The 92,835-nt window shown below is 64.5% G+C and carries 80 protein-coding genes and 1 tRNA gene (1 of these 81 running past the window's edge); 53 read left to right on the plus strand and 28 right to left on the minus strand.

Going from position 1 to position 92,835, the window contains the following annotated elements; all coding sequences use genetic code 11:
- Positions 1-409: the 5' portion of an undecaprenyl-diphosphate phosphatase gene (locus FJ978_RS12575; protein WP_013892025.1), read on the minus strand. It extends 398 nt beyond the left edge of the window; only the first 409 of its 807 coding nucleotides appear in the window; it begins with the start codon at positions 407-409; its stop codon lies off the left edge, out of view.
- Positions 410-729: 320 nt separating this feature from the next.
- Between FJ978_RS12575 and FJ978_RS12580 the strand changes: the two genes are divergently transcribed.
- The 12 genes from FJ978_RS12580 (at position 730) to FJ978_RS12635 (ending at position 12,345) form a co-directional block, all read left to right on the plus strand.
- On the plus strand, positions 730-1,422 hold the full coding sequence (locus FJ978_RS12580) for a glutathione S-transferase family protein (protein WP_013892024.1): 693 nt from the start codon (positions 730-732) through the stop codon (positions 1,420-1,422).
- Positions 1,403-2,557 carry a tRNA epoxyqueuosine(34) reductase QueG gene (gene queG, locus FJ978_RS12585; protein WP_140572359.1) on the plus strand — a complete coding sequence of 385 codons (1,155 nt, stop codon included), beginning with the start codon at positions 1,403-1,405 and terminating at the stop codon, positions 2,555-2,557. The genes FJ978_RS12580 and queG overlap by 20 nt, the downstream gene beginning before the upstream one ends.
- The gene (locus FJ978_RS12590; RefSeq protein ID WP_140572360.1) at positions 2,554-3,453 is read left to right on the plus strand and encodes an SDR family oxidoreductase; all 900 of its coding nucleotides are present in this window, start codon (positions 2,554-2,556) and stop codon (positions 3,451-3,453) included. The genes queG and FJ978_RS12590 overlap by 4 nt, the downstream gene beginning before the upstream one ends.
- A 50-nt stretch (positions 3,454-3,503) precedes the next feature.
- On the plus strand, positions 3,504-4,583 hold the full coding sequence (gene mepA / locus FJ978_RS12595) for a penicillin-insensitive murein endopeptidase (protein WP_140572361.1): 1,080 nt from the start codon (positions 3,504-3,506) through the stop codon (positions 4,581-4,583).
- A gap of 179 nt (positions 4,584-4,762) precedes the next feature.
- Complete coding sequence (locus tag FJ978_RS12600) at positions 4,763-5,782, plus strand: glucokinase (RefSeq protein ID WP_140572362.1); 1,020 nt, start codon at positions 4,763-4,765, stop codon at positions 5,780-5,782.
- 143 nt (positions 5,783-5,925) lie between these two features.
- A complete protein-coding gene (locus FJ978_RS12605) occupies positions 5,926-7,785 on the plus strand; it encodes an ABC transporter ATP-binding protein (protein ID WP_140572363.1) in 1,860 nt (619 codons plus the stop codon).
- Positions 7,782-8,645 carry a 4-hydroxy-tetrahydrodipicolinate reductase gene (dapB, locus tag FJ978_RS12610; protein ID WP_140572364.1) on the plus strand — a complete coding sequence of 288 codons (864 nt, stop codon included), beginning with the start codon at positions 7,782-7,784 and terminating at the stop codon, positions 8,643-8,645. The genes FJ978_RS12605 and dapB overlap by 4 nt, the downstream gene beginning before the upstream one ends.
- Before the next feature lie 40 nt (positions 8,646-8,685).
- Positions 8,686-9,306 (plus strand): 2,3-bisphosphoglycerate-dependent phosphoglycerate mutase, encoded by a 621-nt coding sequence (locus FJ978_RS12615; protein ID WP_140572365.1) that lies wholly within the window; start codon positions 8,686-8,688, stop codon positions 9,304-9,306.
- 75 nt (positions 9,307-9,381) lie between these two features.
- A tRNA-Leu gene (locus tag FJ978_RS12620) sits at positions 9,382-9,466 on the plus strand.
- A gap of 340 nt (positions 9,467-9,806) precedes the next feature.
- A complete protein-coding gene (locus FJ978_RS12625) occupies positions 9,807-10,022 on the plus strand; it encodes a hypothetical protein (RefSeq protein WP_013892016.1) in 216 nt (71 codons plus the stop codon).
- A gap of 80 nt (positions 10,023-10,102) precedes the next feature.
- Entirely contained in the window at positions 10,103-11,149 is a 1,047-nt protein-coding gene (locus FJ978_RS12630) for a nucleotidyltransferase family protein (RefSeq protein ID WP_140572366.1), read from the plus strand.
- A gap of 35 nt (positions 11,150-11,184) precedes the next feature.
- Positions 11,185-12,345: a hypothetical protein gene (locus FJ978_RS12635; RefSeq protein ID WP_140572367.1), complete on the plus strand. Its 1,161-nt coding sequence runs from the start codon at positions 11,185-11,187 to the stop codon at positions 12,343-12,345.
- Positions 12,346-12,490: 145 nt separating this feature from the next.
- Here FJ978_RS12635 and FJ978_RS12640 read toward each other — a convergent pair whose 3' ends face one another.
- Positions 12,491-13,048: a DUF6428 family protein gene (locus FJ978_RS12640; RefSeq protein WP_013892013.1), complete on the minus strand. Its 558-nt coding sequence runs from the start codon at positions 13,046-13,048 to the stop codon at positions 12,491-12,493.
- Between the two features lie 43 nt (positions 13,049-13,091).
- Between FJ978_RS12640 and FJ978_RS12645 the strand changes: the two genes are divergently transcribed.
- The 8 genes from FJ978_RS12645 (at position 13,092) to FJ978_RS12680 (ending at position 20,583) form a co-directional block, all read left to right on the plus strand.
- Positions 13,092-13,448, plus strand: coding sequence for a metalloregulator ArsR/SmtB family transcription factor (locus tag FJ978_RS12645; RefSeq protein WP_013892012.1), 357 nt, complete (start codon positions 13,092-13,094; stop codon positions 13,446-13,448).
- A complete protein-coding gene (locus FJ978_RS12650; RefSeq protein ID WP_140572368.1) occupies positions 13,441-14,136 on the plus strand; it encodes an MIP/aquaporin family protein in 696 nt (231 codons plus the stop codon). Before FJ978_RS12645 ends, FJ978_RS12650 begins: the two co-directional genes overlap by 8 nt.
- Entirely contained in the window at positions 14,133-14,540 is a 408-nt protein-coding gene (arsC, locus tag FJ978_RS12655; RefSeq protein ID WP_140572369.1) for an arsenate reductase (glutaredoxin), read from the plus strand. Before FJ978_RS12650 ends, arsC begins: the two co-directional genes overlap by 4 nt.
- Positions 14,540-15,754, plus strand: coding sequence for an MFS transporter (locus tag FJ978_RS12660; protein ID WP_140572370.1), 1,215 nt, complete (start codon positions 14,540-14,542; stop codon positions 15,752-15,754). Before arsC ends, FJ978_RS12660 begins: the two co-directional genes overlap by 1 nt.
- A 133-nt stretch (positions 15,755-15,887) precedes the next feature.
- Positions 15,888-17,249 (plus strand): DUF1800 domain-containing protein, encoded by a 1,362-nt coding sequence (locus tag FJ978_RS12665; RefSeq protein ID WP_140572371.1) that lies wholly within the window; start codon positions 15,888-15,890, stop codon positions 17,247-17,249.
- Positions 17,250-17,341: 92 nt separating this feature from the next.
- Positions 17,342-18,448, plus strand: coding sequence for a DUF1501 domain-containing protein (locus FJ978_RS12670; protein WP_246678115.1), 1,107 nt, complete (start codon positions 17,342-17,344; stop codon positions 18,446-18,448).
- Between the two features lie 137 nt (positions 18,449-18,585).
- Positions 18,586-20,250 carry a cyclic nucleotide-binding domain-containing thioredoxin-disulfide reductase gene (locus FJ978_RS12675; protein ID WP_140572373.1) on the plus strand — a complete coding sequence of 555 codons (1,665 nt, stop codon included), beginning with the start codon at positions 18,586-18,588 and terminating at the stop codon, positions 20,248-20,250.
- A gap of 24 nt (positions 20,251-20,274) precedes the next feature.
- Positions 20,275-20,583, plus strand: coding sequence for a UBP-type zinc finger domain-containing protein (locus tag FJ978_RS12680; RefSeq protein ID WP_013892005.1), 309 nt, complete (start codon positions 20,275-20,277; stop codon positions 20,581-20,583).
- Positions 20,584-20,611: 28 nt separating this feature from the next.
- On the opposite strand, the gene FJ978_RS12685 is transcribed toward FJ978_RS12680, so the two are convergent.
- Together FJ978_RS12685 and FJ978_RS12690 are read right to left on the minus strand one after the other, a co-directional pair.
- The gene (locus FJ978_RS12685) at positions 20,612-20,788 is read right to left on the minus strand and encodes a hypothetical protein (RefSeq protein WP_181176825.1); all 177 of its coding nucleotides are present in this window, start codon (positions 20,786-20,788) and stop codon (positions 20,612-20,614) included.
- 99 nt (positions 20,789-20,887) lie between these two features.
- A complete protein-coding gene (locus tag FJ978_RS12690; protein ID WP_140572375.1) occupies positions 20,888-22,873 on the minus strand; it encodes a BTAD domain-containing putative transcriptional regulator in 1,986 nt (661 codons plus the stop codon).
- A gap of 262 nt (positions 22,874-23,135) precedes the next feature.
- On the opposite strand from FJ978_RS12690, the gene FJ978_RS12695 reads away from it, so the two are divergent.
- Genes FJ978_RS12695 through FJ978_RS12705 form a run of 3 tightly spaced genes read left to right on the plus strand, consistent with a single transcriptional unit; the run spans position 23,136 to position 26,126 of the window.
- The gene (locus FJ978_RS12695) at positions 23,136-24,224 is read left to right on the plus strand and encodes a pyridoxal-phosphate dependent enzyme (RefSeq protein WP_140572376.1); all 1,089 of its coding nucleotides are present in this window, start codon (positions 23,136-23,138) and stop codon (positions 24,222-24,224) included.
- 14 nt (positions 24,225-24,238) lie between these two features.
- Positions 24,239-25,720 carry an aspartate aminotransferase family protein gene (locus FJ978_RS12700; RefSeq protein WP_140572377.1) on the plus strand — a complete coding sequence of 494 codons (1,482 nt, stop codon included), beginning with the start codon at positions 24,239-24,241 and terminating at the stop codon, positions 25,718-25,720.
- A 49-nt stretch (positions 25,721-25,769) separates the two neighbouring features.
- Positions 25,770-26,126 carry a hypothetical protein gene (locus FJ978_RS12705; RefSeq protein WP_140572378.1) on the plus strand — a complete coding sequence of 119 codons (357 nt, stop codon included), beginning with the start codon at positions 25,770-25,772 and terminating at the stop codon, positions 26,124-26,126.
- 40 nt (positions 26,127-26,166) lie between these two features.
- On the opposite strand, the gene FJ978_RS12710 is transcribed toward FJ978_RS12705, so the two are convergent.
- Entirely contained in the window at positions 26,167-27,675 is a 1,509-nt protein-coding gene (locus FJ978_RS12710; protein WP_140572430.1) for a winged helix-turn-helix domain-containing tetratricopeptide repeat protein, read from the minus strand.
- A 248-nt stretch (positions 27,676-27,923) separates the two neighbouring features.
- Between FJ978_RS12710 and FJ978_RS12715 the strand changes: the two genes are divergently transcribed.
- The 5 genes from FJ978_RS12715 (at position 27,924) to FJ978_RS12740 (ending at position 34,232) form a co-directional block, all read left to right on the plus strand.
- Complete coding sequence (locus tag FJ978_RS12715; protein ID WP_140572379.1) at positions 27,924-28,163, plus strand: DUF1127 domain-containing protein; 240 nt, start codon at positions 27,924-27,926, stop codon at positions 28,161-28,163.
- A gap of 160 nt (positions 28,164-28,323) precedes the next feature.
- Positions 28,324-28,695, plus strand: a complete 372-nt coding sequence (locus FJ978_RS12720; protein ID WP_013891997.1) for a hypothetical protein — start codon at positions 28,324-28,326, stop codon at positions 28,693-28,695.
- 122 nt (positions 28,696-28,817) lie between these two features.
- The gene (locus tag FJ978_RS12725; protein ID WP_140572380.1) at positions 28,818-29,444 is read left to right on the plus strand and encodes a CDGSH iron-sulfur domain-containing protein; all 627 of its coding nucleotides are present in this window, start codon (positions 28,818-28,820) and stop codon (positions 29,442-29,444) included.
- A 309-nt stretch (positions 29,445-29,753) separates the two neighbouring features.
- A complete protein-coding gene (locus FJ978_RS12735) occupies positions 29,754-31,796 on the plus strand; it encodes a hydantoinase/oxoprolinase family protein (protein WP_140572381.1) in 2,043 nt (680 codons plus the stop codon).
- A gap of 264 nt (positions 31,797-32,060) precedes the next feature.
- Positions 32,061-34,232 carry a malate synthase G gene (locus tag FJ978_RS12740; RefSeq protein WP_140572382.1) on the plus strand — a complete coding sequence of 724 codons (2,172 nt, stop codon included), beginning with the start codon at positions 32,061-32,063 and terminating at the stop codon, positions 34,230-34,232.
- 121 nt (positions 34,233-34,353) lie between these two features.
- Here the strand turns inward: FJ978_RS12740 and FJ978_RS12745 are convergent, their stop codons facing one another.
- A complete protein-coding gene (locus FJ978_RS12745; protein WP_013891993.1) occupies positions 34,354-35,886 on the minus strand; it encodes a YifB family Mg chelatase-like AAA ATPase in 1,533 nt (510 codons plus the stop codon).
- 30 nt (positions 35,887-35,916) lie between these two features.
- On the opposite strand from FJ978_RS12745, the gene FJ978_RS32965 reads away from it, so the two are divergent.
- Together FJ978_RS32965 and FJ978_RS12755 are read left to right on the plus strand one after the other, a co-directional pair.
- Positions 35,917-36,330, plus strand: a complete 414-nt coding sequence (locus FJ978_RS32965) for a glutathione binding-like protein (protein WP_210241440.1) — start codon at positions 35,917-35,919, stop codon at positions 36,328-36,330.
- Entirely contained in the window at positions 36,327-36,674 is a 348-nt protein-coding gene (locus FJ978_RS12755; RefSeq protein ID WP_140572383.1) for a hypothetical protein, read from the plus strand. Before FJ978_RS32965 ends, FJ978_RS12755 begins: the two co-directional genes overlap by 4 nt.
- A gap of 6 nt (positions 36,675-36,680) precedes the next feature.
- Here the strand turns inward: FJ978_RS12755 and gshB are convergent, their stop codons facing one another.
- Complete coding sequence (gshB, locus tag FJ978_RS12760) at positions 36,681-37,622, minus strand: glutathione synthase (protein ID WP_140572384.1); 942 nt, start codon at positions 37,620-37,622, stop codon at positions 36,681-36,683.
- A 248-nt stretch (positions 37,623-37,870) separates the two neighbouring features.
- Here gshB and FJ978_RS12765 point away from each other — a divergent pair, with 248 nt between their 5' ends.
- Together FJ978_RS12765 and FJ978_RS12770 are read left to right on the plus strand one after the other, a co-directional pair.
- Positions 37,871-39,115 (plus strand): glycosyltransferase family 2 protein, encoded by a 1,245-nt coding sequence (locus FJ978_RS12765; protein WP_140572385.1) that lies wholly within the window; start codon positions 37,871-37,873, stop codon positions 39,113-39,115.
- Complete coding sequence (locus FJ978_RS12770) at positions 39,112-39,519, plus strand: GtrA family protein (protein ID WP_140572386.1); 408 nt, start codon at positions 39,112-39,114, stop codon at positions 39,517-39,519. Before FJ978_RS12765 ends, FJ978_RS12770 begins: the two co-directional genes overlap by 4 nt.
- A 150-nt stretch (positions 39,520-39,669) precedes the next feature.
- On the opposite strand, the gene FJ978_RS12775 is transcribed toward FJ978_RS12770, so the two are convergent.
- Complete coding sequence (locus tag FJ978_RS12775; protein ID WP_013891988.1) at positions 39,670-40,314, minus strand: methyltransferase domain-containing protein; 645 nt, start codon at positions 40,312-40,314, stop codon at positions 39,670-39,672.
- 144 nt (positions 40,315-40,458) lie between these two features.
- Between FJ978_RS12775 and FJ978_RS12780 the strand changes: the two genes are divergently transcribed.
- The 7 genes from FJ978_RS12780 (at position 40,459) to FJ978_RS12810 (ending at position 48,397) form a co-directional block, all read left to right on the plus strand.
- On the plus strand, positions 40,459-42,276 hold the full coding sequence (locus FJ978_RS12780; RefSeq protein WP_140572387.1) for a GtrA family protein: 1,818 nt from the start codon (positions 40,459-40,461) through the stop codon (positions 42,274-42,276).
- Between the two features lie 189 nt (positions 42,277-42,465).
- The gene (locus FJ978_RS12785; RefSeq protein WP_140572388.1) at positions 42,466-43,815 is read left to right on the plus strand and encodes an EAL domain-containing protein; all 1,350 of its coding nucleotides are present in this window, start codon (positions 42,466-42,468) and stop codon (positions 43,813-43,815) included.
- A gap of 154 nt (positions 43,816-43,969) precedes the next feature.
- Complete coding sequence (locus FJ978_RS12790; RefSeq protein WP_140572389.1) at positions 43,970-44,737, plus strand: SDR family oxidoreductase; 768 nt, start codon at positions 43,970-43,972, stop codon at positions 44,735-44,737.
- A complete protein-coding gene (locus FJ978_RS12795; RefSeq protein WP_140572390.1) occupies positions 44,734-45,693 on the plus strand; it encodes a 2-dehydro-3-deoxygalactonokinase in 960 nt (319 codons plus the stop codon). Before FJ978_RS12790 ends, FJ978_RS12795 begins: the two co-directional genes overlap by 4 nt.
- On the plus strand, positions 45,690-46,328 hold the full coding sequence (locus tag FJ978_RS12800; RefSeq protein ID WP_140572391.1) for a 2-dehydro-3-deoxy-6-phosphogalactonate aldolase: 639 nt from the start codon (positions 45,690-45,692) through the stop codon (positions 46,326-46,328). The genes FJ978_RS12795 and FJ978_RS12800 overlap by 4 nt, the downstream gene beginning before the upstream one ends.
- On the plus strand, positions 46,328-47,209 hold the full coding sequence (locus FJ978_RS12805) for an SMP-30/gluconolactonase/LRE family protein (protein ID WP_140572392.1): 882 nt from the start codon (positions 46,328-46,330) through the stop codon (positions 47,207-47,209). The genes FJ978_RS12800 and FJ978_RS12805 overlap by 1 nt, the downstream gene beginning before the upstream one ends.
- Positions 47,210-47,338: 129 nt before the next feature.
- Positions 47,339-48,397, plus strand: a complete 1,059-nt coding sequence (locus tag FJ978_RS12810) for a D-alanine:D-lactate ligase-like protein (protein ID WP_140572393.1) — start codon at positions 47,339-47,341, stop codon at positions 48,395-48,397.
- 368 nt (positions 48,398-48,765) lie between these two features.
- Here FJ978_RS12810 and FJ978_RS12815 read toward each other — a convergent pair whose 3' ends face one another.
- A complete protein-coding gene (locus FJ978_RS12815) occupies positions 48,766-49,323 on the minus strand; it encodes an autotransporter (protein WP_140572394.1) in 558 nt (185 codons plus the stop codon).
- Positions 49,324-49,405: 82 nt separating this feature from the next.
- Here FJ978_RS12815 and FJ978_RS12820 point away from each other — a divergent pair, with 82 nt between their 5' ends.
- On the plus strand, positions 49,406-50,152 hold the full coding sequence (locus tag FJ978_RS12820; protein ID WP_140572395.1) for a GntR family transcriptional regulator: 747 nt from the start codon (positions 49,406-49,408) through the stop codon (positions 50,150-50,152).
- Positions 50,153-50,182: 30 nt separating this feature from the next.
- Here the strand turns inward: FJ978_RS12820 and FJ978_RS12825 are convergent, their stop codons facing one another.
- From FJ978_RS12825 to FJ978_RS12860, 8 genes are all read right to left on the minus strand, one after another.
- Positions 50,183-50,470, minus strand: a complete 288-nt coding sequence (locus FJ978_RS12825) for a DUF1330 domain-containing protein (RefSeq protein ID WP_013891978.1) — start codon at positions 50,468-50,470, stop codon at positions 50,183-50,185.
- A gap of 150 nt (positions 50,471-50,620) precedes the next feature.
- Positions 50,621-51,334: an orotidine-5'-phosphate decarboxylase gene (gene pyrF, locus FJ978_RS12830; RefSeq protein ID WP_181176896.1), complete on the minus strand. Its 714-nt coding sequence runs from the start codon at positions 51,332-51,334 to the stop codon at positions 50,621-50,623.
- An 11-nt stretch (positions 51,335-51,345) separates the two neighbouring features.
- Complete coding sequence (locus FJ978_RS12835) at positions 51,346-51,942, minus strand: NADPH-dependent FMN reductase (protein WP_140572396.1); 597 nt, start codon at positions 51,940-51,942, stop codon at positions 51,346-51,348.
- Between the two features lie 80 nt (positions 51,943-52,022).
- Positions 52,023-52,625 (minus strand): phospholipid N-methyltransferase PmtA, encoded by a 603-nt coding sequence (gene pmtA / locus FJ978_RS12840; protein ID WP_013891975.1) that lies wholly within the window; start codon positions 52,623-52,625, stop codon positions 52,023-52,025.
- 105 nt (positions 52,626-52,730) lie between these two features.
- Positions 52,731-53,861 (minus strand): molecular chaperone DnaJ, encoded by a 1,131-nt coding sequence (dnaJ, locus tag FJ978_RS12845; protein ID WP_023765366.1) that lies wholly within the window; start codon positions 53,859-53,861, stop codon positions 52,731-52,733.
- Between the two features lie 224 nt (positions 53,862-54,085).
- Positions 54,086-56,002 carry a molecular chaperone DnaK gene (gene dnaK, locus FJ978_RS12850; protein WP_013891973.1) on the minus strand — a complete coding sequence of 639 codons (1,917 nt, stop codon included), beginning with the start codon at positions 56,000-56,002 and terminating at the stop codon, positions 54,086-54,088.
- A 319-nt stretch (positions 56,003-56,321) separates the two neighbouring features.
- Positions 56,322-57,227 (minus strand): hypothetical protein, encoded by a 906-nt coding sequence (locus FJ978_RS12855; RefSeq protein ID WP_140572397.1) that lies wholly within the window; start codon positions 57,225-57,227, stop codon positions 56,322-56,324.
- Entirely contained in the window at positions 57,208-58,800 is a 1,593-nt protein-coding gene (locus tag FJ978_RS12860) for an ABC transporter substrate-binding protein (RefSeq protein ID WP_140572398.1), read from the minus strand. The genes FJ978_RS12855 and FJ978_RS12860 overlap by 20 nt, the downstream gene beginning before the upstream one ends.
- Before the next feature lie 150 nt (positions 58,801-58,950).
- Between FJ978_RS12860 and FJ978_RS12865 the strand changes: the two genes are divergently transcribed.
- The 5 genes from FJ978_RS12865 (at position 58,951) to FJ978_RS12885 (ending at position 68,782) form a co-directional block, all read left to right on the plus strand.
- On the plus strand, positions 58,951-61,203 hold the full coding sequence (locus FJ978_RS12865; RefSeq protein WP_181176895.1) for a hypothetical protein: 2,253 nt from the start codon (positions 58,951-58,953) through the stop codon (positions 61,201-61,203).
- 10 nt (positions 61,204-61,213) lie between these two features.
- The gene (locus FJ978_RS12870) at positions 61,214-65,077 is read left to right on the plus strand and encodes a DUF11 domain-containing protein (protein WP_140572400.1); all 3,864 of its coding nucleotides are present in this window, start codon (positions 61,214-61,216) and stop codon (positions 65,075-65,077) included.
- Between the two features lie 199 nt (positions 65,078-65,276).
- Complete coding sequence (rpe, locus tag FJ978_RS12875) at positions 65,277-65,954, plus strand: ribulose-phosphate 3-epimerase (protein WP_023765372.1); 678 nt, start codon at positions 65,277-65,279, stop codon at positions 65,952-65,954.
- A 398-nt stretch (positions 65,955-66,352) separates the two neighbouring features.
- Positions 66,353-67,090, plus strand: coding sequence for a GntR family transcriptional regulator (locus tag FJ978_RS12880; protein WP_140572401.1), 738 nt, complete (start codon positions 66,353-66,355; stop codon positions 67,088-67,090).
- A gap of 177 nt (positions 67,091-67,267) precedes the next feature.
- On the plus strand, positions 67,268-68,782 hold the full coding sequence (locus FJ978_RS12885; protein ID WP_140572402.1) for a malonyl-CoA synthase: 1,515 nt from the start codon (positions 67,268-67,270) through the stop codon (positions 68,780-68,782).
- A 38-nt stretch (positions 68,783-68,820) separates the two neighbouring features.
- Here the strand turns inward: FJ978_RS12885 and FJ978_RS12890 are convergent, their stop codons facing one another.
- The 6 genes from FJ978_RS12890 to FJ978_RS12915 all read right to left on the minus strand — a co-directional run bounded on the left by FJ978_RS12890 (position 68,821) and on the right by FJ978_RS12915 (position 75,925).
- Entirely contained in the window at positions 68,821-70,869 is a 2,049-nt protein-coding gene (locus FJ978_RS12890; protein WP_140572403.1) for an ABC transporter ATP-binding protein/permease, read from the minus strand.
- 75 nt (positions 70,870-70,944) lie between these two features.
- Complete coding sequence (locus FJ978_RS12895; protein WP_140572404.1) at positions 70,945-72,057, minus strand: NAD(P)/FAD-dependent oxidoreductase; 1,113 nt, start codon at positions 72,055-72,057, stop codon at positions 70,945-70,947.
- 16 nt (positions 72,058-72,073) lie between these two features.
- On the minus strand, positions 72,074-73,240 hold the full coding sequence (gene nagA / locus FJ978_RS12900) for an N-acetylglucosamine-6-phosphate deacetylase (RefSeq protein WP_140572405.1): 1,167 nt from the start codon (positions 73,238-73,240) through the stop codon (positions 72,074-72,076).
- Positions 73,237-74,268, minus strand: a complete 1,032-nt coding sequence (locus FJ978_RS12905; RefSeq protein WP_140572406.1) for an SIS domain-containing protein — start codon at positions 74,266-74,268, stop codon at positions 73,237-73,239. Before FJ978_RS12905 ends, nagA begins: the two co-directional genes overlap by 4 nt.
- Entirely contained in the window at positions 74,265-75,047 is a 783-nt protein-coding gene (locus tag FJ978_RS12910) for a GntR family transcriptional regulator (RefSeq protein ID WP_140572407.1), read from the minus strand. The genes FJ978_RS12905 and FJ978_RS12910 overlap by 4 nt, the downstream gene beginning before the upstream one ends.
- Positions 75,044-75,925 carry an N-acetylglucosamine kinase gene (locus tag FJ978_RS12915; protein ID WP_140572408.1) on the minus strand — a complete coding sequence of 294 codons (882 nt, stop codon included), beginning with the start codon at positions 75,923-75,925 and terminating at the stop codon, positions 75,044-75,046. The genes FJ978_RS12910 and FJ978_RS12915 overlap by 4 nt, the downstream gene beginning before the upstream one ends.
- A 198-nt stretch (positions 75,926-76,123) precedes the next feature.
- Between FJ978_RS12915 and FJ978_RS12920 the strand changes: the two genes are divergently transcribed.
- The 6 genes from FJ978_RS12920 (at position 76,124) to FJ978_RS12950 (ending at position 83,054) form a co-directional block, all read left to right on the plus strand.
- Positions 76,124-77,074, plus strand: a complete 951-nt coding sequence (locus tag FJ978_RS12920; protein WP_140572409.1) for an N-acetylmuramic acid 6-phosphate etherase — start codon at positions 76,124-76,126, stop codon at positions 77,072-77,074.
- Positions 77,075-77,191: 117 nt separating this feature from the next.
- Positions 77,192-78,451: an ABC transporter substrate-binding protein gene (locus FJ978_RS12925; RefSeq protein ID WP_013891958.1), complete on the plus strand. Its 1,260-nt coding sequence runs from the start codon at positions 77,192-77,194 to the stop codon at positions 78,449-78,451.
- Positions 78,452-78,693: 242 nt separating this feature from the next.
- On the plus strand, positions 78,694-79,623 hold the full coding sequence (locus tag FJ978_RS12930) for a sugar ABC transporter permease (protein WP_013891957.1): 930 nt from the start codon (positions 78,694-78,696) through the stop codon (positions 79,621-79,623).
- Between the two features lie 224 nt (positions 79,624-79,847).
- Positions 79,848-80,687 carry a carbohydrate ABC transporter permease gene (locus FJ978_RS12940; RefSeq protein ID WP_140572411.1) on the plus strand — a complete coding sequence of 280 codons (840 nt, stop codon included), beginning with the start codon at positions 79,848-79,850 and terminating at the stop codon, positions 80,685-80,687.
- Positions 80,688-80,935: 248 nt separating this feature from the next.
- Positions 80,936-81,997, plus strand: coding sequence for a Gfo/Idh/MocA family oxidoreductase (locus tag FJ978_RS12945; RefSeq protein WP_140572412.1), 1,062 nt, complete (start codon positions 80,936-80,938; stop codon positions 81,995-81,997).
- A gap of 58 nt (positions 81,998-82,055) precedes the next feature.
- On the plus strand, positions 82,056-83,054 hold the full coding sequence (locus tag FJ978_RS12950; RefSeq protein WP_140572413.1) for an ABC transporter ATP-binding protein: 999 nt from the start codon (positions 82,056-82,058) through the stop codon (positions 83,052-83,054).
- Positions 83,055-83,323: 269 nt separating this feature from the next.
- On the opposite strand, the gene FJ978_RS12960 is transcribed toward FJ978_RS12950, so the two are convergent.
- The 5 genes from FJ978_RS12960 to FJ978_RS12985 form a co-directional block, all read right to left on the minus strand.
- Complete coding sequence (locus tag FJ978_RS12960) at positions 83,324-84,169, minus strand: fumarylacetoacetate hydrolase family protein (RefSeq protein ID WP_140572414.1); 846 nt, start codon at positions 84,167-84,169, stop codon at positions 83,324-83,326.
- 203 nt (positions 84,170-84,372) lie between these two features.
- Positions 84,373-85,104: an SDR family oxidoreductase gene (locus FJ978_RS12965; protein ID WP_140572415.1), complete on the minus strand. Its 732-nt coding sequence runs from the start codon at positions 85,102-85,104 to the stop codon at positions 84,373-84,375.
- A gap of 187 nt (positions 85,105-85,291) precedes the next feature.
- Entirely contained in the window at positions 85,292-87,664 is a 2,373-nt protein-coding gene (locus tag FJ978_RS12970; RefSeq protein ID WP_140572416.1) for an aldehyde dehydrogenase family protein, read from the minus strand.
- Positions 87,665-87,898: 234 nt separating this feature from the next.
- Positions 87,899-88,945, minus strand: coding sequence for a deoxyribose-phosphate aldolase (deoC, locus tag FJ978_RS12980; protein WP_013891951.1), 1,047 nt, complete (start codon positions 88,943-88,945; stop codon positions 87,899-87,901).
- Between the two features lie 228 nt (positions 88,946-89,173).
- Positions 89,174-90,001 (minus strand): ferredoxin--NADP reductase, encoded by an 828-nt coding sequence (locus FJ978_RS12985; RefSeq protein WP_140572417.1) that lies wholly within the window; start codon positions 89,999-90,001, stop codon positions 89,174-89,176.
- 221 nt (positions 90,002-90,222) lie between these two features.
- Between FJ978_RS12985 and FJ978_RS12990 the strand changes: the two genes are divergently transcribed.
- Entirely contained in the window at positions 90,223-92,307 is a 2,085-nt protein-coding gene (locus FJ978_RS12990; protein ID WP_140572418.1) for a hydantoinase/oxoprolinase family protein, read from the plus strand.
- 16 nt (positions 92,308-92,323) lie between these two features.
- Positions 92,324-92,835: hydantoinase B/oxoprolinase family protein (locus FJ978_RS12995; protein WP_181180399.1), on the plus strand; the 512-nt coding region annotated here is incomplete at its 3' end.

Consider the following 92,835-nt stretch of genomic DNA (forward strand, 5'->3'; position numbering starts at 1 on the left):
CCGGCTTGAGGTTCATGCGGTCCACCGCCAGCAGCACGATGCCGCCGATGATCAGCATGATGCAGATCAGCCTTGGCGATTCGAACAGCACCGTCTTGATGAAATCATGCGCCAGCGCGCCGATGATCGCCGCCGGCAGGAAGGCGATGAGGATGCCGATAACGAAATGCCTGGTCAGCCGGTCGTGCGGCAGTTCGAGCAGCATTTTCCAGAGGCGGCGGAAATAAACGCTGAGGATCGCCAGGATGGCGCCGAGCTGGATCAGGATCTCGAAGGCCTTGCCGGTCGAGTGGAAGCCGAGGAAATGGCCGGCGAGCAGGATATGGCCGGTCGAGGACACCGGTATGAACTCGGTCAGCCCCTCCAGCAGGCCGAGCAGCAGGGCTTCGACGAAGGTCTGGCTTTCCATGGCTACCTCGGCATTTGCGTGATGGCTGACAGAACGGCTTGCTTGTCATGGCTTGCAAGTCCCCCTATAGGTCGCAACACCCTGACGGCCCGCTAACCGGGCGGCCAAGACTTACCGGTGCGCCCTGCGATTCGCCAGTGTGGCAATCCGGAATTCGCCACAGCTGGGACGAGCGCGATGCGCGAATTCCGGATTCTGAGCCACACTGCCAACTTAAGTTCTGGTGTGGTTTGGATTTGAAGTTCCTGAACGCGGATGCCGTTGAGGGGACAGGAACTTCAAATCCGAACCACACCAGTGCGCTTTATCATCGCGGAACCATGCTGACGCTTTTCCACCATCCCATGTTCGCCACCTGCCGCTTTGTCCGCCTCGCCTTTGGCGAGTATGGCGAGGAGCTGGCGCTGATCGAGGAGAAGCCGTGGACCCGGCGCAAGGAGTTCCTGGCGCTGAATCCGGCCGGCACGCTGCCGATCCTTTTGGCCGAAGGCGACGTGCCGATCGTCGGCGCAACGGTCATCTCGGAATATCTCGATGAGACGCGTGGGGTCTTGAAGCGCGACAAGCGGCTGTTCGCCGAGGATCCGATGCAGCGCGCCGAAATCCGCCGGCTGATCGACTGGTATCTCAACAAGGCCGAAAGCGAGGTCACAAGGCATCTGGTGCGCGAGCGCGTGCTCAAGCCGATCATGCCGGAAACGGCGGGCGGCGGCTCACCCGATTCAGGCGCGATCCGCGCCGCGCGCGCCAATATCCGCCAGCACATGAAATACACCAACTGGCTGGCCGGCACCCGCCATTGGCTGGCCGGCTCCAGGGTCACCTATGCCGATCTCGCCGCCGCCGCGACGCTGTCGGTGCTCGACTATCTCGGCGAGATCGACTGGCGCGAACATACTGCTGCGCGCGAGTGGTACACGCGGGTGAAGTCGCGGCCCTCCTTCCGGCCGCTTTTGACCGACCGGGTGCGCGGCCTGTCGCCGGTGTCGCATTATGCGGACCTCGACTTCTGACGCCGCGAAACTGCGCGCGCTGATCGACGCGGAGGCGCGTCGCGCCGGCTTCGACGCCGTCGCCGTCACCTCTCCCGATGCGATCCCGTTGGCACCGGCGCGGCTGGCCGAATTCGTCGCCGATGGTTTTCACGGCTCGATGGACTGGATCGCCGAGACGCTTGCGCGGCGCAGTGAGCCTTCCACGCTCTGGCCTGAAGTGCGCTCTATCATCGTGCTGGCGATGAACTACGGACCGGACCACGATCCGCGCGACCTGCTGGCCAGGCGCGACCGGGGCGCGATCTCGGTCTATGCACAAAACCGCGACTATCACGAGGTGATGAAGGGGCGGCTGAAGGAGATCGCCGGCAAGATCGTCGCGCGCGCCGGCGGCGACGTCAAAGTCTTCGTCGACACAGCACCGGTCATGGAAAAGCCGCTGGCGGAAGCCGCGGGCCTGGGCTGGCAGGGAAAGCACACCAATCTGGTCAGCCGCGAACACGGTTCCTGGCTGTTCCTCGGCACCATCTTCACCACTGCGGAGCTTGTCCCCGACAGCGCCGAGATCGACCATTGCGGCTCTTGCCGCGCATGCCTCGATGCCTGCCCGACCGATGCCTTCCCGGCGCCCTATCGGCTCGATGCACGGCGCTGCATCTCCTATCTCACCATTGAGAACAAGGGGCCGATCCCGCATGAATTCCGCGAGGCGATAGGCAACCGCATCTATGGTTGCGACGATTGTCTGGCCGCTTGCCCCTGGAACAAGTTCGCCCGGGTGGCTTCCGAGGCAAAACTCGCGGCGCGCGACGATCTGCGCGAACCGGCGATCGCCGACCTGCTCGAACTGGGCGATGCGGCCTTCCGTGCCTTCTTCTCGGGCTCGCCGATAAAGCGCATCGGCCGCAATCGCTTCGTCCGCAACGTGCTGATCGCGGCCGGCAATGCCGGCGATGCCGCGCTCGCCGGCACCGTGCGTGGACTGCTGGACGATGCCTCGCCGCTGGTGCGGGGCGCGGCAATATGGGCGCTGGCGCGGCTTGTGCCCGAGACCGAATATGCCCAACGGGCCGCCATCGGCCTGGCAACCGAGAACGATGCGGCGGTGCGCGAGGAATGGCGCCTGGCGCGGCCAACCAGGGCACAGGCATGAGCGAAAAACAGGTCTTCATCTTCGGCGCCGGCTACTCGGGCAAGGCCTTTGCCCGGGCCAATCCGGGTGCCGCCACGATCGTCGGCACCACCCGCTCTGAAGAAAAATTCGAGGCGCTGCGCCAGGCAGGCATCGCACCGCTGTTGTTCGACGGCGCGCTGACCGCTAAAGTCGGCGAGGCGCTGAAGAAAACGACGCATCTGGTGGTTTCGGTCGCCCCGGACGACGCCGGCGATCCCGTGCTGAATGCCGCCCGCGCGACGATCGCTCGCATGCCGGCGCTGGAATGGATCGGCTATCTCTCCACCGTCGGCGTCTATGGCGACTATGGCGGCGCCTGGGTCGATGAAACAGCCGAATGCCGGCCGGTGTCGAAGCGCTCGGTGATGCGGGTCGCGGCGGAACAGGATTGGCTGAAGCTCGGCAGGGACATCGACCGGCCGGTGGCGATCCTGCGGCTATCCGGCATTTACGGCCTGGGCCGCAACGCTTTGGTCAATCTGGAAAACGGCACGGCAAGGCGGCTGGTCAAGCCGGATCAGGTGTTCAACCGCATCCATTGCGACGACATTGCCGGCGCGCTCTGGCAACTCATCGGAAGCAACAAAGGCGGCATCTTCAACGTCACCGACGATGAGCCGGCGCCGCCGCAGGATGTCGTCGCCTATGCCGCGTCGCTGATGGGCGTCGAGCCGCCGCCCGAAATTCCTTTCGACACCGCCCAACTTTCGCCCATGGCGCGGTCTTTCTATGGCGAGAACAAACGGGTCGCCAACGCGGCGATCAAGGCAACGGGTTATCGCTTTCGCTTCCCGGATTACCGCACCGCCTTCGACCATATGTGGGCTGACGGCAACTGGCGCGACGGCGAGGCGCGCAGCCCGATGAAGCGCTGACTGTTGCGTGCTATGATTCGGTCTTGGGATTGCGTTGGGGATCCGGTTTCATGAACATGGCGATGCGGCTGGGCAAGAAATCACTGCTGGCGGCAGCATTTGGCCTGTTCGCTCTCGCCGCGCAGCCTGCAATGGCCGAGGAGCGGGCCAAGGACTTATTCGGCGCCAAGAAACTGCCGGCGGCGACCGCGGCGCAGTCGATCGGCTTCTACTCCAAGGGCTGCTTTGCCGGCGGCGTCGCCATTCCCATGGACGGCCCGACCTGGGAGGTGATGCGCCCCTCGCGCAACCGCCGCTGGGGCCATCCGGCGATGATCGCGGTGATCGAAAAATTGTCGCGCGACGCTGCCGCCGATGGCTGGCCCGGCCTTTTGATCGGCGACATTTCGCAGCCGCGCGGCGGCCCGATGATGACCGGCCATGCCTCGCACCAGATCGGCCTCGACGCCGATATCTGGCTGACGCCGATGCCCAGCCGGCCGCTGTCGACGGCGCAGCGCGAATCGATGAGCGCCACCTTGATGGTCGACGAGAAGACCCATCTGGTGAAGGACGCATTGTGGACGCCGCAGCATACGGCGCTTCTGAAACGGGCGGCGAGCTATCCGCAAGTCGAGCGCATCCTGGTCAACCCGGGCATCAAGAAAAAGCTCTGCGACACCGTCAAGGGCGATCGAACCTGGCTGCGCAAGGTCAGGCCGTTCTGGGGCCACGACTATCATTTCCATATGCGCATCGGCTGCCAGCCGGGTTCGCCCAACTGCAAGGCGCAGGAAGCGACACCGGATGATGACGGTTGCGGCAAGCCATTGGCCTGGTGGTTCACGCAGGAGCCCTGGCGGCCCAACAAGAACCCCGATGCGCCGAAAGCCCGCGACGTGATGACGATGGCGAACCTGCCCGGCGAATGCCGCGCCGTGCTCGACGCGCCGGGGCCGGCCTCGGCCGAGGCCGCGACCTATCATGGCGGCGCCGTGCCTGTCGCGGTCGTCGCGCCCGAACCGGAAGCGCCGGCACAGCCCGTCACCACCGTCAGCGGCGCTGGCGATTTGCCAAGCGCTGCCAATGCGTTCGCGGCCACCCCCAGGATGGGCGCTCCAGTGCCGCGGCCACGACCACCGGCGAACTGACTGCCGCGCACAATGACAGCGTCCCTCGCCCCGTTTACGGGGAGAGGATGCCGGCAGGCAGGTGAGGGGCGGCGTCAGCGCTTGAAAACTGGCACTGAAGCGGCTTTCCCTTTGCGGGACCATGCGCTAGTCAACGACGAGGCGGTGAGAAGCTGCCGAGAACGAGGCGGACGAAGAGCATGGCAGGCGATGACGACACTTTGCTGCGGTTTCCGATCCTGATCGGCGACATTGGCGGCACCAATGCGCGCTTTTCGATCGTGCTCGACGCCAATTCCGAACCTACCGAGCCGCAAATCGTCCAGACCGCCAACTACAACACCATCGACGAGGCGATCCAGGCGGCCGTGCTCGACCGCTCGTCGGTGCGGCCCAATTCGGCGGTGCTGGCGGTGGCCGGGCCAGTCGATGGCGACGAGATCGAACTCACCAACTGCCCCTGGGTGGTCAAGCCCAAGCAGATGTTCGCCAATCTCGGCCTGAGCGATATCGTCGTGCTCAACGATTTCGAGGCGCAGGCGCTGGCCGTCGTCGCGCTCGGCGAAGAGCACATGGAAAAGATCGGCGGCGGCACGCCGGAGCCCAATGCCGGGCGTGTGGTGCTCGGACCCGGGACCGGCCTCGGCGTTGCCGGGCTGGTCCATGCGCTGCGCCACTGGATCCCGGTGCCCGGCGAGGGCGGCCATATGGACATAGGCCCACGCACGCCACGCGATTTCGAGGTTTTCCCGCATATCGACAAGCTCGAGGGCCGCATTTCGGGCGAACAGATCCTGTGCGGACGCGGCCTCGTCAACGTCTACCGGGCGGTGGCCAAGGCCGACGGCAAGCCGGCGCCCTTCACCACGCCGGCCGAGGTCACTGGCGCGGCATTGGCCAAGACCGATCCGGTCGCGCAGGAAGCGCTGGAGACTTTCGTCACCTGCCTCGGGCGCACCGCCGGCGACCTTGCCCTGGTGTTCATGAGCCGTGGCGGTGTGTTCCTCACCGGCGGCATCGCGCAGAAGATCGTGCCGGCGCTGAAGCAAGGCAATTTCCGCGCTGCCTTCGAGGACAAGGCGCCGCACAGTGCGCTGATGCGCACCATGCCGGTCTATGTCATCACCCATCCGCTGGCCGCACTTCTGGGCCTTGCCGCCTATGCCAGGAACCCCTCGCTGTTCGGCGTCCAGACGGCAGGCCGGCGCTGGCAGGCCTGAAGCTCAGGGGCCGCGATCCGCTTGGGCGCCCGCGACGAAGTTAATCAGCCGCGGCCATAGGCAAGCCGGCCGCATGGCGCTAAGAGGGGTGCCGAATTTGCAGCCCGGTCCTACGAGGCGGAAAACCACGAAGCGCTCCCGATTTGACCCTTCAAGCCCCACACAAACAGAAAGTCCGGCCCAGCGAGGTCACGGCGGTGCTCCGCCGCATCCTCGCTGAAAACGGCAATGAGTATCGCTGGACCTATGTCGTTGCCGTCACCTGCCTGCTGATTGTTTCCGGCACCACTGCCTTCACGGCGTGGATCATGGCCCCGATGATCAACCAGATTTTCTACGAACGGCGCGGCGATATGATCGTCTGGATCTGCGCCGGTTTCATGGGCGCCTCCGTGCTGCGCGGCTTCGCCGGCTATGGCCAGGCCGTCGCGCTGGCCAAGATCGGCAACAATCTGGTCGCGCGCTACCAGAAGCGCAGCTTCGACCATCTGATGAAGCTCGGCGTCGACTTCTTCAACGATACGCGTTCCGGTCGGTTGGCGGCACAGGTCAACGAGAATGTCGGCGGCGTTCGCGATCTGCTGTCGCTGACACTGACCTCCATCAGCCGCGACGCGGTCACGCTGGTCGCTCTCGTCGGCGTCATGATCTACCAGGATCCGGTGTTGTCGCTCAGCTCGCTGCTGATCGGCCCGCCGCTGATCTGGGCCGTCGTCTACATCACCCGCCGGTTGCGGCGTATCAACCGGGAATCCGTGCTGATCAATTCGCGGCTGAACGGTTCCGTGCAGGAGGCCACGCAGGGCATCGCCATCGTCAAGGCCTTCACCCTGGAGGAGGAACTGGCGCGCCGCATCGGCATCATGGCCGATACGGCCGAGCAGCGTAACAACAAGATCGCCCGCGTCTCGGAACGGCTGTCGCCGATTTCCGAGATTCTGGGCGGCCTCGCCATCACCTCCGTGCTTGCCTATTCCGGCTACCGGGCGCTGGTGCTGGGGCAACCGCCGGGCGCGGTGTTTTCCTTCATCACCGCGCTGATCATGGCCTACGACCCGGCAAGACGCCTGGCGCGCACACAGGTGGGCATGGAACGTGCGCTGGTCAACGCGCGCATGATCTACGAGTTGCTGGACCTGGAGCCGAAACAGGGCGACGCGCCCGATGCCGTCGAGGCCAGGGTCACTACTGGCGAGGTGCGCTTCGACAATGTGACGTTCGGCTACAGCGCCGACCTGCCGGTGTTGAGGGATCTGAGCTTTACCGCCGCCGCCGGCAAGGTGACGGCGATCGTCGGTGCGTCGGGCGCCGGCAAATCGACGCTGGTGGCGCTCTTGCAGCGCTTCTACGACGTCGACCAGGGCAACATCGAGGTCGATGGCCAGGACATCTCGAAAGTGACCAAGCATTCGCTGCGGCAGTCGATCGCCTATGTGGCGCAGGCGCCCTATCTGTTCGAGGGCACGATCCGCGACAACATCCGCTATGGTCGTCTGTCGGCCACCGACGCCGAGATCGAGCAGGCGGCGAAACAGGCGGCGGCCGACGAGTTCATCCGCCAGCAGCCGCAAGGTTACGACACGCCGGTCGGCGAAGGCGGCTCGACCCTTTCCGGCGGCCAGCGCCAGCGCGTCTCGATCGCCCGCGCCATCGTGCGCCAGGCACCGATCCTGCTGCTCGACGAGGCGACCTCGGCGCTCGACAACGAGGCCGAAGCGCGCGTCCAGGAGGCGCTTACGCATGTCATGCAAGGGCGCACGACGATCGTCATCGCGCACCGGCTGTCGACGGTGATCAATGCCGACCACATCATCGTGCTGGAAGAGGGACGGTTGGTCGAGGAAGGCACGCACGCGACGCTGATGGCCGACCCGGACAGCATCTATGCCCGCTTCCACCGCATACAGGGCGTCAAGGGCCTGGGGCTTGTCGACGACAGCGCACCGATCCAAACTTCGGGTCGAGACCTAGAGACGCAAAACATCGCCGGGAGCACGGCATGAGCGAGACATCGGCAACGACCGGCAAGCCTGCAAGCGATGGCGAGCCTACGAGCGATATGGGCCTCGTGGTGGTGGGCGCGGCCGGCCGCATGGGCCAGACGCTGATCCGCGCCATCCATACCATTCCGGGCGCGCGCGTCATCGGCGCCGTCGAGCGGGCGGATTCGCCGCATCTGGGCAAGGATGCCGGCGAGCTGGCGGGCATCGGCATCATCAATGTGCCGATATCAGACGATCCGCTGCCGGCCTTCGCCAAGGCCGACGGCGTGCTCGATTTCACCACGCCGGCCTCGACGGTCGAATTCGCCGGCTACGCGGCGCAGGCGCGCATCGTCCATGTCATCGGCACCACCGGCTGCTCGGCGCAAGACAATGCGAAAATCGCTGCTGCCGCGCGCCACGCGACGATCGTCAAGTCGGGCAATATGAGCCTCGGCGTCAACCTCCTGGCGGTGCTGGTCGAACAGGCGGCGCGCGCGCTCGATGCCGACGATTTCGACATCGAGATCCTCGAAATGCACCACAGGCACAAGGTCGACGCGCCCTCGGGCACGGCACTGCTGCTCGGCGAGGCCGCCGCCGCCGGACGCGATATCGCGTTGGCCGGCAATGACGTGCGTTCACGCGACGGCCACACAGGCGTGCGAAAAACCGGCTCGATCGGCTTTGCCACGCTGCGCGGCGGCTCTGTCGTCGGCGACCACAGCGTGATCCTGGCCGGCACTGGCGAGCGCATCACGCTGTCCCACCATGCCGAGGACCGTGCCATCTTCGCCCGCGGCGCCGTCAAGGCGGCGCTTTGGGCACGCGGCAAGAAGCCGGGGCTGTATTCGATGCGGGACGTGCTCGGCTTAAGCTGAGCCGGACCGTCACATCTAGTAGGGATTGTAGGGAGCAAACATGTCGAGAACCCTCGTGCTCGTGCGCCACGGCCAGAGCGAATGGAATTTGAAGAACCTGTTCACCGGCTGGCGCGATGTCGATCTGACCGAGCAGGGCCACGCCGAGGCCAAGGCGGCCGGCGACAAACTGAAGGCGCGCGGCCTGAAGTTCGACATCGCCTTCACCTCCGCCCTGGTCCGAGCGCAGAAGACCTGCCAGCACATTCTCGACGCCGTCGGCCAGAGCGATCTGAAAACCATCCGCGACCAGGCGCTGAACGAGCGCGACTATGGCGACCTTTCCGGCCTCAACAAGGACGATGCCCGCAAGAAGTGGGGCGAGGACCAGGTGCATGTCTGGCGCCGCTCCTACGACGTGCCGCCGCCCGGCGGCGAAAGCCTGAAGGACACCGGCGCGCGCGTGTGGCCCTATTACCTGCATGACATGCAGTCGCACGTGCTGCGCGGCGGCACCGTGCTGGTTGCCGCCCACGGCAACTCGCTGCGCGCGCTGATCATGGCGCTGGACGGCAAGTCGGGCGAGGAGATCGTCAAGCTGGAGCTCGGCACCGGCGTGCCTGTCATCTACCAGCTCAACGCCGATTCCACCGTCGCGTCGAAGGAAGTCCTGGAGGGCTGAGCCGGCAAGCAGCGAACCGCTTTGAAAAAAGCGCGTTGACAGCAATCACTTGCCCGCTTACATGAGCCCGCACCAGCCCAGATGGCGGAATTGGTAGACGCGCACGGTTCAGGTCCGTGTTCCGCAAGGAGTGGAGGTTCGAGTCCTCTTCTGGGCACCAAATTCCCGTTTCGAACCGTTTTGTATGGTTCAGACGTTTAGACAAAAAGCCCGGTTCGTCCGGGCTTTTTGTTATTCCGCGGCAGCAAGCTGTCGGCCCTGAGATGGGCGGTGAAGTTGTCGCGACCTGGTCGGTCCCCACGCGGATCGCTACTCCTTTCGATATCCAAAACCCGACGATCGCCGACAAACGGACGATGCCCCTAAGCCAATATAGGAGATAGGAGATGCCACTGGATATGTGGTCAGGCAGTGCCCCGCAATATACGCTCGCCTTCTTCTACTAGGATCTATCAGACTGATGTGGTGACAGACACAAGCGCGGCAAAGGAGGTTTTCAGATGGACGGGAACGACGGCAAAGAAGACCCGAATGCGCATTCGCAGTTGGCACGACGTGATTTCATCAAAGGAGTCGGAAAATTTTCGGTTCTGACACCTCCAGCAGTGACCTTGCTGCTGGATGTGAGCATGAATTCCCAAGCCGTGGCGGCGTCGGGAGGTCTCTCGGGTGGCAAGCCCGCTGAAACTGGGGGCAAGGCCGGGAGGGGCGGCTAGCCCGGGTCCAAAAAACTTCGCTTCGGCATCGACACCCCACAACCACCCGGGGGCCGGCACCGATAGAAAGAGCATCCGTGTTGACCGAAATCCAAAACATTGATGCACCCACCGCGGATGTCGGCCCAGTTTTCGAGACCTTACGATCGGGATCCAGTTTTCAACTTGTTTGCGCCGCTCTCACGGTCGGCATGGTGCATCCGCTCCAGTGGGATGCGGTTATCGTGGAAGCGAACCGGCACCTCATACTTCCAGCTTTGTATGTTTTCTTGCGGGATCGCGATCTCCTCCGTTTTGCTCCGACCGACGTGGAGAAGTATCTCGGTTTTATCCACCACCTGAACGAGTTGCGAAACCTTCGCTTGCGGCAACAAGTCTTGGAATTGGTCAAAGCGCTGAATAGCGTCGGCATCGAGCCACTTCTGATCAAGGGAGCAGCGCTTCTTCTGGCGCTCCCGGAGAGTCGCTTAGGTGCAAGGATGGTCAGTGACCTGGACGTCGTGGTTGACAATGAGGTTATCGAGACTTGCGTAGCGCAGCTTGTCAACCTCGGTTACAGGCCGCTTGCGGGTGACCCTGGTGTCCATGCCTACGGGAAATTCTATCGACCATCCGATGCAGGATCCTTGGACCTGCATCTACGACCGCCGGGGCCTGTGGCGCTCTTTTCTACAGATGGAGCCGTCCGCAGCCGGGTCGTTGAAGTGGCCGGGGCGCGGTTGAGGCTGCCTAGCCCGGAGGAATGGGTGACGCACCTTATTGTGCACGACATGATTCAAGACCGAAGGTTACGCACGGGTGAAGTCGATTTGAGGCGGTTGCTCGACTGCCGTGAACTCCTGGCTCTCGGTTACGATATCGATTGGAGTGCCGTTTGTCGAAGACTGCCCTCAGGGCGGCTAGCACTTGGCCGTGAAGTTTTCATGTTGAACCTACAACGCCTAATCGATGTGAAGATCGAGGGGCACGTCAGTGGCATCTTACCGCGAATTCTTTATCGCCGTCAGATCGCGATCAAGCACAACGTGTCATATCGACGATTGGATCGGCTCGGACTTTCTGTAGCTCGAAGTGCTTGGAGGATTATAAGGCTTCACAAGGTTCAGCGGCGGTGGGAACGCGCTTGACCTCACGGCGGGCGCTCGGTCCGTGGGTGGGGACCGTGCCCATTACTCCGGCGTTTGGCGCCGTGGCCCATAAGCTCGATTCCGACGTTGTCATGTTTTCGGAGTCGCAGCAGCGTATATACCGCCTGGACAAAGACTCTGGATCCGTCTGGTTTGACATTGTTGCTGGAACCCAGCCCGACACGGTGACACAAAATTTTGCGAGGCGGGTTAAATGTGCGCCTGACGAGGCGAGCGGCTATGTCTCGAATTGCGTGGCGCAATGGCTAGCCATGGGCTTCTTGTGCCACTGGCCACAACAAGGGTCGCTTCCATCCGTCCTGCCCCTCAGGCAAACCAGCGCAGCAAAGGCAGGGGATATTTACAGCATCGCAGGTGCTCGGATTGCGATTTCCTTTGCCGATGCGCGATCAAAAAAAGCCTGGGAAGCGCTCGCGGGTCATCTCCGAAAACAAGCGGCCGGTTCGTCCAAAACGCAAGTCGTGGAGGCCAATCTATCGGTCGACCAGTACCGAGACGGCTACAGGATACGAGGCCTATCAAGTGACTTTACTGAATATGCCGATCCTGCGGCGGTGGCTGTTGGACTGAAGGAAGCCGTGATGCACGTCGTACTTGATCGACAGCCGTATTGGATCGCGCTGCATTCGGCTGCGCTCCGTGCGGATGCAGGGGCGGTTCTGCTGGCCGGCGCTTCCGGCCGTGGCAAGACGACCTTGGCTGCGCTGCTAAACGCGTTAGGGATGTCGGCCTTCTCTGACGATGTCACCTTGGTGTCTTCGCGGCGGCCGCGCATATGGGGTATGCCCTTCAGTTTTGCCGTGAAACCAGGGAGCTGGGATCGGCTGCGGTCATCGGTTCCGTCCCTGGATCGGTTGCCTGAATTCCGGCGTCCGGACGGCCGCACGGTTAAATATCTGAAGCCATTTCGCCACTGCGAAACGGCCGATAAAGTCTCCGCCATCATCTTTCCGCACTTTTCTGGCGGGAGTTCTCTCCAGATCTCAACCTTACCCAAAATGACGGGGCTGCTTGCTCTCTTACAGGAGGCAATCAGTGGCAGTCGTCAGTTGAGTGCCGCTGTATTCGGTTCCATTTGCCAACTGCTGAACGACGCGGAAGTTATCGAAATGACCTATGGTGACGGCATTGCGGCCGCAGAATGGGTAACAATGCACTTCAAGCCCTGTTCTTAGCACCATGGTCGATGACTGCGCCTGCGGCCGGGTGGCTGAATGCCGGGTCGTCGGAACTTTGGCGGATCGGAGATGCACAGCCCCTTTGGCCTTGGGGTGAAGTGTCCAATCCGCGTGGGCTCTCTGCTCGGCGGCCAGCCAAATGTCAGCTGCAGCACGTTTTTCCATCAATTGCCGGTGCACAACATGAGGCGTTGGCCTTCTGTTGCTCCTCGAGCCATCGGTCGCGCGGCTTGCAGCTCGCTGGTCGCGGTGACAAGTCGACACGCACGGTGCCCGCGACTAGTTCGGGCACGGCCGCGCTGTAGAGTTGCATGGGCCGCACGCCGTCGCTGACCTCGAAGGTCAGCTTGGCCGAATGGTCGAGCCCGACATGCTCGGTTACCTTGCGGATGATGGCCGAGAACCTGGCCGCCGGCATATGCGTGCGCTCGGCCTCATCCACATCCAAAAGCTGCACAAAGATCTCCGACCAGGATTCGGGATTGGCACCGCAATCGAGGGCGGCGAACTGGCCGGCCTTCACCTCGGTCACGTGGTAGCCAGATCGCACCGCGCGTCCGTCATAGACAAACACCAGGGCCTTTTCCCCGTGGGCAGACAGGAACCCAAGCAAGCCGTCTATGGTGATGTCGGCCGAGCCGGGCGGCAGGACATGGTCAAATTCGGTGTTGTCAAATTCAGTGTTGTCAGGGGCGAGCATCTGCGATAAATCCTTATTTTGATATTTTTAGGATTATTGAAATATGGATGAACGTCAAGCCCTTTCCGCATTCGGGGCGCTGTCGCAGGAAACGCGTCTGAGGCTTTTGCGGCGGCTGGTCATTGCGGGACCAGAGGGCATCGCCGCCGGCGTCCTGGCAGAGCAGATGGAGGTCTCGCCCTCCAATGTCAGCTTTCACCTGAAGGAACTTGAACGCGCCGGCCTGGTTGCCGCGCGGCGAGATTCCAGGTCGATCGTCTATAGCGCCGAGTATGACGCGCTGACCGGCCTTATCCGGTTTTTGATGGAGGATTGCTGCTCCGGCCGGCCGGAAATCTGTTCGCCGGCGCTCAACCCGACATGCTGCGTCCCGAACAATGGAAGCCATGCCGATGCCTGAATACAGCGTGCCGCGCCGTGTCGCGGCCGAAGCGCTCGGTACTGCTTTCCTCGTCGCCACGGTGGTCGGCTCCGGCATCATGGCCGAGACGCTGACGCCGGACAAAGCTGTTGCGTTGCTCGGCAATACGCTGCCGACAGGCGCTATTCTCGTGGTCCTCATCACCATCCTGGCGCCCATCTCCGGAGCGCATTTCAATCCGGCGGTCACGCTGGTCTTCACAGTCCTGCGGCAGCTGCCGGTGCGCTTGGCTGGACTGTACATCGTGGCCCAGACCCTCGGCGGTATTGCCGGCACGGTGACGGCGCACGCAATGTTCGGCCAGTCGCTCGTGCAGGCCTCAACGCACATACGCAGCGGCGGCGCTCAATGGCTGTCTGAAGGTGTCGCGACCTTTGGCCTGGTCGCCGTCATCCTGGCGGGCGTGCGGTTCGAGCGGAAAGCCGTTCCCTGGCTGGTCGGTCTCTACATCACCGCCGCTTACTGGTTCACGGCATCGACGTCGTTCGCCAACCCCGCGGTTGCGGTGGCGCGTTCGCTGTCCAACACCTTTTCCGGCATTCGGCCTGCCGACCTTCCCGGATTCATCGTCGCCGAACTGGCCGGCGCATTCATAGCCGCCGGTACGATGGGTTGGCTGCTTTCGCCAGCCTTGACCGTCGCACACACCGAAAGGGCAGCGCCATGACTGTCACCATCTATCACAACCCGGCTTGCGGCACGTCACGCAACACGTTGGCTCTCATCGAAGCGAGCGGCGAAACGCCTGACGTCATAGAGTACCTGAAAAATCCACCCTCGCGCTCTCGCCTTGTCGGCCTGCTCAAGGCCATGGACATGCCCGCGCGGGCGCTGCTGCGTGAGAAGGGCACGCCCTATGCCGAGTTGGGCCTGGCCGACGCAAAATGGAGCGAGGACGAGTTGATCGACCAGATGCTCGCTCATCCAATTCTTATGAACCGGCCGATTGTCGAGACACCGCGCGGCACGCGGCTTTGCCGGCCGTCGGAACTGGTGCTGGACTTGCTCGACCACCCTGTGGCCAGCTTCACCAAGGAGGATGGTGAAGCGGTGACCTATCCGGCCCGTTGATGAGCCGAGACCAATCGACGCCGGACCGTCGCGTCATCGTCACGACGCTCGGGCTCACGCAAATCATGGCGTGGGGCTCTTCCTACTACCTGCCGGCCGTGATTGGCCCCGCCGTGTCGGCTCGAACCGGCTGGCCGTTTCCCTGGGTGATCGGCAGCCTGTCGCTCGGGCTGCTGGTCGCGGGCCTGATATCGCCGCATGTCGGCGCGGCAATCGAACGCCATGGCGGCCGCATGACGCTCGCCTTCAGCGCCGTTTGCCTCGGCATCGGCCAGGCGGTGCTTGCCGCTTCGCCGAACCTGCCCGTCTTCGTCACCGGCTGGCTCATCATGGGTTTCGGAATGGGCGCCGGCCTTTACGATGCGGCCTTCGGCACGCTCGGACGGCTGTATGGGCGCGGCGCCCGTTCGACGATCACCAGCCTGACGCTGTTTGGCGGCTTCGCCAGCACGGTGTGCTGGCCGATTTCGGCGCTTCTGCTCGATGCGTTCGGCTGGCGCGGCGTGTGCCTGGCGTATGCGGCAATCCAGCTCCTGGTGGCGTTGCCCGCCTATCTGCTCGTGCTGCCGCGTGGCGTTCCCGCCGAACCCACGGTCGCGGCGGCCACCAGCCCGGAAGCCGGCCTGACGCCGCGCAGCCTGCCCCTGATGACCACGCTGGCAGCAAGCATCACGCTGTCGGCGGTCATATCGTCGACATTGTCGGTGCATCTGCTGACCGTGCTGCAATCGACTGGGCTTGCACTCGGCGCCGCGGTTGGCCTTGGCGCACTGGTCGGCCCTTCCCAGGTCGGTGCCCGGGCCGTCGAGATGGCCATCGCCCGCTATCATCATCCGATATGGACCAAGCTGGCGTCGGTGGCATTTGTCGTCTTCGGCGTCGCCGCGCTGTGGACCGGACTGCCGATGCTGCCCGTCGCCCTTGCGCTCTACGGCGCCGGCATCGGTCTGGAATCCATCGCGCGCGGCACGTTGCCTCTGGCGCTGTTCGGCGCTCCCGGTTACGCGAAACTGATGGGTCGGCTTGCCATGCCAAGCTTGATTGCCCAGGCTGCCGCGCCTTCGCTCGGCGCTCTCTTGCTGGAGCATGTCGGCGCGTCGGGCTTGCTGTCGGTGCTGCTTGGGCTCGCCCTTGTCAATGTCCTACTGGTCGCCGCCCTGCTCGCTTTTAAACGCAACTCCTCCCGACCTGTTCGAACCATCGTACCATCCTAGTCTAGATCGGATATACCGGTCGTGTACCACTATTGCACGATAGCATACCTTCACCGGCCGCTTTTTTTTGCTGGTCGGCAACGTATGTTGCTCAGAACGTTCAATATTGAGTCCATGGACAGGGTGGGAATGAGTGGTTTTCGCATCCGCATCGATTGGTTATCATCGTTTCGGACTCGGGCCGCGATCCCGCGATCTGTCTCTATTGGATGGCGATCCACGCACTGTTCTTCTCAATGAGCTGGATGAACCGGACATAGCCCTGCTTACTGGTGGAGGTCTCCTGTCCGCCGCCGAAATCATCACGCAACGACATCGCCAGGATCGCCTTCCGCGCGGCTATCTCGCGGCGGCGATCCGCCGCCTCACCTTCTTCGTGCCGATCGATCGCCGGGTGCTCGAAGCGGAAGTCAGGGCCCGGATAGACCGCGCCCTGATTGCCAGGACAGGGCTCGTCGAGCGGCTGGTGACATTCTGGATGAACCATTTCGTCGTCGAGACCAGTGCCAATGGCACTGTCCGGCGCACCGCGGCGGCATTCGAGCGGGAAGCCATCCGGCCTTTCGTGCTCGGGCGGTTCGAAGACATGCTTGTCGCTGTAACCCGGCACCCGGCGATGCTTTCCTACTTCAACAGCGCCAATTCGGTCGGGCCGAATTCGGTGATCGGGCGCCGGTCCGGGCGCGGCTGCAATGAAAACCACGCGCGCGAGTTGCTGGAATTGCACACGGTCGGGGTCGAGGCGGGCTATTCGCAGGCAGATGTCAGCGCGCTGTCGAAAGTGCTGACCGGCTGGAGTTACAGGGGCGCCAGCGAGGACGATGAACTCGCCGATGATTATGGCCGCTTTTATTTCACCGCGGATGCACACGAGCCTGGCGGCCAGCAGGTCATGGATGTCGACTATCCGCAAATCGGCGTGGATCAGGGCGAAGCGGTTCTGTCCGCCCTGGCGGGCCATGAAGCAACAGCAAGGCGGATCGCCTGGAAGCTCGTCCGTCACTTCATCAACGATGATCCCGCGCCCGACATTGCCGAAACGATCGCGGCAATCTTCCTGGAGAGTGCCGGGGATCTCAAAGCGTGCGTACGAATGCTGCTTCTCCACGACAAGGCGTGGGGGCCGGCGGTGAAGATCAAGAGCCCCAGCGAATTCCTGTGGTCGGCTCTCAGGGCACTGGACCTGCGCATCGATGTCGCGCAGGTCGCGCGCGTGTTGAGTGCGCTTGGGCAGCCATTGTGGAATCCGAACGCCCCCAATGGCTTTCCTGATCACGCCGATAGCTGGCTGGCGGGCAATGCGATGACCGATCGCCTCGATTTCGCCGAAGAGCTGGCGGCGCGCGCCCGTGTCGACCTGGATCCGCTGGCCCTCGTCGATGCGGTGCTGGGCACGGCCTGTTCCGCAACCACGCGGGAGCATATTGCCCATGCCCGAAGCAGATCCCAGGCGCTGGCTTTGCTGCTCATGAGCCCGGAGTTCCAACGCAGATGACGGGGACGCCCCCCATGCCTGCCTCAAACGGCAGTTTCGTCGCCTGGTCGAGAATGCCACGCTTGGCCCACGCGGCGCCGCGCGATCCACGGATGGTGGTCGTGATCCTGCGCGGAGCCTTGGATGGCCTGGCCGTTGCGCCACCCATCGGGGACCCGGACTACGCGCGGTTGCGGGGCGAGCTTGCGATTGGCGTGGCCGGCATCGGCCGGGTCCTGTCATTGGACGGGTTTTTCGGCTTGCATGATGCGATGCGGACATTGCACGACCACTACGTCGCCGGCGACACCCTGATCGTCCATGCCGCCGCCACGCCTTACAGGGATCGATCCCATTTCGACGGCCAGGACGTCCTGGAAAGCGGCATGCCCGGACCGAGAGATACAGCATCCGGCTGGCTCAATCGTGCGGTGCTGGAACTTCCGGTCGGCGACCGGATCGAGGTTGCCCGGCCGGTCGGGTTGGCCGTCAGCCCCACTGTTCCGCTGATTTTCCGCGGTGCCGCACCGACATTGACATGGACGCCGCCAAATTTCCGGTCGGCCTCCCCGGACACGCAAGATCGCCTTATGGGGCTTTATGGCGAAATCGATCCGGCGCTCTTGCGTGCCTTTATCGAGGGCCGCGAGATAGACAGCCTGTCCGGTCACGGCGACGATCCGGTGCCGCGCACCAAGATGGCGGGGCCTTCCTTTCGCGAGGCTGCGGAGGGCGCGGCGAAATTGCTTGCGGCCGAGTCCGGCCCACGCATTGCCGCACTCAGCTTCGACGGCTGGGACACGCACGCGAAAGAGGGCGCCAAGGACGGGAAGCTGGCAAGGCTGTTGGCTGCCCTGGACGGCGCTTTGGAGGGTTTGGTCAGCGGCCTGAAGTCCGTCTGGCACGATACCGTGATCGTGGTCATTACCGAGTTCGGGCGCACGGCGCGGATCAACGGCAATGAGGGGACCGATCATGGTACCGCCACGACGGCCTTCCTGATGGGTGGCGCCGTCAACGGCGGACGGGTGGTGGCGGACTGGCCGGGACTTGGAACCTCCCAATTGTATCAAGGCCGGGACCTGACGCCGACCACCGATCTTCGGGCGGTGCTGAAGGGCCTTCTGCGCGACCATCTCGGCATCTCGGAACTCGCTCTGTCGCAGCGTGTATTCCCGTCCAGCATCGCCGTCAGGCCTTTGAACGGACTGATCGGGTAGCGCGCGCTGAACATCTGCGGTCGACGCCGTCTCTCGGCACCTCGTGTCGCCGGCCTCGCCTCCCGGCTAGGCACCGAACAAACCGCTTCAAACCCGGCGCCCGCTTGGCTACGCTCAAGACCATGTCTCAATCCAGCATGTCCCAATCCAGCACCGCGATCTTCGGCGCCCGTCGCGACCAGGCCTTTCCGACGCTGGCCGAGGCGGACATCGACCGTATGCGCCGGTTCGGCGAGGCCGCCGCCTATGCCGCCGGCGAGCACATCATCAAGGCCGGCGACGTGGCGCCAGGCCTGATCCTCGTGCTGTCGGGCAAGGTCGATATCACACAGGATGGCGGGCTCGGCCGGCGCGAGACCATCGTCACCCATGGACCCGGCAGCTTCGTCGGCGAACTGGCGCAGCTTTCGGCCCGCCCCTCGGTGGTCAATGCTCAGGCCGCCGAACCGGTCGAGGCGTTCGTCATCCCCTCGCAGCGTGTGCGCGACCTGATGGTGCAGGAGGCCAATCTCGGCGAGCGCATCATGCGGGCGCTGATCCTGCGCCGTGTCGGGCTCCTGGAAAGCGCCACCAGCGGGCCGATCATCATCGGACCATCAGACAATGCCGACGTATTGCGGCTGCAGGGCTTCCTGGCCCGCAGCGGCCAGCCGCACCGCGTGCTCGATTCCGCCAGTGACCCCTGCGCGAAAACCCTGGTCGAGCGCTTCGACATCGATCCCCACCATCTGCCGGTAGTGTTGTGTCCGAACGGCAGGCTGTTGCGCAACCCCACCGAGAAAGACCTTGCCCGCTGCATCGGCCTGCTCAGGCCGATCGATGCCGATACGCTGTATGACGTCGCCATTGTCGGCGCCGGACCGGCCGGGCTGGCGGCCGCGGTCTATGCGGCGTCCGAAGGGCTGTCGACCATCGTGCTCGACTGCCGGGCCTTCGGCGGGCAGGCCGGCGCCTCCTCGCGCATCGAGAACTATCTCGGTTTCCCGACAGGCATTACCGGCATGGCGCTGATGGCGCGCGCCTACAACCAGGCGCAGAAATTCGGCGTCGAAATGGTGATTCCCGACGAGGCCAAGCTGTTGAGCGCCGCGACCGACAATTCAGGCGCCCGCTATTTGCTCGATGTCGGCGATGGCGAGACGGTGCGCACGCGCAGCGTGGTCATCGCCAGCGGCGCGCGCTATCGCCGCCTCGATGTCGCCAATTTGGGGCAGTTCGAGGGCACCTCCGTGCATTATTGGGCCTCGCCCATCGAAGGGCGGCTTTGCGCAGGCCAGGAAGTGGCGCTGGTCGGCGCCGGCAATTCGGCGGGCCAAGCCGCGGTCTACCTCGCCAGCCATGCGCACAAGGTGGTGCTTTTGGCGCGTGGTGGCAGCCTCGAAGCCTCGATGTCGCGCTATCTGGTCGAGCGCATCAGGGCGCAGCCGAACATCGAAGTGCTGACCGGGACCGAAATCGAAGCGCTGGAGGGCGAGGCGGGCAATCTTGCCACCGTGCGCTGGCGCAACCGCGTCAGCGGCGAGGAGACGGCGCGCCCGATCCGCCATCTCTTCCTGTTCATCGGCGCCGACCCCAACACCGACTGGCTCGCGCAGTGCAACGTGACGCTGGACGCCAAGGGGTTCATCCGTACCGGATCGGAGCTGAGACCGGCGCACGGCCTGATGGAGACCAGCCTCGGCGGCGTGTTTGCCATCGGCGACGTGCGCTGCGGCTCGGTCAAGCGCGTCGCGGCGGCCGTTGGCGAGGGTGCCCAGGTCGTCGCCGCATTGCATGCCTATCTTGCGCAAACGAAGAGTTGAGCCTCAACTGGCAGGGAGAGTGTGATGGCGGATGAATGCAAGCATGCAGCCGGGATCAAGGACGTGACCCCGAGCGCACTCGGCTGCGAGGAGTGCTTGAAGAGCGGCTCGTGGTGGGTGCATCTGCGGCTCTGCCGCACCTGCGGCCATGTCGGCTGCTGCGACGACTCGCCCAACCGCCATGCGACAAAACATTTTCATGCCACCAGCCACCCGGTCATCGAGGGCTACGATCCGCCGGAGGGCTGGGGATGGTGCTATGTCGACGAGGTCTTTCTCGACCTCGGCGACCGCACGACGCCGCAGAAGGGACCGATCCCCCGGTTTTATTGAGACCGTCCCGGAGGCGGTTCGGCCAGGCCTATCGCACCGACCCCGTAATCGTCCGGTCGACATCGGGAACGGATTTGCGGTCGTTGCCGGCAAGGGCGGCGATGGCCAGCAGGCTGGCAACCACCGGAACGAACAGGATGGCGACGCGGGCCTGTACATAAAAAATGGCGCGCCATTCGCTGCGCTTGTCGGGGCTGTCGCTCATCATACTCACTTCGCCATGGACCCCCCTGGGCGTCACATAGCCATGAACGGTTAAACAACTCCTTCCGGCTTCGTTAACCGGTGGCGGCGCGCACGGCTTTCAGTTCAGGCCGATCCGCCTGGCGCCTTGCCGGAACAGCGCCTCGGCATCCGGCTCGAAGCGGAAGGTGCCGATGAAATCGTCGGCGCGGTAATCGGGCATTGTCTTGCGGATGGCGGCGGCGAAACCGTGCGCCTCGTCCAGTCGACCGGCCAGCGCCAGGCAATGTGCCGCGATCGCCAGGATGATGGCGTGGGCGTTGGGGCGTGCCGCCGCCTTCAGCGCCCATTCGGCCGCCTCCTCGAACTGGCCGAGCCGGACATGCGACATCGCCCGCGCGCCCAGCATGCCGAACAGCAGCGGGTCGAAGGGGCTGAGATGCCGCGAATGGTCGGACGAACTTATCGCTGCTTGCGGGTCGCCCGACTGCGAATGCACGAAGGACAGCGCGTAGTGGCCGAGCGCGAAATTCGGGCTGAGGTCGACCGCGCGTTCGAGTTCGGAGAGCGATCCGTCCTGCTCGCCGCGCAGCCACAGCGCCCGTCCCATCGCCCAGTGCGCGGCGGGATTGTGGTCGTCGACCAGCACGCTCTGGCCGGCGCTTTCGAAGGCCAGCGCGCTTTCGCGGTCGCGGTCGCCCCAGCGCTGGAAGGCGGCCTGCCAATGGGTGAAGGAGAGGCCGGCATGGGCGCGGGCAAAGGTCGGGTCGAGTTCGACGGCCGTGGCAAAGAAGTTCCGTGCCTGCTCGTTTTCCGCCTGCGTGAAACGGTACATGTGCCAGAGGCCGCGATGATAGGCCTCCCAGGCATTGAGCGAATTGGGCGCCTTCAGCATAGCGCGGTTGCGCTCGACGGTTTCGATCTCGGCCGAGATCGACGAGACGATGCTGTCGCCGATATCGTCGAGCACGGCGAAAATGTCGTCGGGCCGGCGTTCGAAGGTCTCGGCCCAGACGATCCTGGCCGTGCGGACCTCGATAAGCTCGATGCTGACGATGAGGCGGCCGGCCGGGCTGCGCACCGTGCCGGTGGCGACATAGTCGACATTCAGTTTTCTGCCGGCTTCGTCCGGCGCGATGTTCATCTGCGCCAGCGCGAACACCGATCCGCGCGCGATGACGAAGAAATCCCTGAGCTTGGCGAGGCGGGTGATGATGTCGTGGGTGAAACCATCGGCAAGCCCGCCGCGCGTGCCGCCGGCTTCCTCGACAAACGGCATCACCGCCAGCGAAGCATGGCTTGGTTCGACCGCGCCGGCATCGCCCGATGGTGCCACCGGCTGCGACAGCGCGGACACCGGCGGCGCCCGAAGCGAGACCGCCGGCGCCTGATCGCGGATCGTCCGCCAGGCGGCGCGAAGCGGTGCGAAATCCAGATCCTCCGACTGGAACAGCTGTTGCGCCGCCGCCAGATGCCGCTCGGCCGCGCCAACCTCGCCGCGCCGGACCATGCTGGCCAACAGCGCGGCGTGTGCGCGCCCGTCGAACGGCGCCAGCTCCACCCATTTGTCGAGATGGCCGATCGCCTCGTCGCAATCCGCAGGCAATCTTTCGACAAGCTGCTCCAGCACCGCCGCATGGCAAGCGCCGAGGCGGCGCCGCTGGGCGATCAGCCAACTGTCGAAAAGCGGGCTGCGCTCGAGCTCCAGCCCGTCGAGGAAGGCGCCGGCGAAGAGCCCGGCCAGCATTCGCAACGGCGCCAATTCAAGCGTGTCGATCCCCTGTGTCGCGGCGTGGCTCACCTCCAGCGCGTCGACAGGACAATCGTCGAGATCGAGTGCGACCGTGTCGCCCTGCGTCAGGACGCGGCGCCGGTCCGGCGTGTCGAGCACGCCGCGCAGCTTGCTGAGGCACCAGCGCAATTCGCCACGCGGGTCGTTCGGCACATCCCACAGCATTTCGCACAGGCGACCGCGCCCGACCGGATGCGGCGCCAGTGCCAGATAGGCAAGCAATGCGCGCACCTTGCGCGACGCCGGCAGCACCACCGGCACGCCATCGCGCACGACCGCCAGCGATCCGAGCGTGCGCACGGAGAGGATCGCCATGGCGCGATCCAGTCTCGATGGTGCGGATTCCACGGCTCTTCCCACGCCTGCTCCCACGCTGGCCTGTCGGCCCCTGCTGTATCATCGAACACGATACGGCATCCGGCAGCGCGTTTTCGCGCCGGCTGCGGCATTGCCGCAGTGCCGTCAGGTCAGTCCTAGCGCAGCAAGGTCTCCAAACCTCGCCGCCCAAACCGTCGGTTTGTAACTGGCCTGTGAAGACAGACACGACGACGAGACACAACGATCGAGGAGAACAAGGATGTTGAACAAACAAAAGATCAGGACCACCGCCGGGCGCGGCCGCCTGTTCGACAGCATTCTGGATACCGTCGGCGACACGCCGGCGGTGCGCGTCAACAATCTCGGACCGGCCCACGCGACCATCTACGTCAAGGCCGAGTTCTTCAACCCGGGCGCCTCGGTGAAGGACCGCCTGGCGCTCAACATCATCGAGGAAGGCGAACGCAGCGGCTCACTGAAGCCCGGCCAGACGGTGGTCGAGGCGACGAGCGGCAACACCGGCATCGGGCTCGCCATGGTCTGTGCGCAGAAAGGCTATCCGCTGGTCGTCACCATGGCCGATAGCTTTTCCGTCGAGCGCCGCAAGCTGATGCGCATGCTGGGCGCCAAGGTTGTGCTGACGCCGCGCGCCGAAAAAGGCTTCGGCATGTACAAGAAGGCGGTGGAACTGGCCGAGGCCAATGGCTGGTTCCTCGCCCGCCAGTTCGAGACGGCGGCCAACGCCGCCATCCACGAGGCGACCACCGCGCGCGAGATCATCAACGATTTCGCCGGCTCGCGGCTCGACTGCTTCGTCACCGGCTATGGCACCGGCGGCACCGTCGTCGGCGTGGGGCGCGTCCTGCGCCGCGAGCGGCCGGACACCCGCATCGTGCTCGCCGAACCGGCCAACGCGCAGCTCATCGGCAGCGGCAAGGCGCAGCAGCGCGGCGCCGACGGCGCGCCCGCCGCCAGCCATCCAGCCTTCGAGCCGCATCCGGTGCAAGGCTGGACGCCGGACTTCATCCCCAATGTCCTGCAGGAGGCGATCGACACCAGCCTCTATGACGAGGTGATGCCGGTCGCCGGGCCCGAGGGCATCAAATGGGCCAAGGCGCTGGCACGCCAGGAAGGTATCTTCACCGGCATTTCCGGCGGCGCCACCTTCGCCGTGGCGCGGCAGGTCGCGGAGAACGCGTCGGCCGGCGCGGTGATCCTGTGCATGCTGCCCGACACCGGCGAACGCTACATGTCGACGCCGCTGTTCGACGGCATCGAGGCCGAGATGGACGCCGACGAGACGGCGCTGTCGCGTTCGACGCCGGGCTGCCAATTCCCCGTGGCTTGACGGAGGAGGCTGTCATGGACGTCGCACCGGAAACCCTCGGCATGGTCGCCGAGGAAACGCTTGACCCCTTGGACTGGGCCGACGTCCAGGCCCTGTCGCATCAGGTCATCGACGAGGCCGTCGACTATCTGCGCGACGTGCGCGGCCGCCCGGTTTGGCGGGAGATCCCGGCTGATGTGAGAGAGGCTTTCGCGGCACCCCTGCCGCGATCGCCGGCGCCGCTGGACGCGGTCTATGGCGAGGTCTCCCGCACGGTGATGTCCTATCCGATGGGCAACGTCCATCCGCGCTTCTGGGCCTGGTACATGGGGTCGAGCAATTTCACCGGCGCGCTCGGCGATTTCCTGGCGGCGATCCAGGGCTCCAACCTCGGCGGCGGCAACCATGCCGCCGGGCTGATGGACAACCAGGTGGTCAACTGGTGCAAGGAGATGCTGGGCTTCCCGGCTTCCGCCTCCGGCACGCTGGTCAGCGGTGGCTCGATGGCCAACATCATCGGGCTGACGGTGGCGCGCAACACCAAGGCCGGCATCGACGTGCGCGAACACGGCGTCGCCGCCATTGAAAAGCCGCTGCGCTTCTATGGCTCGGACCAGATACATTCCTGCCACCGCAAGGCGATGGAAGCGCTCGGCCTCGGCAATCGCGCGCTGCGACGGATACCGTCCGACGCCGGGCTGCGCATCGACATATCGGCCTTGCGGGCAGCGATATCGGAAGACCGCACGGCCGGCTTCAAACCGGCCTGCCTCATCGGCAATGCCGGCACGGTGAACACCGGCGCGATCGATGACCTGCGGGCACTTGCCAAACTCGCGCATGAGGAAGACCTCTGGTTCCATGTCGATGGCTGCATCGGCGCGCTGATTGCGATTGCGCCGGACAATGCGCATCGCGTTGCCGGCATCGAATGGGCGGATTCGATCGCGCTCGACCCGCACAAATGGCTGCATGCGCCGTTCGAGGCCGGCTGTGCCCTGGTCAGGGATGCCATCGCGCATCGCCGGACTTTCGCGGTGACGCCGGAATATCTGGAATCGACGCCGCGCGGCCTTGCCTCCGGCGACTGGCTGCACGATTACGGCCTGCAGACCTCGCGTGGCTTTCGCGCGCTGAAAGTATGGATGGCGCTGAAACAGCACGGCATCGACAAGTTCGGCCGCCTGATCGACCAGAACATCGCACAGGCCTCCTATCTCGCCGGGCTGCTCGAGGCCGAGCCGTCGCTGCAACTGGCCATGGCGCCCACCATCAACATCGTCTGCTTCCGTTATCAGCCCGGAGTCAGCGGCGAGGCGCTGAAGGCGCTCAACGCCGAAATCATGCTGCGGCTGCAGGAGCAGGGCATTGCCACCCTCTCCGATACCACGGTGCATGGCGAGCACTGGCTGCGCGTGGCGATCGCCAACCATCGCACAAGGCGCGACGACCTCGACCTTCTGGTGCGGGAAACAATACGGTTGGGACGGGAGATCGCGGGTTCAGCGTCTTCCTAGTTCCTGGCAGGCATGCGATTCTGCCGCGATGATTCGGGGAGGTCCGGCGGTGACGCTGTTTCGCATGGCAGCATTTGCGGCATTGGTCTTCGCCACTTCGGCGCAGGCCGCCGACATGGCCTTCTTCGTCAAGAACCTGCGCAAGGAAGCGGTCGCGGTCGAGCTTTTCAGCCGCGATCGCGAGACGGTCTGGCCGGGCAACGACAAGGTGTTCCTGATCGATCCGGGCTCGCAGAAATCGGTGCCGCTCACCTGCAATCAGGGTGAGCACATCTGCTATGGCGCCTGGGTCGACGGCAATGACGCCATCTCCGCCGGCGTCGGACCTGACAACGACCAACCTTGCGACAATTGCTGCTTCATCTGCGTGGAACACTCCACCGAAACGATCGATCTGGTGCCGTGATCGGCGCTTCTGAAGCTGCACGGGAGATCGCGCGGACGCATCAATCCGGAAGGCCGGCCTTGCGGAAGCCGTCGACGAAATGCTCGAGCATCGCGTCGTCGCGGAAAGGCTCGGTCCAGACCCAGTGGCTGGTCGTGAAATGCGGGTTGCTGACGAGGAACAGTTCGACCTCGGCGCGCGCCTCGTCGAGCCGGCCGAGCTGGGCCAGGCTTGCCGCCAGGAAACGGCGTGAGCTCGTGCGATAGGTCTCGTCCCGGCGCAGGGTCTCGACCGCGGCTTCGTAATCGCGCGCCGCATATTGCGCCTGGCCGAGGGTGAGATAGTACCAGTTTGCCGGAAACGGGTTCAGCCGGAACGCCTTGCGGATATGCTCGAGGCCCTCCTCGACTCGCCCAGCCAGTGTAGCGATGTCGGCCAGTGTTGCCCAGGCGTCTGCCTCGTTCGGGTCGAGTTCGAACGTCTTGGCGAACTCCGCCTCCGACTCGGCGAAACTGCGCTCATAGGCAAGCAGATTGCCGAGCACCCAGCGGCAGCCGGCATCATTGGGATCGATCGCCACGGCCTTGCGCGCCAGATCCAGGGCGACGCGGCGGTTGGGCTCGACGGGTTCGCCCCAATGCACCCACCCCATCCAGTGGTTCATGGCCAGCCAGCGGTAGGCTTCGGCATAGTCCGTATCGAGCGCAATCGCGCGCGTCAGCATCAGATGCGCTTCCCGTGCCGTCTGCGGCGTATCGTCGATCAGCTTGCGCGCCCGCACGCAGAGATCGTAGGCCTCGAGACTGCTGGGCCGGTTGCGCGGCGGCGGCGCGCGCAGCCGGCCGAGCAGCGCCTCGATGATCTTGGCTATCACCTCGTCCTGTACGGCAAAGATATCGTACAGCCGGCGATCGAAGCGTTCCGCCCACAGGTGTTCGCCGCTCATCGCGTCGACCAACTGGGCATTGATGCGCACGCGGTCCGCGGCGCGCCGTGCGCTGCCTTCCAGCAAATAGCGCACGCCAAGCTCCCTGGCGATCTCGCGCACGTCCATCGCCTTTCCCTTGTAGGCAAAGGTCGAGTTTCGCGCGATGACGAACAGGCCGGAGGCCCGCGACAGGTCGGTGATCAGGTCTTCGGTCAGCCCGTCCGCGAAGGCTTCCTGCCCGGGATCGTTGCTGAGATTGACGAAGGGCAGGACGGCGATCGATGGTTTGTCGGGCAGCGGCAAGGTTTTTCGCTTCGCGCCGGCAAGCTGTTCGATGGCCCCGGTAAAGCGGTAGCCGACGCGCGGAACCGTGGTGATCCATTCACCGCCATCGCTAGCCGGACCAAGCAGCTTGCGCAGCTGCGCGATCTGGACGGTGAGGTTGCCTTCCTCGACGGCCGTGCCCGGCCACGCTGCATCCATCAACGCCGCCTTGGCCAGGATTTCCCCCGGCCGTTCGACGAACGCCGCAAGCAGCTTCAGCCCGCGGTAGCCGACGGCAACGGGCTCGTCGTTCCGAAGCAGCGTCCCTGCGTCCGGATCAAGCACGAACGGACCGAAGGCAAAGCGCGATCCCTGCATGGAGCGCATCTATAGAGCAATTCCGCGAAAAGTACGAAGCGCTTTTCCGGGCGGAAGCGGGGTACATTTTCCCAGGGAGAACTGCATCGAAAACAAGGAGTTAGAGCCCGTTTGGAACTTTTGAGAACTATTTGGGGGGCTTTAATTACGGCGCCGTCCGTATCCGGCAGAATTCAACCTCATTCATTCAGGTCGAGGGGCTCCCAACCCTCGGAACCCCCAACCCTTGGAACTCCATGGAGGTTGTCATGAACAATACCCTTGCATCGGTCCGGCATCAGGCGGCGCGGCATGTCGGGCGGACGTCGCGTCGGCACTACAGCCTGGCGGCCCTGCGCGGCGCGATCGCGGCTTGGCGGAACCGAGCCCGCTTTCGCTGGGAGCTCAAGCAGATGTCGCTGGCCAATCCCCATTTGATCGACGACATCGGCCTGACGAAACGGCAAGCCGAGGCGGAGATCGCCAAGCTGCCCTTCTGGCAACGATGACAGCCGAAAGCACGACGGATCCCTGAGGTCCGGGGTCGGATTGTTGAAGGACGGGGTCGGATTATTGAAGGGATTGTCGCCGTCGTCCCTTTAGCGATCGCCCGCATCATGCCATGATCCCGGGGTCGGCCGTGGGGCCGATTCTTCATCGGGGGTTTTCATGTCTTTCACTTTCGCGCGCCGGTTCGCCGCCGCGTTTTCGCTTGCCGTCCTTGTCGCACCAGCCGCCCATGCCGGCGACGTCACCTTTGCCATCAAGAACAGCCATCCCAACGCCATGCGCGTCGAGCTCTACAGCCAGGACCGCGACTATATCTGGCCCGGCGGTGGCAAGGACTTCTATCTCGACGATGGCGAGACCAAGCAGCTGCCGATCTCCTGCAACGAGGGCGAATCGATCTGCTACGGCGCCTGGGTCGATGGCGACGAGGAGACCTACTGGGGCGTTGGCCCCGGCAACAAGGAAAAATGCGAGGATTGCTGCTACACCTGCAGCGGCGGCGAGACCGAGGAGATCAATCTGGTCCCCTGACCGGCTTGCCAGCTTGACGGTTTTCCCGCCGACGCCCTAGCCTGCGTCGAGACGATCACCCAGAGCGCGCCGTACAGCTCCCTTTTGAGATGCGGCGTGCTCCAGGCAACAGGAGCACGGCAATGGCAGGCACGGTCGAGGGCGACAAGATCGACGTCGGGTTCTCCGGCAAGCGCTGCATCCACTCACGCAACTGCGTGCTCGGCGATCCGCATGTCTTCGTGCCCAACGCGCCGGGCCAATGGATCCATCCCGAGGCGGCCAGCGTCGAGAAGATCGTCGCCATCGCCGAAAGCTGCCCGTCCGGCGCCATCACCTACACCAGGAAGGATGGCGGGCCGCAGGAACAGCCGCCGGTGGTCAACACCGTGCGGCTGCGCGAAAACGGCCCGCTCGCCGTTCACGCCGAGATCGTGCTCGCCGGCGAGACCTTCCACCGCGCCACGCTCTGCCGTTGCGGCGCGTCGCAAAACAAGCCGTTTTGCGACGGCAGCCACACCAAGGCCGGGTTCACCGCCACCGGCGAACCGGCGCTGAAGGATACGCCGGCGCTCGACGCGAGGAATGGTCCGCTGACGGTGACACCGACGACGAACGGCCCGCTCAAGCTCGAGGGCAATCTCGAGATCGTCACCGGCACCGGTCATACCGTCGATCGCACGCAACGCACCTTCCTCTGCCGCTGCGGCCATTCCGCCAACAAGCCGTTTTGCGATGGGTCGCATAAGAGGGTTGGGTTTGTGGGGTAGCCGTTTGGTCGGCGGGACAGCACCCCCCTCTGTCCTGCCGGACATCTCCCCCGCAAGGGGGGAGATTGGCAGCATCTCTGGCGGCACCCTCTCTGCGGCGCTGAAGGTTTGCGACAGCGTGGGTGACATCTGATCTCCCCCCTTGCGGGGGAGATGTCCGGCAGGACAGAGGGGGGTGCTGGCCCGCCGACGTTGCTTGTTCGCCAACAACAATCTCTCTTCCTTGGCCCAGCGCTCGCGGCTTTATCGGCCGTCCACTATCGGCTAAGGGCAGGGCAAATAAATTCTGCCATCGGACCGCCACCAAAAATGACCGCCAAGACCAAGCCAAGACCGCTGTTCCTCGGGATCGATACCGGCGGCACTTATACCGATGCCGTGCTGTGGTCCGAGACCGAAGGCCCGCAGCAGGGGCCGAACAAGGGCAAGGTGCTGGCCAAGGCCAAGGCGCTGACCACGCGGCACGATCTTGCCGTCGGCATTTCCGGCGCCGTCGATGCGGTGCTACACAAGGCCGGCACCGATCCGGCTGCGATCAAACTGGTCTCGATGTCGACGACGCTCGCCACCAACGCGCTGGTCGAGGGGCAGGGCGGCCGGGTGGCGCTGGTCATGATCGGCTTTTCCGAGGCAGACCTTGCCCGCGACGGGCTGAAGGCCGCGCTCGGCACCGATCCGGTGGTGTTTTGTCCGGGCGGCCACGATGTCCACGGCAATGCCGCCAAGCTCGATCTTTCCGGGCTTGAGGCCGCCTTGCCGGAACTCGGCGCCTCGGTGTCCGGCTTTGCCGTCTGCGCCTATTTCGCCACCCGCAATCCGGCGCATGAGGTCGCTGCCCGCGAGTTGATCCGGGAAAAAACCGGCCTGCCGGTCACATCGAGCCACGAGCTGTCGGCCAAGCTCGGCGGCCCACGCCGGGCGCTGACCACCTTGCTCAATGCCAGGCTTATCTCGATGATCGACCGGCTGGTGGCGGCAACCGAGGGCTTTCTCGCGGAGCGCAACATCGCCGCCCCCTTGATGGTGGTGCGCGGCGACGGCGCGCTGGTCTCGGCGGCATTCGCCCGCCAGCGGCCGATCGAGACGATCCTCTCCGGGCCTGCCGCCAGCCTGGTAGGTGCCCGCCACATGACCGGGCTCGACAATGCCGTGGTCTCCGACATCGGCGGCACCACCACCGACGTCGCCGTGCTCGATGGAGGTCGTCCACGCCTCGATCCGGAAGGCGCCACTGTCGGCGGCTTCCGCACCATGGTCGAGGCCGTCGCCATGCGCACCTTCGGCCTTGGCGGCGATTCCGAAGTGGCGCTGGAAGATGGCGCGCTCAACCCGAGGATCCTGCTCGGCCCGCGCCGTCTGGTGCCGCTGGCGCTGGCCGGCATGGCGCATGGTGACGCCGTGAGATCGGAACTCGAGCGACAGCTGCGCGCACCCAATACCGGCCGCATGGATGGCCGCTTCGCGGTGCGCACCGGCGTGCCGGACAGGCTCGCCGCCGGGCTGACCGCTCCGGAGGCGCGGCTTTACGAGGCGATCGGCGCGATCCCGCTTGCCCTCGACAGGCTGCTGACGTCGAATGCCCAGAACGCCACCTTGAATCGGCTGGTCTCGCGCGGGCTGGTGCACATTTGCGGCTTCACCCCCTCGGACGCGGCGCATGTGCAGGGCAAGCAGTCAAACTGGGATGCCGCCACCGCCCGCCTCGGCGCCGAGCTGTTTGCCCGCAAGCGCGACGGCCGTGGCCAGCCCATCGCTGCATCGCCCGAGGTGATCTCGGAGCGGGTGCTGGTGACGCTGACGCGCTGGTCGGCAGAATACATCCTCGAAACCGCCTTTGCCGAGGACGGGCTCGACGGCGCCGCCACGGTCGCGCACGCGCTGGTGCAGCGTGCCGTCGACGCGCATCCCGGCATCGCCCGCCTCAGCGTCGCGCTCGACCGTCCGGTCATCGGCCTCGGCGCCTCGGCGCCGCTGCACTATGCCGGCCTTGCGCCCCTGGTCGGCAATGAGTGCGTTGTGCCCGATGATACCGATGTCGCCAACGCGCTCGGCGCCGTCGTCGGTCAAGTCAGGGTCTCGGCCGAGGCGCGGGTCAGCCAGCCCAAGGAAGGGCTGTTCCGCCTTGCCTCGGGCGAAACCGTGCGCGATTTCCTCGACGAGGCGGCAGCGATCGCGGCCGCCGAGGCCGATGTGCGCGCCATCGTCGCCCAGCGCGCCAAGGATGCCGGCACCGACAGCGCCGAGATCGACGTCGCGACCGAGTTCAAGGTTTCCACAGTCGAAGCCCAGCGCATGTTCATCGAGGCGCATGTGGTCGCGGTGGCCTCGGGACGGCCAAGGATCGCGGTGTGAGGGCGATCTCCCCCCTTGAGGGGGAGATGTCGCCGAAGGCGACAGAGGGGTCGCCGGACATAAGGCGCTAGCCTCTTCTGTTCAAAGCAGGAGGTCGCATCCAGTCGAACCGACCCCCTCTGGCCTGCCGGCCATCTCCCCCTCAAGGAGGGAGATCGGCAGCGTCACCGCTCGCCAAAACGCTCGCCTTCAACCTAAGCTGAATTGACCCTGCAACCCCAACATGTCAAACGCCCCGCAAAGCCTTTCATCTGGAGCAGCCTGATGACCGATCGCGTCGAAATCGCCGGATTGCGGATTGCCCGCGAGCTGCATGACTTTGTGGCTGGCGAGGCGCTGCCCGGCACCGGCATCGAAGCGGCGGCCTTCTGGAACGGTTTTTCTGCCATCGTCCACGACCTCGCGCCGAAGAACCGGGCGCTGCTGGCAAAACGTGACGCCATGCAGGAGAAGCTCGACGGCTGGTATCGCGATAACGGTGCCCCGATCGACATGGAGGCCTACAAGGGCTTCCTCAGGGAGATCGGCTATCTCGTGCCCGAGGGGCCGGCCTTCAGCGTGTCGACGGACAATGTCGACCCCGAGATCGCTGTCGTTGCCGGACCGCAGCTGGTGGTGCCGGTGATGAATGCGCGCTATGCGCTCAACGCCGCCAATGCGCGCTGGGGCTCGCTCTACGATGCGCTCTACGGCACCGATGCCATTCCCGAGACCGATGGCGCCGGGAAGGGCAAGGGCTTCAACCCGGCGCGCGGCACCAAGGTCATCGCCTGGGCCAAGGACTTTCTCGACCAGTCGGTGCCGCTGACCACGGGAAAATGGGCTGGCGTCAACGGCCTCTCGGTGGCGCACGGCGCGCTGAAACTGGGTGAGGGCGCCGGCGTCACCACGCTCGCCGATCCCAAGCAATTCGTCGGCTATCGCGGCGACGCTGCCAACCCGCAAGCCGTGCTGCTGGTGAAAAACGGCCTGCATGTCGAAATCGTGATCGACCGCGACAATCAGATCGGCCGCACCGATCCGGCTGGCATTGCCGACGTCATCCTGGAATCGGCGCTGACCACCATCCAGGACTGCGAGGATTCGGTCGCGGCGGTGGATGCCGAAGACAAGGTCGTGGTCTATCGCAACTGGCTCGGCCTGATGAAAGGCGATCTGGCCGAAGAGATCACCAAGGGCGGCAAGAGCTTTGTCCGCAAACTCAATCCGGATCGCTCTTACACCGCACCCGTCGGCGGCACGCTGACCGTGCCCGGCCGTTCGCTGATGCTGGTGCGCAACGTAGGTCACCTGATGACCAACCCGGCGATCCTGGACCGCGACGGCAACGAAGTGCCAGAAGGCATCATGGACGCCGCGATGACGGCGCTGATCGCGCTGCACGATGTCGGGCCGAACGGGCGGCGGATGAATTCGCGCGCGGGCTCGATGTATGTGGTGAAGCCGAAGATGCACGGGCCGGAGGAAGTCGCCTTCGCCGTCAAGATTTTCGACCGCGTCGAAGCCCTGCTCGGCATGCCCGGGAACACCATCAAGATGGGCATCATGGACGAGGAGCGGCGCACCACCGTCAACCTCAAGGAGGCGATCCGCGCCGCACGCGAGCGCGTGGTGTTCATCAACACCGGCTTCCTCGACCGCACCGGCGACGAGATCCACACCTCGATGGAAGCCGGCCCGATGATCCGCAAGGGCGACATGAAGCAGGCCGCCTGGATTTCCGCCTACGAGGCGTGGAATGTCGACACCGGGTTCGAATGCGGGCTCGCCGGCCATGCCCAGATCGGCAAGGGCATGTGGGCGATGCCCGATCTGATGGCGGCGATGCTGGAACAGAAGATCGCCCACCCCAAGGCCGGCGCCAACACCGCCTGGGTGCCGTCGCCGACGGCGGCGACGCTGCATGCCACGCATTACCACAAGGTCGATGTCCACGCGGTGCAGGCGGCGCTGAAGAGCCGTCCGAAGGCAAAACTCGACGACATCCTCTCGGTGCCGGTCGCCGTGCGGCCGAACTGGACGCCCGACGAGATCCAGCGCGAACTCGACAACAACGCGCAGGGGATTCTGGGCTATGTCGTGCGCTGGATCGACCAGGGCGTCGGCTGCTCCAAAGTGCCCGACATCAACGATGTCGGCCTGATGGAAGACCGCGCCACGCTGCGCATCTCCTCGCAGCACATCGCCAACTGGTTGCGCCACAAGGTGTGCTCGCAAATCCAGGTGCGGGATTCGCTGCAACGCATGGCGGCCATCGTCGACCGCCAGAATGTAGGCGACCCGCTCTACCGGCCGATGGCGCCCGATTTCGACGGCTCGATCGCCTTCCAGGCCGCCTGCGACCTGGTGTTCAAGGGCACCAGCCAACCCAACGGCTACACCGAGCCGGTGCTGCACGCGCGGCGGCTAGAGCTGAAGGCAAAAGCGACGGCCTGAAAACGCATCGTTTCACGGAACGGCGAACCGCTCTATCTCCTTGTTCTAACGCAATTCCCAAGGGAAAGCGCTATATGCGCTTTTCCCGGGAAAACCGTTCCACACTTTTCCTGGAATTGCTCTACGCCGCCTGCGCCATCCGCTCCGAGCTCATGCGATAAGAAATCGCCTCGGCCAAATGGATGCGGCCGACGGTTTCGCTGGCGTCGAGGTCGGCGAGCGTGCGCGCCACTTTCAGCACCCGGTGGTAGGCGCGCGCCGAAAAGGCGAGCTTTTCGCTGGCGTCCTTGAGCAGCGACAGCCCGGCGGCATCCGGCATGGCGATCTCTTCGATCATCGCCGGCGCGCAATGCGCGTTGGTGGTGGCGCGGGTGGCGCCGAGCCGTTCGAAGCGTTCGCGCTGGATGGTGCGCGCCCGGGCAACGCGCAGTGCGACCGCCGCGCTTTTTTCCGCCCGGTCTGGCCGGATCAGGTCGCTCGCCGAGACCGCCGGCACTTCGATCCTGAGATCGATGCGGTCGAGCAGCGGGCCCGAAATGCGCGCCTGGTAGTCGGTGCGGCAGCGTTCGCCGCGCAGGCAGCGATAGCCCGGCTCGCCGGCCATGCCGCAGCGGCACGGGTTCATCGCCGCCACCAACTGGATGCGCGCCGGATAGGTGACGCGATGGTTGGCGCGCGCGATCATGCAGTCGCCGGTCTCCAGCGGCTGGCGCAGCGCATCGAGCGTCTGCGGCGTGAATTCCGGAAACTCGTCCAGGAACAGCACGCCGTGATGGGCCAGCGATACTTCGCCCGGCCGTGCGCGCATGCCGCCGCCGACCATCGCCGCCATCGACGCCGAATGATGCGGCGCGCGGAACGGCCGCCGGTCGGTCAGCTTGCCTTCGCCGAGTTCGCCCGCCACCGAGGCGATCATCGAGACTTCGAGCAATTCCTTCGGCGCCAGCGGCGGCAGGATCGACGGCAGCCGCTGCGCCAGCATCGATTTGCCCGATCCGGGCGGGCCGACCATCAGCAGATTGTGTCCGCCGGCCGCCGCCACCTCCAGCGCCCGCTTGGCGGTCTCCTGGCCCTTGATGTCGGCGAGGTCAGGCAGGTCCAGCGCCGAGGCGTGGATGCCGGCCTCCGGCCGCGACAGCACCTGCGTGCCGCGGAAATGGTTGGCGATGGCAATCAGGCTGCGCGGCGCCAGAATGTCGAATTCCCGCCCCGCCCAGGCGGCTTCCGGTCCGCAGGCGAACGGGCAGATCAGCCCCTTGCCCTCGGCATTGGCGCCGATCGCCGCCGGCAACGCACCGGCCACGGCGGTGATCGTGCCGTCGAGCGAGAGTTCGCCGAGCACGACATAGCCGGCCAGCATGTCGCCGGGAATGGCGCCAAGGGCGGCCATCAGGCCGAGCGCGATCGGCAGATCATAATGGCTTCCTTCCTTGGGCAGGTCGGCGGGCGCCAGGTTGATGGTCACCTTCTTCGACGGCATCGACAGGCCCGACGCATGCAGCGCCGCCTGCACCCGCTCGCGGCTTTCGGCCACCGCCTTGTCGGGCAGGCCGACGATGTGCATGTTGACCTTGCCGGGTGCGATCATCACCTGCACGTCGACCGGCACGGCCTCGATGCCCTGGAAAGCGACCGTGCGAACCCGCGCCACCATTTTAAAGCCCCCGGGCCGTAACCCCTGCGATTGGCCAAGAATGACCCCTCGCGGAGACAATCACAATTCTTCGGCCATATCAAGAACATTACGAGAACAGGCAAACGCCATGGTTGCAGGCGGATTGTGCCCGGCTGCAAAAGCGGAACATGGTTAAGACAAAATGAAAACGGCCGCTTCCGCTTGCAGGCCCGATACCTGGCGGGCGACGAGTATACGATCGCGGACATGGCGCTTTGGGGTTGGGCCGCCTCGGCCGGCTATGTATTCGGCGCGAAAGGCCTTGGCGACTGTCCCAACGTCATGCGCTTCATGGATGAAGTGACCAACCGCCCTGCCGTTCAGCGCGCTTTGGATATGAAGACGAAGCACACATTCAAGGCTGAGCTCGATACCGAGTCACGCCGCGCCATGTTCCCGCAAAACGAGATGGCGACCGCATGACCTGTGCCGCCGGCAGCTTCTGCTGTCGGTGGCTTGTTGTTGGCAAGATGGGAAACAGTCCAGGGAAACTACGGAGCTCCTGGTTTGTTCTCGGACACGGTGGGCCGCTGATCGGCAAGGCAAACATATCCGCATTTGCCGCACCTGACCTTGGCGCTTGCGTCATGGATATCTTCGCCCGGCTCAAGGTCGAAGCCGCTATTTCCGCACTTTGGGAAAACTGTGAAACCGATACGTCGAACAACTTTAGTCCAGGCCATTCGCTTTCCCCGTTCAACGGCTGGTCGGACAATCGCTGCCTTTGCAACCGTATCGCGCCCGATTGCAAAAGCGGAACATGGTAAAGCGGGTTACCGCCGCTTCCCCTCGACGGCATCCCAGAACAGGCTGGCGATGTCGGCGCCGCCGAAGCGCTGGACTTCGCGCACGCCGGTCGGCGAGGTGACGTTGATCTCGGTCATGTAGTCGCCGATGACGTCGATGCCGACCAGGATGAAGCCGCGTTCTTTCAGCGAAGGCCCGATGCGGGCGCAGATCTCGCGCTCGCGTTCGGTCAGTTCGGTCTTTTCGGCGCGGCCGCCGACATGCATGTTGGAGCGGGAATCGTGTTCCGCCGGCACGCGGTTGATGGCGCCGACCGGCTCGCCGTCGATCAGGATGATGCGCTTGTCGCCCTTGCGCACGTCCTTCAGGTAGCGCTGCACGATATAGGGTTCGCGGAACATCTGGCCGAACATTTCGAGCAGCGAGGCGAGGTTGCGGTCAGCCTCCAGCATGTGGAAGATGCCGGCGCCGCCATTGCCGTACAGCGGCTTGATGATGATGTCGCCGAACTCCTTGCGGAAGGCGGCGACTTCGAGCGGATCCTTGGTGATCAGCGTGTCCGGCATCAGGTCGGGAAACTCGGTGACGAAGATCTTTTCCGGACTGTTGCGCACCCAGGCCGGATCGTTGACGACCAGCGTCCCGGGGTGGATGCGTTCAAGGATGTGCGTGGTGGTGATGTAATTCATGTCGAAGGGCGGATCCTGGCGCAGCAGGATCACATCCATCTCCGAGAGGTCGGTGCGCACCTTCTCGCCCAGCGAATAGTGGTTGCCCTTCTCGTCGCGCACCTGCATCTCCTCGATGCGGGCAAACACCTTGCCGTCGCGCATCGACAGCCGGTCGGGCGTGTAGTGGAACAACCGGTGCCCGCGCCGCTGCGCCTCCAGCGACAGCGCGAACGAGGTGTCGCCGGCGATCGACACGGTGGAGATGTGGTCCATCTGGACGGCGATTTTCAGCTTCATGGCAAGTCCCCAACACAGTCGACGAGAGCGATATAAGGGTCCCGGCGCCTTCTGCCAATCGTCACATCCGGAAGATCGGCAACAGCAAGACGCAAACCCAGCACGCCCGATCGCGACAAGGACCGCGACAGGGATCGCGACAAGGCAAGTGCCTGCGTCATCGTTTTCTTAAGCCTTCCCATACAAGAATAGGCCTCGAATATCCCAACGGCAGGCGCCGGACGGGGATTCCCGATGGAACAACGACCATGAACGCGCTCACCGCCATCCGCGCCGCCTCGACCAAACAGCTTGAACTCACCATCCTGATGCCGTGCCTCAACGAGGCCGAGACATTGGCTGTCTGCATCGGGAAGGCCAGGGCCTTCCTCGACAAGGCCGGGATCCTGGGTGAGGTGCTGATAGCCGACAATGGCAGCACCGATGGTTCGCAGGAGATCGCTGCCCAAGGCGGCGCCCGTGTCGTCCCGGTGACGCAGAAGGGCTATGGCGCCGCGCTTCTGGGCGGCATCGGCGCCGCCAGGGGCCGCTTCATCATCATGGGCGATGCCGACGACAGCTACGATTTCGGTGCGCTGGATGCCTTCGTGGCGCGCTTGCGCGACGGCGCCGACCTGGTGATGGGCAATCGCTTCCAGGGCGGCATCGAAACCGGTGCCATGCCGCCGCTGCATCGCTATCTCGGCAATCCGGTGCTGAGCTTCGTCGGCCGCCTGTTTTTCCGCATCAGGACCGGCGACTTCCACTGCGGCCTGCGCGGTTTCAACACCGACAGCATCCGCAACCTCGACCTGCAGACCACGGGCATGGAATTCGCCAGCGAAATGGTGGTGCGCAGCGCGCTCGCCGGCCTGCGCATCGAGGAAGTGCCGACCACGCTCAAGCCCGACGGCCGCAGCCGGCCGCCGCACCTCAGGACCTGGCGTGACGGCTGGCGGCATCTCAAATTCCTGCTGGTCTACAATCCGCGCTGGATGTTCTTCATACCGGGCACGGTGCTCGCCAGCCTTGGCCTGTTGTTCGCGGCCCTGCTGGTGTTCGGGCCGTTGCGGGTGATCGATAATCTTTCGCTCGACCTCAACACCTTCGTCGCCGCCTGCTTCATGATCATCACCGGTATCCAGCTCATCACCTTCGGCGCCATATCGCGATACTATGCCGAGATCACCGGCATCCTGCCGCGCAGCCGCGGCTCTGATTGGCTGACCAGGACCATCAGCACCGATCGTCTTGCCGCCAATGCCGGCATCTGCTTCGCCGGTGGCGTGCTGTTCGTCGGCTATGCCGTGCTGCGTTGGGCACATCTTGGCTTCGGCCCGCTGAACGATTCCGAAATCCCGCGCATCGTCGTGCTGGGCTTGAGCCTGATCGTCATTTCGTTCCAGGCCTTCTTTTCGGCATTCCTGCTCGGTGTCCTGGAGATCCCGGTCAAGCGGCTGAAAGCCGGCCAACCCACCGGATCAGGCGAATCCGTCGCGACTGCTGAAAAATGAACCGGCTCGTGCGAAAATTCGCCGCGGTACGGCTTATCCGTTTCGCCGTCGTCGGCATTGGCGCCGCGCTGCTGTTCTTCGTGCTGTCATGGGCCCTGGTGTCGGCCGGCTTGCCGCCGTTTGTCGGCAGCGTCATCGCCTATATGCTGGCCTTTGTCATGGCCTATTCGGCACAGCGTGGCTGGACGTTCGAGGGACAGCACGACCATCGCCGTGCATTGCCACGTTATCTCGTCAGCCAGTTGGCCTGCGCAATGTTTGCGGGCCTGTTGGCCCATGTCGCGGTGTCGATATTTTCAGCGTCGCCGCTGGTGATGTCGGCCGTCATCACGGTCGCCGCGGGCGCGGCGAGCTATGTGCTTTCATCGGTTTGGGTTTTTCGCGACGAAAAAAGAGCCGCGTGAGAGTGTTCGATCGCGGTCCGCGCGTTAGAGCAATTCCAGGAAAAGTGTGAAACGGTTTTCTGGGGAAAAGCGCCTAGCGCTTTCCCTTGGGAATTGCGCCAAAACAAAGAGTTAGAGAGGTTCGACGTTTCCGTGAAACGGTGAACCGCTCTAGCGAAGCGACGCGACGAAGTGCAGGCCCCTGTCGAACAGCAGGTTTGCCGGAAACGGATACAGCGACAGGTTTTCTCGCCAGCTTTGGGCTTTGAGCCCGATCCCGCCGAAAATCGCGTCCCATTCCTGCCTGGACAGATAGTTGTAGGGCAGCCTCACATCGTGGCCCTTGTTTCCCACCCAGTCCATGAACCGGAGCGTGCCGTAGGCGAAGAGCCCGTCGCGCAGGTGATCCTTGATGACAACGCCCTTGCGGGCGACCCTTGCGGCTTCGGCGACAAGATGGCCGGGATTGTCCGTGTGGTGGAGGACGTCGACTATGGTCACCCAGTCGAACGATTTGGACGCGGCCGGAATCGTAACGCCGTCGAAGATCTCTACGGGAATGGCCGTGCGCGGCCGGACAAAAACATCGATCCCGCGAAACGTCAGCCCCGGTTTCCGTTCCATCACCGCCTTGGCGAGCGAGCCATCGCCGCAGCCGAGGTCGAGAACGGTGCCGTCGGCGCCCAGCGCGGCGCCGATATGGTCGGAGAGGACCCGGATGCGGCGTTGAAACACCGCCCGGCCGTGGGCGGCATTCAGTATCTTTTTTTCGATCGCCACAACGCTCATGCCCAAGGTCCAGACCGAATTGCCCATTCATTCCCTGGTCCGGGACCATATTTGCGAATAACAAACAAAGCGTTTCGCGACATCGGGTTGCCGGTGCAACACCGGTTTAAGGTTTGCGCAGTGAGTTCGCGATAGGTTTCCTTCGCCAAAGAGAGCGCCAGAGGCCGTCCCGTGACTCCCGCCGACACCACGATTTCCGTCAAGGCCGCGCAGCCTGCGTCACGGCGCAACGACCTCGCGGTTGCGTTGATTGCCACGCTGGCGATGGTTGCCGTCAACGCGCTCGGCGGTTTCCCAGGCTTGACCGATACCGGCGGCGACAATGACAGTCTGCTGCGTCTGGTCGAGGTTCGGGATATGCTGGCAGGCCAGGGCTGGTTCGACCTGCATCAGTACCGGATGGGCGTTGAAGGCGGCTTCGTCATGCACTGGTCGCGACTGGTCGACGCGCCGCTCGCCGCCATCATCCTCGTGGCCTCGGCACTGACCGGCAGCATGGCCATGGCCGAGACCGTCGCCGAGGTGCTCTGGCCGGCGCTGCTCTTTTGCCTGGCTCTGCTCTTTACCGTCCGCGCGGCGCGCAGTTTTGCCGGCGCGGGCGCTGTGCTGCCGGCTGCCGTCATCGGTGCCGCGGCGTTGCACTTCATCGGCATCTTTTCGCCCGGCGCGCTCGATCACCACAATGTCCAGCTGACGCTGACCATGGCCAGCTTGAGCCTGCTGCTCGAGGCGCCCGTGCGGCGATGGGCCGCCCTACTTGCGGGCCTGTGCGCGGCGCTGACGCTGGCGGTCGGCATGGAAACGGCGCCCTATGTCGCCACCATCGGCGTCTGCGTCTCTCTGCTGTTTGTCGCCGACCCCAGCGGCGAGCGACGGATCGCCAGGGATTTCGGCCTCGGCTTTGCCGGCGTTTCAGCGCTGGTCTTCCTCACAACCATCGCCCCATCGGCCTGGGGCCAGCCGCAATGCGATGCCTTTTCGACCGTGCAGTTCGTGGTGGCCGCTCTCGCCGGATGCGGCCTCGCCGCCGCGGCCTCGCTCGACATGGCCAACTCCACGCTCGGCCGGCGCCTGATGGCGCTCGGCCTGCTTGCGCTCGTACTGGCGGCTGTCATGGTGTTCTTGTTTCCGCAATGCCTGGCTACGCCCTATGCCGAGATCGACCCGCGCCTGAGCCAAATTTGGCTCGGCCATATCGAAGAGGCGCAATCGATCATCCAGCTTGTCTTGGATGATCCGGCCATGGTGGTGACACGGTTTGCCACGCCGCTTGTGGCGATCGTGCTGATGGCGCTTCACTTCAGCCATGGCGGCTGGCGGCGGCAGGACAGCCTCGTCGGCGCGCTGCTGGTTGTGGCGGTCCTGGTCAGTGCCTGGGAAGTGCGCGGCTCGACCTTCTCCATTGCCTTGGCGGTGATCCCGCTTTGTGCCTGGATCGCCAAGTGGCGGCAACGGGCCGAAGCCAGCCCGTCGCGCAACTCCGTGCTCAGGATGGCCGCGGCCTGGCTGATCTCGGTCAACGCGGTCTGGTCGGGCGCGGCCGGGGCCGCATCGGGCGCCTTCGAAACCGGGGCGGCGGCCAAGGACGCCGGCAGCGATGCGCTTTGCCATGGCAAGGCGTCGTTCGCTGCGCTCGGCCGCATGCCGGCGACCACGGTTCTCAGTATCTCCAATCTCGGCTCGCCGATCCTTGCCTTCACGGGCCATCGCGCGCTCGCCAGCCTCTATCACCGCAACGTCGCCGGCAACGTGCTCGCATTGGATGCCTTGCTGGGATCGGCGGCCGAAGCGAAGGCCATCCTCCAAAGCCGGCATGTCGGCCTTGTCGCGCTCTGCCGCGGCAATCCGGAAAGCCGGCTGTTCGCGGCCACGGCGCCGGACGGCTTTCTCGCCGGGCTGATGCGCGGCGGCGTGCCGGGTTGGCTGGAGCCGGTGGCGGAGACCCGTGGCGCCCCGCTGGAGCTCTATCGCGTCCGTCCCACCGGTTGAGCCGGTTGAAAATCGGCGTGAAGAACCGGTTGAAATCGGCGTGAAGAAAAGGCCTTTTCACGCGCCACGGACACCTTCGCGGAGGCAATGCATTTTAGCCGCGAAAAATCGATTTTCGGGATACGTTTCCTAAAGGGTTTCCTGCCAGTCTCGAACATAAATTCCGACGTCGAGAAAACAGGGACACCGATGCAAACTCCGTTTGGCACCGGTCAGGCAAACAGGGAGAGCACGGATCTGGCATTTACAGATCCGTTGACCGGGCTTGGCAACCATCGCCGCTTCTTCGACAAGGTCGATCGCCTGATCAGCGATCGTGCCGACGATCCCGCGCCCTTCACTGTCGGCATCCTCGACCTTGACGGCTTCAAGCCGATCAACGATTTGTTCGGCCACAAGGCCGGTGACGACATCCTGATCCAGGTCGCGATGCGGCTGCGCGCCTCGATGGACGGCCACTCGACGGTCTGCCGCATCGGTGCCGACGAATTCGCCTTCCTCTATCCGCTGGTGTTTTCAGAGGAAGCAGCGGCCGAGAAATCCCGCATGCTGATCGAGATCCTGTCGGCGCCCTACGATGTCGGCGAACGCACCGCCAGGCTGTCGGCCTCGGTCGGTTGCTCGCTGTTCTATTCGGGCGACGAGACCACCGAGATCCTGATCAACAAGGCCGAAACGGCGCTCTACCACGCCAAACGGTCCGGCCGTGGCCGGGTCGTCGTCTACACCCGCGAGATGGAAGAGGCGGCCAAGCGCGTCACCCGCATCGAGCAGGCGCTGCGCCGTGCCGTCTCGGCCGGCGAGGTGGAGCCGCATTTCCAGCCCATCGTCGATCTCAACACGCGCCAAACCATCGGCTTCGAGACGCTGGCGCGCTGGACCGACCGGGACCTCGGCGCGGTGCCGCCGACCGTCTTCATCCCCATCGCCGAGGAGCGCGGCATCATCGGCCCGCTGTCGCAGCTGGTGCTGCGCAAAGCGACCGAGGCGGCCCGCAGCTGGCCGAAGGACCTGTTCCTGTCGTTCAACCTGTCGCCTTCGCAGCTCGTCGACCAGAACACCGGCCTGCACATATTGGCGATCCTCGACCGCACCGGCTTCGACCCGCGCCGGCTGGAGATCGAGATCACCGAGACCGGCCTGATGAACGACCCGGCCTCGGCCGCGCAGATCGTCGAGGACCTGCGCCGCGTCGGCATCCGCGTCTCGCTCGACGATTTCGGCACCGGCCAGTCCTCGCTCGGCCGTCTGCGCGAATTCCATTTCGACAAGCTCAAGATCGACCGCGCCTTCGTCTCCTCCATTCTCGACGACCGGCCGTCCGAGCACATCATCCGCGCCATTCTCGCCATGTGCGAGGGGCTTGGCATGGATGTGGTCGCCGAGGGTATCGAAGAGGAAGCGCAGGCCGACCGCCTGGTGCAGTTCGGCTGCGCCGGCGGGCAGGGCTATCTGTTCGGCAAGCCGGTCGACGCCGACGCCACGCTCGGCTATCTCCGCGATTCCTTCCGCGGCGCCTTGCGCGCCAAGGCGATCTGACCGGCGCTAGCGGCATTGCCCACCATGCGACGATGCCGCTTCGCGGTCCCGTCGCCTTTTTGTCCGACATAAGCCCTTAAATCCGCCTTTTCGCCCTTGCCCACGCGACGTCTCTGGCTAGGATGCGCGCCGATTGAGCGCGGAGAGAAAAGACATGATGCCATCGGCGGATTTTGCCGACCTCAAGGGCGCATCGGTGCTGATCACCGGCGGCGGTTCCGGGATCGGTGCGGCCCTGACCGAGGGTTTCGTGCGCCAGGGCGCCAATGTCGCCTTCATCGACATCGCCGATGAGCCCAGCATCGCGCTTGCCGATCGCATCGGGAGGGATTTCGGCCGGCGGCCGCTCTATCTCAAGACCGACCTGCGCGATGTCGAGGCGCTGCGGGCCTCGGCTGCGAAGGTCGCCGACGCGCATGGCGATGTCACCGTGCTCATCAACAATGCCGCGTGGGACGAACGCCACGCCGTCGAAGACGTGACGGTGGAGTTCTGGGACAACAACCAGGCTATCAATCTCAGGCCGCATTTCTTCACCGCGCAGGCCGTGGCGCCGGGCATGAAGCGGGCCGGCGGCGGCTCGATCATCAACTTCACCTCGACATCCTATCTGATCAACCATCCCGACATGCCGGCCTACACCGCCGCCAAGGCGGGCATCCTCGGTCTCACCAAGGGCCTGGCCGGCAAGCTTGGGCCCGACCGCATCCGCGTCAACGCCGTCGCGCCCGGCTGGGTCATCACCGAGCGGCAGCAGCAACGCTGGGTGACCGAAGAGGCGCTTGCCGCCCATGTCGCCAAACAGTGCATCAAGGATATCATGCGGCCGGACGACATGGTCGGCACCGTGCTGTTCCTGGCCTCGGATGCCTCGCGCATGCTGACCGCGCAAATGCTGATCGTCGATGGAGGTTTCCTGTGAGCCCGGGGTTTGCCGGCAACGCGCCGGCGGTAGCGGCGATCGATTGGGGCACGACCCGGCTTCGGGCATGGCTGATCGACGGCAGCGGCAAGCTGCTTGCAGAACGTCGCGGCGACGATGGGCTGATCACGGCGCGCGAAAAAGGGTTTTCGAACGTGCTGGAAGGCCACTTGGCCGCCATGGGCGCGCCCGACGCGCTGCCCGTCATCATCTGCGGCATGGCCGGCTCTCGCCAGGGCTGGATCGAAGCGCCCTATGTGAGCGTGCCGGCGCCGATCGGCGCCATCCTGCGCGGCGCGGCGCGCATCGAGGGCGAGCGCCGCGACATCCGCATCGTGCCGGGCCTTGCCCAGCGCCTGCTCGACGCGCCGGATGTCATGCGCGGCGAGGAAACACAGCTTGCCGGCGCTGGTTTTCCGGCAAAGGGGCGGCATCTCGCCTGCATGCCGGGCACGCACTCGAAATGGGTCGTGGTCGAGGATGGCGCCGTTGCCGGCTTCGGCACATGGCCGACGGGCGAATTGTTCTCGGTGCTGGCCGCGCATTCGATCCTAAAGCATTCGCTGGGCGAGCATCCGGCTCCGGTGGCGGTGCACAGTCCGTTCTTCCGGCAATGGTGCGAACGGGCACTTGGCGAGGGCGGCGATGTCACTTCGAAGCTGTTTGCCATCCGCGCCGCCGGGCTCTTGCAGGACCTGAAGTCGGAGGATGCGGCGGCCTGCCTGTCCGGGCTTTTGATCGGCGGCGAGGTCGCCTCGGCGAAGCGACGCTATGGCGCCGGCGGTGCGCCCGTCGTGCTGATTGCCTCGGGCGCCCTTGCCGTGCTCTACCAGGCAGCACTTGGCCTTGCCGGGCTCGAGGTGCGCGGCGTCGATGCCGACGAAGCCGTGCGTGCCGGCCTTATTGAAGCCGCGCGCGAAAACGGCATGATCGCCAGAACCGGAGCCTTGGCATGACCGAGACCGCAGCCTTTCCAAAACTCAAGCGCGGTCTGGTCGCCATCCTGCGCGGCCTGAAACCGGCTGAAGCTATCGCCATGGGCCAGGCCCTGTTCGACGCCGGCATCGAGGCGATCGAGGTGCCGCTCAATTCGCCGCAGCCATTCTCGTCGATCGCCAGGATTGTCCAGGTGCTGCCGAAAACGGCTCTGGTCGGTGCCGGCACGGTGCTGACGGCTGCTGATGTCGACGGGCTGCACCAGGCCGGCGGGCGGCTGCTGGTCAGCCCCAACATCGATGCCGAGGTGATGGCGTGCGCCATGCATTACGGCATGGTCACCATGCCCGGCGTGTTCACGCCCACCGAGGCTTTCCAGGGGATCCGGCTGGGAGCTTCGGCGTTGAAATTCTTCCCGGCAAGCGTGCTGGGTGCATCAGGCATTTCCGCGATCCGGGCGGTGTTGCCGGCGCAGACGCTGGTCGGTGCCGTCGGCGGCGTTTCGGAAAAGGACTTTGCCGGCTACAAGGCTGTCGGCGTGACGGTCTTCGGCCTCGGCTCCAGCCTGTTCAAGCCAGGCATGAGCGTCGACGAGGTGGCGGTGCGTGCGCATGCCGCGGTCGCGGCCTGGGACGCGGTGTTCGGAGACGCATGATGAGCGAAGCGATCGTTTCGGTTTTTTCCGATCACGTCTGCCAGCTCGGCGAAGGCCCGAGCTACGATCCCGCCACCGACACGCTGTTCTGGTTCGACATCGTCAACGGACAATTGCTGGAAAAGCGCCTGTCCGGCGGCGCGACCATCGTCCACCAGCTTGGACAGATGGCCAGCGCCATCGCCATCATCGACGACAAGCGCCAGCTGATCGCCACCGAGACCGGCCTTCATGTCCGTGACGTCGCGACCGGCAAGCTGACGCTGCACACGTCCGTCGAGGCCGACAATCCGGTCACCCGCTCGAACGATTCGCGCGTCCACCCCTGCGGCGCCTTGTGGATGGGCACGATGGGCAAGGGCGAGGAAAAGGGCGCCGGCTCGATCTACTGGTTTTTCAAGGGCGAGCTGCGCCGCCTGTTCTCGGACATCACCGTCACCAATTCGATCTGTTTTTCGCAAGATGGCGCGCTCGCCTATTACACCGACACTTCGACCGGGCTGCTGATGCGGGTCGCCTGCGATCCGGCCACCGGCCTGCCTGCCGGCGAGCCGAAGATCTTCGTCGATCACCGCTCGGCCAAGGGCTATATCGACGGTTCGGTGCTCGACCGCGACGGCATCCTGTGGAACGCCTGCTGGGGCGGCAGCGCCGTCGAGGCCTATGGCCCCGACGGCAAGCTTGTCCGCACCGTCGCCATGCCGGTGAACCAGCCCTCCTGTCCGGCCTTCGTCGGCAAGAACGCCGACCGGCTCGCGGTCACCTCCGCCTGGTCGGGCAAGAGCGAGAAGCAGCGGCTGCTGGACCTGCAGGGCGGCATGACCTTCCTGCTCGACATTCCCGTCAACGGCCGTTTCGAGCCGCGCGTTCTGATCGCCTGAGCAAGGCCCGGCGATCGGGCGTTTGATTTCCACTGTCACCCAGGCGTCCGGCCCGGGTCGGTTTCGCGAAAGCCGTTTGCGGCTGAAGTGCGATGGTGGGCGATCCTACCGCCGGGAAGCGTCCATCCTATGTCTAGCACCAAGCCCAAGCTGATCCTTGTCCACGAGCCGGAAAAGGCCTGCTTCGACCGTCTCGTCGCCGATGGTCATGCGAGCGAGCGCGCCGCCGAAATCGCTTCCTACCTGGCGCAGTCGACGGACCTTGGCCGGGAATTCGATGCGCTGGACGAGGCCTGCCAGGTGCGCGGCCTGTCCTTCACGCCGGTGCTGCTCGACGATGCCGCGCATGTGCTTGCCGGCGAGAATCCCGCCACGACGCTGGTCTGGACGCTGACCGACGGCATCGCCTATTTCCGTGGCGGTGCTGCCCCCGCTTTGGCGAGGCTGGGTGGGTTCAAGACGATCGGCGCCGACGATGCCCTGTTCGCGCTCTGCCAGGACAAGTTCCGCTCCGGCGCCGTGCTTGGCGCGTTGGGCCTGCCGGTGCCGCAGGCCGGTCTCGCGCGCAATGGCCAATGGCTGGTCCAGCCGCCGACTTCCGCCGCCGGCTGGTTCGTCAAGCCCAACCGGCTCGGCGCCAAGATCGGTATCTGGCCGGATTCGCGCAGCGGCGATCTCGGCCATGCGCTGGAGCTTAGCCGGCGTGTTTTCGCCGCCTATCGCGACGATGTCGTGGTCCAGCCCTATGTCGCCGGCCGCAACGTGCGCGCCTCCTTCCTCGGGCTGGCGCCGGAAGTTGGCGTCGAGGCGCTCGGCATTGTCTTTGTCGATTCAGGCGCCGATTTCCAGACCATGGCGGACAGCCTGGCGCTTTACGGCGAAACCGGCGCGGCGGCGAAGGCGGCGGGGCTCTATGCCGAACCGGAACTCGTCGCCGTTGCCGACGTCCAGCCGGCTGCCGACGCCGGGATCCGTGCGATCGCCGCGCGGCTGATGAGCGGGCTCGGCCTGCGCGACGTCTTTTCCATCGACCTGCGGGTCGAGGCCGACGACACGCTCCACCTGATCGAATTCGAGGTCTGCCCCGGCCTGCCCTGCTTCGATTTCCGCGCCTATTGCCGGTCGCAATGGGGCCTGGGTCTTGCCGATGCCATGGCCGAAACCGCCGCCAGCCGGCTGGCCAGTTAGTATCTCGGCGCATGAGTTTGACGATCGCTTGGATTGACAGATCTCGTGCATTGGCCATTGGCAGAAACATCCATCGCTTCGTCATCCACGGGCGGAGCAAGGAGCGAAGCGACGCAGTGCAGACCCGAGGATCCATGCCGCGACTTCAAGGCGCCACTACGGAGCAGAATTCTGCTCCGTAGCGCTTCACGACTAAGGTCCCGGCATGGATACCAGGGTCTCCGCGACGGAGCTTTGCTCCTGCTTCGCCCAGGGATAACGAAGTTTAGAGGCTTCGGGCCAATATCGAATGTCAGTGATTACACCGCTGAAAAGACCGATGAAGTCTTGCCGCCGACAGGCTCCTCCTGTGCGGCGCTGGTGGTTTACTAGGGCTCGGACGTCGATTGCTCGATGGGCCGCGCGCCGGCCATGTAGCGGATGTTGTCGAACGGCTCCGGCCGCTTGTCGGCTAGGCTCCACAGCTGCCGGCTGGTGCCCGGCAGATCGCCCAGATAGACGTGCAGGGCTCCGGAGCGGGTGCTGCCTGTATTGGCGACCGAGTGAATGGTGCTGGAAGACATGTGCACCAGCGCCGGCGCCGAAAAATCCTGCCGTTCGGGCTCATCGACCCGGTCGCCGGCGAGCGGGTAGATGAAGTTGGTCTCGCCACCCCAATAGATGCCGACCAGCGCATCCATCAAATGATTGTGCGGCGGATACTGCACGCCGGGCGAAAGCGTGATGTGGTAGATCGTCAGCTTCGGGCTCGCGTGCAGCAACAGCTCGTCGTCGTCCTCTTCGTGAACGAGGCGGCCGAGTGCGTGGAAGCGCTTGGTGTAGTCGCCGAGCACGGCCTTGACCTGACCGAAGGGATCGGCACCTGCCGCCGCGTTGACGATATCGCTGATGGCGGGGTAGAGAGGAGAGTCGGCGGATAGAGGCATTCCACAGCTCCTGTCTGAGATGCTCAGAAACAATAGCTAAGATGGTCAATCCGAGTCAATGCCGACGCGACGCGAGAAAAGCATGAAGCCGACCAAAGCCAAGCCACCGAAATCGATCTCACCGCCAAGCGGGGCAACTGCGCCGTCGACGGCGGATTTGCTGCGCAGCGAGCAGGCCTACGAGCAGTTGAAGAGCGACATCGTCGCTTGCGTCCTGTCGCCCGGCGAGGCGCTGACCGAGAAACAGATCGAGGCCCGCTACGGGATCAAGAAGGCGACGATCCGCTCGGCACTCGCCCGCCTCATGCAGGAAGGCTTGGTCAGGAGCGAGCCGCGCCGTGGCTACGTCATCACGACGCTGACCTTGCGCGACGTCAACGAGATCTTCGACGTCCGTGGCCTCGTCGAACCCGAAGTGTTCCGGGTCGCCACCACGGGGATCACCGAGCGCGGGCTGGACGAGATCCGGCTGGCGGCGAGAAAGGTGCTGAAGCCCGAGACGCTGCGCAGCCCGGTTGCCTTCCTCGCCGCCGACCGCGCCTTTCGCCTGGCGATCGCCGAACTGTCGGGCAATTTGCGGCTGGCGCAGCTGCTCAGCCAGATTCTTGACCAGTCTGAACGAGCGCTCCATCTCGGCTTCAAGTCGCGCGATTTCATGCCGCTGATCATCGAACAGCAGAAACGGTTGCTGCAGGCTTGCGAGAAGAGCGACGTTCCGGGCATCGCCAAGCTTGCCCGTTCGCACTGCCTCGCCCTCAAGCACCAGCTGATCGGGGCCTTGCTCGGCGGGTCGAAGCTGCGGGAAGCGAACCTGCAGGACTTCGTCTGAGAAAGCGTCAGCTTCTGCTTCGCGACGCTCTCAGGCCCCTTCGACCAGCACGATCTCGCCGTCGGCGACCTTCTGGCGGATGGCGACCGCGCGCTGGTATTCCGGCGAGTGATAGCAGTCGTGCGCGGCCGCCAGCGATTCGAACTCGATGATGACGTTGCGAGCGCGGCCCGGCCCTTCGGCAAGCTCATGCGCCCCGCCACGCGCCAGGAATTTCGCCCCGAACCGCTCGAAGGCGGGTTTGGCGGCGGCGACATAGTCCTTGTAGCCTTCGGCGTCGCGCACATCGACGCGGGCGATCCAATATCCCTTGGGCATTCTTCTACTCCCTGCTTCTTGTGCCTAGAGCATTTCACCGTTTAACGGAAACGGCGAACCGCTCCATCTCTTTGTTTTTACGCAATTCCCAAGGGAAAGCGCTACGCGCTTTTCCCGGGAAAACCGTGTCACACTTTTCCTGGAATTGCTCTAGGCCGAGCGCATCTCTTCCAGAATGGCTTCCGCCGCCGCGCGCCTGTCGCTTGCCGCGACGATTGGCCTGCCGACGACGAGATGGCTGGAGCCATTGCGGATCGCCTGCGCCGGCGTCACGACGCGCTTCTGATCGCCATGCTCGCTGCCCGCCGGCCGTATTCCCGGCGTCACCACCGCCATGTTGGGCCCGACGATGCGGCGCACCGCTTCCGCCTCTTCGGCCGAGCAGACGACGCCGCCCATGCCGGCATGCAGCGCCTGTTCGGCGCGCCTGAGCACCAATGTGTGCGGGTCGTATTCATAGCCGGCGTCGATCACGTCCTGCTCGTCCATCGAGGTCAGCACGCTGACGGCGAGCAGGCAAAGGTCACTGCCGCGTGCCGCTTCCACTGCCGCCTGCATCGCTTTGGGATAGGCGTGGATGGTCAGCATGGTCATGCCCATCCTGACGATGTTCTCGACACCCTTGGCCACCGTGTGGTCGATGTCGAGCAGCTTCATGTCGAGGAAGACTTTTGCCCCGCCGCTGGCCAGTTCCCTGGCGAAGTCGAGCCCGCCGGCGAAGGCGAGCTGATAGCCGATCTTGTAGAAGGAGACGACGCCATCCAGCTCGCGCACCGCCTGTTCGGCCTCTTTTAGCGTTGGCACGTCGAGGCCGACAATCAATCTTTCCTGAATAGATTTGGCCTGCATGGTTTTAGCCTGCATGGATACGGCGGTCACGCTTCGATCCGGGTGGACAGCATGCGCGAGGTTTCGATCAGCGTGCGGCATAGATGCTCCATCGATGTGTGCAGTCTTTCGTCACGGAAATGGCCGTCCTCGCCGAAGGCGTCGCCGCCCTCCGGCACCGAGCATTCCGGCGTCACCACCTCCATCTGGCAGCGCACCAGTACGGCGCGCAGATGGTTGATGCAGCGGATGCCGGCAAAATGACCATTGGACGACGAGCATAGGCCGACAACCTTGCCGGCAAGCGGCCTGACCGGCCGGCTATTGTCCCTGCGCACGCGGCTCACCCAGTCGATCGTGTTCTTGAGCAGCGGCGGGATGGAGCCGTTATATTCCGGCGTGGCGATCAGCAGCCCGTCATGCGCGATGATCAGGCGGCCGAGCCTGACGGCATTTTCGGGAACGCCCTTTTCCTTCTCCAGATCTTCGTCGAGGATCGGCAGGGCATAGTCGCCGAGCGAAATGCGCGTCACTTCGGCGCCCTGCACCGCAAGTTCCTTCTGCGCCACGTCGGCGGTCCTGCCGCTATAGGCGCCGCCGCGCACCGAGCCGGCGAAGACGAGGATTTTCGGGATCACTGCCATTGCTTCGCAAAGGGAGTAGGCAGTGGGGAATAGGCAGTAGGAGATGAGCAATTCCTGACTATTCCCTACTGCCTATTCCCCTATCCTTCCCTTCGGTAAATCCACAGCTGCGTCGGCGGGATGTTGCGGAAGATGAAATCGAAATGCTTGACCGTGTAGTCGCCACGCCCGGCCGGGATCGGCGACATCGGGCCGTAGGTCAGCTGCACGATCGGGCGGCCCGCCGGGATGCGGTCGAGCAGGCTCTCGATATAGGCGATGCGCTGGGCGACCGGGAAGTTGAGCAGCGGCACGCCGGAAACGACGGAATCGAAGATCATCCCGCTCCTCTCGCCAAGCGTGGCGTTGAGGTTGAAGGCGTCACCCTCGATGACGTTGACCCCGGGATAGAGCTGGCGCAAATGGCGCACGAAATCGGTGGAATATTCGACCGCGTAGAGGTTTTCGGGACGCACGCCCTGGGCGAGGATGGCGCGGGTGATGACGCCGGTGCCTGGACCGACCTCAAGCACCGGCAGGCCGGACTTGGGATTGACGATCGAGGCCATCTTGCGGGCGGTGATCGAACTGGTCGGAACGATCGAGCCGACCGTCTTCGGCTTGTCGATCCAGCCCTTGAAGAATTTGAGCTCGTCGTCGAACTTTTCGGCCAGCGCCTTCCGCAGTCCGGGACCACGTGTCATGCAAGCTCTCCTCAGCGCTTCCCTCGCAAGCTACTTAACACCTGAGCGGCGCAAGGCAAGGCGCCGCAACACGCACGGCGTGGATAAGATAGCTTTTGTCGCCTATCAACGCTCGCCGAAAGACTCGAAGAAATCCTTCATGCGGGCAAAAAAGCCGCTCGATTGGGGCGAATTGTCTTGCGAGGAGAGTTGTTCGAACTCCTCCAGCAGTTCGCGCTGGCGGCGCGACAGGTTCTGCGGCGTCTCGACCGCGGTCTGGATGTAGAGGTCGCCGACATTGGGCTGGCGCAGCACTGGCATGCCCTTGCCCTTGAGGCGGAACTGACGTCCGTTCTGGGTGCCTTCCGGCACCTTCACTTTGGTCTGCGTGCCGTCCAGCGTCGTCACTTCGAAGGAACCGCCAAGGGCGGCCGTCGTCATCGAGATCGGCACCTTGCAGTAGAGATCGGCGCCGTCGCGCTGGAAGAACTCGTGCGGCTTCACCGCCAGGAAGATATAGAGGTCGCCGGACGGCCCGCCGCGCAGGCCGGCCTCGCCTTCATTGGCAAGGCGGATACGGGTGCCGTCCTCGATGCCGGCGGGGATGTTGACCGACAGCGACCGTTCTTCGGTGACGCGGCCCTGGCCGGCGCATTTCGGGCACGGGTCCTTGATCGTCTGGCCACGCCCCTGGCATTGCGGGCAGGTGCGTTCGATCGAAAAGAAGCCTTGCGTGGCGCGCACCTTGCCGTGGCCGTTGCACATCGAGCAGGTGACGGGCTGGGTGCCCGGCTTGGCGCCGCTGCCGGAGCATTCCGAACACGAGATCGAGGCCGGCACGCGGATCTGCGCCGTCTTTCCCGCGAAGGCTTCTTCCAGCGAGATTTCCATGTTGTAGCGCAGGTCGGCGCCGCGCTCGCGGCCACCCGACGAGCGGCGCTGGCGGCCGCCCATCATGTCGCCGAAAATGTCTTCGAAGATATCGGCGAAACCGCCGGCGCCAAAGCCTTGCGCCCCGCCATTCATGCCGCCCTGTTCGAAGGCGGCGTGGCCGAAGCGGTCGTAGGCCGCGCGCTTCTGCGGGTCCTTCAGCGTCTCGTAGGCTTCGTTGATTTCCTTGAACTTGTGCTCGCAGGAATGATCGCCGGGATTGCGGTCGGGATGGAACTGCATGGCGAGCTTGCGAAAAGCGCTCTTGAGCTCCTTCTCGTCGGCGCCTTTCTGGACGCCTAGGGTTTCGTAGAAATCAGCTTTCATTTTTTCCCGCAGTCCGGATATTCAACGTCTTGAGGCATATGTTGCGTCGTTTGCCGGCACGTTGCCTCGATTTAGGAGCGGTGCTGCCCGGATGCTAGGGTCGGCGTGCGCCTGTCCGGGTTTTTCTGTCATTTTTTCAGCAGGGCCCCGCACTTTTTCAGCGAGGGTTGCAAAAAAGCCCGGCTTTGCGCCGGGCTTTCCGCATTATCTTGCCGTCAGGCGGCTCAGGCCGACTTCTTCTTGTCGTCGTCTTCGTCGATTTCTTCGAAATCGGCATCGACCACGTCACTGTCCTTGGCGGCATCCGCCTTGGCGTCGGCTTCCGCGGCTTCCTTCTGCGAAGCCTCGTACATGGCCTGGCCAAGCTTCATCGAAGCCTCGGCGAGCACCTGGCTCTTGGCCTCGATGTCGGCCGCGTCGTCGCCCTCGGCAGCGGTCTTCAACGCCGCGATCGCGTCCGATATCGCCGTGCGCTCGGCTTCCGAGACCTTGTCGCCATATTCCTTCAGCGACTTCTCGGAAGAATGCACCAGCGCCTCGGCCTGGTTGCGGGCCTCCACCACGGCGCGACGCTTCTTGTCGGCATCGGCATTGGCCTCGGCGTCCTTCACCATCTTCTCGATGTCGGCGTCAGAAAGGCCACCCGAGGCCTGGATGCGGATCTGGTGCTCCTTGCCGGTGCCCTTGTCCTTGGCCGAAACGTTGACGATGCCGTTGGCGTCGATGTCGAAGGTGACCTCGATCTGCGGCACGCCGCGCGGGGCCGGCGGAATGCCGACCAGGTCGAATTGGCCGAGCGGCTTGTTGTCGGCGGCCATTTCACGCTCGCCCTGGAAGACGCGGATGGTCACCGCCGACTGCGAATCCTCGGCGGTCGAGAACACCTGGCTCTTCTTGGTCGGGATCGTCGTGTTGCGTTCGATCAGCCGCGTGAACACGCCACCCAGCGTCTCGATGCCGAGCGACAGCGGCGTCACGTCGAGCAAGAGCACGTCCTTGACGTCGCCCTGCAGCACGCCGGCCTGGATGGCGGCGCCCAAGGCGACGACCTCATCCGGATTGACGCCCTTGTGCGGCTCCTTGCCGAAGAACTGCTTCACGATCTCCTGGATCTTGGGCATGCGGGTCATGCCGCCGACCAGGACCACTTCGTCGATCTCGCCAGCCTTCAGGCCGGCATCCTTGAGCGCCGCCTTGCAGGGCTCGATGGTGCGCTGAACGAGATCCTCGACCAGGCTTTCGAACTTGGCGCGGGTCAGCTTCAGCGTCAGGTGCTTCGGGCCGGTCGCGTCGGCGGTGATGAAGGGCAGGTTGATTTCGGTCTGCGTCGTCGACGACAGCTCGATCTTGGCCTTTTCAGCCGCCTCCTTGAGGCGCTGCAGGGCAAGCTTGTCGTTCTTCAGGTCGATGCCCTGTTCCTTCTTGAACTCGGCCGCCAGATATTCGACCAGCCGCATGTCGAAGTCCTCGCCGCCGAGGAAGGTGTCGCCGTTGGTCGACTTCACCTCGAACACGCCGTCGCCGATCTCGAGCACCGAAATGTCGAACGTGCCGCCGCCAAGGTCATAGACGGCAATGGTCTTGCCTTCCTTCTTGTCGAGGCCGTAGGCAAGTGCCGCGGCCGTCGGCTCGTTGATGATGCGCAGCACTTCGAGGCCGGCGATCTTGCCGGCGTCCTTGGTGGCCTGGCGCTGGGCGTCGTTGAAATAGGCCGGAACGGTGATGACCGCCTTCTCGACCTTCTCGCCGAGATAGGCTTCCGCCGTTTCCTTCATCTTCTGCAGGATCATGGCCGAGATCTGGCTGGGCGACTGCTTCTTGCCGCCGGCCTCGACCCAGGCATCGCCATTGTCGCCCTTGACGATCTTGTAGGGGACAAGCTTCTTGTCCTTCTCCGTCACCGGATCGTCATAGCGGCGGCCGATCAGGCGCTTGACCGCGAAGATGGTGTTTTCTGGATTGGTGACCGCCTGGCGCTTGGCCGGCTGGCCGACCAGACGTTCGCCGTCGCCCGAGATGGCGACGATGGAGGGCGTGGTGCGCGCGCCTTCCGCATTCTCGATCACCTTCGGCTCCTTGCCATCCATGATGGCGATGCAGGAGTTGGTGGTGCCGAGATCGATACCGATTACTTTTGCCATTTTTCTAGTCTCTCCGCTAAGCAGGCTCTCAGGACCCGGTAAGGCGTTCCGACGAAAGCCCCTGTTCACAAGAAATCCCGTTCCGGCAACCGGCATTCCGGCGTCGAACGGCTTGGCGCGTATATAAGAACAGGCAGCATCGCGCGCAAGCATTCTGCGCAAGGCTTCCACGATCGTCGCAGGCGGAGGCAAAACGATCGCCCCGGCCGGCCGCGAGCGGACACGGGCGCGCTGCCCTGTCGAAGGCCGCCGGGCCGAGGTCGCGCGCCCAACCGCCGATCAACCCCGGCCGAGCCGGGCTCCCCGGTTGCCGCGGGGTTCAACCGCGCACGAATTCAATCAGCGCTTCGACCATGCGGTCGTTGAATTCCTGGCGGAATCGGTTCTTCTTCAGCCATTCCGGGTTGGAGCCGACCGTCTTGTTGGCGTCGACGACGATGCCCTTGCCATCGACAATGAAATAGTCGATCGCGCCGAAATCGAGGCGCAGCCGCTCCCTGACCGCCCTCACCTCGGGCGGAACGGCGCCGCCAATCTCATTGCTGATGATCTCCGATCCCTTGCAGAGAACGTCGTTATAGGTCTGCCGCATGTTCACTTCGGCACCGAGAAGGAACATGTAGCGGTGCTTGACGATCGGCAGGTCGAGGCTGTCGAAGGCGAATTTCTCGACCATCAGGCGCTCGTCCCCCCAGGCCTCGGGCGGAACCTGCGCCAAAGTGTCGTAGACGCGGTAGCGCGGGCACAGCCGTTCCTTGTAGCCGGGATCGGCGGTTTTGCGGACGAAATGCATCGCCCGCGTCCATCCGTTGCGATACTGCCGCCAGCGCAGTTCGGGCCGGCCCCTGCTGTTGAGAACGGTCTTGACGATGACCGGGCCGGAATGGCCGTCGCCGGCACGGATCCTGAGCGATGAATAGAGCTGCCGGTGGATGGACAGGGCATGGCCGTTGATGGTGCGCGCGTAGCGCCGCGCGATGTCGTGGTAAAGGCGTGGCACATCGGTCAGGTCGACGTGCAGCAGAGCCGCCGGCGCCAGATGCTCCCGTGCCGGACGATCGAGCACGCGCACCGTCATCCCTGCCTGCTCCAGGCGCGGCAGCAGCGACTGGATGGAATACTCCTCTCCCGAACGAAAATTGCCCAGGCTCTCCACATAGACATCGAGATCGGCGACATCGAGACCGGCTCGCATGGCTGCGCCGCTATTCGCTGATGTCGACATTCGAGAAGTCGTGATGGTCGAACGGGTCCATGACGTAACCCTGGACCCGTTCGCGCATCGGTATCGACACCACGGAATGGGCAATGACCACCCATGGCGTCTGTTCCCGGAAGATCCCCTGCGCCTGGGCATAAAGCTTCATGCGGGCATCGGGGTCGACGATCCCGGCAGCCTGCCGAAGCAGATCGTCGAAGGCAGGAAAACACCAGTTGGCGCGGTTGGTGGCGCCGACACCGGCGCAGCCGAGCGGCACCGAGAGGAAATTGTCGGGGTCGCCATTGTCGCCGGTGAAACCGAACAGCATGGCGCCATCGCGGTCGACCGGTTTGGAGCGGGCAAGATATTCGGCCCATTCATAGGTGACGATATCCACGGTGACGCCGATCCGCGCCAGGTCCGACTGGATCATCTCCGCCATGCGCTGGGCATTGGGATTGTACGGGCGCTGCACCGGCATCGCCCAGACCTTCATGTGCAGATCCTTGATGCCGGCATCAGTCAATGCCTGCCTTGCGGCATCGGGATCGAAAACGGGGTCGGGCGTGGTCTTGTCATAGGCCCAGGAGGTCGGCGGCAGCGGATTGCGCGCGATCTCACCGGTGCCCCGGAAGATGACGTCGACAAGCGCCTTCCTGTCGATGGCCATGTCGATCGCCTTTCTGACCCTTGGATCGTCGAACGGCTTCTGCAGCGTGTTGAAGGCGAGGTATCCGGTGTTGAGGCCTTCCTGCTGCATGACCTTGATGCCGGGCGCCGTCTTGATCGCCGCCAGATCGGCCGGATTGGGATAGGGCATGACATCGCACTCGCCGGCGCGCAGCTTCTCCAGCCGGACGCTGGCATCGGTGGTGATGGCGAAGATGAGGTCGTCGATCCTCGGCCGGCCGCGCCAATAATCGGGATTGGCCTTGTAGCGGATGACCGCATCCTGCTGGTAGTCGACAAGCTGGAACGGACCCGTGCCGACCGGTTTCGTCGCCAGGTCGAGCGGCCGCTTTTCAGCCAGCAGCCTGTCGGCATATTCCCTGGAAACAACAGAGGCAAAGTCCATCGCCAGATTGGCAAGCATTGGCGCATGAGGCGTCTTGAGCGTCATGACGACGGTGTAGTTGTCGAGCTTGCGCCAACTGGCGACGAGGCGTGGCATGCCCATGCCGTCGAAATAACCATAGGGGCGGCTGGCATAGTTGTGGAACGGGTTCTGCGCGTCTGCCTGGCGCTCGAAGGTGAACAGCACGTCATCGGCATTGAAATCGCGGCTTGGCGTAAAGCCATCGACGGTGTGAAACTTCACGCCGTGCCTGAGGTGGAAGGTATAGGTGAGGCTGTCGTCCGAAATCTCCCATTTCTCGGCCAGGCCGGGACGCACCTTGGTGGTGCCGGGTTCGAACTCGACAATACGGTTGTAGAGCGCCGTGGCGGAGGCGTCACGGGTGCCGGAAGCGAGAGCCGGGTCGAACGTGTCCGGACTGGCCTCCGTGCAATAGACCAAGGTCTTGGCCATGGAATCATGAACTGGCAACGCGAAAAGAGAAAGCGTCGCCAGGAGCAGAACAGAGCGCTTGCTTGTCATGATGCCCCCCAAGGCATGCCCAAAGGCCTGGGCGATGCTATCAGAAGACGGCAGCGCCGGTAAGCCGGCCCGCCGACGATGAACCTTTCCGCTTCCGCCCGCGACTGATGTCCAGGCGCCGCATGGTGCGGCCCCGGAAAGGAAGCCGCCATGACCAGCAACCCCGAGGCTCCGAGGTCCACGGGAACAACAGGAGCTCGGCGCGACCACCGCCTTCGGGATGGGGTCGATGCGCTGGGCTTCCCGCTGATTCCGTTGACCCTGCGTAAGAGCGGTAGTAACGTAACCGTGAGGAAAGCAGACAATTCGATCAGGGAAGAACGTGCCGGACCACCGCGCCTTGCCCTGATTTGCGCGGCAACGCCGGATGTTTCTCCCGTGGCTAACGGGGGTAGCTTCATGTCTCGCGTCCGCGGCACGCGCGTGTCTTCTTTGATGTATTCTCCTTTGACATATTCTCTTGAGGGCCGTTTGCGCCGCGCCATCCACGCAGGCGGCTTGCTGGCGCTGGCGCTCGGTGCGGGCCTATGGTTTGGCGGTGCCGCAAAAGCGCAGGAAACCCAGATCATCTATCCCGGTTCGATGGCGGTTACCGGATTTTCCGGCACCGTCATTCCCAATTTCGACCCCCCTGATTCCGAAAAAGGGGGCCTGCCGCCCGGCGTCGATCCCGTCGATGAAACCTTCATAGACACCACGCGCGCCACCTTGCGCGTGTTCGACGTTTCGCATCTCGGCGGGCCGGCTTCGGGCCAGCTCGTCTTCACGCCGCCGCCTTTCGAGGTGACATCAGGCCAGATCGGCCAGGTGTTCGGCCTCACCTATGATGACGGCGTGCGCGATGGCGTCCCGTCGGGCATACCGAACCTCTATGCCGGCGCCAGTTCGCTGCACGGCATCCGCATCGTCACGCCCGATACCGACGAGGACGGCAGGCCGGAGCGGCAGCGCCGCGGCATGGCGGGCGCCACCTTCATGGAGGGCCAGTTCGGCACCGAGAACGGCGGCGGGCCAGGCACCATCTGGAAGATCGACGGCATCACCGGCCAGGTCGCCAAATTCGCCGACATCGACACCAACAGCGGTCCCGGCATCGGCAATCTCACCTTCGATCCGATTCACCGCCAGTTCTTCGCCTCCGACCTCGATACCGGCCTCGTCCATCGCATCGACGCCGGTGGCAGGCTGATCGACACCTTCGACCATGGTGTTGCAGGGCGCCCGGCGCACGGGCTGGCTCCCGTCGCCGACGATGGCGCGGTAATGGACATACAAGGTGCCGCCTTCGACAGCGAAGACCCTGAAACCTGGGGCTACACGCAGGACGAACGCCGCGTCTGGGCCGTCTCCTATCATGGCGGCCGGCTCTATTACTCGGTTGGCGAAAAGGCCGAAATCTGGTCGGTGGGCATTGCCCGCGACGGCAGCTTCGCCGGCGACCCGCGTTGGGAACTGACGGCCAAAGCCGACAAGGACTACGCTGTCACCGACATCGCCTTCGACAACAGCGGCTTCATGTACCTGGCCCAGCGCGGCCCGGTCGAAAACCGCTACGATTACAGCCAGCTCGCCGATTCCGGCAAGGGCGAGGTCATCCGCTACTGGCGCGAAAATCCCGACGATCCGGAGACGGAATCGGTCTGGGTGGAAGCGCCGCAGGAATATGCGGTGGGTTTCCCGCAGGCCAACCGGCAGTCGGCCGGCGGCGTCGACCTGCAATATGGCTATGACGCGGACGGCAATCTCGACACTTCGGTCTGCACCCAGACGCTGGTCAACACAGGCGACAAATTGCGCGATAATCCGGCCCTTGCCGAGAAACTCGCCGCCGGCGGACCGCTCGCCGTGCACGGCGTGCAGATCACACCCAAGGAACAGGTCAAGCCGGCCAATGTGCCGCCCTTCGGCTCCTGGTTCGTCGACTTCGACGGCTATTTCGAGGATCCCGAAGTGGAAGGCCATGTCGGCGATGTCGCCGTCTGGCACCCCTGCGAGGGTCGCGCCGGCTATTATGAGGAAATCCCGGGCGGCTACCTGCCCCCCTTCTATCCGCCGGACTTCCCACCGCCCGGCAATCTGCCTCCCTGTATCGATGTCGAGGACGTGCAGTATTTCTGCACGCCGCGCGGGCTCGAGGCCGATCTCTATCTCCATGACCATGCCGGCTTCGGCGGCGATTCGATCAAGGCCCAATCCAGGACGCCCGGCGTCGGGGTGACATCACCCCAGTCGCATGCGCCGGGCAAGCCGTACACGATCGACATCACCGGCCATTATCCGGGCGACAGAGTGGATGTCGGGCTTTGCTTCTACAGGCAATCCGACAAGGACAAGGGTGGCTACTACCCTTGCTGCAAGATGACCTTGCCGCTCAGAACCCCAGCCGTCAGCTGCGAACGTTGAGGAGGGGAAGATGAAAAATCTCGCACTCTTCCCGCTCGCGGAAAACAACTCAACCGTCAACTCAACCGTCATGGAGACGATCATGAAACCCCTGTCATACGCCAGGCGCGGTGCGCGCTGGCTGATGGCGGCCGGTATCGCGGTCGCCACCCTGACCCCGCTGCCCAGCCTTGCGGAAGACTCTGCTCCGATCACCCCGGAGCTGAGGCTCGACCTCGACAATTCGCGCATCATCAATCCGCGGCCGGACCGGATCGTGCCCTTCTTCACCAAGACGGGCACGCAAAGAGGCTGCGACTATGTCGTCTATTCGCTGAGCTTCGGCTTGCGCGGCGATCCGCAGGGCTTTGCCGATCCAGGCCTCGCGGCCTTGCTGAAAAAGCTCAAGATCGAGTTCAAGGACCAGCTCCCGCACGGCCTTGCCATCGTCAACGTCAACGTGTCCGGCGACGGCACGGATTCCTCCGGCGGACCGCTGCCGGGCGCCACGATCAGCAATTCGGCGGGTCCCAACGACACGGCGACGGTTTCCGATTTCCGGATTTCCGCCTCCGACCTCGACGGCTCGGGCGCGCCGAATGAACGTGTCATCACCTTCAAGATCACGGCCAAGATCGATCATGCGGCGTTTCCCTCGCCGACCATCGTCGACAACCAGGGCCTGATCAAGGTGACCAACGGAACCGGCACCGGGACCATCATCCCGTCGCAGGATCCGGGCAAACCCGACGATGGCGACTACAGGACCGGCGCCAAGACGTCGATCAAGATCGATCTCACCAAATGCAACCCGCCACCGCCACCTCCCGGCAAGGAATGCTTCAAGGTGGAGCGCGGCACGGTCGATTGCGTGCCCGGCGGCGGCGCCTTCATCTACCACATGCCGGTAGGCTCGGAGATGGGCGGCAAATGGGTGCAGGTCTCGACGGCCACGCCCGGCATCACCATCATCCCCGACACCCAACTGGCGCCGGCGGGCGGTGGGGTGCTCAACTGGAAGATCGTCGGCGCATCGCCCGGCGACGTCATCCACCTCATCGTCACCGGCATCGAAACCTATGCCGGCCCGAAGGAGGGCTGGGGGCTGTGCTGCACGCAGACCATCGACATCGTCATCCCGCGTGACCAGAAGTGCCCGCCCAGGGACAAGGAGCCGGACCTCAAGGTCGAGAAACGCGCCGACGTGACGCGTTGCGCGATGGGTGGCGGCTGCGACTTCACCATCAGGGTCACCAATGTCGGCACCGCGCCCTATAACGGCAAGATCGTGCTCGACGAGGTGACGCTGCCGGCCGGTTCGACGCTGAGTTCAGGGCCCAATCCGCCCTGGGTTTGCGTACCCGGCACCACCCCGATGATCTGCACCCATCCGGTGACCACGCTCAATCCGGGCGCCTCCGTCGACCTCAAGCTCGGCTTCAAGCCGGCCGGAGGCTGGCAAGGCAGCAGCTTGCGCAACTGCGCCACCTACAATTATGGCGCCAGCGGCAAGCCGCTGTTCGGCAGCCAGTCGAACGACCGTGGCTGCGCCTCGATCCCGATCTGCCGCCGTGGCGATCGCGACCGCGACTGCCAGCCGCCGGTCGAGAAGAAGGTCGATCTGATCCTGAAGAAGCGTGCCCGCGTCCCGGTCTGCACGGCGGACGGCATCTGCTACTTCGTGATCGACATCATCAACAACGGCAGCGCCACCTACAATGGACCGCTGACGGTCATCGACAATTACCCGGGCGGCGCGCCGGCCTCCTCGACCTTCGGGCCGAGCCCGCCCTGGACATGCGGACCGAACGGTCCTGGCCAGTTCCGCTGCGACAATGCAGGCATCTCGCTGCCTCCAGGCGCCTCGACGCCGATCGTCGTCAAGGCGGTGATGCCGGCCGGTTACCAGTCGGACACGGTCGAGAACTGCGCGGCGGTAAAGCCCATTCCCGGTGAGGTCGACCTCACCAACAACAGGGCCTGCGCCAAGGAACGCTTCCGTCATCCCAATGGCGGCAAGCCGACCCTGCGCATCACCAAGGTCTGCAATGGCTCGCTCGCCGGTGCCGCGCTCGTCTCGTGCCGCATCACCGTCATCAGCCTTGGCACCGCTGCCCCCACCGGTCCGGTGCGGGTCAACGATGCCGCCACGCTGGTGGCCGGCGGCGCCCCCGTCCAGATCCAGACCGTCACTCCCGACGGCGCGGAATGGGCATGCGGACCGGTGCCTGCCAATGCGCTGTCCTGCAAGATTCCAGGTGCCGTCATGACACCCGGAACATCCAGGCACTTCGACGTGACGGTCTCGGCGAATGGCGAGTTCGAGAACTGCGCGCGCGGCTCCTATGGGCCGGCGCCCGGCGACGACGTCGTCTATCCGATCGGCCAAGCCTGCGCCAAGGGCGGCGGCTCTTCGACAATCCGCGTCGAAAAGACCGGCGACCGCGAATGCAGGCCCGGCCAGCCCTGCTCGTTCGACATCACCATATCAAATGATGGGACGAGCCCGTTCTCCGGCCCGGTCCGCATCGGTGATGCGATCGGCGTGGAAGGGCTCGGCCGGCTGGACGGCGTTGCGATCACCTTGATCGATCCGCCTTTCGGCTGTTCGCCCGAGCCGGCAACCTTGCCCCTGTCCTGCATCGCCAACCTGTCGCTCGGCGCCGGTGAAAGCCAGTCGCACCATGTCACCGTGGTCATTCCCGACGACGGCCGCCTGGCCAACCTGCAGGGCGACGTCAATGGCCAGAACTGCGTCGGCGTCCTGTCTCCCGACACGCGGGTGCAAGGCGGCGGCGACGTTTTGTCCAAGGATGCGGCCAATGCGCAGGGCGATCGCGGCAAGGCCTATGCGTGCCACCCCTTCATCATCACGCATGAGGTGAAGAAGGAGTGCTCGCCGGGCTTCGTCATGAACGATGCGGGCCGCTGCGTCTGCCCGGAAGGCACCACCTTCCGCAACGGCCAGTGCACCGGCGGCGGTACCAACGTTCTGCCGACGCCACCGCCGCCGAAGCGCTGCGTGCTGCTCGAAGGCCAGATCCGCACCGAGGACGGGCGTTGCGTCTGCCCGCGCGGCACGGCGCTCGAGAACGGAAAATGCGTCAGGACCGACAAGCCCGAGCAGTGCACCATCCGCGGCCAGGTCCACGACGCGGATGGAGACTGTGTCTGCCCGAGAGGGACCGAGGTACGCAATGGCGCCTGCCGTCCGATCCGGCCGAAGCCCGAGCAGTGCACCATCCGTGGCCAGGTTCACGACGCCAATGGCGACTGCGTCTGCCCGAGAGGAACCGAAGTGCGCAACGGTGCCTGCCGTCCGGTCCGGCCGGAGCCCGAGCAGTGCACCATCCGTGGCCAGGTCCACGACGCCGATGGCGACTGTGTCTGCCCGAGAGGAACCGAGGTGCTCAACGGTGCCTGCCGTCCGGTCCGGCCGGAGCCCGAGCAGTGCACTATCCGGGGCCAGGTCCACGACGCCGACGGCAATTGCGTCTGCCCGCGGGGTACCGAGGTGCAAGGCAATGCCTGCCGGCGCAAGCAGCCGCAGTTGGAGCAGTGCGACATCCGCGGCCAGGTCCACAACAAGCGCGGCGAGTGCGTCTGTCCGCGAGGGACTGAGGTGATCGACGGTGCATGCCGCAAGCCCAGGCAACAGACGGAATGCGCGCCGGGCTCGCAGATGATCGATGGCCAGTGCCAGCCGATCATCAGGCGGCGCTGCCCGGAAGGCACGATCGGGCGGTATCCGAACTGCCGGCCGATACGCGGGCAGCCGTCGCTGGAGCTCAACCCTGGACTTCTCCTGCAGCAGGTACTGCCACGGCTCAGGCCGCAGGCCGAACAGCAGCAGGATCCGGCTGCAAACAGGATCCTGAAACTCCAGCAGCAATAACCAGCTGCTCGATGCCAGACCAGATACCCGCCGGAGCGATCCGGCGGGTTTTTCGTCACGGCGCCGGGCAGCGGAAATTGGCCGCAACGCCACCCGAGCCTGTGGAGCCGCCGTGCCGGCACCCTCGACAAGTCGTCCGCCGCGCATTAGGCAGTCGATCCAGGGTGACCGGCATGAAGGCGCCCGGAAAGGCCGCGAGATGAGCAAAAAGACCTTGATCGCACCTTCGGTGCTGGCTTCGGACTTTTCCAAGCTTGGCGACGAGGTCGAGGCCGTCGTGGCCGCCGGCGCCGACTGGATACATCTCGATGTCATGGATGGCCATTTCGTCCCCAACATCACCTTCGGCCCGCCGGTCATCAAGGCGATCCGCAACCGCACCAAGGCCTTCTTCGACTGCCATCTGATGATCGCGCCGGCCGATCCCTATCTCGCCGCCTTCGCCGACGCCGGCTGTGACGGCATGACGGTGCACGCCGAGGCCGGGCCGCATCTCGACCGCTCGCTGCAGACCATCAGGAATCTCGGCAAGAAAGCCGGTGTCTCGCTCAACCCGGCGACGCCGGAAAGCGCTGTCGAATACGTGCTCGACCGTCTTGACCTGATCCTGATCATGACCGTCAATCCGGGTTTCGGCGGTCAGGCCTTCATCCCGGGGATCGTCGACAAGGTGAGACGGGTCAAGGCACTGATCGGCGACCGGCCGATCCGCATCGAGATCGACGGCGGCGTTTCGGCTGAAACAGCGCCCCTGGTCACCGCTGCCGGCGCCGACGTGCTGGTCGCCGGCGCCGCCATCTTCAAGGGCGGCAGCGTCGAGGCCTACCGGGCCAACATCGAGGCGATCCGGACGGCGGCCGACAAGGCCGCCGGCTAAACACGGCGCGATCATCCGTTTCCAATTGCAAAAGGCCGGCTAAGGAGCGTGCGGACGCCCTCCGGGTCCGGCCTGGCCGAATCAGTTTCGCCAAGGCCGCCCGATAGCTGCGCGCGCTTCGTTGTCTTTGCGCGCGACAGAAAAGATGCTCGCACAAGCACGCAGGAACAGATGATCCTGCGTGCATACAAAACATGTTAAGCTTCCACTGGTTGTAGCCGCGTGAAATCTGCACGATCCGGCGGCGGATCGGCGTATATTTCTTTGTTCTAAAGTACAATAACGCGATCTTCTGCTTGAGCGCCCGAAGGCAGGCGTTATAGGGTACATGTACGGAGAGGGACTGTTTCCGGACTCGAATTGCCCAAATTCAGAATTGGGGACAAAGGAGTCGTCTTTTGACCTACGGAGCTGCCAATCTGAACGACGACGGCACAGGATCCAAAAGCACGCTTGCCAGTACGGTCTATCATCAGCTGCGCGATGATCTTCTCGGCGGCGCTCTCGAAACTGAAAGCAAGCTGCGGGTCGAGTGGGTTGTTTCCAAGTATGGCGCCGGCGCCTCTCCGGTTCGCGAGGCCCTCAACCGCCTTGCCTCCGAAGGGCTTCTTGGTCGTCACGACCAGCGCGGCTTCTTCATCATGCCGGTCTCTGCGTCGGAGCTCGAGGAGCTGACGCGTACCCGCTGCTGGCTCGAGGAACGCGCCCTTCGCGAATCCATTGCCCACCGCACAGCCGAATGGGAAGAACAGCTGGTGCTGGCGCTGCATCGCCTGGGGCGCGCGTCACGGCTCTCGTTGCAGGATCTCTCGTCGATCAATCCGGATTGGGAGAAATTGCACCGCACCTTCCATCGAGTGCTGATCTCGGCCTGCCGGTCGCACTGGCTGGTGGGCTTCTGCGATCAACTTTCCGATCATGCCTACCGCTACCGGCAAATGGCCAATGACGGCGAAGGCATCCAGCGCGACGGTTTCGCCGAACACCGGCTGATCGCCGAATGCGCGCTGGATGGCAATGCCGACGGCGCCGTCCAGGCGCTGATCGATCACTACCAGCTGACCGCTTCCATGTGCATGGAGCGCTTCAAGCAGGACGAAACGGCCGCCGCCCCGGCCGAACGCGCCCGACGGTAACGACGCCTCGATCGTCGGGCTGCCGCCGATCATTCAATCATTCGCGACCTTCGCGATCGACGTCGCCGTTTGCGGTCTTGACGGCACGGCCAGGAAACGCGAACGCTTCGCCCGCCGACGCATGCGGCCAGAAGCGTGTGCCCGGCGCCGCCATTGCCGTCACCGCAGGAAGACTTCATGAGCAATCATCTGTTCGATGCGTTCCGGTCCCGGATGCCGGCGCCAGGGCGTCTGTTGATGGAAACCGACGATGGCCGCTCGCTCACCTATGGCGACATGCTGGCGCGATCAGGACAGCTCGCGCATGCGCTGCTGCAATTGGATGTCGAGCCCGGCGACCGGGTTGCCGTGCAGGTCGAGAAGAGCCCGGAGGCGGTCCTGCTCTATCTCGCCTGCGTTCGCTCCGGTGCCGTCTTCCTGCCGCTCAACACCGCTTATACGCTGACCGAACTTGGATATTTCTTCGACGATGCTGCACCTCGGGTCATCGTCTGCGATCCGGCAAGGGCGGCGGATGTCGCTTCGATGGTCGAGCCATCCGGCGCCGTCGTGGTCACGCTCGACCGCAACGGCCAGGGATCGCTGGCGGACCAGGCATCGCGGCAATCGTCCGATTTCCATGATGTCGAGCGGGGCGGGGACGATCTCGCGGCGATCCTATACACGTCGGGAACGACCGGCCGCTCGAAAGGCGCCATGCTCAGCCACGAGAATCTGGCCTCGAACGCTCGGGTGCTGGTCGATCAATGGCGCTTCACGACGGACGATGTGCTGATCCACGCGCTGCCGATCTTCCACACTCATGGCCTGTTCGTCGCCATCAACGTCATCCTGATGGCCGGCGCGTCGATGCTGTTCGAACAGAAATTCGATGCAGGCCGCATCGTCTCGCTGCTGCCGCGCGCAACAGTGCTGATGGGTGTGCCAACCTTCTACGTACGCCTGCTGCAGCAGGACGCCCTGGACCGCGAGGCGGCGAAGACAATCCGCCTGTTCGTGTCCGGTTCGGCACCGCTGCTGGCCGAGACGCACAGGGCCTGGCGCGAGCGCACCGGTCACGCCATCCTCGAACGCTACGGCATGACCGAAACCAACATGAACACGTCGAACCCGTATGAGGGCGAACGGCGCGCCGGCACGGTCGGTTTCCCCTTGCCCGGCGTGTCGCTGCGCATCGCCGATCCCGACAGCGGCAGGACGCTGGCCCAGGGCGAGGTCGGCATGATCGAGGTGAAGGGTCCAAACGTGTTCGGCGGCTACTGGCGCATGCCGGAAAAGACCAAGGCGGAATTCCGTGCCGACGGCTTCTTCATCACCGGCGATCTCGGCGTGATCGACGCCGACGGTTATGTCCACATTGTCGGCCGCGGCAAGGACCTGATCATTTCAGGCGGCTACAACATCTATCCGAAGGAACTCGAAAGCGAGATCGACGCGCTCGACGGGGTCTTGGAAAGCGCCGTCATCGGCGTTGCTCATCCGGACTTCGGCGAAGGCGTCACCGCAGTCGTCGTGCGGGCGCCAGCATCGCGGATCACCGGTGCCGAAATCCTCGGCGCCATCGCCGGGCGCGTGGCGAAGTACAAGCATCCGAAGCAGGTGATCTTCCTCGACGAACTGCCGCGCAACACGATGGGCAAGGTCCAGAAGAATCTTCTGCGCGATGCCTATAAGGATCTCTACGCAGCCTGATCAGGCCAGGCCTTTTTTCGGAAACAGGGTGAACCGCTCTAACCACGATTGGAAGCGCCGGAGCCGGAGCCCCACAAGGCACGCTTCAGCAAGCTGCGTTTGCGCTTGCGCGGCACGAGGTCGATATCGCTGACGAGCTTGGCACCGCCCTCACGCCTTTCCAGGGTGATCTTGCGGCTGTGGAAGGCTTCGAGCTCCGCGCGATGCGCCACGCTGATGATGGTGACATCAGGCAGTTCGCGGATCACCGTCATCATCATCGTGTCCTGGCTCTTCTCGTCGAGCGCCGAGGTCGCTTCATCCAGCACTACGATATCGGGGCGATGCAGCAGCAGGCGCGCGAAGGCCACGCGTTGCTTTTCGCCGCCCGACAACGTTTGGTCCCATGGCGCCTCTTCCTTGATCCTGTCGGTGAGATAGCCGAGCCCCACCTTGTCGAGGGCAGCCTTGATCTGCTTGATCGTCCACTTGTTTGCCGCCGCGGGATAGGCGACCGCGCGGCGAAGGGTGCCGGTGGGGATGTAGGGGCGTTGCGGCAGCATGAACAGGCGCCTGTCGGCGTGGAAATTGACGTTGCCGCCGCCCCATGGCCACAGGCCCGCAACGGCCCGCACCAAGGTCGACTTGCCCGAGCCGGATTCGCCGGCCACCAGCACCCGCTCTCCCGGTTCGATTTCGACCTTTGTTTCCTTGACCACGGAGGAGCCGTCGTCGAGCGTCACGGAAAGATTGTCGAGGCTGAGCATCGCGCCGTCTTCGGTCTCGCCATGCTTGATGCGTCCCAGCTCGTCGCTCTGCTCGGCGCGCTCCAGCCCGTCGAGCGACATCATCAGCGAGGCGATGCGGCGTGCGGAGGCGTTCCAGTCGGCAAGACGTGGATAATTGTCGACCAGCCATCCGAAGGCGCCCTGCACGATGGCGAAGGCCGAGGCCGCCTGCATGACCTGGCCGAGCGACATCGAGCCTTCGAGGAATTTTGGCGCGCACAGCAGCACCGGCACGACCGGCGCGAACAGGCTCGATCCCTGCGAGACCAGTGCCGTGCGCATATGCTGTCCGGTCAGTTGTGCCCATCGCTTCAGCACGCCGGCAAAGGTTCTGTCGATGCCGCTGCGCTCCTCCTCCTCACCTCCGAGCAAGGCAATGCTCTCGCCGTTTTCGCGCACGCGGGTCAGCACGTAGCGGAACTCGGCTTCCGACTGGTTCTTTTCCTCGGACAGCCGGACGAAATCGCGGCCGATGATGACCATCGAGGTGGAGGTGATCGCGGCATAGATCACGGCCGTGATGACGAGGAAACCGGGCACGGTGAAGGTCGAGCCTCCCAATGTGAAGCTCAAGGCTCCGCCGATCGTCCACAGCACCACGATGAAGGTCGAGGCCGACAGTGTGGCGATGATCACGCCGGAGATGAAATCGACGGGCGACTCGGTGGCGATCCGCAGATCCTCGGTGAGGCGGGCTTCGGGGTTCGAATGGTCGCCCGCGACGAGGTTCAACTGGTAGTAGCGGCCATTGGCGAGCCAGCGCGCTATGACCGACGTGGTGAGCCAGGACCGCCAGCGGCGCTGCATCGTCATGCGCAGATAGACCTGCGCGATAACAAGGCTCACGCTTCCGGCGACGAGCGGCAGGAATATGGCGCTGAGCACATAGACGGTGTGGACGTTGCGCTGCTCGATAGCGTCGAAGAACGCGCGGTTCCAGACGTTGATCCCGTACTGGAAGCCGACATTGACGACGATCAGGGTCAACAGCCCGACTGTAAGCGGCCAGGCGAGCTTGTCGCCCTGCCGCCCCCAATAGCCGCGCCCACTGATCCAGAAACGCCGCAGCAGGTATTTCTTGCGCGCCTGCTCGGCCTCCTCGGGCGTCAGCTGCGGATCGGGTTCGATAGCTTCCGGTGGCGGCCCCGCCTGGCCGTCGACCTCCGGCGCTGCGTCGGCGGGCGTTGGCTTTTCTTCGCCCGGCTCGCCTGACGTCTGGTCACGCGGCCCTTGCCGTCGCGACTTTCCTCGACGCGGCTTCGGGTTGCCGCGCGGTCTGATGCCGTCGGCCGGTGTCGATTTGGGTTTCGCCTCGGACATACGCTGCGACAACGGACTCAAAATCAAAAGGTTTCATGACGTCTGTTCGGGATGACAAACTCCCAACGGCACCGGTCATTCCGGGTACAGCAGCGCGACGACATGATCGGCGATCGCCAGGCTTGCCGTCAGGCCGGGGCTCTCTATGCCGAACAGGTTGACGATCCGGCCGAGGCCATGATCGCCCGGACCCTGGATCATGAAGTCGGCCGCCGGCTGGCCGGGACCCGACAGTTTCGGCCTGATGCCGGCATAGGCCGGTTGCAGGGCGCCATCGCCAAGGTCGGGCCAATAACGGCGGATCGCTTCGTAGAAGACGGCGCTCCGGCCTGGATCGACCGTGTAATCCACATGGTCGATCCATTCGACATCAGGCCCAAAGCGCGCGCTGCCGCTGAGATCATGCGTCAGGTGGACGCCGAGGCCGCCTTCGACCGGAACCGGATAGATCAGCCGCGAAAACGGCGACCGGCCTGGAAGCGCGAAATAATTTCCGCGCGCCAGCCACTGCCGGGGGATGAGGCTTTGCGGGAACCCCTCGATCCGGCCGGCCATGGCCTGCGCGTCGAGGCCCGCGGCGTTGACGAAGGCGCGGGCCTCCAAAGCGAAGGTCTCGCCATCGGCATCGCGCGTGTCGACACGGATCCCGTCGGCGTCGATCGTCGCGCCGGCCACGCAGGTCAGGAAAGCGAAGGCCGTGCCGGCCGCCTCGGCGTCGCCGCGCAGCGACAGCATCAAGGCATGGCTGTCGACGATGCCGGTCGACGGCGACAGCAGCGCGCCGGCGCATGTCAGCGCCGGCTCCAGGCTTTCGGCTTCGCCGCGCGTCAAAAGCTCGAGGTCCTCGACCCCGCAACGGTGTGCATTGGCCTGGATCGTCCGCAACCCGTCCATCTGCCCTGGCTCGCTGGCGACGATCAGCTTGCCGGTCCGTGCATGGGCGACGCCGTGCTCGGCGCAGTAGGCGTAGAGGAGCCCGCGGCCTTCGACGCAGAGCCGGGCCTTCAGGCTGCCCGGCGCATAATGGAGCCCGGCATGGATGACTTCGGAATTGCGCGAACTGGTGACGGTGCCGATCGCATCGGCCTGCTCGATGACCACCACCTCGCGGCCCGACAAGGCAAGCGCCCTGGCGACGGCAAGCCCGACGACGCCTGCTCCGGCGACAACACAGTCGATTGCCTGCATGGGCCCGCTTCCAGGATTACGCGCCGGCTGAAAAAACCTTGTCGCCGCCGATCCAGACGCTTCCTATGCCGAGATCGTCCGACAGCGCAACGATATCCGCCGCCGTGCCGTTGGCAAGGCGGCCAAGCCGGTGCGACTGGCCGATCGCCTGCGCCGGATAGAGCGAGGCCATACGCAAGGCTTCGGAAAGGTCGAGCCCGACGACGCGGTGCATGAACCGGATGGCCGAGATCATGTCGAGGTCGGCGCCGGCCAGCGTCCCGTCGGCAAGCCTGAGGCTCCCGTCCTTGCGGTAGATGGTGCGGCCGTTGAGCGTGAACGAGCTCATGTCGGTGCCGATCGTCGCCATCGCGTCGGTGACGAGCACGATCTTGCCAGGCCCCTGCTTGGCCTCGAGTGCGATCCTGATGGTCGCCGGATGGACGTGGATGCCGTCGGCGATCAGCCCGGCGGACAAGGTGCCGATGTCGATCGCCGTGCCCGCCAGCCCCGGCTCGCGGTTGCCGATCTGGCTCATCGCGTTGAACAGGTGGGTGACCACGCTGGCGCCCGCCTCGGCGAAGGTTTTCGCCGTGGCATAGCCGGTGTCCGAATGGCCGAGGCTGACGATGGTGCCGGCCCTGGTCAATGCCGTGACGCGGGCCGGCTCGACGGATTCGGGCGCTATCGTGGTGAGCAGCACCGGCAGCTTCCGCCGCGCCGCGATCAGCATCGCCTGGTCGGCGTCCGTCATCGGCCGGATCAGCGCCGGATCATGCGCACCCTTGCGCGCGATCGACAGATGCGGCCCTTCGAGATGCAGGCCGAGGAAGCCCGGCACCTTCTGCAGCGTCGCTGCTTCGCCGGCGGCAATTGCGGCGGCGGTGATGTCAGGCGTGTCGGTGATCAGCGTCGGCAGCAGCGCGGTCGTGCCGAACGGCGCGTGCGCCCGGCATATGGTCTCGATCGAGGCGACGTCGGGGTGGTCGTTGAGCATGACGCCGCCGCCGCCATTGACCTGGATGTCGACGAAGCCCGGCACCAGCATGCCGCCGCCGGTCTCGACGACGCGGACGTCCGAAGGGATGGCGCCGGTGGGCAAAATAGCCTCGACGAGGCCGTCGCGCACGACGAGCGCCGCGCCTTCATGCCAGTCGTCGCCGTCGAAAATCCGGGAGCCAGTCAGGGCAAAACGATCGCTCATACGGTCTCCGTCACCTTGCGAAGGTTGCGCGGCGTGTCCGGATCGAGGCCGCGATGGCGCGCGAAGGCCTCGACGAACATGTAAAAGGAGACGATCAGCGTCAGCGGGTCGGTTAAGGGGTGGCCGGTGGCGACATGCGGCAGGCGCGTGGCACGGTTGGCAAGCGCGGAGGTGACGAACACCGGCGCGCCCTTGGCCGCCAGGCTGTCGGCGGCTTCGGCGACCGACGGTTCGGACGCATCGCGCGCGGCCAGCGCCAGCACCGGAAAATCCGGACCGATCAGCGCCAGCGGGCCGTGCATGACTTCGGCCGCGCTGTAGGCCTCGGCATGCATGCCGCAGGTCTCCTTGAACTTCAGCGCCGCCTCGTTGGCCATCGCCGCGGACGGCCCGCGGCCGAGGATGAACAGCGACTTCTGCTTTTCGATCGTTTCGGCCAGCACGCTCATCCAGTCGCAGGCGATCGCCTTGCCGAAATGTTCGGGCAGGCGGGCAAGTGCGGCAAGCAGCGCGGTGTCGCCGGTGGAATGCGCCATCAAGGCGAGGCCGGCGACGGCGGAATTGATGAAGGTCTTGGTCGCCGCGACGCTGCGCTCGGGCCCGGCCAGGATGTCGATCGCATAGTCCGAGGCGCGCGCCAGCGGCGAATCGGCGGTGTTGGTAACGGCAATGGTCAGCGCGCCGCCGGCCCTTGCGGTTTCGGCCATGGCGACGATGTCGGGGCTCTTGCCCGACTGGGAGATCGCCAGGCAGGCCGATCCGGCGAGCCGGAGTTTGCGGCCATAGATCGAAGCGATGGAAGGGCCGACCGAGGCGACGGCAAGGCCCGCGGTCAGCTCGACGGCATATTTCATGAAGGTGGCGGCATGGTCGGACGAGCCGCGCGCCACGGTGACGACGAAATGCGGGTCGCGTTCCCGGATGCCATGCCCGGCCTCGGAGAGCACGGTGCCGGAGCCGTCGAGCAGGCGGGCGACGGCCTGCGGGATCTCCTCGATCTCGCGCCGCATATGGGTGATTTCAATCATGGTCGGCCCTCTTCGCTCGGCCCTGTCAGCCGCAGTTCGGCGACGAAGTCGTAGGCGTCGCCCCGGTAGATCGAGCGGGTGAATTCGATCACCTTGCCGCTCGCCAGATAGGAAATACGTTCGATGTGCAGGCCGGCAATGCCCGGCGGCACTTCGAGCAGGCGCGCGTCGCTGTCGCCGAGATTGGCGGCCGAAATGCGCTGCACTGCCCGCACCGGCCGGTTGCCCGTCATCTCCAGGGCGGCGTAGAGCGAGGAGCCTATGGCAGCCGGGTCAGGCAGCGCACTGGCCGACAGCGATGCGCGTTCGATCGCCAGCGGTGTGTCGTTGGCGATGCGCAGGCGCGCCACGCGCGCCACCAGTTCGCTCGACGACAGGCCAAGCACCATCATCTCGTCGGGCGAGGGCGCGTAGAGGCCGCGGTCGAGCCACGCCGAACGCACCGCCATGCCGCGCCGCGCCATGTCTTCGGTGAACGAGGTGAGCCGCGACAGCGACTGCTCGACGCGCTCCATGCGCGGCGCCACGAAGGTGCCGGAGCCATGGCGCTGCACCAGGATGCCGCCCTTGACCAGGTCCTGCACCGCTTTGCGCACGGTGACCCGCGAAATGTCGGCCTTGGTGGCGATGTCGCGTTCGGAAGGCAGCGCGTCGCCCGGTCCGATCAGGCCGCGGTTGACCGCGTCCTCGATGCTCTTGCGAAGCTGCAGATAGAGCGGCGCGCCGCTCTGCGCCGACTGTTTCAGCGTGGCGAAGATCTGGTCGGCGGCGTCGCTCATCGAGCCGGCCCCGCATGCCCTGCGAAAAGCCGCACCGCCATCTGCACGGCGCCGCCCAGCGCGTCGTCGAGCGGCGGCTTCAGGAGCGCCCGGTAACGCGCCGACAGGCGCGGCGCGTAAAGCGGCGCCAGGCCGCCGAGCAGGCAGAGCGGCGCGCCTTCGGCGAGATCGAGCGCGCCAAGCGAGGCTTCGACATCGGCGACCACCCTGTCCAGGATCCAATTGGCGACGCTGTCGCCTTTTTCGGCGTGTTCGAACACCTTGGGCGCGAAACCGCCGAAATCGCCGGGCTTGGCATTGGTGGTGAACTCGACCACGTCCTCCGGATTGTTGCGGAAAACGGCCATCATGCTGTCGGTCAGCGGCGACCCCTCGCGCACGCCATCATAGGCAAGCAGCGTCTGTTCGAGCAGGTCGCGGCCGATGCGCGCGCCGCTGCCCTGGTCGCCGACCTGGAATCCCCAGCCGCCGATGGCGCGCGACTTGCCTTGTCTGCGCGCCATGTAGGCGGTGCCGGTGCCGAGGATCGCCATGGCGCCGTCGCCTGATCCGACGGCGCCTTCCAGCGCGATCTCGGCATCGGTCTCGACGCGGCTGACGCTGAACGGCAGAACCGCTTCGAGCTGCTGCCGGTAGGTGCCGACATTGGCGCCGGCAAGGCCCAGAATGGCCGGTGTCTGCGGGATCAACTCCGGGTCCTGCCCGGCGGCGATGAACGCCTGCCGCGCCGCCTCGACGATGTTCGACCGGGCGCCGGTAAGATCGGTGCGGATGTTGGCGGCGCCGCTTTTGGCACGGCCGAGGACCATGCCGTCCGCATTTGCCAGGGCGGCCCTGCAGCTGGTGCCGCCGCCATCGATGCCGAGCACGAAATTCACGTGATTTCTCCTCCGGGCGGATAATACCAATAAAATACCAATAGCCAAGGGTTAATTTCCGTTTCAAAAAGATTAAGAAGTATTTTATTGAAAATCCTGGGCATTTCGCCGGCTCAGCGATTTCCAGGCCGCGAATTCGTTAATGCTTGTGGACAAGTGGTATTTTTTTGGTATTGTTCTGGTATTGGAGGACCTGGGATGCCCGAAACGCGCACCGAAGCGCTTCACAGGAATGCCGAGGGGCTGGATATCCAGGCCCCGGAAGCCATCCTTGCTTCGCTGGCCGATGCGCAGGTCGAGGCCGCCAAGGCCGTCCGTAACGCCATTCCGTCCATCGCCAAGGCAGCCGAGGTCATCGCCGACAGGCTGAATGGCGGCGGCAGACTTGCCTATGCCGCGGCCGGCAGTTCCGGCCTGATGGCGATGGCCGATGCACTGGAATTGCCCGGCACCTTCGGCATCGAACGCGACCGTATCGCCATCCTGATCGCCGGAGGAGACGAGGCTTTCCACACGCTGGCCGGTGGACCCGAGGACGACACGGAGGAGGCCGCTGCGGCGGTCGCCAGTGCGGGCATCGGCAAGGGCGACTGCCTGATCGCCGTTTCGGCCAGCGGCACGACACCCTATGCCGTGCACGCCCTCCAGGAAGCGGCCCGCCGCGGGGCGGCCACCATCGGCATCGCCAACAACCGGGATTCGGCCCTGCTCAAGCAGGCTGGAACCGCCATCCTGCTCGAAACGCCACCGGAAGTGATCGCCGGCTCGACGCGCATGGGCGCCGGCACCGCCCAGAAGATCGCGCTCAACATGCTGTCGACCTTGACCGCCGTCCATCTCGGCCACGTACATGACGGCTACATGGTCAACCTCATGGCCGACAACATCAAGCTGCGCGACCGCGCCGCGCGCATCGTCGCCGCCGTCAGCGGACGCGGCAGGGACGAAGCCGCCCAACTGCTCGAGAAGAGTGGCGGCGCGGTCAAGACCGCCATTCTGCTAGCCGCCGGCGCCGACAATGCCGATGCGGCGCGGAAGATACTGGAGGGGACCGGCCAGAAGCTGAGGCCAGCCCTTTCCGCGCTGGAGCATGATTCCGAAAAGTGGAACCCACTTTTCGGAAAAGATCGTGCTCGAACAAAGAAGTAGGGCTTGTTTCATCCCGATTTCCATCGGGGTGAAACGGGCTTGCGAGGGGAGCAAGGGATCAAAAGCCCCTGTTCTCATCAAAACCGAACCTGAAAAAGGTCAACAGGGAGACTGAGCATGACAACGAAACTACTGACGGCACTGCTTCTGGGCACCAGCATTCTCGGCTCGGCCGGGTTGGCTCACGCCGCTGACGTAACCCTCAACATCGAAAGCTGGCGCGGCGACGACCTTGCCATCTGGAAGGACAAGCTGATCCCGGCCTTCGAAGCCAAGAACCCAGGCATCAAGGTGGTGTTCGCGCCATCGGCTCCGACCGAATATGACGCCGCGCTCGGCGCCAAGCTCGCCGCCGGCTCGGCGGGCGACCTGATCACTTGCCGCCCGTTCGACAAGTCGCTCGAACTGTTCAAGAAGGGCAACCTCGCCGACCTCTCCGCGCTGCCCGGCATGGAGAATTTCTCGCCGGTGGCCAAGTCCGCCTGGCAGACCGATGACGGCAAGGCGAGCTTCTGCGTGCCGATGGCCTCGGTCATCCACGGCTTCATCTACAACAAGGACGCCTTCGACAAGCTCGGCATCAAGGTGCCGCAGACCCGCGACGAGTTCTTTGCAGCACTCGACAAGATCAAGGCCGACGGCACCTACATCCCGATGGCGATGGGCACCAAGGACCTCTGGGAAGCCGCGACCATGGGCTACCAGAACATCGGCCCCAACTACTGGAAGGGCGAAGACGGCCGTGCGGCGCTGATCAAGGGCGATCAGAAGCTGACCGACAAGGACTGGGTTGCCCCGTATGAGGAACTGGCCAAGTGGAAGCCGTATCTCGGCGACGGCTTCGAGGCGCAGACCTATCCGGACAGCCAGAACCTGTTCACGCTCGGCCGCGCCGCCATCTACCCGGCCGGCTCGTGGGAAATCGGCCTGTTCAACACCCAGGCCCAGTTCAAGATGGGTGCCTTCCCGCCGCCGGTCGAGAAGGCCGGCGACACCTGCTACATCTCGGACCATACCGATATCGGCATGGGCCTGAACGCAGCGTCGAAGAATGCCGATGCGGCCAAGACGTTCCTGTCCTGGGTCGCATCGCCCGACTTCGCCACCATCTACGCCAACGCGCTGCCGGGCTTCTTCAGCCTGAACTCCGCGCCGGTGAAGATGGAAGACCCGCTGGCGCAGGAATTCGTCTCCTGGCGCGGCAAGTGCAAGTCGACGATCCGCTCGACCTACCAGATCCTGTCGCGCGGCACGCCGAACCTCGAGAACGAGACCTGGGTTGAATCGGCCAACGTCATCAACGGCACCGATACGCCCGAAGCAGCGGCCAAGAAGCTGCAGACCGGCCTCGACAGCTGGTACAAGCCGGCGAAGTAAGAGCTCAGGCAACGGAGCCGGCCGGGCGCAAGCCTGGCCGGTTCCGGATACTCTGCATCCGCAGAGATAGCGATTGTCGGCACCACCTCGTGGCCTTACCCTTGCTGGTCTTGGGAAAGGCTAGCTGACCAGTCGCAGGCCTTTGTCCTTGCCGCATCGGGCAAGGATGTTCGGGCCGTGCATCGAGGCATCATCTGGCATCAATATTCGTCTGGAACCGAGAGACGGCGGGGACCGAACTCATGGCCGCAGAAATACGACCCAAAAGACCTGTTCGCTGGCACATCGGCATCTTCCTGGCGCCGGCGGTGCTCGTCTACACGGCGATCATGATCCTGCCGCTCGCCGGCACCTTGCAGCTGTCGCTGTTCCGCAACGTCAGCGAGTCCCAGGTCTTTGTCGGGTTGGAGAATTTCCGCACCCTGTTCGGCGATCCCAACTGGTCGGTGGGTTTCTGGAACGCACTCAGGAACAACACCTGGTTCTTCATCATCCACATGCTGGTGCAGAACCCGATCGGCGTCATGCTGGCGGCATTGCTGTCCAGCCCGCGACTGAGATTTGCCGCCTTCTACCGCACGGCGATCTTCGTGCCGACCATCCTGTCCTTTGTCATCGTCGGCTTCGCCTGGAAGCTCATCCTATCGCCGTTGTGGGGCGTGGCGCCGCACATGATGGACCTGGTCGGTCTGAAAAGCCTGTTCACGCCCTGGCTCGGCAAGGAACAATACGCGCTGACCGCGCTTAGCCTGATTTCGGTATGGCAGTTCGTCGGCATCCCGATGATGCTGATCTATGCCGCATTGCTGTCGATCCCTGAGGAAGTGATCGAAGCCGCCGAATGCGACGGCATCACCGGCCTGTCGCAGTTCTGGAAGATCAAGCTGCCGCTGATCCTGCCGTCGATCGGCATCATCTCGATCCTCACCTTCGTCGGCAATTTCAACGCCTTCGACCTGATCTACACCGCGCAAGGGGCGCTCGCTGGGCCGAACTATTCGACCGACATTCTCGGCACCTTCCTCTACCGCGCCTTCTTCGGCTTCCAGCTGCAAGTCGGCGACCCCAACATGGGCGCGGCGATCGCCACGATGATGTTCCTGATCATCCTCGGCGGCGTCTGCGTCTACCTCTTCCTCGTCCAGACGCGCCTGCGTCGCTATCAGTTCTGAGGGGTGGATATGTTACGGCTAAACATCCCCCTCTGGCCTGCCGGCCATCTCCCCCGCAAGGGGGGAGATCGGATGTCACGAAGGCTTTCGCCAATCTTCCACGTCGCAGGAGAAGCGCCGAGCCCGAAGCTGCCAATCTCCCCCCTTGCGGGGGAGATGGCCGGCAGGCCAGAGGGGGGTGCCTGGGCGCCATTGTTTGGAAGTGTGCGTCAGGAGACCTCCCAATGAGCACCGCCACCCGATCACTCCCCCGCACCATCGGCGCTCACGCGATCCTGTTGACCTACACGGCGATCGCGCTGTTTCCGGTGATCCTGGTCATCATGAATTCGTTCAAATCCCGCGCCGGCATCTTCGGCGCGCCGCTGACACCGCCGACGCCGAAAACCTTCGACCTGATCGGCTACACCACGGTCATCGGCCAGGGCGATTTCATCCACTATTTCCAGAACAGCCTCGTCGTCACCGTCGCCTCGCTGTTCTTCGTGCTTCTGTTCGGCGCCATGGCGGCGTTTGCGCTGTCGGAATACCGCTTCCGCGGCAATTCGATGATGGGGCTTTATCTCGCGCTCGGCATCATGATCCCGATCCGGCTCGGCACGGTCGCCATCCTGCAATTGATGGTGGCGAGCGGGCTGGTCAACACGCTGACGGCGCTGATCCTGGTCTACACCGCGCAGGGCCTGCCGCTCGCCGTCTTCATCCTGTCGGAATTCATGAAGCAGGTATCCGACGATCTGAAGAACGCCGGCCGCATCGACAGCCTGTCCGAATACACCATCTTCTTCCGCCTGGTGCTGCCGCTGGTCAGGCCATCGATGGCCACGGTCGCCGTCTTTACCATGATCCCGATCTGGAACGATCTGTGGTTCCCGCTGATCCTGGCGCCGTCGGAAGAGACCAAGACGGTGACGCTCGGTGCCCAGCTCTTCCTCGGCCAGTTCGTCACCAACTGGAACGCCATCCTGGCAGCCCTCTCGCTGGCGATCATGCCGGTGCTGATCCTCTACGTCATCTTCTCGCGGCAGCTGATCCGCGGCATCACGTCGGGAGCCGTCAAGTGAGCGGAGCCCTGCAATTCTCCGCCGGCGCCATCACCCCACCCGGCGCTTCGCGCCGACCTCCCCATCAAGGGGAGGTAGAAGGGCGCCGTTTCATTCGACGGGTCGGAGGTTCAATTCGGAGCAGCTGCGCCGACAGCGGGAAGTTCACGCCAACGCCCCACCTCCCCTCGATGGGGAGGTCGGCGCGCAGCGCCGGGTGGGGTGACACCCTCTCCGCGAGAGCAACCAAAACATTTGGAGTTGATTAGGTGAACTCTAAGCCACCCCTTCGCGTCGTCGTTGCCGGCCTTGGCAATATGGGCCGCAGCCATGCGCTGGCCTATCATACCAATCCGGGTTTCCAGATCGCGGCCCTGGTCAATCGCTCCGACGTGCCGCTACCTGACGGACTGACGGGCTACGGCATCAGGCGTTCCTTCGACGAGGCGCTGCGCGACGAAAAACCCGATGTCGCCTGCATCGCCACCTATTCCGACAGCCATGCCGACTATGCGGTCAGGGCGTTCGAGGCCGGCTGCCATGTCTTCGTCGAGAAGCCACTGGCAACGACGGTGGCCGATGCCAAGCGCGTCGTCGCGGCCGCCAAGGCCAATGGCAGGAAACTGGTGATCGGCTACATCCTGCGTCATCATCCGTCCTGGATCAGGCTGATCGCCGAGGCGCGCAAGCTCGGCGGCCCCTACGTGTTCCGCATGAACCTCAACCAGCAATCTTCCGGCCATACCTGGGAGACGCACAAGCAATTGATGCAGACGACCTCGCCGATCGTCGATTGCGGCGTGCACTATCTCGACGTCATGCTGCAGATCACCGATGCCAGGCCGGTCGAAGTGCGTGGCATGGGCGTGCGGCTGACTGAGGAGGTGGCGCCGTCCATGTACAATTACGGGCACCTGCAGGTGCTGTTCGATGACGGTTCGGTCGGCTGGTACGAAGCCGGCTGGGGGCCGATGATTTCCGAGACCGCTTTCTTCGTGAAGGACGTCATCTCGCCCAACGGCTGCGTGTCGATCGTCATGAAGGAAGGTGTCAGGTCCGACGACATCGACACCCACACCAAGACCTCGACCATCCGCCTGCACAGTGCGGCGACCGGCGCTGACGGCAAGTTCGCCAAGCCTGACGAAATGCTGTCGATGGAAGGCGAACCCGGCCATCAGGACCTCTGCGATCTCGAGCAGGCCTTCGTGCTCAGAGCGATCCGCGAGGATCTGGATCTCACCAAACATATGGACGACGCAGTGAAATCGCTCGCCGTCTGTCTCGCCGCCGACGAGAGCGTGCGCAGCGGAAAGGCGGTGCGATTGTGACAAGGGCATTGTCGTCGGGGGTGGCGCTGGCGCCCACTCATCAATTTGGAGGATCGCCGTGGGCTCGCTGAAGATCGAGAATGTAAAGAAGGCCTTCGGGCCGGTCGAGGTGCTGAAGGGCATCGACCTCGAAGTGACCGATGGCGAATTCGTCGTCTTCGTCGGCCCATCGGGCTGCGGCAAGTCAACCTTGCTGCGGGTCATCGCCGGGCTGGAGGATTCGACCTCGGGCCGCGTGGTCATCGATGGTGCGGATGTTTCCGCCACGCCACCGGCCAAGCGCGGCATTGCCATGGTGTTCCAGACCTATGCGCTCTACCCGCATCTGACGGTGAAGAACAATATGGGTCTTGGCCTGAAGCAAGCCGGCACGCCGACGGCCGAGATCGACCGCCGCATCGGCATTGCGTCCTCGATGCTGTCGCTGGAGCCCTATCTTGAAAGGCGGCCGGCCGAACTCTCCGGCGGCCAGCGCCAGCGTGTCGCCATCGGCCGCGCCGTGGTCCGCGAGCCAAAACTGTTCCTGTTCGATGAGCCGCTGTCGAACCTCGACGCGGCGCTGCGCGTCAACACGCGGCTGGAGATCGCGCAGCTGCATCGCCGTCTGAAGGCGACGATGATCTACGTCACCCACGACCAGGTCGAGGCGATGACGCTGGCCGACAAGATTGTGGTGCTGAACGCCGGCAGGATCGAACAGATCGGCGGCCCGATGGAGCTTTACAATTCGCCGGCCAACGAGTTCGTCGCCGGCTTCATCGGCTCACCGAAGATGAACTTCATCGACGGGGCGAGACTGGGCGATACGGCCAAGACCATCGGCGTGCGGCCGGAGCATCTGACGGTCGACCCAAAGTCCGGCAGCTGGAAGGGCACGGTCGTGCATGCCGAGCATCTCGGCGCCGACACTAACCTCTATCTCGACTGCGAGAAAGCGGGGCTGATCACGGTGCGCATTTTCGGCGTGTATGACGCCGAGCCGGGTGCGACGCTTTACGCGACGCCGGATCCGGCGAAGACCTATCGGTTTGGCGCCGATGGGAAAGTGCTGAAGTAGCGCGGCACCGACGCTCCTTTCCTCTCCCTCCGGAGGGGGGAGAGGTGGCGCCGCGAAGCGGCGACGGAGTGGGGGAAGCCCGTGCCCCAAGCGCAGTCGCCGAAAAGCAGGCACGACCCAGTGAGCGTCTAGTCTTTCGTGGAGCAGTCGACCCCCACTCCGTCGAGCTTCGCTCGACACCTCTCCCCCGATCGACGGGGGAGAGGAAAGGCGCGAAACCGTCTCCTCCTTCCGAACGACCATAAGAAGAGGACGGAAAAGTCGGCGGCCTACTCGTCCGCCTTGAACGTCTGCTTCTGCTGGCCGAGCCCCTCGATGCCCAGTTCCACCACGTCACCAGCCTTCAGGAACACCGGCGGCTTCATGCCCAGCCCGACGCCGGGCGGGGTGCCTGTCGAAATAATGTCGCCGGGGTGCAGCGACATGAACTGGCTGAGATAGGCGACGAGGTAGGCGACGCCATAGACCATGGTCCTGGTCGAGCCGTTCTGCATCGTCTTGCCGTTGACGGTCAGCCACATTTTGAGGTTCTGCGGGTCGGCCACTTCGTCCTTGGTCACCAGCCATGGGCCGGTCGGGCCGAACGTGTCGCAGCTCTTGCCCTTGGTCCACTGGCCCTGCCGCTCGGCCTGGAAGGCGCGTTCGGACACGTCGTGCGAGACGCAATAGCCGGCGACATAGTCGAGCGCATCGGTTTCGCTGACATATTTCGCGGTTTTGCCGATGACCACGCCGAGCTCGACTTCCCAGTCGGTCTTCTCGGAGCCGCGCGGGATCAGCACGTCGTCGTCAGGCCCGACAATGGCCGAGCTTGCCTTCATGAAGATGATCGGCTCCGGCGGCACGGTGGCACCGGTCTCGGCGGCGTGGTCGGAATAGTTGAGGCCGATGCAGATGAACTTGCCGGTGCCGGCGACGCAGGCGCCGAGCCGCGGCTTGCCGGAAACCGCCGGCAGCGACTTCGCATCGAGCTTGGCCAGCATGTCCAGCGAGGCCGGATGAAGCGTGGTGCCGGCAATGTCGGCGACATGGGCGGAGAGATCGCGGATCGTTCCATCCGCATCGAGCAGGCCGGGACGTTCGCTCCCAACCTCGCCATAGCGCAGCAGTTTCATTTAAACCCTTCTCCTGATTGCGGCCGCATGGCCCTTTGCAAATTCTCCGCCGAGGCGACGGCGGACCCTACTGATCGGCCTGGTTCCGGGCAAGCGCGAGACTCGTCCCGGGCAAGCCGGCGCGCCGGATTTTCAGACTTCACGATCTCCCGACAAACGCGGCCAAGAATCCCGATCTTCCCGTCTGTCCCGATTTCAGAGCTTCAGATCGACCAGCCGCCGTCGATATTATAGGCCTGTCCGGACGTGTAGGTGGCGCCGGCCAGGTAGACGGCGAGATCGGCGATTTCCTCCGGCGTGCCGAGCCGGCCCATCGGCTGGCGGGCGATGAAGGCGGCCCGCGCCGCTTCGTAGTCGCCTTGCGCATGCATGCGGTCCTGCAGCGACGGGCTCTCGACCGTGCCGGGGCAGATGGCGTTGCAGCGTATGCCCTTGCCGACATAGTCGGCGGCGACCGCCTTGGTCAGGCCGATCACGGCGGCCTTGGTGACGCCATAGGCGAAACGGTTCGGCACGCCCTTGGTGGAACTGGCCAGCGAGGCCATGTTGATGATCGACCCGTCGCCGCGCTCCAGCATGCCGGGCAGCACGGCGCGGATGGTGCGGATCATGGCGCGCACGTTGAGATTGAAGGCGAAATCGAGATCGCTATCCTTCATCTCAAGGATCGAGCCGGAATGGACGAAACCGGCGCAGTTGAACAGCACGTCGACGCGGCCGATCTCGGCAAAGGCGGTGTTGACCGCCTCGTCGTTGAGGACGTCCAGCTTGCGGGCCTTGATCCCCGCCGTCTTGGCGAGTTCGGCGAGGAGCGTCTCGTTGATGTCGGTGGCGTAGACCGTGGCTCCAGCCTTGGCGAAGGCTAGTGCGCTCGCCTTGCCGATGCCCTGCGCCGCCGCCGTGACGACAACGACCTTGCCTGCCAGATCCGCCATGCTCTTCTCCTCGTCCGCTAGGATCATCCGCCTTTATCGGCAGCCGGCCAACGCGTCATGTGCCAGTCATGAGCCATCGTGCGGCCTGCGCCGTGTCGGTTCACAGATAAAAATGTTTTTTCTCGTTAAAGAACATGGGTCCGGGCGTCAAGCCCGGACACGATCACCATTGTGGCTGTCCAAAGGCTCAGTCGCCGTAGGGCACCCAGACATTCTTCACCTCGATGGCGCGGCGCAGCAAGGCATCGCCGGCCGCCTCGTCGGACGCCCAGTCCAGGCTGCGGCCATTGCCGCTCCAGACGCGCTTGAGGTTGCCGATGGACGAGGCTTCCGCCTTGGCGCAGGTCTCGGCATCGGCGAACACCCAGAGCCCATCGACATCGTCATGCTTGGCGAGCACCCCGGCAAGTTCCGCCGTGCGGCCGGTGACGATGTTGATGGCGCCGGCCGGAACGTCGGAATATTCGATCACTTGATAGAGATCGGTGGCGAGCAGCGGGTAGCGTTCGGACGGCACGGCAACCACGGTGTTGCCCATGGCTAGCGCCGGCGCGATGAGCGAGATCAGGCCAAGCAGCGGCGAGGTATTAGGCGCGACGATGCCGACGACGCCGATCGGCTCGTGCAGCGCCAGGGTGACGGCACGCGCCGGCGGCTGGTGCACGCGGCCTTCGAACTTGTCGGCGAGGCCGGCATAGAGGAACAGGCGTTCGATCGACTGGTCGACTTCTTCCCGCGCGGCCTTGGGCGTTGCGCCGGTCAATTCGGTCAGACGAGCCGCGAATTCGCCAGCGCGGCCGGAAAGGTTTTCGGCCAGATAATAGAGCACCTGGGAGCGGTTGTAGGCGGTCGCCTCCGGCCATGCCTTGCACGCGCGCGCAGCCGACACGGCATCGCGGATATCCTTGCGGTTGCCAAAACCGACTTCGCCGGCGAGCTTGCCCTTGGCGGTGGCGACGGCCAACGAATAATTGCCGTCCGGGCGTACCTGTTTGCCGCCGATGAACAGCTTGGCCGTGCGGTCGATGGCCGAGCCATCGGCCTGCTCGACCGGTTGCGCCGAGATCGTCGCCGGCTTGATGGCCGGACCGAGCGGCAGTTTTGCCGCGAGATACTCGAACATGCCCTCGCGCCCACCCTCGCGGCCGAAGCCGCTCTCGCGGTAGCCTCCGAAGCCGCAGGCGGCGTCGAACATGTTGGTGCCGTTGACCCAGACGACGCCGGCCTTCAATTGCGGCGCGACATGCAAAGCCAGGTTGACGTTCTCGCTCCACACGCTCGCCGCCAGCCCATAGCGCGTGTTGTTGGCAAGCTCGATCGCTTCCTCGGTGTTGCGGAAGGTCATGGTCGCCAGCACCGGACCGAACACCTCTTCCTGGGCAAGAATGTTAGCCGGCGAAACACCGGTGGCAAGTGTTGGCAGGTGATAGTAACCCGAGGACGGCAGCGCCGCGTCCGGCTGCCAGCAGACGGCGCCTTGTCTGGCGCCTTCGGCGACCAGTCCCTTGACCCGGTCGAGCTGCGTGGCGTCGACCAGCGGGCCGATATCGGTGTTCTTGTCGAGCGGGCTGCCGACGCGCAGCCGGCTCATCCGCGTCTTGACCTTGGCGATCAAGGCCTCGGCGATGCCTTCCTGCACCAGGAGCCGCGAGCCGGCGCAGCAGACCTGGCCCTGGTTGAACCAGATGCCATCGACCAGGCCTTCGACGGCGCTGTCGAGATCGGCATCCTCGAAAACGATGAAGGCCGACTTGCCGCCAAGCTCCAGCGATAGTTTCTTGCCCGAGCCGGCGGTTGCCTTGCGGATGATCTTGCCGACTTCCGAAGAGCCGGTGAAGGCGATCTTCTGGATACCGGGGTGGTTGACGATGGCTCCGCCCGCTTCCGGGCCGCCCTGGACGATGTTGACGACGCCCTTCGGCACGCCGGCGCGCTCGCAGATCTCGGCGAACAGGATTGACGTCAGCGGCGTGAACTCGGCCGGCTTCAGCACCACCGTGCAGCCGGCGGCAAGTGCGGGCGCGACCTTCCACGCCAGCATCAGCAGCGGGAAATTCCATGGGATGATCTGGCCGACGACGCCGACGCCCTTGTGGCCGGGAAAATCCTTGTCCAGCGCCTGCGCCCAGCCGGCGTGATGGATGAAGTGGCGGATCGCCAAGGGCACGTCGATGTCGCGGCTTTCGCGGATCGGCTTGCCATTGTCGATTGTCTCAAGCACCGCGAACAGGCGTTGGTGCCGCTGCATGGCGCGGCCAATGGCATAAAGTACTTTTGCGCGCTGGTAGCCCGAGGATGCCGACCATTTCGGCAGTGCCTTGGTGGCTGCGGCGACGGCTGCGTCGATATCGGCGGCTCCGGCATCGGAGATCTTGGCCAGCAGCTTGCCGGAAGACGGCTCGCTGGTCTCGAAGGTCTTGCCGCCGCCAGCCGCCTTCCAGGCTCCGTCGATGAACAGCGCCTTGGAAAAATCGCGCCCGGCAAGCCAAGCGTCGGCCTCGTTGCGCGCTTCCGGCGCCGGTCCGTATTCCATGGCGTGGTAGCGTTCGAGAATATTCATGGATGGCTCCAGATAATTGTCTCAGGAGGCGTTCTTTCGCGCCCCCCTCTGTCCTGCCGGACATCTCCCCCACAAGGGGGGAGATCGGATTTTACGTCTGTCAGCCGCCATTTTGCAGCGGTGGCGATTGGCGAAATCGCCGATGCCAGCCAATCTCCCCACAAGTGGGGGAGATGTCCGGCAGGACAGAGGGGGGCGCCGTAGAGCTCCACGTTCAAAAACCTAATCCGATCCTCAAGCCATTGCGTGGCGGTGATTGGCCGAATAGTGGCCGGTCAGGTGATGCTCGAGCTGGCGCTCGATGTCGGTCAAAAGGCTCGACGCGCCGAAGCGGAACAGCTCGGGCTCCAGCCAGGGCCGGCCGAGCTCTTCCTTCATCAGCACCAGCCAGTCGAGCGAGGCCTTTGCCGTGGAAATGCCGCCGGCCGGCTTGAAGCCAATAAGGTGGCCGGTCTCCTCGAAATAGGCCCTGATGGCGCGGACCATGGCCAACCCAACCGGCAGCGTCGCGTTGACACTCTCCTTGCCGGTCGAGGTCTTGATGAAGTCGGCACCCGCCATCATCGCCACCATCGAGGCCAGCATGACATTGCGCAGCGTGGCGAGGTCGCCGGTGCCGAGAATGACCTTCAGATGCGCATCGCCGCAGGCGGCGCGCATCGAGACGATCTCGTTATAGAGTTCCCGCCATTTGGCGCCGAACACCAGCCCGCGCGGGATGACGACGTCGATCTCGTCGGCGCCGTCGCGCACCGAGGCCTCGATTTCCTGCAGCCGGGTCGACAGCGGCGCAAGCCCGTGCGGAAAGGCGGTGGAGACGGCGGCGACATGGATGCCGGTGCCGCGCACGACGTCGACCGCCGTGGCGACGAAGGGATGGTAGACGCAGACCGCGGCCGGCCGGATGGTTTCGCCCGCAATGCCGAGCCCCTCGACGATGTCGCGCCGGAACGGGTTGATCGCCTTGGCGCAGAGCCGGCGCACGCGCTCCTCGGTGTCGTTGGAGTTCAGCGTCGTCAGATCCATGCAGGCCACCGCGCGCAGCAGCCAGGCCGCCTGATTGTCGGCCTTGATCGAGCGCCGCTTGGTCAGGCTGGCGACGCGCCGTTCCAGCGCCGAACGGTTGACGCTGCGCACCGATTCCATGAAGCCGAGATCGAGCTTCATGCCGGGATTGCGCGCGATACGATGGTCCAGCGGGACGGCGCTATTGGCGGCGGCACGCGCGGGCAGCGGCGTCACCTTGGTGCCAAGGTCGGCTTCGCGGATTGTGCTGCTCATCTCCTGCCCTTTCATTCAGCGACGCACGCTTATGTCTTGGTGCGTATTGTCTATCGTCGCCCAAACCGCTCGACTGTTAGGGCGACACGCACGAAGATAGCCCGCGAAGCCATGCTTCACGAGTCCTCAAGCAAGGGATAGTCGAAAAAGGCCGCGAAAGCAGCTAATTTTTGACCGGAAGGTCAAAGCCCGATTCTTGAAGCTTGATTCCTGGGAGAGGCAGAGGTCTCAGCCGACGAAGGCGCGCTCGACCACGAATGTCGCCGGATGGCTGAGCGAGCCTTCCTGGAACCCGAGGCTCTCGGCCAGCTCCTTGACGTCCTTGAGCATGTGCATCGAGCCGCAGATCATGATGCGGTCGGTCTCGGGATTGAGCTTTTCGATGCCGAGATCGCTGTAGAACTTGCCCGAGCCGATCAGCGCGGTGATGCGGCCCATGCAGGCAGACTCCTCGCGGGTCGTCGAATTGTAGAGCGTGACGCGCCCCGTGGTCAGTTCGCCGATCAGCGGATCGCTCTCCAGCGCCGCCACCAGCTCCTGGCCATAGGTCAATTCGGCATTGTCGCGGCAGGTGTGGGTCAGGATCAGCTGGTCGAATTTCTCGTAGGTGTCGGGGTCGCGCAGCAGGCTGGCGAAGGGCGCGATGCCGGTGCCGGTCGAAATCATGAACAGCCGCTTGGCCGGCGTCAGCGCGTCGACCACCAGCGTGCCGGTCGACTTCTGGCGCATGATTACGGTGTCGCCCACCTGGATCTTCTGCAGTTCCGAGGTCAGCGGGCCGTCCGGCACCTTGATCGAGAAGAATTCCAGCTCTTCGTCCCAGGCTGGGCTCGCTACTGAATAGGCGCGGTATACCGGCTTCTCGGCATTGGGCAGGCCGATCATGACGAACTCGCCGGAGCGGAAACGCAGCGACTGCGGACGGGTGATGCGGAACGAGAACAGCCGGTCGGTGTAGTGCTTCACCGAGACGACGGTTTCGGCATAGACATTGGCCGGTATCGGAAACTGCAGCGGGCGGGCGCCGTCGGTGCTGAACGCGGATGTGGTGTTCATCAAATCCAACTTTCTGGCCCAACTCACGGACGCGGGCGCCAAATCTTTTGCTACGCGCCCGGACCGTTCAGGTCCCGGCGTGCTGCTCGCACACTCCGAGTTGGTAAGCTCTTGTGTCCGGAATTTATTAGTATACAAACGATATTTGCGTCAAGATGGTGCCGCGAAACACCTTTCCAAACTGTGACATATCCGTAGTCCCAGCATTTCGGGTTTCGACTATGAAAGAGAATTTTTCGGTGCAGCAGCCGGATTCGCTGGGCAGCGTCGTTGCCGGCATCGACGTCGGCGGAACCTTCACCGACCTGCTTCTGATCGACGGCAAGGACGGCGGCAAGGTGCATATCGCCAAGACCCCGACAACGGTCGACAACCAGGCCTTCGGCGTCGTTTCGGCGCTCGGCGACACCGGCTTTCCGATCGACGGCATCGACCTCATCGTGCACGGCACGACCACCACCACCAACGCGGTGCTGGAACGCCGGCTGGCCAAGACCGGCATGATCACCACGCGCGGCTTTCGCGACGTGATCGAGCTTGGCCGGCGCACGCGGCCTCAGGCCTATGGCATGACCGGCACCTTCGTGCCCGTCATTCCCCGCAATCTCAGGCTCGAAGTGTCGGAGCGCGTCGAGGCGTCGGGCACGGTGCGCACGCCGCTCGACGAGGCCGAGATGCGCGCGGCGGTGAAGGCGCTGATCGACGCCGGCTGCGAATCCCTGGTCATCCACTTCCTGCACTCCTACGCCAACCCTTTGCACGAGCGGCGCGCCGCCGAGATCGCCGCCGAGCTTTGGCCGAACGGCTACATCACCACGGGCCACGCGCTGCTGTCGGAAGCGCGCGAATTCGAGCGCGGCGTCACCGCCTCGGTCAACGCTTCCGTGCAGCCGATCCTTGAGCGCTATGTCGAGCGGCTGCGCAAGGAATTGGCGGACAAGGGCTATGCCCGTGACTTCCTGATCATGAACGGCAATGGCGGCATGATCTCGGCCCGCTTCGTCACACGTGAATCGGCCAAGACCGTGATGTCCGGCCCGGCCTCCGGCGTCATCGCCGCCGCCTATACGGGCAAGCGCGCCGGCTTCGAGAACCTCGTCACCTACGACATGGGCGGCACCTCCACCGACGTGGCGCTGATCCGCAACGCCGAGCCGGCTGTCTCGAACGAGATCGAGATCGAATATGCGATGCCCATCCATGTGCCGATGGTGGCCGTGCACACGGTCGGCGCCGGCGGCGGCTCGATCGCCCGCGTCGATGCGGCCGGCCTGATCCAGATCGGACCGGAAAGTGCCGGCGCCAATCCCGGCCCGATCTGCTACGGCCGCGGCGGCCTGGAGCCGACCATCACCGACGCCAATCTGGTGCTCGGCCGGCTGGCACCGAAGAAGCTCCTGGCGGTCGAGAATCCGGTCACGTCAGAGCGTGTCACTGGCATCTTCGCGGACAGGATCGGCAAGGCCACCGGCCTCTCCGGCGTCGAGGCGGCGGGTGCGGTGCTCAGGCTCGGCAACATGAAGATGGCCGGCGCCATCCGCATGGTTTCGGTGTCACGCGGCCATGACCCCCGCGATTTCGCGCTGTTCGCCTTCGGCGGCGCCGGGCCGCTGCATGCCACCGCATTGGCGCGCGAACTCGGTTTGCCCAAGGTGCTGGTGCCGGCCCGGCCCGGCATCACCAATGCGCTCGGCTGCGTCGTCGCCGACCTGCGCCACGACTTCGTCAACACCGTCAACCAGCCGATCGCCATTCTCGATGAAACCCAACTCCACGACCTATTGGAACGGCACCGAAACGAAGGCGAGGAGTTGATCGGCAAGGAAGCGGTGAAACCGGAGACGATCCGGGTCACCCACTCCGCCGATATGCAGTTCGTCGGCCAGACCCACATCATCAACGTGCCCCTGCCGTCCTCGTCGGTGACCCGGAACGAACTGCAGGCACTGTTCGAAAAAGCCTATTTCTCCCGCTTCAAGGTCGAGTTGCCGGAAATCCGCGCCAACCTCGTCAACCTCAACACTTCGGTCACCGGGGTGCGGCCGGCGATCGATCTGTCGCGGCTGATCGATCCGGCCGGGCGGGCAAAAACGCTCGACGAGGCGCGGCGCGAGATCCGGCCGGTCTGGTACAGCGGCCGCTGGCACGACACGCCAGTCTACGTACGCGAAAAACTGCCGCTCGACGCCATCATCGAAGGGCCGGCGATCCTCGAACAGATGGATGCGACCACAGTGCTCGAACCCGGCGACCGCGCGCGCTCGGATGCCGACGGCAACATCATCATCGACATCGGCGAGGCCTGAGATGCCCAATATGGATATGGCAAAGCTCGACGCCATCACGCTCTCGGTTTTGCAGGCCGCCTTGCAGCAGGTCTGCGACGAGATGGACCTGACCTTCTCCCGCGCCGCCTTCTCGCCCGTCATCGCCGAGGCCAACGATCGCTCCGACGGCATCTATTCGGCCGTCGACGGTTCGCTGATCGCACAAGGCAGCCAGGGCCTGCCGGTGTTCGTCGGCGTCATGCAATATTCGACCAGGACGGTGATCGAGATGATCGCCGACGGCCGCTGTCTCGCTCCGGAGCCGGGCGACATCTACATCGTCAACGACCCCTATCTCGGCGGCACGCATCTGATGGATGTGCGCTTCGTCATGCCGGTCTATCGGGGCGGCAAGATCTTCTGCTGGCTCTCCAACACCGGCCATTGGCCCGACATTGGCGGCTCCGTGCCCGGCGGCTTCTCGGCTTCCGCCACTGCCGTCGAACAGGAAGGCCTGCGGCTGCCGCCCGTAAAACTGTTCAAGAAAGGCGTGCTCGACCCCGAGAT

The sequence above is a fragment of the Mesorhizobium sp. B1-1-7 genome (assembly GCF_006442705.1).
GTDB lineage: Bacteria > Pseudomonadota > Alphaproteobacteria > Rhizobiales > Rhizobiaceae > Mesorhizobium > Mesorhizobium opportunistum.

Coding starts and splice junctions, on each gene's coding strand:
- FJ978_RS12580 (WP_013892024.1), top strand. CDS start 730: ATGCTGACGCTTTTCCACCATCCCATGTTCGCCACCTGCCGCTTTGTC.
- queG (WP_140572359.1), top strand. CDS start 1,403: ATGCGGACCTCGACTTCTGACGCCGCGAAACTGCGCGCGCTGATCGAC.
- FJ978_RS12590 (WP_140572360.1), top strand. CDS start 2,554: ATGAGCGAAAAACAGGTCTTCATCTTCGGCGCCGGCTACTCGGGCAAG.
- mepA (WP_140572361.1), top strand. CDS start 3,504: ATGAACATGGCGATGCGGCTGGGCAAGAAATCACTGCTGGCGGCAGCA.
- FJ978_RS12600 (WP_140572362.1), top strand. CDS start 4,763: ATGGCAGGCGATGACGACACTTTGCTGCGGTTTCCGATCCTGATCGGC.
- dapB (WP_140572364.1), top strand. CDS start 7,782: ATGAGCGAGACATCGGCAACGACCGGCAAGCCTGCAAGCGATGGCGAG.
- FJ978_RS12615 (WP_140572365.1), top strand. CDS start 8,686: ATGTCGAGAACCCTCGTGCTCGTGCGCCACGGCCAGAGCGAATGGAAT.
- FJ978_RS12625 (WP_013892016.1), top strand. CDS start 9,807: ATGGACGGGAACGACGGCAAAGAAGACCCGAATGCGCATTCGCAGTTG.
- FJ978_RS12640 (WP_013892013.1), bottom strand. CDS start 13,048: ATGCTCGCCCCTGACAACACTGAATTTGACAACACCGAATTTGACCAT.
- FJ978_RS12645 (WP_013892012.1), top strand. CDS start 13,092: ATGGATGAACGTCAAGCCCTTTCCGCATTCGGGGCGCTGTCGCAGGAA.
- FJ978_RS12650 (WP_140572368.1), top strand. CDS start 13,441: ATGCCTGAATACAGCGTGCCGCGCCGTGTCGCGGCCGAAGCGCTCGGT.
- arsC (WP_140572369.1), top strand. CDS start 14,133: ATGACTGTCACCATCTATCACAACCCGGCTTGCGGCACGTCACGCAAC.
- FJ978_RS12660 (WP_140572370.1), top strand. CDS start 14,540: ATGAGCCGAGACCAATCGACGCCGGACCGTCGCGTCATCGTCACGACG.
- FJ978_RS12670 (WP_246678115.1), top strand. CDS start 17,342: ATGGTGGTCGTGATCCTGCGCGGAGCCTTGGATGGCCTGGCCGTTGCG.
- FJ978_RS12675 (WP_140572373.1), top strand. CDS start 18,586: ATGTCCCAATCCAGCACCGCGATCTTCGGCGCCCGTCGCGACCAGGCC.
- FJ978_RS12680 (WP_013892005.1), top strand. CDS start 20,275: ATGGCGGATGAATGCAAGCATGCAGCCGGGATCAAGGACGTGACCCCG.
- FJ978_RS12685 (WP_181176825.1), bottom strand. CDS start 20,788: ATGAGCGACAGCCCCGACAAGCGCAGCGAATGGCGCGCCATTTTTTAT.
- FJ978_RS12690 (WP_140572375.1), bottom strand. CDS start 22,873: ATGGCGATCCTCTCCGTGCGCACGCTCGGATCGCTGGCGGTCGTGCGC.
- FJ978_RS12695 (WP_140572376.1), top strand. CDS start 23,136: ATGTTGAACAAACAAAAGATCAGGACCACCGCCGGGCGCGGCCGCCTG.
- FJ978_RS12700 (WP_140572377.1), top strand. CDS start 24,239: ATGGACGTCGCACCGGAAACCCTCGGCATGGTCGCCGAGGAAACGCTT.
- FJ978_RS12710 (WP_140572430.1), bottom strand. CDS start 27,675: ATGCAGGGATCGCGCTTTGCCTTCGGTCCGTTCGTGCTTGATCCGGAC.
- FJ978_RS12715 (WP_140572379.1), top strand. CDS start 27,924: ATGAACAATACCCTTGCATCGGTCCGGCATCAGGCGGCGCGGCATGTC.
- FJ978_RS12720 (WP_013891997.1), top strand. CDS start 28,324: ATGTCTTTCACTTTCGCGCGCCGGTTCGCCGCCGCGTTTTCGCTTGCC.
- FJ978_RS12725 (WP_140572380.1), top strand. CDS start 28,818: ATGGCAGGCACGGTCGAGGGCGACAAGATCGACGTCGGGTTCTCCGGC.
- FJ978_RS12735 (WP_140572381.1), top strand. CDS start 29,754: ATGACCGCCAAGACCAAGCCAAGACCGCTGTTCCTCGGGATCGATACC.
- FJ978_RS12740 (WP_140572382.1), top strand. CDS start 32,061: ATGACCGATCGCGTCGAAATCGCCGGATTGCGGATTGCCCGCGAGCTG.
- FJ978_RS12745 (WP_013891993.1), bottom strand. CDS start 35,886: ATGGTGGCGCGGGTTCGCACGGTCGCTTTCCAGGGCATCGAGGCCGTG.
- FJ978_RS12755 (WP_140572383.1), top strand. CDS start 36,327: ATGACCTGTGCCGCCGGCAGCTTCTGCTGTCGGTGGCTTGTTGTTGGC.
- gshB (WP_140572384.1), bottom strand. CDS start 37,622: ATGAAGCTGAAAATCGCCGTCCAGATGGACCACATCTCCACCGTGTCG.
- FJ978_RS12765 (WP_140572385.1), top strand. CDS start 37,871: ATGAACGCGCTCACCGCCATCCGCGCCGCCTCGACCAAACAGCTTGAA.
- FJ978_RS12770 (WP_140572386.1), top strand. CDS start 39,112: ATGAACCGGCTCGTGCGAAAATTCGCCGCGGTACGGCTTATCCGTTTC.
- FJ978_RS12775 (WP_013891988.1), bottom strand. CDS start 40,314: ATGGGCAATTCGGTCTGGACCTTGGGCATGAGCGTTGTGGCGATCGAA.
- FJ978_RS12785 (WP_140572388.1), top strand. CDS start 42,466: ATGCAAACTCCGTTTGGCACCGGTCAGGCAAACAGGGAGAGCACGGAT.
- FJ978_RS12790 (WP_140572389.1), top strand. CDS start 43,970: ATGATGCCATCGGCGGATTTTGCCGACCTCAAGGGCGCATCGGTGCTG.
- FJ978_RS12800 (WP_140572391.1), top strand. CDS start 45,690: ATGACCGAGACCGCAGCCTTTCCAAAACTCAAGCGCGGTCTGGTCGCC.
- FJ978_RS12805 (WP_140572392.1), top strand. CDS start 46,328: ATGAGCGAAGCGATCGTTTCGGTTTTTTCCGATCACGTCTGCCAGCTC.
- FJ978_RS12810 (WP_140572393.1), top strand. CDS start 47,339: ATGTCTAGCACCAAGCCCAAGCTGATCCTTGTCCACGAGCCGGAAAAG.
- FJ978_RS12815 (WP_140572394.1), bottom strand. CDS start 49,323: ATGCCTCTATCCGCCGACTCTCCTCTCTACCCCGCCATCAGCGATATC.
- FJ978_RS12820 (WP_140572395.1), top strand. CDS start 49,406: ATGAAGCCGACCAAAGCCAAGCCACCGAAATCGATCTCACCGCCAAGC.
- FJ978_RS12825 (WP_013891978.1), bottom strand. CDS start 50,470: ATGCCCAAGGGATATTGGATCGCCCGCGTCGATGTGCGCGACGCCGAA.
- pyrF (WP_181176896.1), bottom strand. CDS start 51,334: ATGCAGGCTAAAACCATGCAGGCCAAATCTATTCAGGAAAGATTGATT.
- FJ978_RS12835 (WP_140572396.1), bottom strand. CDS start 51,942: ATGGCAGTGATCCCGAAAATCCTCGTCTTCGCCGGCTCGGTGCGCGGC.
- pmtA (WP_013891975.1), bottom strand. CDS start 52,625: ATGACACGTGGTCCCGGACTGCGGAAGGCGCTGGCCGAAAAGTTCGAC.
- dnaJ (WP_023765366.1), bottom strand. CDS start 53,861: ATGAAAGCTGATTTCTACGAAACCCTAGGCGTCCAGAAAGGCGCCGAC.
- dnaK (WP_013891973.1), bottom strand. CDS start 56,002: ATGGCAAAAGTAATCGGTATCGATCTCGGCACCACCAACTCCTGCATC.
- FJ978_RS12855 (WP_140572397.1), bottom strand. CDS start 57,227: ATGTCGACATCAGCGAATAGCGGCGCAGCCATGCGAGCCGGTCTCGAT.
- FJ978_RS12860 (WP_140572398.1), bottom strand. CDS start 58,800: ATGACAAGCAAGCGCTCTGTTCTGCTCCTGGCGACGCTTTCTCTTTTC.
- FJ978_RS12865 (WP_181176895.1), top strand. CDS start 58,951: ATGACCAGCAACCCCGAGGCTCCGAGGTCCACGGGAACAACAGGAGCT.
- FJ978_RS12870 (WP_140572400.1), top strand. CDS start 61,214: ATGAAAAATCTCGCACTCTTCCCGCTCGCGGAAAACAACTCAACCGTC.
- rpe (WP_023765372.1), top strand. CDS start 65,277: ATGAGCAAAAAGACCTTGATCGCACCTTCGGTGCTGGCTTCGGACTTT.
- FJ978_RS12885 (WP_140572402.1), top strand. CDS start 67,268: ATGAGCAATCATCTGTTCGATGCGTTCCGGTCCCGGATGCCGGCGCCA.
- FJ978_RS12890 (WP_140572403.1), bottom strand. CDS start 70,869: ATGTCCGAGGCGAAACCCAAATCGACACCGGCCGACGGCATCAGACCG.
- FJ978_RS12895 (WP_140572404.1), bottom strand. CDS start 72,057: ATGCAGGCAATCGACTGTGTTGTCGCCGGAGCAGGCGTCGTCGGGCTT.
- nagA (WP_140572405.1), bottom strand. CDS start 73,240: ATGAGCGATCGTTTTGCCCTGACTGGCTCCCGGATTTTCGACGGCGAC.
- FJ978_RS12905 (WP_140572406.1), bottom strand. CDS start 74,268: ATGATTGAAATCACCCATATGCGGCGCGAGATCGAGGAGATCCCGCAG.
- FJ978_RS12910 (WP_140572407.1), bottom strand. CDS start 75,047: ATGAGCGACGCCGCCGACCAGATCTTCGCCACGCTGAAACAGTCGGCG.
- FJ978_RS12920 (WP_140572409.1), top strand. CDS start 76,124: ATGCCCGAAACGCGCACCGAAGCGCTTCACAGGAATGCCGAGGGGCTG.
- FJ978_RS12925 (WP_013891958.1), top strand. CDS start 77,192: ATGACAACGAAACTACTGACGGCACTGCTTCTGGGCACCAGCATTCTC.
- FJ978_RS12930 (WP_013891957.1), top strand. CDS start 78,694: ATGGCCGCAGAAATACGACCCAAAAGACCTGTTCGCTGGCACATCGGC.
- FJ978_RS12940 (WP_140572411.1), top strand. CDS start 79,848: ATGAGCACCGCCACCCGATCACTCCCCCGCACCATCGGCGCTCACGCG.
- FJ978_RS12960 (WP_140572414.1), bottom strand. CDS start 84,169: ATGAAACTGCTGCGCTATGGCGAGGTTGGGAGCGAACGTCCCGGCCTG.
- FJ978_RS12965 (WP_140572415.1), bottom strand. CDS start 85,104: ATGGCGGATCTGGCAGGCAAGGTCGTTGTCGTCACGGCGGCGGCGCAG.
- FJ978_RS12970 (WP_140572416.1), bottom strand. CDS start 87,664: ATGAATATTCTCGAACGCTACCACGCCATGGAATACGGACCGGCGCCG.
- deoC (WP_013891951.1), bottom strand. CDS start 88,945: ATGAGCAGCACAATCCGCGAAGCCGACCTTGGCACCAAGGTGACGCCG.
- FJ978_RS12985 (WP_140572417.1), bottom strand. CDS start 90,001: ATGAACACCACATCCGCGTTCAGCACCGACGGCGCCCGCCCGCTGCAG.
- FJ978_RS12990 (WP_140572418.1), top strand. CDS start 90,223: ATGAAAGAGAATTTTTCGGTGCAGCAGCCGGATTCGCTGGGCAGCGTC.